The organism is Azotosporobacter soli (assembly GCF_030542965.1).
Taxonomy (GTDB): domain Bacteria; phylum Bacillota; class Negativicutes; order SG130; family SG130; genus Azotosporobacter; species Azotosporobacter soli.
On the sequence record NZ_JAUAOA010000003.1, the window covers coordinates 115,344 to 230,686 of the forward strand.

A 115,343-nucleotide genomic window follows, 5' to 3' on the forward strand; every position below is an offset into this window, starting at 1 on the left:
TCGCGTTGTCGAGCGCTTCCGGATCCAGCGTCCCGAAACCTTCATCAATAAACATGGTATCGAGCCAGATTCCTCCGGCTGTTGCCTGGACAACATCAGCCAGCCCCAGCGCCAAAGCCAGCGAAGCCTGAAAACTTTCGCCGCCGGACAGCGTTTTTACCGAACGGATGCGCCCGGTATATTGATCCAGTACTTCTAAATCGAGCCCGCTTTGCGCATTGCCCTTGCCCCGCTCCTGACAGCGCGCCATTTCATAGCGGCCCGCGGTCATTTTCTTCAATCGCCAATTGGCAGCGCTGATGATATCATCAAAAAATGCGGCCAACACATAGCGTTCAAACGATAGGCGGGCTTCATTCTGTCCCTTGGCAACCTTAGCCAGATCTCCGACAATCCTGTACTCGTTCTCGCGCTTGAGCAACTCTTCCTGCTGCGTCTCAAGACGCAGCAGCACCCTTTTATTGTGTTCACAGCGCGCGCGGATTCCCCCTTGCTCCTTCTCCATTTCGCCTCGCCGCGTCTCAAGTATGACGAGCGCTTCTTGCAACGCTGTCAGTTCGACGCTCTGCACCCCTCTTGTTTCGAGTTCCCCCTGCTCGACCTGTTTGCTTAACGCCGCCCGTTCTTCCTGAAAACGCCGTACAGCGTTTTCCGCTTCGCGTAGCGCTTGCGTATCGAGACGTGCCGCTTCATAAGCCTCGACCCCGGCAAAGCCGCTTTCCAACAGCGCCTTTTGAAACGCAAGCGACTGACGTTCTTTTATCGTTTCTGCTTCCAGGCAATTTTGCTTTGCCGCAACAAGCTGACTCTCCTTGTCCTGCCGCCGCAGTGTCGCCTCCTGCCAAGCTTCACGCAATCCTTCCAATCGAGCTTGGCTTTGCCGCAGATTTTCCTGTTCCTTCTTCAAAAGCAGCCTCAATTCGGTCGCGTCCTGCCCTTCCGGCGGCAGCAGCGCAGAAAGCTCGGCGACGAGCAAAACCAGCGCGTCACGCTGAAGCTGCTCTTTCTCCCATTCTTTTTGCGCCGCAAGCATAGCGACAGCCGTCTTTTCCAGCGCGACCTCGTTTTCAGCCTTGCCGCATTCGAGCGCATTTAGTTCTTCGGCTTTTTCAGCGGCCTGCTTCACTCTTTGCTGAATTTCCCGCCGTTCTTCTGCCAAATCCGCAAGTGCAAGCGCGTCTATCCCCTCTCTTTTCAACTGCTCCAGTAGAAAAGATAATGTCTGCTCACTGTACTGCAGCTGCGCCTTCGTTTCATAGAGCTGCTTCCTTGCCTGTTCGACTTCGCGGTTCACTTGCGCCAAGTCCGCTTCCGCGCTTTTCAGCTCCGCCTCACGACTGCCAAGCAGCGTTACCGTAGCCGGCTGCGGATGTGCAAGCGAACCGCAGACAGGACAGGGCTGATTTTCTTCTAATTGCTGCGCCAAGCGTCCGGCCACATCCTGTTGCCACTCTTGCTCCAGACGTTCTCGCACGGCTTCATACACAGCCATTTTTTCCCGGGCCGCCTCACTGCTTTTCACTTTTTCAGCAAGCGCGTCTTCCGCCTCCTGGCGACCGTTTTCCGCCTGCTTATACTGCAGATTGAGATCGCACTGCCTTTCCAGCGTTTCGAGCTGCAAAGACAATTTTTCCCTTTCTGTGGCCGCCTGCTGCGCCGCGAGACGTCTCTCTTCCAGCGCCGCATTTTCTTTTTCCTGTTGTTCGTGCGCACGGGCGCTTTGCGCCGCTTTCTCTTCAGCCGCACGGCAAGCCGATTCCGCTCTCGCCAGTTCCAGCCTTTTCTCACGCAAGCGTTCACTTTGTCCCTGCAAATTTTCAAGACGAATGACCTTTTCCTGTAGGATGAGGCGAGCACCGTCCTGTTCGCGTTCTTTCGCCAAGGCTTGTTCTTTTTCAACGAGCAACTGTTGCGCTTCGTCGCAAACCTTCTTGGCCGCATCGACGGCCAGCGCTTTTTGTGACCAATGCAGTTGCCACTCTGCACAGGCTTCGGCCGCTCCATTCAAGACCGCCGCACGCCGTGCAGCATGCAACGCCTCTTCCCGTCTCGTTTGTTCAGGCAACTGATCCTCTAAATCACGCAGCTGGCGCAGCGCGAACTCGTGCTCGTTTAGTTTCCGGTTCACCTCTTCGCCCTGCGCGATCCGTGCACTTTGCTCCGTTACGCGCAGCATGACCTGCCTTGTCTCTTCCTGCAGCCTCGCTAGCGCGCCTTCATCTGCCAACAGGCTTTCCTGCGCCAATTCTTTTCCGTCCAGCAGCGCAAGCGCGCCCTCTTTCGCCAGCAGCTGCGCCAACGGTTCCCAGCCTGCGCCATCGAGTGAGCGTATGATTTCGCTTTGTCGCGCCAAAAAAGCGCCGACATCCTGTTCCAAACCTTTCGCCCGTTCTATCAGATAGTCTTGCACTTGACGGAACGCTTCGGTGCCGAACAGTCGCTGCAGGATATTTTCCCTTTCTTTACTGTCGGCCATGATCAATTCTCTAAACTCACCCTGCGAAATCATCACAACTTGTTTGAACTGCTCATAATTCAAGCCGATCAATGCGACCACTTCTTCATTGACTTCACGAACCCCACTCAACATGGAACGCTGCGGCTGGTCAAGATAGTAAAGCTCCGCATCCGCATTCTGTTCCGTAAAACCTTCTCCCCGCGTCTTTTGCCGCAGCTGCTTGGGCAAGCGACGCACCCTATAACGTTTTCCCTGCAGAGAAAATTCAAAGTCGACCGCAGTCAAAAGACGCGGCGCTGCAAAATCACTGCGCAAGTTTTCCCCGTCACGTTCGCGTCCGCTGCCTTTGCCGTAAAGAGCATAGCATATCCCGTCGAATACGGTCGTCTTGCCCGCGCCGGTCGGCCCGGTAATGAGAAATAAATTCCGCTGCGCCAGTTCGGTGAAATCAATGATCTCTTCACCTGCATAAGGTCCGAAGGCGGACATTTTCAGTCGGATCGGCCGCATCTATTTCCCCTCCTCTTTGCCCAGCACGGCAGAAACAGCAACGTCTACCACCTGCCGCCTTTCTTCATTCAATTCCTCGCCCACCACCTGGCGATAAAAGTCCGCGAACAGATCCGCTTTGCTGCGTTGCCGCATCGCGATCGCCTGCAGTTCCTTCTCCTTTACCTGGCGCACCTCACGTTCCAAGGCCAATACATTCGGATAGGCCGCCCGTAAACGGGCCATCGGTTCGACTACCTCGCCGTCATCAGTCAACGTCACATGCAGGTAGTCTTCACGGCCCGCCTCCTCCTGCGAAGCGGCCGCCAGCAAATCCTGCAGGTTCCCTTTTATCTTGCGCACTTCAAGACGCGGCGTGAGCGGCAGCAATTTCAGGCTGACTTCACCCTCGCCGTCGATTTCCGCCAGCGTCAGCGACTTCGGCTGTCTCACTTCAGAAAAAGAATATTTCAGCAGGGAACCGGCATAGCGTATCCGTTCACTGCCGGCCTGCTGCGGACGATGCAGATGTCCGAGCGCGACATAGGAAAAATCCTGAAAGTGCGCCGCGCTTACATAATCTGTGCCGCCAACCGAGAGCGGCTTTTCCGATTCGCTTTCTTCGAGCGCCTGCGCGCCGCGCACATAAGCATGCGTCACCAGCACGCGCCGCCTTTTCTCTTCATTTTTCGGCAGCCGCTTAAGCAGCGCTTCCATCGCACTATCGTGATCGCGCACCGCCGCGTCGTCAAGCAACTCCCGCACTGCGCCCGGCGCTGCATAGGGCAGCAAATAAAAATCCACCGGCCCCCATTGATCTTCCAAGGTAACCTGCGAAAGCGGCAGAGAGAGACGGCCTGCGATATGAAGCCCTTGCACCTCTAAGATCCGGCTGCCAAAACCCAGACGATCCGGGCTGTCGTGATTGCCGGCAATGACCAGCACCGGCAGCGCATGTTCCAGACGCAAACGACTAAAAGTCCGGTCAAGCAGCTCCACCGCTTCGACCGGCGGAACACTGCGGTCGTACAAATCGCCGGCGATGATCAGTACGTCCGGCCGTTCCTTCCTGATATATTCGATCAGCTGTTCTATGACATACGATTGATCCTCGGTGAGTTGCACTTGATTGAAACTCTTGCCGATGTGCCAATCTCCGGTATGCATGATTTTCATCCTGACAACTCCCCCGTTTTACTTTGACTTTCACTAACTATGTTCAGTTCCTCATTCCCTTTCATCGTTCCTGCCTAAAATTAAAAACGAAGCGGCAGAGTTTTTGTTTCAAAATTCACGCAATTTTCCGTCATATGCTGGTAAAGAGCGTGAAAAAGGAATACAATAGGAACTAACTATAGGCATCGCAATGGCAATGAGCATAAAGGAGGATGAACATGCAATTTTCCGTGAACCCGGAAGTCTTTGAACATTTGGAAACAGCCTGCGTCGGAGTCGTTGTCGCACGCGGACTCGACAACACGATGGCCAACCCCGTTATTGACCGGTTGCGAATGGACAGCATCCGGCGCTTTATCGAACGCCTGCGCTGCGGCACGGCCCGTCAGGCTCCGGAAATCGCACCGTATCGCGAAGCTTTTCACCGCCTCGGCTTTGACCCCGATCATTTTTCGCCCTCCATCGAGACATTAGCCTGCCGGGTAGAAAAGGGACGCGGCGTGCCTTCGATCAATCCGGCCACCGATTTAGGCAATGCGATATCGCTGCGTCATTTTGTACCGCTGAGCGCGTACGACCTCGGTTCCAGCGACGCCGAAGCCGATGTCTGTATCCGCCTCGCTACGCCCACCGACCGTTTCCTGCCTTTCGGGCAGGAAGATCTCGAAGACGTTACGCAAGGCGAAGTGATTTATACGCTCGGCGATTGCGTGAAAACCCGCCGTTGGCTATGGCGGCAAAGCCCGATCGGCAAAGTGACGGAAAACAGCCGCAATGTATTTTTCCCGATCGACGGTTTTTCCGACCACAATCTTGACCGCATCTTAGCGGCGCGCGATCATTTGGCGAGGATTCTCCAAGAACAGCTCGCTTGTGAAGTCGTCGTCGGTCTGGTCGATCAGGATCATCCCCTTTTCGAAGCATAAAACAAAACGGGAACAAGAAAGATTTCCTCTTTCTTGTTCCCGTTTTGTTTTATATCTTTCAGCAGCACGCAAATCGTGCACTTTCATTTTAGCGCAACTAAGCAATTTTTATTCCGTAACGCTTCTTTCCTGACCAGCCAGCGTCAGAAAAAAAGAGTTCAATGCCGCTTCCTCTTCCGGCGATAATGAAAATAAACTTCTCAAATCCTCATCCGCTCTTTTTTTTGCTGTACTCGAAGCCACTTCAGCCGATTCTTGCACGTACTTCACAACCTTACCTCCTGCGTCCTTACTCATCCGGTTTTCTATAATTATTTTCTTTCGCTGCGTAGCGGCAATCCCCTGTCGAAAAAACGCTGTTTTATCTTTTTTAAGTATTTAAAGTGCGAAAAGAAGAAACGGCTTAGCGATTGGTCTCCGTCCGCGGCTTTAACGCCGGCAACGGCAGAAAGGTCAACGCTGTTCCTTTTTCAATGAGCGAGAGCAAATGTGCCCGTCCATCGGCGGCTGGCGTTTGAACCAGCCACTGTTCCGGCGAAAAATGCGTCCATCCGGCGACGCCATCGCTGCTTTGCAAATACAGCCACTGTCCTCGCTCGCCTTCTCCCCAGGACGGCGGAAGCGTTGCTTGCAACTGTTCACGCGGCAAAGCCATCGTGTGCCCCTGGGAGTAAACGCTAATCCACTTGGCATCCAAACTCGAAATATAGCCAAACTGTTGAAACTCGCCGCTATTTTCTGCGCTGTGCAATTTTTCTTTCGCGCTGACCACCGACAGCTCCGGCCAAGCCCAACAGCCTATCGCCAACAGACGGGCCCGTCCGCCGGGTGCAAGCAATCCGGTCGCAGTCGCCCGTGCATCCGGCCAGCCGTATAAAAGAACAGGCGCTTGGTTTTGCAAATGAAGCGGCGTCCCCTGCAGCTCTTGCGCGAGATATCCATCGGCAAACCAATAGCCAGGCAGCCACAGCGCACCGCCGCTTGCCGGCTGCAAACCGTTTTGCGCTGCGATTTGCGGTTCGCTGATGCTCGGCGGACTGAAACTGGGCGGCGTAAACGCCTGCGCTGACAGCGTGAAAAGAAGACTCCCCACAGCGCCCACTACGAACGCGATCATTTTTCCCATTACAATTCCCCCTCTATTTCCACTTATTTTTATTTTACAGCTGACAAAACTGTAATCTTTCTATATAATTACTTCTGTTGTCTAAATTTTATGTCACCTATTTTACGTAAGGAGCGATTCAAATGAAACCTACCAACCAAGAGTCCTTTCTAAAAAAGGATATCGGCTTCATCGTGGCTTTGACTTTGGTCATCGGTTCCGTCATCGGTTCCGGCATTTTTATGAAACCGGGCAAAGTCATTGCCGCAGCCGGCGATTCGAATATGGCTTTGCTCGCTTGGCTGCTCGGCGGCCTGATTACTTTGGCCAGCGGCCTTACGATCGCCGAGCTCAGCGTACAGATCCCACGCACCGGCGGCCTATATGTCTACCTTGAAGAAGTCTACGGCCCGCTTTGGGGACATTTATGCGGTTGGGTCCATACCGTGATTTACGGGCCGGCGGTCATCGGCGCGCTCGGTCTTTATTTCGGTTCCTTGCTCGCGCATTTCTTCGGTCTGCCCGCCGATTGGAAAATTCAACTCGGCTTGGCTACCATAGCCTTCTTAGCTTTGGTCAACTGTCTCGGCACACGTTACGGCGGCTTCATTCAAGCGGCCGCAACGACCGGCAAACTGATCCCGATCACCTTGATTGCCGTTTGGGGGCTTTGGCACGGCAACGGACAAATCTGGGACATGCCGAGCGGCCTTAGCACGCATACCGGCATGGGCGCCGCGATCCTCGCCACTTTATGGGCGTACGACGGCTGGATTTTGGTCGGCTTTGTCGCCGGTGAAATGAAAGATCCTGCCAAACTGCTGCCGCGAGCAATCATCATCGGCCTGTTCGTCGTAACGATTGCTTATCTGTCGGTAAACATGGCACTTTTACACACTTTGCCCGCCAGCCAAATTACCGCGCTGATGGAAAAAGCCTCGCCAGCGGCCGCCGGCATCCTCTTCGGCAAAGTCGGCGGAAGACTAATCAGCGTTGGTATCCTCGTTTCCATCTTCGGCACGTTAAACGGCAAAATCCTGGCGTTTCCCCGCCTGCCGCTGGCCATGGCAGAGCGCGGTCAACTGCCGCTTTCTCTTCTCTGGTCGAGAGTCCATAAAAATTGGGGTACGCCGGTTTACGCCACCATTCTCGAAGTCATGTTGGCCGCTTCGCTGATGCTGCTTGGCGATCCCGACCGACTGACCGACATCGCGATCTTTTCCGTCTATATCTTTTCCATCATGGCCTTTATCGGCGTCATCCTGCTGCGCAAACGGCAGCCCGATGCGCCTCGCCCGTATAAAGTGCCGCTTTATCCGTTCATCCCGATTGCAGCAGTACTGGGCGGCCTGTTCATTCTCGGTACCACGTTGCTCGACAATCCGCTCGATTCCTGCTACAGCATCGCGATCACTTTGACCGGCCTGCCGGTCTACTGGTGGATAACGCGCAAGACAACCGCATAGCCTCGTTCAAAAAAGGTCAATAGGCAGTCATGCTCTATTGACCTTTTTTAACGGCAATCGTTTTGATAATCACAATAAGTGCAATATCCGTCGCGCTCCCTGCGCTGCGCTTCGCTCCGTCCGCTGATGATCTTTTGATAGCGCCGGTAAAGACGCAATACCTGGCGGTCCGTCAATAAGGCGACGCGCACGCGTTGCCCGTCAGCAAAATGGATATAGCCGTGCTTGGCCACGCTTCGACCCTGACTGTGCCGCAGCAGGAAACGATACGCCGACAGCTGGATCCGTTCCGATTCAAAGACCTGCGGGCCAGAGCGGTTTTTATAATCGCCGACGACCAAACGCCCCGTACCGTCCAGCCACACGACATCAGGCCGGCCGATCAATTCGACCGGCGTCTCGATGCAAATCGTCCGTTCGATCTGCCAAGGACGCAGCCTGCGGCGTAAAAGGCTCCGCCGAAGCCATGCCGCAAAACCCAATAAAATTAAGAGTGTGACCCCTTCCAACGTCATAATCGCGCCGCCCGTATCCAGTATTCCAGTACCGTCGCACAGCTTCGCCGCAGCCAACCGCTCTGCTCGAGCAGCGGCAAAACTCGCGGTGAAAAACGGTAATACCATTTTACCAGATATCGTCCCAAATAAAAACGCAACAGCCATTCATCACGCCAGCGTCGCAGCGCCTCCGCCTGCCAGGCAGCAGCGCCGAATAGCGCACTGGCGATAAAACAGCGGCGATCCTGTCCGGCGATCCGCCGGGCAAATTCTTCGTGCGCGCTGCTGCCTCGCTGCGCGGCGGCGCGCACCGCGCAGTGATCGTCGCCGTAAAAATAATCGAGATAGGCTTGCCGCTCGCATTTCCCCAGTTTAGCCAAGGCGGTCACGCTTATTTTCTTCAATTTCCCCGCCTCCCATGCATAAAAAATAGGCTATGCCAAACTCAAAGTATAGCATAGCCTATTTAGCCCGGCAATCCATCAGATGCCTTCGCCGTATACGCCTTCCCATTCGGCGAAGCGTTGTTTGTCGGTCCGTTCCAACTGGCTGATCCGGCCATTTTGAATGCGCAGCTGAATTTGTCCGTACGCCAGCCCTTTCGCAGCCTGGCGCACGCCGCTCTGCCACGCTTGCCCCGTCTGTTTGAGTGTTACGGTTGCGGCTTGTTCAAGGCGGATTTTCTCCTGTTTGTCCAATTGAATCGGACGTCCATCTTGAAAAACCAACGTTAACGTGCCGAACTGCATTCGCTCCAGTGCCGTCTTCATAGTGGACAACGCCCGCTCCAGCGCCTGTTCCGCACTTTCCTGCCGCATCCGTTTTCACTTCCTTTCCTCGCCTCGTCTTATATCACTCATTGCTTCATTATTCCTCTTCAAACAGCGGCGTCGACAAATAGCGTTCGCCGCCGTCCGGCAATAAGACCACAATCGTTTTCCCAGCATATTCGTCGTTTATTGCTAATTGTCCTGCCGCATGCGCCGCCGCACCGCTCGAAATGCCGACCAAAAGCCCCTCTGTCTGCGCCAGCGCCCGAGCTGCAGTAAAAGCATCCACTTGATTCACGCCGATGATTTCATCGACTACGCCTGCATCAAATATTTTCGGCACAAAACCGGCGCCGATGCCCTGCAGTTTATGCGGCCCAGGCTGACCGCCGGAAAGAACCGGCGAATCGCTTGGCTCTACCGCAATGATTTTCACGCCGGGATTGCGTTCCTTCAGCACCTTGCCGACGCCGCTAATCGTTCCGCCCGTGCCGACGCCCGCAACAAAGACATCTACCTTGCCGGACGTATCACGCCAGATTTCTTCTGCGGTCGTACGGCTGTGCATCGCCGGATTCGCAGGATTTTCAAACTGTTGCAGTACGATTGCGTCGGGCAAAGACGCCGCCAGTTCTTCGGCTTGACGGATCGCACCCTTCATGCCCTCGCTGCCGGGCGTCAGCACTAGGCTCGCACCCAGCGCCTTTAAGAGTTTGCGCCGTTCAATGCTCATCGTCTCCGGCATCGTCAAAATGAGATTATACCCTTTGGCGGCCGCAACAAAAGCCAGACCGATCCCGGTGTTGCCGCTGGTCGGTTCGATAATCGTCGTATCCGGATTCAAACGTCCGCTGTCTTCCGCCGCCTGAATCATCGCGAAACCGACCCGATCCTTCACGCTGCCAAGCGGGTTAAAATACTCCAATTTCGCCAGCACCCGCGCCTGATGTTTTTCCTGTCGTCCGTAATTGTTCAATGCCAAGAGCGGCGTGTTGCCAATCAGTTCCGTCAGATTCGCTGCAATCTTGCTCATATCGTTTCCCCCTTTATTCGGCATGCACCATGCGGTATGATTGAATACAAAAAAGACCAAAGAAGACTCCACGCGGAATCGTCTTTGGCCTTTGGTCTTTCCAATCAGCCGTGTAGTTCCATACACTTTATAAGTGTGATAATAGCATATCTTTTTTTCACTGTCAAGGGATGTACTGTGTAGGAATTCGTTTGTAAGGCAAGCGAAACAATAATTTTTCCAAGAGTGTCTCCACCGCCGCTTTTACGCCGCTATTGACGCTCAGGTCTTCTTCCTTGCTCAGACGTTCCCGCCATGACTGATACTTTCCGTCGCTAAGCGAATAGGCATAAATCGCGACTTCGACATCCGTCTGCATCACTGTGCTGTTGTCATTCCAAAGAGTAAACCCACTGTTTTTAATGTCAGACCTAGCATAAACCAATTCGACGCCGATCACCAGATCCGCCTGCTTTGCTTTCGCCAGCGCCGCCATAGAATCCGCCTCTATCGACTTTTTCCCCGTCACCAGATGCGCCTCAGACGGAGAAACGATTATTTTTTCGTAAAAAGGAAAGCGAAAATGATCCTGCAGTCGACTTTTCACCACTGCATCCACTTCCGGCAAATGATAAGCCGCCGTATCCTCAAGCGGCAACAAGGCGACATTGACGCTTTCCAGAGCAGCCGCCTGTCCATGCAAGGAAAAAAGACAAAAGATAAGCAACAGCAAACGCAACATGACTTTCATAATGTACACTTCCTTTTTTAGCGCAGCGTATGCTTCGCCGCGGACATTCTTCATTTTCGTATTTATTCATCGGGCAATTTTGATTATAATGAGAAGCAGGACTTTTCGCAAGACAAAGGAGACAGCTATGAAAAAGAATATTCTCGTTCTGGGTACTGGCGGCACGATTGCCGGCGCAGCCGCCAGTTCGACCAATACGCTCTCATATCAGGCCGGCGTAATCTCGATTGAACAGATTCTGCAAGAAATCCCGTCCCTACAGGATCTTGCAAACGTACGCGGCCGTCAAGTCGCGCAAGTTGACAGTTCTGACATGACGCACGACATCTGGCTGACGCTGGTCCGGGAAATCAACGTCGCCCTGGCGCAGGCCGATGTGGACGGCGTCGTCGTCACGCACGGCACCGACACTTTAGAAGAAACCGCTTATTTCCTCAACTTGACCGTCCACAGCCGCAAACCGGTCGTCCTTGTCGGCGCAATGCGTCCGGCGACGGCGATGAGCACCGACGGCCCGATGAACCTTTATGACGCGGTCGTTCTGGCAGCGAGCGACGAAGCCCTCAACCGCGGCGTCCTGGTTTCGCTCAACGATACGATCAACTCCAGCCGTGAGGTCACCAAGACCAGCACTTCGCTGCAGGATACGTTCAAATCTCCCGAGCTCGGCTACCTCGGCTACATTCTTGGCGGACAGCCCTATTTTTACCGTTATCCTGCGCGCCGCCATACCGCCGACAGCCTATTCGAAGTCGACAGCCTCAAAGAGTTGCCGCAGACCGAGATCATCTATTCCTATGTCGGTGCAGGGCGCGGCATCATCGATGCCGTCGTCGCCAGCGGCGCGAAAGGAATCGTCTATGCGGGGCTCGGCAACGGCGGCATTCCGGCGCCGATTCAAAAGGCGCTGGCCGACGCGCGCGCGAAGGGCGTCGTCATTGTCCGCAGCAGCCGGGCCTCAAGCGGCATCGTGACGCGCAACGGCGCGCTCGACGACGACGCCTTCGGTTTCGTCGCCGCCGACAACCTTAATCCGCAAAAAGCGCGCGTCCTTTTAATGCTGGCGCTGACGCAAAGCAACGATCCGTCGCTCATCCAGGATTTTTTCCGTACCTACTGATCGGACAGCCGTCAAAAAGAAGTCTGCCTCCCTTTCCAAAAGGGAAGCAGACTTCTTTCCTTATCGTTCCACAATGACTTTCAAGCGGAAGTTGCGCACGCCTTCTTGCGATTGTTCCCAGGGACGGCGCAGCGAAAAAAGCATCGTTTCTTCGCCACTCATGTCTTCGCAGACTTGAATGATATAACGCTGCCGCATCGCGCCGCCGACGATCTGCGGTTCGCTGACGCTGCTCGAAGTCGCTTCATGAACCACATTCAACGAAGGCGGCTGTACGCTCACCATCCACTGATAGCCGGTTCCCGCTGAAAACGGCAGTTCCAGCGAGATATATTGGCCCGGTTTCATCTGCAGCGTCGTCTCCGCGTCTTTTTGCGCATCATTGGCAATGACAATCGACTGTGCAATCGGCAATTCGCGCCAGGCCATCCCGTCTTGGGCGAAGCCGCTTCCGATAAGACTGCTCCAGATGAGAAGAAAACAGCTTATATTTTTCAAGCACGAAAGAAAACTTTTCATCCGTTAATTAACCACCTTTCATTTGCGATATTGGATTGAAAACGCTTTTAAGCCCACGCTCTGCCAAAATCCGCACGCCGCCGAATTCTGCGCCAGCGCATCCACGGCAATATTGGCGTCCGGCGGAAAAAACTCCTGTTGCAAACGGTCGAAAAATTGCTTTCCAATCCCGCAACCGCGGCACTCCTGTTTGAGGAAAAAGTGCCGTATGTATATCTCCTTGCGTCCGCCCAGGCCGATCTTTTGATAACTGAAGAGACAATAGCCGATCGGCCCGCTCTCGTCTTCGGCAAGCACCGCCTGCCAGCCGCCTGCCAACATCGCTTTCATGCGGTTGGCCAGCTGCCATTCGCTCATCGTATTCTCGCTGCCTTCAGCAGCAATTAACCCCTGATTCATCTGGCCCAGCAGATCCGCATCCGCCTCTTGTCCGCGGCGCAATAACAGCATCGCTTAGCCTCCTTCCGTCAGTCGCTTCCAGATATCCTCTTCCACGCGAATCGCTTGTCGCGGCAATTTATCCATCTTGAAGGCAGCAATCAAATCCCTCGCCGTGGCCGCCTGAAACGTCGGCAGCAAACCGGCTTTCCAGCCCAGCCAGCCCAAGACCGTCTGCGGCGACGCGCCGCCGCGCCGCAGCGCCGCCAAGGAAAGATCCTGGTGGCGTTTAGAAAGGCGGTGTCCGTCTGCGCCGACTAAGAGCGGCACATGGCTAAACTGCGGTGCAGGCAGCGACAGCAATCGGTAGAGCAGCAGCTGACGCGGCGTAGACGACAGCAGATCGTCGCCGCGCAAGACATGGCTGACCGCCATGGCCGCATCATCGACCACAACCGCCAATTGATACGCATGCACGCCATCTGCACGCTGCAAGACAAAATCGCCCACCTGCTGCGCAATGTCCTGTCGGACCGTTCCCTGCAGCAGGTCGACAAAATCGACACTCCCCGGCGGAACGATAAGACGCAGCGCTGCATGCGAAGGCTTCGTCGCAGTACCTGCCTGTATACGGCAGGTCCCCGGATAAATGCGTTCGCCGTCACTGGCATGCGGCGCGTTGGCCGCCAACTGCGCTCGCGTACAGCGGCAGGGATACGTCAATCCGGCTGCCGTCAACGAATCGAGCGCCGCTTGATAAAGCTGCCGTCGCTGACTTTGGCGGTACGGTCCATATTCGCCGCCTTCCTCTTCCCCTTCGTCCCAATCGAGGCCAAGCCATTTCAGATCTTCTTTCAGCGCCGCAATATGCTTTTCTTTGGAGCGGTCAGGATCCAAGTCTTCGATGCGCAAGATCATCGTTCCGTTTTGCGCGCGCACCTGAAGCCAAGCCAACAGCGCCGCCCAGGCATTTCCCAGATGCATTTCTCCGCTGGGACTTGGCGCGAAGCGTCCGCGAACAGAGTGCGGCCGACTCCGTTCCAGGAGCCAGTATTCCTCAGCGCCTTTTTCCTGCAGGACAAAGCCGGACTTTTCCAATAACGACTTCGATGCCGCATTATCGCTTCTCACGCGCGCCGCCACGCCCGATACGCCGCTTTCTTCAAACGCCCACTGCGTCAGAAGCTGCAGGGCTTCTGTCATATAGCCTTTCTTTTCCTCTTCCGGCCAAAGCTGATAACCGACCTCGACGCGCCCCGCTCCATCCGGCAGGCCTTTAAAGCCGATCTCGCCGACAATCTTATTCGCTGCGCGATCGACAATCTGCCAATACGTGTACCAGACAAACTGCTTTCCCGCACGGATTGTCTTGCGCTCTTTCATACGATATATTTCACGCAGCCGTTCTTGCCAGACACGACCGCAAATCTGAACCTGCAATTCCCGCTCCAGTGCCGTCCAACGCAACAGCGCCGTCTGCAATTGACGGCGCGTCAGCGGAATCAGGCGCAGACGCGTACTTAACAATTCCATGTGCTTACGCATCCCTTTCCCTTGCCTGTATCTCTCCCAGCATAATCCTGACCGTTTCCCGATTCAAACCGGTGATTCGCGCCAAGTGACGCCCCGACAAACGTTCGTCTTCCGCAAGCAGCGTCAGAATCTGCTTGCGTTCCTGACGCCAGCGTCTCTGACCCAGCTCCTCTTGCGTCAGTTGTCGCTCGTTCAAAAACTGATGCATGCGCCACCGCGCCGCCGCTTCGGCTTCCTGCAGCGCAAAGGGGTCCGGCACCGACAAAAAACAGTCTCCGGCGTTTTGCTCACTCGCTTGCGCCAGCCCCGCCGCCGTCGCGAAAGGATCGTCCGCCGTCTCTAACAGCGAGAAGATTTCCGGCAAGACCAGCATCCCCTGCAACAAATCGCTATACAGCGCGGCGCTGCTCAGCGCCTGTTCATCCGCTGCCAGAGCATGGATATATTTGATGGCCGAACGCAGCCGCGCCTCATCCGCCAACGGCTGACTCTTATAACGGTCGTGAAAGACTTTTCCCGACCAGGCGTATTTTTTTTGATAATACGCGGCATACGCAATGCCCAAACGTTTCGTGATTCGTTCCAGACCGGCCCGCCCTTCGCGCAGCAGGATCTGAACCTGATCCGGCAAGACGCAATAGGCATAGAGGAAAAATTCGCCGCCAGAACGTTTCGCCTTCATCAATTCAACGAAAAACGCCCGGTCTGCCGCTTCCCAAAATGGTGGTCTGCCGGGTGGCCCCTGAAATAAAACATGATATAAGCCTGTTTCTCCATGCTGCCTGGCCTGTCTTGGCATTCTCGAGTCCCCTGCCTTTCGCGCTATGCGCGGATTTCGGTCGATTTTACACTTCCATGTCGCAGCCCGCAAATCCTTTTTTTGTTTAAAAAACAGCTGCGCCGCTCACGTTAAAAGCAAGCGGCGCAGCCGTTTTTTCCTACTATGTCTCATCATACACTCTTTTATTGCAGTTCGCAGCGCATGATCACATAGGCACGACCATTGCGCTTAAAGCACTCTCCCGTTTCACGCAGTGCAAAGCGCTGATAAAAAGCGATTTTCTCCTTGCGTGCATTGCACCAGAGCGCCGTTGCCCCGAGGGTTCTCGCTTGTGTCAGACAATGCTGCAAGAGTCGGCTGCCATAACCTTTCCCCTGCATCTCCTGCGCGGTGGCAAACTTGCGAAACTGTATTTCAGTGCCCTGCCAAAAGAGGGAGATTACGCTGACCAACTCTCCCTCCAGCCGCATCCCATAGTGGATGCCTTTTTCGTCGTCCGGCAAGATGCTATCCTTCAGCGGTCGTTCGGGCCACATGACCCTCTGACGCAGCGCCCAGGTCTCTGACGCTCTTATTTCTTCAATCGTTACCTGCGCCACTTTCCCACGCCCTCTCTGTCTATTCGGCCAACATCACCGCCGGACCCTTCTTATTCTTGACAGGTTTCAGCAAGAGCGCCGGAATCACGCCGATGCCGCAAATCAGAAACAAAACAAAGAACGTATCATCAAAAGAAAAGATATAGGATTGACGCTGTGCGATGCCGCTGACGAGCGCCAACGCCTTTTGATGCGCGATGCCGGCAACATCGCCGCGGTGCAAAAACATTTTCTCACCGTAGTTGATGATATTTCGCGTCGCCTGTGATGCCTGATTCATATTGCTGGCGATGTGCTCCAAATGAAAAATCTGCCGGTTTTGCATCACCGTAGTCAGGATTGCGATGCCAAGGGAGCCGCTGATCTGGCGGATCGCATTGTTCAGCGAAGAAGCGCGGCTGATTTTGCTGAACGGCACCGTATTCATACCCATTACCGTGATCAGCATCAGCGACATGCCAAGCCCTATGCCGCGCACAAACATGACCATCATGACATATTGATAGTTCGTGTCCATATCTACGTAGACGAGCGGCAGCGAGCCGAGCATCAACGTCGTAAGCCCTATCACGATGATCGGTTTCGGGCCGAAACGGTCGGCAAGCCGCGCCGCGATCGGCATCATCACGCCGGCGGTAGCCGCCGAAGGAAAAAGCAGTAGACCGGTCTGCATCGCGGTATAGCCCATGATGCTTTCCAGATACAGCGGCACCATGAAAATGCCGCCGAATAGGGCCATCGTACCAAGAAAAATGCCGAGCATGCTGCAGCTGAAGTTCCAATCCGAAAACAGACTCAAGTCGAGCAGCGGCTCCGGATGATCCAGCTCGATAAAGATAAATATAATCAGATTCGTCGCCGCTAAGAAGAACAGCGTGATGATATACGCCGAAGTCCAGCCTTCGCTGACCCCTTTGCTCAGCGCCAATAAGAGGCAAAACAGTCCTACAGCGGAGGTAATCAGCCCGCCGTAGTCAAAACGGTGACTGACCGCCAGCGGCGTCTCTTCCAAGACCAACATCGCCATTACGTAGCCGACCACGCCGATCGGAATGTTGATCGTAAAAATCAGCCGCCAATCCCAGTATTCGACGAAATAACCGCTCAGAGTCGGACCGATCGCCGGTGCAACCATTGCCGATATCCCCCAGATGCCCATTGCCATATTGCGTTCGTGTTCCGGAAAGATCTGATAGACGATCGACATCGTGACCGGAATGATCAGGCCGCCGCCGATTGCCTGCAACACGCGAAACGCAATCATCGTATCGTTGCTCCAGGCGGTTCCGCATAGCGCCGAGCCTAGCACAAAGACCGCAAGACTCAATAAATACATGCGTCGCGTACCATACACGTCACATAAATATCCGGTCGCCGGCTGCACGACACCCATCGTCAGCATATAAGCGGTCAAAACCCACTGCGCATCATCGGCGTTAACAGAGAAGACCGCCATCATCTTCGGAATCGCAATATTGACGATGCTGGTGTCAAGAATGCTCATAAAACCGCCGATGATCGTGACGCCTAAGGCCCACCACTTATACTGCTCTGCTTTGATTGGTAAACGATAGTGTTTCTTTATCATCATCGCGTCACTCGCTTACATGAATCTTGACAAGGACAGACATCCCCGGTCTAAACAGCAAGCCTGCATCTTCCGGCAACGAGATCTTGATTGGAATCCGCTGCGTGACCTTGGTGAAGTTGCCTGAAGCATTTTCAGTCGGAATCAGCGCAAAGGTGGAACTGGTCGCCGTGCCGACGTCATAAATCTTGCCGCTGAAATCCTTGCCCGGATAACCATCGATCGTGTATTCGACCAGATTGCCCACTTTGATCTTGCCGATCTTGGTTTCTTCAATCCGCGCGTTGACCCAAACATCTTTCAAATCGGTCAACGAAAAGAGGCTTTGTCCGCTGGCCACGACTTCGCCCGGATTCACTGACTTGAGCGAAATGCTGCCGTCTACCGGCGCAACGACGATGGAATTTTCCTCGCTGACATTAACCGATTGCAGAACGCCTTCGGCCAGTTTGACCTGCGCGGCCGCCGCAAGAATGACTTCGTCGCGCGAGCCTGCCACCAAAAGATTCATTTTTTCCTGCGCCGCCGCTACGCCGTTATCCGCACCCTGAACCCCTTCTTGGGCCACACGGTAGGCGGCTTCGACATTATCCCATTGCAGCGAACTGATCGCACCGTCATTATACAGTTTCTTCATTCTCTGGTAAGTACGCGCCGCATTGGCAGCATTCACGCGCGCCTGCTCGGCAGCGGCGCGCAGTTGCTCTACATTTGCGCCCGCTTGCCGGATTTCCTGCGGTCTGGAACCATGCACGGCTTCTTCGTATTTAGCCTTCGCGGTCGCAAGATTCGCCTCGGCTTGCGCCCGCTGCGCCGCCACCTCGCGCGTATCGATTCTTGCCAGTACCTGGCCTGCTTTGACCATATCGCCTTCCTTAACCAAGACCTCCACTACTCGCCCCGGCAATTTGGCGCTGACGTTGACCATCGTTCCGGCAATTCTGGCATCATCGGTACTCACATAACGAGTCGTCTGATACCACCACCATGCGCCGCCCCCCACGCCCGCCACAACAAATAAAATCAATAAACGTAAGACCCATGGCGACTTTTTCTTCGCTTCCACCACAGGTTTTATTTCCTCTTCTGCAACCTTATCCGTCACATCCACGTCCATGAAACTTCCTCCATTTCGCAGCTATCCCTTTGCATAAACATTTAAATCCATTTTAAATTATACCCGTTATCCTGTCTGCTGACCAGAGGGTCACAGTACTTCACGCGCGAAATTATTCTATATAAACACACGCGTTAGCAAACAATTCTACCGTGACAGGAAGAGAGCCGGAACGGTTGTTCCGGCTCTCTCTCCCTTTTGGTACTATCCTTTTTTTGCCTACATGCGATTAAACCTTGAACCCCACTGAGTAGTTTAATCTGAAAGACCGTCGTCTTTCGTTCAGGCTATGACGCTATTAGTACCGACCTTTGGAGAAGCCCCCATTTTCGCTAGCGTCGCAGATTTTCACTGTTAAAAGGAACTACTGCTGGCTTCTCTACATCTTTATTTTATCATAGCATAATTGTTTTTTCAATATTAAATCTGAATTTTCTTTCTTTTTCCTCGCGATTTTTACAATCGTCGTGTTACAATCAGATAAAAGGCCGGTTGCAGCAAAATAAAGGAGGGTGCACGCGATGAATCTGTATGATTTTTCCGTTCCTACAGCCAACGGCGAAGAAGAATCATTAGCCGTTTATCAGGGAAAAGTTCTGCTGATCGTTAATACCGCCAGCAAATGCGCCTTTACTTCTCAATATCAGGAACTGGAAGAACTCCATCGTAGTTATGCAAGTCAAGGGCTCGTCATCTTGGCTTTTCCCTGTAATCAATTCTTAAACCAAGAACCCGACAGCAACAGTGCAATCCAGCAGTTTTGCCAACTGAATTACGGCGTAACATTTCCGGTATTCGGCAAACTAAATGTGAAGGGCCCGGCTGCGCATCCTCTCTTTCAATATCTCACCGAACAGGCGCCGGGCTTGTTCGGCAAACCGATTCGCTGGAACTTCACAAAATTCCTCGTCGATGCAAGCGGCCATGTGCGTCATCGTTATGCGCCAAGCACGAAGCCAAGTTCGTTTGCCGCAGACATCGAAGCATTGCTCAGCGAAATCGCGTCCCCGATGGTTTGAATTCAAAAAGCGTCGCAGTCGTTGCGGCGTTTTTTCTTTTACCGCATTCCGTTTTCTTATTCGTATTTTAATAAGAAAACAGAAGCAAAAGGCCCGCTTTCAAAAACATTGTTCCACTCCGAAAAGATTTTACCCTCTTCATTTCTTTCGTCACTGTACACTCTTTACAAAAACTCTGTAGGTGTGTTAAAGTGTAAACTTGTGAGACGGCAGTCCGCGCTACAGCGGAGGGTCGTCTGTTTATACAAAATGATCAAAGGAAAGCGAGTGGTTCTTAACATGAGTGTATTTCGTACGATCAGTCTGGATTCTTTACGGGCAGGAGCAGCCCGGACCGGCCTCAAGAAAACATTAGGCGCAGTCGATTTGATCATGCTGGGCGTTGGCATGATTATCGGTACCGGCATTTTCGTCTTCACCGGTGTTGTCGCCGCAAAGTATGCAGGTCCCGGCATCGTCATCTCGCTCGTCCTGTCGGCTTTGACTTGCGCCTTCGCCGCGCTATGCTATGCCGAAATGGCGGCTGCGGTGCCGATCGCCGGCAGCGCCTACACTTATTCATACGCGATGTTGGGCGAAATCTTCGCCTGGCTGGTCGGTTGGTGTCTGGTACTCGAATATTCGTTAGGCGCAAGCGCCGTTGCGGCAGGCTGGTCCGCGTATGTCACCGGCATCTTCAAATCCGCCGGAATCCAACTGCCTGTCGCATTCACTGCCGTTCCGGCCGACGGCGGCATCGTCAATTTGCCGGCCGTCTTTATCGCGTTATTTATCAGCGCACTCTTGGTGCGCGGCACGAAAGAAAGTACGAATCTAAACCGCATCCTGGTCGTGGTAAAATTGGCGGCGGTCTTCCTCTTTCTGGTCTTAGCCGGTCCCAAAGTAAACCCGGCCAACTGGTCGCCGCTTCTCCCCTTCGGCATTTCCGGCGTTCTGACCGGCGCCGCCACAATGTTCCTTGCTTATATCGGCTTTGACTGCGTGGCTACGGCAGCCGAAGAATGTAAAAATCCGAACCGCGATCTGCCGATCGGCATTATCGGCTCGTTAGTGATCTGCACTGTCCTCTATATTGCGGTCGCCGGGGTTTTGACCGGCGTAGTTCCTTACCAGGAGTTGAACAATGCCGAGCCAGTCGCGTTTGCGCTGCGCAGTATCGGTTACAACATCGGTTCGGCTCTGGTCGGCACCGGAGCGATCGCCGGCATCACGACCGTATTGATCGCCGTCATGTACGGACAGTCGCGTATCCTGTTCGCGATCTCTCGCGACGGCTTGATTCCGGCCGGCATTTGCCGCGTCCATCCGACTTACGGCACGCCTTATATCGTTACGCTCGGCGCGGGAATCGCCGTATCGCTTGCGTCCGGCTTTCTGCCGATTAATGTCATTGCCGAACTGACCAATATCGGTACCTTGTTCGCTTTTTTAATGACGGCGGTCGGCGTTTTGGCGCTGCGCTATCGTCACCCCGATCTGCCCCGTTCCTTTAAATGCCCAGCTGTCTATTTCGTCGCGCCGGCCGCGATCGTCTCCTGCGGCTATCTAATGTATTGTCTGCCCGGCGATACCTGGCAACGTTTCAGCATCTGGGTTGCTTTAGGCCTTATCGTTTATCTGGCTTACGGTTACCGCAAAAGCAAGCTTAATAAAGAACAGGCCAAGTCGGCGAAACGAGTTGCCTAACCTGTTTAGCGAAAAGGATGTTGCTCCTTAAAACGGGCAACATCCTTTTTTCTAGCTGAACTCGGCTCTAGCCCATGATTTCTTTTCCAGGCAGGAATCCGCCTCTCATATTCAGAATGTTTCCATTATATTCTGCTTGCATTTTATAACGGGAGGTGCGGCATGAACAAGTTTTTAACCGTCCTGTGTTGCCTTAGCCTGCCCTTGTTCCTGAGCGGTTGCTGGAACGATCTCGGACGTCCGTCGCAACAATCACAGGCTGTACAGCAACGTCCTTCATCCGAACCGCGCAGCAGTGAGTTAAAACTAGTCACGCTTGATTTTCCGCCGATGGAATATGAGGAAAACGGATCAGTCAAAGGCATCGCCGTCGATTTAGTGCGTGAAGCCTTTCGCCGGATGGATTATCAGCAGGTCAACATTGCCGTATATCCTTGGGCCCGCGCGCTGAACATGGTACGAACCGGCGAAGCGGATGCTATCTTCACCGCGTATCGCACCCCAGAACGTGAAGAATATCTGGATTATTCCCGTCAGGTTCTCCTGCAACAAGACATCGCCCTCTTCGCACGGGCAGACAACAGCATCCCTTATACCGGACAGCTAAGCGACTTACAGCGTTACATCATTGGCGTACAAGAAAACATCAGTCTGGGAAACGCTTTTGATCAAGCCCTCCTCCGCGGACAACTTCAGGTTGACGGCGCCCAAACAACCAAAGCCACTATGGAAAAATTGCTGGATGGCCGGATCGATTTGGCGGCCAGCAATCGCTATACAGCGCTGGCCAGTTTGCAGAAATTGAATAAACTCAATGCCGTCACCGAGCTTACTCCGCCGCTCGAAAGCCTGCCCAGCTATATTGCATTTTCCAAACAGCGCGCCCACGCGCCTTTGCGTGACCGTTTTGACGCCGCACTGGCAAGCATGAAAGCCGACGGCAGCTATGAACGCATTATTCGCTCTTACCTTTATTCTGGCGATTCGCCGTAAGCAAGTTCTTTTCTGACGACTGCGCCAGCATGCAATCCGCCTTTTCTTCCATTTGCGCCTTAGATGATTTCGAAAGGAGGCAGCGCCATGTACCTCAATTTCAGTAAAATGACGATTCGCCGCCGCTTTGCGCTATCGGTTCTCAGTGTCGTGGTGCTGTTAATGTCGCTGTTAGGCTTGCTTCGAATCAAGCTGGCTTACGTCGCGGCCGATCATGACCTTAAGGCAAAGATTATCACGACCAGTAAACTGGCTGCGCTCAGTTTTAGCGACCCGCTGTGGAATTATCACCAGGCAGGACTTGATATCGCCAGCGAAGCGCTGTTTACCGATGACGAGATAGCTTCGCTTCTCTTGACGGCTGCGAACGAAGATGAACTTTATCAAAAACAGCGCAGCGGTCAAGCTTACCAGCCTGATAATCTGATCATTATTCACCAGGATATTTATCGCAACGATAAATATTTAGGCACGCTTAGCATCGGTTTCACCAACTTCTTCCGCCTGGCCGCTCTACAAAGAGAGATCGTCAATACCCTCGTCAGCATTCTGGTAATCGCAACGATTATCGGCCTATTAATCAGCTACATTTCAAATCGACTAACCCGCCCCATTTATCGTCTGAGTGAAGGAACCGATGAACTTGCCAAAGGGAATCTGATGCAACGCCTTGTCATTGATTCGGACGACGAAATTGGCCGCCTCGGGCAAAAGTTCAACGCAATGGCAGAAACGCTCTACAACATGCTGCAAGAACTGGCAAGCAAAAACAAGATATTGGAAGAAGAAATAACCAACCGCCAGCAGGCCGAAACTGAGTTGCGCCGCGCACACGATCAACTGGAAACAAAAGTCCAACTTCGAACCCAGGAACTAACAGCAGCCAACCAGGAATTGCGCGCGATGAATGACGAATTGATCCAAACTGTGTCCTTATTGCAGAAAACACAACGCCAACTAGTGGAGTCGGAAAAAATGGCTTCACTCGGCAATTTGGTCGCGGGCGTCGCACATGAAATCAATACGCCGGTCGGCGTCGGCATTACCGCCGCATCGCACTTGGTCGACATCGTCAATGACTTTCGCGCTCGAATCGCCGCCGGTAATCTGACGCATACAGAACTGCGGCACTTTGTCGATGCAAACGACGAAACCGGTCAAATGATCCTGACGAATTTAGAACGCGCCGCCTCCCTTATCCGCAGCTTTAAGCAAGTATCGGTCGATCAAGGTAGCGAACAACAACGGGTTTTCGATCTCAAGCATTATTTGGAAGACATCATCCAAAGCCTGCATGCCCCCTTGAAAAAAACGAAACACACCGTCCGCATCGACTGCCCGGATCATTTACTTATCGACGGCTTTCCCGGTTCGATTGCACAAATCGTTACCAATCTGTTAATGAATTCCCTCGTTCACGCGTATGAACCCGATGCGGCCGGACAAATCAGGCTTACCTTACAGCGCCAGGATGCGATGCTTCTTTTCAGCTATTGTGATGACGGCCGCGGAATGAGTCCTGACGTACTCGAAAAAATTTTCGATCCTTTTTTCACCACCCGACGCGGCGCCGGTTCCACCGGCCTTGGACTTCATATTCTCTACAACATCGTGACGCAAAAACTGCATGGCAGCGTGGAATGTGAAAGCAAGCCAAACGAAGGAACGTGTTTTCTGATCCGTTTTCCCATCGCCGCACCACGCCCAGAATAAGAAGGATGTCTTTAATCGCTTGCCTAGCGCTTAAAGACATCCTTCTTTTATGCGTTTACGTTTAGCTTTCGCTCTGCAAAGACTTTCTTCGCTACGCCGACCGCATTGAGGACTCTTGGAAATCCGGTATAGGGAATGCATTGTAAGAAAATTTCAATGATCTTTTTCGGCGCAATGCCGACGTTCAAGGCGCCGTTAATGTGAACATCGAGTTGCGTCTCGCAGCCGCCCAGCGTCAGCAAGCTGGCCAGCGTGATCTGTTCCCGTTCCTTTAAATCAAGTTCCTCGCGGCAATAAATATCACCAAAGGCAAACTCGACAATGTAGCGTCCCAAATCCGGCGCAATATCTTTTAACCCTGCAATAACCTGTTCACCTGCGCTGCCGTCCACCTCCGCCAACCGATTCCAGCCTTGTTCATAACGATTTTTTCCCATTGTTTTCGCCCTCCCATTTTTGTTATACTCGAATTGTACTTCTTACAGTTAACTCTAAGTCAAGGAGGTTTTTTTATGCATTATACGATCGGGCAATTTGCCGCGCTGACGCAGCTCAGTTCTTACACTTTGCGTTATTATGAAAAAGAAGAACTGCTGCAGGTCGGTCGCGACGCCGTGGGCAGACGCCGTTACACCGATGCGGACATCGCCTGGCTGCAGTTCATCAAGCGCCTCAAGGAAACCGGCATGAGCATCCATAACATTCGTAGCTATGCACGCTTGCGCTATCAGGGCGACGCCACTCTTGCAGAACGGCTGACGCTTCTTGAACAACATAAGCTAAGCGTTGTCGAAGAAAAATTGAAATGGGAACAAAATTTAGTGAAGCTGGAGGAAAAAATTTCGCTTTATAAAAAAATGATCGACGATCTGCAAGAGATTCAATCGCCAAGCGCCTAAAATAAAAACAGGAAAGCGTTTTTTGCTTTCCTGTTTTTATTTTAGCGCAGCAATGGAAGATTTCCCGTAAGCTTACTGATTTTTTTCAGCGGCCCGGCTATGCAAAGTCCCAAATAGTCAATTTCTTCTTCTGCCGTGTTGCCTATTTTTTTTGCATAACTCTCATAATCCAACGAGCGTTGGGCAATTTCACTGAAATCAATCGCCGTAACCTCATCATACGCTTGCGCAAAGACTTTTCGTCGCAATTCCTTCAACTGCAGCTTGTCGCATTGCAAAACCGGTACGACTTTGCTCGTAATTCCAAGATGTACGTTCCCGTCCCGGTCGAGAACATTCGCGCCGACAATTTCCTGCAGCATCTTTCCGGCGCTGATGCCGAGTACCGCTGCGGTATTTGCCATCAAGCCCGACGGCAAATCCTTGTTTATAATCATCACAATTTTCATCGCTTCCATCCCTTTCGCTTTTTATCCGATTATAACGGATCAACAAAGGGAGGTATTGTAAAAAACTGCTGTCAATTTCCTCCAACCTCACTCTCGCTTGCCTAGCGCTGTTTTTTGATAGCATTCCGGCGTCACGCCCACCTGCAGTTTAAACGTTTTATGAAAATGACTTTGATCATAAAAACCGGTCTCGTAGGCAACGGCGCTGATGGCTTTGTTCTTGCGCAGCTCTTTCTTCGCCTGATTGATGCGCAGCAGCGTTTGGTAGGCGTGCGGCGGTATGCCGAATTCAGCCTTAAAAGCGCGGATGATGTGAAATTTATTCAAACCGGATACCTCTTCCAACTGCTGCAAGGTCGTTTTATCCGCCAAATTGCGCAGCAAATGCTCGCGAATTTTTTTCACCTTCGGCTGCATTTCTGCCTCTTTAACGCTCACTTCTACTTGACGCAGACAAAGCAGTTCTTCCAATAAAAGCTGCAGCGCACTTTCTTTTTCCAAATAACTCACCGAGCCTAGCAACCGCTCAATCAATTGGTTTGCCTTGCGCAAGTCATTTTTCTGCGCCAGCGTTCGCACCAGCGGCTTTTGCAGCAGCGCCGGCTGCATCTTGCAGCTCGCCAGAAAATCTTTCAGCCACGGCGCTTGCAGGTAGATCATTTTATATGCCCACGGACAGTTAACTTTGGGATTACAGGCATGAACCAGTTCCCTTGGAATGAAGACCAAACTTTTCGGCCCAAGTTCCGTGTACCTGCCCTGACACCAAAAAGAACTGGCGCCCTGGTTCACAAGGCCAAGCGAGTATTCTTCATGCGCGTGTTTTTTGTAAGAAAGTGCATCACTCTTATTATTGATCTTTATTTCAAACGGCAACTGAGCGTCACGATAAAAATTCACTTCGTTCATTGTCATTCCTCCGCCCTGAGCCAACTTGCTTCCTATTTATTATATAACCAGACGCGTTTGCATTCAAATTCGCGCCTTTCTTTCGCTCGCGTTAAATAAAAAAGCCGCCGCAGCGGCTTTTTTATTTAACGTCTGACCCCGGTTTGCAAAGACGGTTTTACCGTCGCTTGATCGCTTGAGGACGTTTGCACATGCGGCGCATGTCTGGTTTCACGATGCGTCTTCGCCTCGTCGCCCGGCCGATAGCCGATTTCGTTCAACGCCACCGAATAGTAGGAATGTTCGCTTCCGGCCTTATCGCGTTTGATCAGGTAATTCGGACACGACAGCCATGCCAGTTTTTCGCCAAGATCGACCGACTCCACGCGCAGACAGAGGCCGCAAAAACCGCACTTTCGGTCACCGGTCAAATCGCCTACGGTCGCTTCGCGCAAAATTTTCGCATTTTTTTCGATCTTCACAGACATCCCTCCTTACTTACTACTACCTCCATAACACCACGTCTTACATTATTTGTCAATACAGTGTGCATTTTTTGCTGTGCATTCATTAGGCAGTTTCGCACTCTCACTCCGCTCCGCCTAGGACAGCCATTTCACCTTCAACGGTTTCCGCTCCGGCAAGTTGGCATATTTATATTTAGGATAGCCGAGCATCACGGCGCCCGTTATCCGCTCTCCGTCCGGCAGCGCAAAGAGTTCCAAGAGCGGACGATGGCCGCTAAACGCGCAGAATTCAAAGAGCCCGGCCCAACAAGTCCCAAGGCCCAGCGACGGTGCATACAATTCAAGATATGCAAGCGAAAAAAGCGTGTTTTCCCGTCCATTCACTGCTTCTTCTCTCGCCGTAGCCAGGATTAGCTGCGGCGCGCCGCGCAAAATGGTATCCTTGCCCTCCTCTCGATAAGCCTCGACATGACGCGCAAAACTTGGATGCACCACTTTTCCGCTGGCCAAGTTCTCTTCCATCCATGCGATGATAATTTGCGTTGCTTTTTTCAACACGGCGTGATCTTGCACGACAATGTAAGAGACGCCCTGACGGTTCGCAGCGGTCGGCGCCATTCGCGCAACATCAAGCAACTGCAAGATTGTCTCTTTTGAAACCGGTTCTTCACGATAACAGCGAACTGAACGACGCGAACGCAAAAAAGCGGCTGCCGCGCTTGCATCCAGCGAGTTACTGCCAGCAAGCGGCGTCTGTAGCGCACGCGGCGTTATTTGGTGATCAAGCACCTGGTGCGGGCAAACCGCGACGCAATGACCGCAGGCAATGCAATTTTCCGGCCGAACCGCCTCTGGTCCCTGCGCATTGCTTTCCAATACACGCGCCGGACATACGGCAGCGCAAATTCCACAATTCGTACAACGTTCCCGGCATAGCTCAATCAATTCCATTTGCTAACCGCCCTCCCAGTTCATAAGCGCGCTCGCAGTCCTGCGGAAACACCTTTGCGCGCCGTTTCGCTTTTTTCGCAGCGTCAAAGCCATCCGCCACATAGTTCGCATAATCGGTAAACTGATGCGTATCGTTGACCAGCAAAGATTCCGCCGCGCCGAATGTTCGCTTTAACGCCCATTCGGTTAACGCAAAGCGTTTTTCATATTCCATCTCTTTCATTCGTTGCTCATCAACATTCATTGTATAAATAAAGCCGGTCGCGATTTGCTTGGGAAACAAACTGGAATAGAAGCCGTCATAAACCAAATAAGGAAAGAGCAACCGTTCGAGAAAACTTCGCATCGCCCCGGTTTCTGCGCCAAAATATACCGGCGAGCCGAAGAGGAGCGCATCGCTTTGTCTGATCTTCTCCAACAGCGGCGTTAATTCATCCTGATAAGCGCAACATCCATAACTCTTACCGTTCTTTAACTTGCAGGCAAAACAACTTATGCAGCCTTTATAATTGAGATCATATAATTGGATCATTTCCGTCTCCGCCCCCTGCGCAGCGGCTCCGGCCAAAGCGCGCGCAAGCAGCGTCGCTGTATTGCCGTTTTTACGCGGACTGCCGTTGATTGCAATTAGCTTCATTCTTCTTTCCCCCTTGCTTTTCTTAGCCTAATTGTATATCCTTTTAGTTAAAATAAAAGTATGCACTTTTTCGGTAGGTACTATGCAAAAGGAGAGCGACAATGCATAAATGGTCACCCAATGAATGTAACTGTTCGATCGCTTACACCTTATCGGTCGTCGGCGGCAAGTGGAATTGGCTGCTGCTTTACAAGCTCTTTCAAAACGGCGTCCAGCGTTACGGCGAACTGAAGAAATCGATTCCGCCGATCACGCATAAGATGCTTAGCCAACAGCTCAAAGAACTGGAGGCCGAAGAGCTGATCCATCGTGAAGAATATCATCAAATTCCGCCCAAAGTCGAATATTCGCTGACGGAAAAAGGCAACACGCTGCTGCCGATTTTGCAGTTGATGTCGCACTGGGGCAAAGAAAACAAACCGGCTGACGATGCCGTAGCGCAATAGCCTATTGTCGCATCGACAAAGAATGCAGGAGACTGAAGATGATTTTCAGCCGCCTGCATTCTTTTCGTCTTTACGCATCAAATCGCACGCGCGCCCAAGTAAACGGCTGCTCCCCATATGCATAACGCCGCCAACTTATTCAACATCCGCCCGCGCGCCATGAAACGGCTGCCAAAGATGCGGCCTGCCGCCGCTAAAGAAAAAAACCAAAGCCAGGATACGGCAATGCAGGCGAGAGAGAAGACAATTTTCTCCTCACCCGCATATTGCAGCGAGGCCACGCCAATGACGCCGATCGTGTCCAGAATGGCATGCGGATTGCCGAGCGATACGCCAGCCGCCAGCCCCACTTGCTTGAGCGGCGAAAGAGCTTTCATCCCCGCGGCGGCCTCGCCTCCGCTGCACCAAGTCTTCCAGCCCAGATAAACTAAAAGCAGGCAACCTGCTGCAGACAGCAACGTGGCCGCCATTACGCTTGCGGCTACCAGTTTCGTCACGCCGGCGACCGCAAGCACAATCAAAAACGTATCGCAAACAGCCGCCGTCACAACGCCAGGCAAAACGCGCCAAAATTTCGGTTGAAAAGCGCCCTGACAAAGTAAAAATAAGTTTTGTACGCCAAGCGGCAAAATAAGACCAAACGCCAACACCGTTCCATGAAGCATCGCTTTCATTCTACTCCCTCCTTTTTTCTTAGTGTAGCGCAGCGCGGTTTAACTGTCTGCAACCAATTGGCTTGTTTTAACACCAACCAATTGGTATACTGACTACAATTAAAACACTGCAAAGGAGAAAATTTTTCATGAGCGACTGGCAGCCGAATCCGCACGACGCCGTTCCTTTATACCGTCAGGTGGCCGCGCATTGCAAATCCTTAATCGCTTCCGGGCAATGGCCGGCAGGTTTTCGTCTGCCTGCGCAAAGAACGCTGGCGCTTCAGTTTGGCATCAACCGCAGTACGCTGTCAATCGCACTCTCTGAGCTGGCCGCCGACGGCCTGCTCTCGGGTCGCGTCGGCAGCGGCACCTATGTCGCTAACGACAGCTGGGCTCTGCTAAAAAATCCGCCGCCGCCGGATTGGCAGCACTATGCCTCATCTGCCGTACATCACGCCAATCATCCGACCGTACAGCAGATCAATCGCCATGAATTTCAACGCGGCATCATCCGCCTTGGCACCGGCGAACTTTCGCCGGATCTGCAGCCGCGCGCCGAAATGAGCCGTTGTCTCAAAAAAATCAGCCAACACCTGCCGCCGCTCGGCTATGAAGAGCCGCAGGGCCTTTTCGCGTTACGCAAGGCGATCAGTCATCATCTTGCCAAACAAGGCATCAGCGCTTCTCCCGCCTCCATCCTCATCGTCTCCGGCGCATTGCAGGCGTTTCAATTGATCAGTCTCGGCCTCTTGCCTCCGGGTGCCGATATTTTGTTGGAGCAGCCCTCCTATCTCTTTTCCCTGACGCTGTTTCGCTCCCAGTTTACGCGTCTGACCGGTCTGGCCATGGATAAGGACGGTCTGCTTCCCGCGGCGCTTACCTTTCAGCAGAGCAAAAGTCCGGCGTCACTACTCTACACCATCCCTTGTTTCCACAACCCGACCGGCATCACAATGAGCGGGCCGCGCCGCCAGGAAATCGCAAGTCTCTGCCGCCACTATCGTCTACCGATTCTTGAAGACGATGTTTATCGTGACTTATGGCTCGATGAAGCGCCGCCCCTGCCGCTCAAAGCCGCAGACCGCGGCGGCAGTATTCTTTATCTGGGCAGCCTTTCCAAAACGCTCAGTCCCGGGTTGCGCATCGGCTGGTTGGTCGGCCCGGAACCGGTAATCGAACGTCTGGCCGATGTAAAAATGCAATTTGACTACGGCACCAGTTCTCTTTCACAATGGGCGGCCCATTATTGGCTGCACGGCGATGTTTATGAGCGCCATCTCACCGTACTGCGCAGTCAGCTCGCACTCCGCCGCGCAGCGGCTTTGAACGCTCTGGCAAAACATTTTTCCAGGATCGCCGCATGGAACACACCCTCCGGCGGTTTTTACATCTGGCTTACCCTGCATCAGCCGTTGTCGCTCAGCCATTTGTTTCACGCGGCCTTAAAAGAAGGAATCCTCTTAAATCCAGGCTTTCTCTACGATTCCTGCGCGAATCGCCAACTGCGTCTTTCTTACTCGTATGCGTCAGTGCAGGAATTAGAAGATGCCTTAAAAAAACTCGCTCTTTTGATTCAAGACTTGTCAGCGAAATAAAAAAAAGATGCAAGCGCATCTTTTTTTTATTTCTATCGCTTTATTCAAGGAACCCTGTACTCGCCTAATGCTTTTTGCAAGGCTTCATAACCGCCTCTGATATTTTGCACGGTCGTGATTACGGAAATATGATCGGATTTGATCCGTCCCTGCCCGAGTTCAAATGCCTCTTGCATTTCCTGCACGATCGTCTGGTACGATTCAATCGAGTCCATCGCCGCATCGATCCGGTTCCACCAGACATCGCTCGGTTCGGCGCCGGAAACACCGGCCAGTTTTTGCAAATGATTCAACAAGCCCATATTGATCGAGATGCGCGCGGTAGCCGGCAACTGGCTAACAACAGACAGCCAGGCGCGCTGGGCAGCCAGCGGAGCCTTCGGCGGCGGAAAATAAATCGTGATGTCGGCGTCGGTCCGTTTGGTCACGATCAGATGCGTCAGTTCATCTTCATTTAATTCTTCGAACAATTCTTGCATGTCCATCCCCCCACCATCTGTTAACGAAACCAGTCCAGTGTTTACTAAATTATACTATTTTTCTCACAACTTGCCTAGTCGACGTATTTTCACAACATTTTACAATTGACCTGCCCGAGAATTACAGCTAGACTGAAATTAACAATAAAAGGGAGGTGCGCCATGAAATTCTTGCCCCCCACCGTTTTTCGCTACGCCAAATGGCTTCTCGTCCTTATCCTGCTCTTCTTTTCGGTCAAAGCCGGTTTCAATTATTATGACAAGCAAAATGCAAAGCCTGCTTTTAACGGTAGCCTTGCCAATGTAGAGCGCGGCGATATCACGGCCAGCATCGCGGCAACCGGAACGATTTCCGCCGTCAATTCCGTCGACGTCAGTTCAAAAATCACCGGTCGCATCCTGAGCGTCAACGTCAATGAAAATGATCGCGTCGTTGCCGGGCAGGTTTTGATCACGCTCGATGATACCAGCCAGCAAACCCAGGTCGCGCAGACGCGTGCACAAGCGGAAAACACCCGTGCCAGCTACGAACGTTCACGCAGCTTGGCGGCAGTCGGCGCCATTGCGCAGCAGCAACTCGATGCCGATCGCACCGCCTATCAGGTAGCGCAGGCCAACTATGACAACGCTCTCTCCTCGCTCTCCGATACCGTGATCCACGCGCCGAGCAACGGCCTGGTGATCGGCAAACCGATTCCAGCCGGCCAGACGGTCTCGCCCGGCATATCGAATCCGATGGTGCTCTTAACGGTTGCCGACATGTCGATCATGCAAATTCAAGTGCAAGTCGATGAAACGGATATCGGCAATGTAAAAACCGGCCAGAAAGTCTCTTTCACGGTCGACGCCTATCCGGGCAGGATTTTTAGCGGCAGCGTGACGACCATTTCGCAAAAGGCCGTCATCCAGCAAAACGTCATCTACTATACCGTCTACGTCACGGTCGACGAGCCGCAAGGTCTCCTCTTTCCGACGATGACGGCCCGCGTCAGCATTGCGACCGGAGAACGCAAGCAGGTTTTAGTCATCCCCTTGTCGGCGATCAAAGAAAGCAAAGGCCAGAAATATGTTCAGCGCCTGGTTGACGGCAAAGAGCAGCTCTTCCCAGTCACACTCGGTCTGCTTAACGATGAAAAGGCCGAAGTTCTCAGCGGTCTAAGCGAAGGCGATTCCATCATCTTGCCGCTTGCCAAAGGGGCGGGCGCAACGCCTGGAACGCCGAGCATGCGCTCGCTCTTCGGGCGCTAGGAGGTAAAAAGATGACAATTGCACTGCTTGACATCGCCAAGGAATATCATATGGGCGACAGCGTCGTTCATGCACTCTCCGGCATCAGCCTCCGCGTCGCAAGCGGTGAGTTCACCTCGATCATGGGCCCGTCCGGTTCCGGCAAATCGACCTTGATGAACATTCTCGGCTGCCTCGACCGCCCAAGCAGGGGTTCCTACCTTTTAGACGGACAGGAAGTCGCCCGGCTCAACGACGATCAGTTAGCGCTCACCCGCAATAAAAAAATCGGCTTTGTTTTTCAAAATTTCAATTTGCTGCCGCGCATGTCGGCCTTACAAAATGTCGCGCTGCCGATTGTATATGCCGGTGTTGGCAAACAGCAGCGGCTGGAGCGCAGCGAAGAAGCGCTATCCATGGTCGGCCTCGCCGACCGCAAAGACCACCGTCCCAATGAACTGTCAGGCGGTCAGCGGCAACGCGTTGCGATCGCCCGTGCGCTAGTCAATAATCCAGCCATTATCATGGCCGACGAACCGACCGGCAACCTCGACAGCCGCTCCGGCACGGAAATCATGGACATCTTCACACTTTTGAACCAACAGGGCCGTACCATTTTACTGGTCACGCACGAGCCGGAAATCGCCGCCTATTCACGCCGCGTCATCCACTTCAAGGACGGCTGCATGGTCAAAGACGAACGTCGTTAGGAGGAGTGCGCCATGTTTTGGGAAAGCATCATGATTGCCTTGGAAGGATTACGCGCCAATAAACTTCGTTCGGTTTTAACCATGCTTGGCATTATCATCGGCGTCGGCGCTGTCATTGCGATGGTTTCCATCGGCGTCGGAGTACAGCAAAAGGTAGAAAGTTCGCTCGCCGGACTCGGCAGCAACCTCTTGATTATCACGCCGGGCGCGAACGCGCCGTCCGGCGGCGCACGTCTGGCGGCAGGCTCAAACATCACCCTGACCGCCAAAGATTCGGCTGCGATTGTCAAGCAGATCTCCGGCGTCAGCGCGATTGCTCCGGTTGTCAGCCGCTCTTACCAAATCGTCAACGGCAATCAGAACTGGATCACCTCCGTACAGGGCACGACGCCTGAATTTCTTTCGGTGCGCAATTTTGACCTGGCCGCAGGCAGTTTTTTCAGCAGTCGCGATTTAGATACCCGCAGCCGCGTCGCCGTCCTTGGACAAACGACCGCAAACAGCTTGTTCGGCGATATTAGTCCGATCGGACAGATGATCCGCATTAACAAGGCGCCGTTTCGCGTCATTGGTCTTTTAACGGCCAAAGGCCAGGCGGCCGGCGGCCAGGACCAGGATGACGCGGTATTGGTGCCGTTAACGACCGCGCAAGAACGTCTGATGGGCATCACATATGTCAACAGCATCAATGTGCAGGCGGAAAACAGCGAGGTCATCGATCAGGTACAGCGCGATATCACCGCGCTGCTGCGCCAGCGCCACCGTTTGCAACCTTCGGTCGCGGATGATTTTACCGTCCGCAATCTGACCGCGATCATGGCTACCGCACAGGAAACGACCGGTACGATAACGTTGCTGCTCGGCAACATTGCCGCCATTTCTTTGTTGGTTGGCGGAATCGGCATCATGAACATCATGCTGGTCTCCGTTACCGAGCGCACGCGTGAAATCGGCATCCGCAAAGCGCTTGGCGCAACGTACCACAATATTTTGCTGCAATTTTTGATTGAAGCGATCGTCATCGGCGTGACCGGCGGCATGCTCGGCATCCTGCTCGGCGTCGCCAGTGCGCACGTCATCTCGGCCGTCGCCGGCTGGAACACCGTCATTTCGGTTCCAGCCATCTTTGCCGCCTTTATCGTCTCAGTCGCCATCGGCCTCTTCTTCGGCTTATATCCGGCTCGCAAAGCGGCGCTGCTCGACCCGATCGACGCTTTACGCTACGAATAGCGCTTTGCCGCGCGTGTGAGCCGTTTCCCTTTCTCTCTACCAGATCTCTTCAATCCAAGCATGATAACAGGATTTGGCTCTTTGACAGAGAAACTAATTTATATAGCATGTTTCGCCGATTAGGAGGAAGAAATGAAAAAAGATGCACGTCAATTAGCTGCAACGATCCTTCACTCTCTGGGAGGCAAAGAAAACATCGTTGCCGTCTCCCACTGCATGACCCGGCTGCGCGTCACAGTGAGCGATGCGACGACAGTCGATCAGACCAGCCTGCAAACCAGCCATGGCGTGTTAGGAATGGTACACGAAAATAACGACTATCAGGTCATTCTCGGTCCCGGCATCGTACAAAAAGTAGCCGATCAGTTCACCGCCTTGCTTAGCAAACAGCCGAACGCCAAAGAAATTATCGCCGCGCGCAACCGGACGCCGTTCAAACTTTTTCTGCGCCGTCTGGCCAGCATTTTCGTACCTTTGATCCCCGCGATTGTCGCCTCCGGCATGGTCGCAGGCATCACGAACGTCGCCATCCGGCTGGGCGCAGAACCATCCGGTACCATGATCGCCTTACTTAACGCGATCGGTTGGGGTCTTTTCGCCTATCTTGCCGTCTTCGTCGGCATCAATGCCGCGACCGAGTTCGGCGGCACGCCCGCGCTGGGCGGGCTCGCAGGTGTACTAATCATCAATCCGGCAATCGCCAACATCACGATCAACGGCGCTGCGCTCGTACCCGGGCGCGGCGGCATTATCGGCGTACTTCTCGTCGCCTGGTTCATGGCCTGGCTGGAACAGCGCCTGCGCCGCTTCGTTCCCAATGCCGTCGACATCATTGTCACTCCGACGCTCACGCTGCTGATCGGCGGCTTCGTCACTTATTTTGCCTTGCAACCGCTCGGCGGTCTTCTCTCCGATGCCATCGTCGCCTTCTTCAAAACCTTGCTCGGCAGCGGCGGCGCGCTTGCCGGTTTTGTCCTGGCAGGCACCTTTTTGCCGATCGTCATGACCGGGCTACATCAAGGCCTGGTGCCGATCCATATGGAATTTCTCAACACCTTGAAGGAAAATCCGCTCCTGCCGGTTCTCGCGATGGGCGGCGCCGGACAAGTCGGTGCGGCCATCGCCGTTTATTGTAAAACGCGCAACCGCCGCCTGAAAAACGTCATCAAAGGCGCCTTGCCGGTCGGCTTCCTCGGCATCGGCGAACCACTGATTTTTGGCGTGACCCTGCCGCTCGGCCGTCCCTTTCTCACGGCCTGCATCGGCGCAGCGTTCGGCGGCGCGTACCAGGCCAGCCTTCATACCGCCTCCATCGCCCTTGGCGTGTCGGGTCTGCCGCTGGCATTTCTCATTAAACCGGACAGCATCGTGCATTACCTGATCGGTCTCGTCATTGCCTATTGCGCCGGTTTTGCCGTCACCTGGCTGGTCGGCTTTGAAGACCTGAACGAAGAAGAAGACGACGCGGACGCTCTAAAGGAGGAAACAGCATGTTAAGCAAACGATTGACGCTGCCCTTGTCAAAGGGAATCTCACTTTTTCTTGGTCTGGATCACGAACTCGCCGACTGTCTGAGTTATTTGGAAAAAGCCCGTCAGGCCGGTTATGATCGCCTCTTTACTTCACTGCATATCCCGGAAGCGAATGCCGCTGCACTGCTTAGCCAATGTCAGGAATTAATCACAACCGCACGGCAAAGCGGTTTTTCCGTCACTGCCGATATCTCGCCCGCCACGCTTGACCTGTTGCAAGCGTCAATGGATGATCTTACGCCGCTAAAAAAACTTGGCCTCAGTGCGCTTCGCCTCGATTACGGTTTCGCAGCGCACGACATCGTGCGCATCGCCAAGGCAACCGGCGCGATCATTGAATTGAATGCCAGCACCGTAACAAGCAATGAATTATCCGCCGTCTCCAACGCTGGTTTGCCGCCGCACCGCCTTCAGGCCTGCCACAACTATTATCCGCGTCCGGAAACCGGCCTTAGTTATGAGCTGTTCGTCCAACGCTCGCGTTTTCTGCGCGATCACGGCATTCCCGTCCTGGCTTTCATTCCTTCGCTCGTACAGCCGCGCGCTCCATTGTACAGCGGCCTGCCGACGCTTGAAATCCACCGCGGCCACTCTTCACTGGTAGCCGCCAAACATCTCGCTGCCAGCGGACTCGTGCAGGGCATTCTCTTCGGCGATCCTTTCGCCGCCGAGCAGGAATTGTATGACGTCGCCAAGGTGACAACCGAATGCCTTGAACTGCGCTTTGTGGCGGATCGTCCTCTCACGGACGCCGAAGCCGCCATCGTCCTCGCGCCGCGCCATACCAACCGGCATGACCCCGGCGCGTATGCCGCCCGTTCGCAGGAAGCGCGTCTTCTTCGCCGCTCCGCCATCACGGCGGCCCGTCCGCTCGCCAGACCGCGCGGCAGCATCACGCTCGACAACGAGGACTACGGCCGCTATCAGGGCGAATTGCAGCTCATCTTGCAGCAGCTGCCCGCAGACGAACGCGTCAATGTTGTCGGTCACGTCATACCGGATGACCTGTTACTGCTCGATTTCATCCGTCCCGGCCAACCGTTCCGTTTTGTTCAAGTAAACACAGAAAGGACCAGCCTATGACTTTCCATTTAGACAGCCTACTAACCGAACGCTGCAATCCGAACACGAGCGATATCGATCAATTATCCAGCCTTGAAATTCTGCAGCGCATCCATGAGGAAGACCTGCAGGTCGCCTCGGCGATCACGCCGCTTTTGCCAAAGATCGCCGTAGCGGTCGACTGGATCAGCGCCGCGTTCCGCCAAGGCGGACGCCTCTTCTATCTTGGCGCCGGAACCAGTGGACGGCTCGGCATCCTCGATGCCGTAGAATGTCCGCCGACTTACGGCACGCCGCCTGAGATGGTTCAAGGAATCATTGCCGGCGGCGAAAGCGCGGTCTTTCGCTCGGTTGAAAACGCCGAAGATTCGCCGCATCTGGCAGAGAGCGATCTGGCCAAACGCGGCCTTACCTCGGCCGATATCGTAGTCGGCATTGCCGCCAGCGGACGCACGCCGTACGTGATCGGCGGTCTCACTTATGCGCGCAGCCTCGGCTGCCGCACCATCGCGCTAGCCTGTACGCCCGAACCTCTGATTGGCGAACACGCCGACCTTTCGCTTGCGGTCTTGAGCGGCCCCGAGGTCGTAACCGGCTCCACCCGCATGAAGGCAGGCACCGTGCAAAAAATGGTCTTGAACATGTTCACGACCGCCGCCATGATCCGGCTCGGCAAAGTCTACGGCAACCTGATGGTCGATGTCGCCGCCAGCAACGAAAAATTACAGCACCGAGTACGGCGCATCGTCTCCTTGGCCACCGGCGAAAACGTGGAAAGAGTGGAAGCCGCAGTCAGCACTGCAAACGGTTCTGCCAAACTGGCGATCGTAATGCTATTGGGCAATTTGTCCGCCGAGGCCGCTCAGGCAAGACTTTCGGCCGCGGACGGCTTCGTAGCCAAGGCTTTGCAGACAGGCGGCTAAAGTCGCACCGTGCTGACGACGCTTAACGTCAGCATCACGCTGACCGAAATCATAAACGGTATCAATTGATCGTTGCTCATGTTAATTCCCCCGCTTCCTCCTGTTAGTGTCATTTCACTTCGTACTGGAAATATATCATTTCTTCCAATACCTGTCTATTTTTCCACACTTTTTTCTTCATTATTTAACTTTTGTTACTACTTTCGCATAATAAACTAACCGCCTTGGAAGTATTCCTTCCAAGGCGGTTAGTTTATTATATGCACTTGCTCGCCGACTAGGCGCAAGCAAAGCGCATCGCCTGTCTCCAATTTTTTTCGCCAGTCCAGACGGATCGCCAAAGACAAACCGGCGATCGATACCTCGACGCACTGCACTCCGATTCCCGCCCTGCTGCCAATGACCTGCCCGCTCCAAAATCCGTCCTCTTCCCGCTCTGTTTCCGCCAGAGAAAAGGCGTCGCCGGGAATGCAGACCAGGCATGCGCCAGCCGCCCGGCAGCCCGGCACATGAAATTCCAAGCCATTCTCCAGGCGGATACGAGCCCCGCCCGCTGACGTCTCCGCCGTCGCCGACAGCAAGTTGTCCATTTCCACCAAATGAGCCGCCTCGCGACAAACGGGTCGGCGCAGCACGATATCCGGTCGCTCGTCCTGAACCAGTTTTCCCGCGAGCAGAACTAAGGCCCGTTCGGCAAAGGCCAGTATCTCCTGAAAATTATGACTGACCAAAAGCACCGTCATTTTATGGCGCTGCGCGACCGTCTTCACTTCACGCAGCAGATTGCCGCGCGTCGCGGCATCAAGCGCAGCAAACGGTTCGTCAAGCAAGAGCAGTTCGGGCTTTGCCACTAACGCGCGCGCCAGGCAGACCCGCTGCGCTTCGCCGCCGGAGAGACGACGCGCCAAGCGCCCCGACAGGTGCGCGCAATGAAACGTATTCAGCGCTTCGTTCACTTTGCTTTTGATCACGTCATCCGCCAAGCCGCGAAAGCGAAGCGCAAGGGCCACATTGTCAAAGACGGTGCCACTCAGCAGCAGCGTTTCCTGAAAGACCATCGCACAGCGCCTGCGAAGCGCCACTGGATCGCTAAGCGCCGCTTCCTCCGAAAACAATTTCACACTGCCCTTTTGATACGGCAGCTGCAGATTCAGCATTTGCAGCAACGTGCTTTTTCCGGCTCCATTCGGCCCAAGCAGGCCTACCAGCTCTCCTTTCTCGATGACAAGCTCGTCGATAGCCAGGATCTCACGTCCGCGTCGCAGCACCTGAAGCTCGTTTATTTCCACGATCGTTTCTTTCATATCATTTCCCGCTTTTCATGGTTTTGCAAATACGTCAGCAAGGCCACGATGCAATAGGCCAACAAGAGCAGGATCGCGCCGAACGCGAGAGCAAGCTCATAATTCCCCTTGCCGACCTCCATCACAGTCGCGGTCGTCAGCACCCTTGTCTGGCCTTTGATATTGCCGCCGACCATCATCGATGCACCGACTTCGGAAACGACGCGGCCAAAACCCGCCATCACCGCCGCCGTCAGGCCAAGTCGCGCTTCCTTGAGCAAAAGCCAGTTCGCCTGAGCGCTTGTCGCTCCTAACGCCAGCAGCTGATGACGCAGCTTCGGGTTCAGACTGCCCAGCGCGGCAAAGCTGAAGCCGGCGACGATCGGCGTCGCAATGATCGCCTGCGCTAAGACCATCGCGCTCGGACTGTACATTAAGCCCAGATCGCCGAGCGGCCCGTAACGCCAAAGCAGCAGGCTGACCAAGAGGCCGACCACGACCGGCGGCAGCCCCATGCCCGCATTCATCAGGCGTACTACGGATTTTTTGCCGGGAAAGTGATGCACCGCCAGAGAAAAACCGATTGGGATGCCGAAGACGACGCTTAAAAGCGTTGCCAGTCCCGAGACCCGCATCGTAAGCCAGACGACTTCCCACACTTCCGGCTCACCATTCAGCAACATTTGAAAGGCTTGGAGCCCGTCATTCATTGCAGTCCCAAATCCTGATCCGATTTTCCGCCGTCGGCAAAGAACAGCGCCTGGCCATATTTGTCCTTGCCGAATGTCGCGATCATTTGCTGTCCTTCCTGCGAAAGCAGGAATTCGCTGAACGCTTTGGCGCCCGCCGCGTTAACCTTGGCAAATTTCTCCGGATTCACTTCCATGACATGATAAATATTAAGCAGCGCAGGATCGCCTTCCAGCAAGATCCCAAGCGTCATATTCTTCTGTTGTGCCAGGAATGTCGCACGGTCGCTCAGCGTATACGCTTTTTTCTCGTCCGCGATCTTTAGGGTCTGGCCCATGCCCGCTCCCGCTTCCTGATACCAGGCATTTCCTTTTGCTGCGACTCCGGCTTTTTTCCAAAGTGCCTGTTCCATTTTATGCGTGCCGGAATCATCGCCGCGCGAAATGAAAGCCGCTTTCTTTTCCGCGATCGCTTTCAGCGCAGCATCGATTTTGTTTCCTTTGACTCTCGCAATGTCTTCGACAGCGCCAAGCAAGATGAAGTCATTGTGCATCACCAATTTACGTTCGATTGCGCTGCCGCCAGCGACCACTTTCTTTTCCGCATCCGGCGCGTGAACCAAAAGCACATCCGCTTCACCCTTTTCGCCAAGCGCCAACGCCTGTCCAGTTCCGACCGCCACCGTCTTAACCTTGTAACCGGTCTTTTTTTCGAAAACAGGCAGGAGTGCATCGAGCAGTCCGCTGTCTTGCGTGCTCGTCGTCGTCGCCAGAATCAGGTCAGGATTAGCCGGTTTCGTCGCCGCAGGCGTTTCCGTTTTCGCGCAGGCCGTCACAAGCAGCAAGAAACACAGCGCCAACAGCGTCAATATATTTCGCACGTTCTTTCTCTTTAGCATAAGCAAAACCTCCAGCTAAATTCTTTTTTAATGACGGGCACACTCACCGTCGCGTCCGCGCAGGATATTGATGCCATGTTCCAGAACCGGCAAGACGACTTCCAGACATTCCTGCACCGCTTTCGGACTCCCCGGCAGGTTGACGATCAGGGTGCGATTGCGTACGCCAGCCACAGCGCGCGAAAGCATCGCCCGGCTCGTCACTTCCATGGAGCGAGCGCGCATCGCTTCGGCGATGCCGGGCACAGCCCGCTGAATCACGCTCAGCGTAGCCTCCGGCGTCACGTCGCGAGGCCCAAGTCCGGTTCCGCCGGTCGTAAAGACCACTTCAAGATCCAGTTCGTCCGCCATATGGAGCATCGCCTGTCGCAGCACCGCCTGATCATCCGGCACGACCACATAATGGCGAACCTCACCCAGTCCGGAGAGCATGGCTTCAATCGTTTTGCCGCTGACGTCTTCGCGTTCGCCGCGCGCGCCTTTGTCGCTCGCGGTGATGATGCCGACCTTAAGCATGTCCGATCACCTCGATCCTGTCACCGACCGCAATCTCACCGTCACTCAGGACAATTACGAAGATGCCTTCCTTCGGCATCACGCAATCGCCGGCCTGATAATAGATTGCACAGCGATTATGGCATTCTTTGCCGATCTGGCTGACCTCCACTTCGACCGGTCCAATCCGCAGACGCGTACCGATTGGCAATACCGGCAGTTCGATGCCTTCGGTCGTTATGTTTTCAGCAAAATCACCCGGCTTGACGTCAAGCCCCTGCTGGCGCATTTTCTCAATGCTTTCCATCGCCAAAAGACTGATCTGGCGATGCTGGAACCCGGCGTGCGCGTCGCCTTCCAACCCTAAACCGGTCAGGGCTTTGGCGCGTTCGACATTGGTCTTGCGTTCGCCTTTATTCTTACTGGTACAGACTGCAATTACTGTTGCCATTTTCTCTCCCCCTCATTTGCGCAGATAATCGCCGCTCTTGCCGCCGGATTTTGCCGTCAGCCTGACATACTCGACCGTCATCGCCTTATCCACTGCTTTGCACATGTCATATATCGTCAATGCGGCAACGCTGACCGCCGTCAGCGCTTCCATCTCCACGCCGGTCTTGCCGGTGGTTCTGACTGTAGCGGTGATATCGACCGCCGCTTCCGCTTCGTTAAGCGTGAAGGCAACGTCGATCCCCGTCAAAAGCAGCGGATGGCACATCGGAATCAGTTCCCATGTCCGTTTCGCCGCCATCACGCCGGCGACTTGCGCCACGCCCAGGACATCGCCTTTCCCCATCGCCCCGGCCTTGACCAGTTCAAGCGTCTCCGGCGCCATCACGACCCGCCCCTCGGCCACAGCCTGACGCAATGTCTCGTTTTTTTCCGATACGTCGACCATATGCGCCTTGCCAGCTTCGTTAAAATGCGTCAGTTTCATCGCTTGGCCACCTCCATGATTTCAAACAGATTCCACTCCGCGTCAAAATAGAGCAACTTGTTGCGCAGCGGTTCACCTCGCCCGGTGATCACCTTGACCACTTCCTGCACCTGCAGTGCGGCGGCGATGGCAGGCGTAGGCGAGAGATTTCCCAGTTCGACTTCCACGCCGCGCGTCACCGGCCTTTCATACAAGCGTTCCAACCCGGGATCATCCGGAAAGACGGTCATGACCTGCCCCGTATAACCGGCGATCGCCGCATGCACCAACGGGATGCCTTTCTTTTTTGCCGCGCGGGCAAGGATGAGGCGCGTCGGAATCGAATCAAGCGCATCAACCACCAGCTCGACCCCGTCCAGCAGACTTGCCGCATTTTCCTCGTCCAGCATCAGCGCGCAGGCTTCGACAACCACCTCGCTGTTGATCGCCGCCACCCGTCGCTCGGCAGCCAATGCCTTATTGCCTGACAAGTTGTCCTCTTCGGCAAGCAGTTGCCGGTTCCAGTTATGGCGGGCAAAGACGTCGCCGTCAACGACGCGCAGGAAACCGACGCCGAGTCGTGCCAACAGCTCGATGACTAACCCGCCTAATCCGCCTGCGCCGATGACCGCGATCCGGGAACGACACAGTTTTTCCTGTCCTGCTACGCCGATCGTGCCCTGATTGCGCAGATAGCGTTCCGGCATTTTCCCTGCGTGAAGCAGTGCCAAGCTATCCATTTAACCGCCCCCCACCGGCGGAAACAGGCCCAACCGGTCGTTTTCCGCCAGTACGCTGTCCAGCGCGGCAGAGATGCCGTTCAGCATCAAAAGATGAATCTCCGCCGGGTCAATGCCCAGCAGACTTACCGCTTCGCTTACAGTTGCTCCTTGCTTGACCTCGATCGCCAGACAGCCGTTCGGTTGTTGCGGCGTATGGCGGCGCAGCGTCGCATAGAGACGAACCTCGATCTTCATCGCGCTTCCTGCCTTTCACTGCTGGCAATCAGTTCACCGGATCTTGTCAGATCATAGCCGCCTAACGATTCTACCTGCATGCGAAACTCTTCCGATTGCAAAATTTCCTGCAGCATCGCAAAACGCGCATCCTCATCCGGCAGGTCCACCAGCAAGTCATATTGTTCCTGTCCGACGGAAATGAAATCAAGTTCTAGCGCTGCCGCAGCCGCACGAATGCCAAGGCCGACATCGGCCGCTCCGGCTGCGATGGTCGCCGCCACCGCCATATGCGTACCGACTTCTTTTTCATAGCCTTGCAGCGCAGCAGAGGCGATGCCGTGTTCCTTCAAACGGTAATCGAGCAGCATACGCGTTCCCGCGCCGCGTTGCCGATTAACGAAGAGAAGGTCAGGACGCGCCAAGTCAGTAATGCCCGTTATTTTTTTCGGGTTTCCCCGCGCAATAATCAACCCCTGCTCGCGCATCGCAAAATGGATCAGCCGCCAAGGACGATCCGGCAAATATTTCTTTACACTGGCCAAATTATAAAGGCCGCTCGCTTCATCGAGCATATGAATGCCGGCCAAATGCGTCTCCCGATTGCGAATCGCCAGGATGCCCCCCATGCTGCCGACATTCGCGCATGACAGCGTCACATCATCCTTGCGGCGTAAAAAGACCGCTAGGATATCGAGCGCCATATCATGACTGCCGACCGCCAACAGACTGTTTTTCGGCACGTCATCGCCCAACAAACGAACCATCACCGAAGCGCCGACCGGCAAGCCGTCCTGCATTTCGCTAACCGAAATGACGCCTTGCGCCTTCGTTAGCGACGACATCAACCCGGCGCCGCGGCCAAGCGGCAGCGCGATTTGCTTTCCATCGATTTCGCCGAGCGAAACGCGCAAATATTCTTCCACGCCAACCTGCGAATAAATTTGTCTGCCTAAGCGCGCTTCCACTGTCTTATTCGCAGGCAGAGATATTTTTTGCCGCGCCGCCAGCACCGGTTTAATAAATAAATCTGCCGTCAGCATCGCCGACACCGGATACCCTGGCAATCCAATCACCGGCTTGCCGTCGCAAACGGCAAGCACCACCGGTTTACCCGGTTTGATTGCAACGCCATGCACCAAAACTTCGCCGAGTTCAGCCAAAACCTGTGCGGTGTAATCTTCCGTTCCCGCCGAAGTTCCGGCGTTCAAGATCACCATATCGCTCTTTGCCAAACTTTCTGCCACAGCCGCTTTAATTTCGTCATACTGATCCGGCACGACCGCATGCCGTTTCGCCTCTGCGCCCCATTCACGCGCTGCGGCGCAAAGCATGTGTGAATTTACATCCAAAATTTTTCCCGGTTCCAGTTGCGCCTGCTTTTCAACCAGTTCACTGCCGGTTGGAATCACGGTCACGCGTGGCCTTGCCAATACCGAAACGGACTCCAATCCGGCTGCCAAGGCGGCTGCCAAATCTACAGGACGCAGGCGAAGATGTTCCGCCAATACTAATTCATTGGCCACGATGTCCTCACCGATGATCCTCACATGTTGCCAGGGCGCAGCTGCCGCCAAGATTTGCGCCTTTCCGGTTTTTAATTGAACATCTTCGATCATGATCACGGCATTTGTTCCTTCCGGCAGCAAATCGCCGGTGTCGACAATGTAGCAGCCGCCCGCCTGATGCGCTGCTCCGTTTTGCAACAGCATCAGCTCTTTCGGCTCGCTTTCGCTGGCACCGAAACTATCCTGCGCCGCCAGCGCAATGCCGTCCATCGCTGCGCCGTTATAATGCGGCACCGAGCGTCGCGCATAAAGGCATGCAGCAGTGATTCTGCCTAACGCCTCATCAATCGGCAGCTCTTCATATGGAATTTGCGAAAAATATCCGCTCTGCGTCAGCCGTTCCCGCCATATCGACTCGGCCCGCTGACGCGGCAAACACTCCAAATAGGCGTCAACCTTGTGCAAATCACATGCCTCCTCTACTTCAAATTAACGGCGAAGCAATTCGACCGTCACCCATTCCGCTTCATACAACCCCGTCTTGTCAGCCGGGATATGCACCTCGCCGTCAGCCTGCGTCATCGTAAAGATCAAACCTGATTTCCCCAGTACCGGTTCCGCCAGATATTCGCCCGCCTCATAGCGCAGGCGAACCTTGATAAAATCATCGCGTCCGGCTGCCGAAGCCATGTTGCGCGTCATCTTCGCCCTCACCTTTATCTGATCTTTTCGGCATTTCCCCGACAAACTATCCAGAGCCGGCAAAACCAGCTGACGACAGACGGTCAACGCGGCAACGGGGTGACCGGGTAAACCGAACACAGCGGTCTTGCCCAGCATGGCAAAAATCGCCGGTTTTCCCGGCTTCACCGCCAGGCCATGAAAAACAACCGGACGTTGCCCCATTTCTTCCAACACTTCTACGGTATGATCCCGCACGCCCACTGAACTGCCGCCTGACAGCACAATCGCATGACACGCAGCCGCCGCTTCCGCCAAGCACTCCCGCAGTGCCGCTTTCTCATCACGAATAATGCCGTAGCGGATCACCCGACAACCGGCTGCCTCGATTAACGCCGCCAACGCCGGGCCGTTTGCGTCGCGCACCTGCCCATCCTTCGGCGTCAATTGCGGTTCGATCACCTCATCACCGGTTGATAAAACGCCGACAACGGGGGGACAATACACCTTCAATTCAGCAATGCCGCAAGCGGCCAACGCGCCGATATCCTGCGGCGTGATGCGGCTGCCTTTGCTCAAAATCAGTCCGCCTGCTGAAATATCGTCTCCTGCCCGAACAATATTTTCGCCGGGCGCGACCGGCTTCAAGACAAGCAATGTCGTTGCATCCGGTCGCTGCGTATGCTCCAGCATCACGACGCTGTCTGCGCCTTCCGGCAGCATTCCCCCGGTCGGAATCGTCATTCCCGCTCCGTTGCCGACCCTGCCTTCAGCCGTGCTTCCCATCAGAATTTCGCCGTCCAGTTCCAAGAGCGCCGGAAGTCCTTCACCCGCGCCGAACGTATCCGCGCTGTTTACCGCGAACCCGTCCACCGTCGAACGAGCAAAGGCCGGCAGATTCTCCCGGCTGAAAACGTCCTCGGCCAAAACGCGACCGCACGCTTGCGCGAGCGCAACGAGTTCCACCGCAGTTCGAATATCCGCCAACGCCGCAGCAATCTGTCGCCGCCCTTCCTCTAATGAAATACAACGAAAAAACTCCATGTCATCGCTCCTTATGCGTTTCCGCTCTGCTGGTCACATTCGCTGGTCACATTCATATGCAGGTTATATTCTAGCCTGTCTTCCATCCTACCTGCCGCTAGAGTAAAAAAACAGCTGCCTTTGGCCTAGGCCAAAGACAGCTGTTTATCGATACTTTAAAATTCGTGAGCCTTCTTCAACTCTTCGCGGGAAATATCAAAGACCACTTCGTGCGGGGAGAGCGCCTCCTGACGGAAAAACTCCGGCAAATCATCGGTTTCAACGCCCGCCGCTTCATTGAAGGCACGTTCATCACGCAACACTTGACGGCCGATTTCCATATAGTCATCCGCGCTATAGTTCCAACCGTAACGGGCATTGCACATCTCCACAATGCCTTCAAGACCGGACGGAATATCGAGGATTGCCAAGGCAACGAAGAGGCACAATCCGGTACTGTCAATGAATGCCGTCGCCACCTGGAGATTTTTCGACAATTCCACCTGGCCGTCTTTAAGCAACGGATCGGTCTTGCCGCCAACGCCCAGAATATTGCTGGTGACCGAATAACCCGCAGTATGATCGGCTCCCATCGTCGTCGTAGCGTACGTCACACCGACGCCTTTTACCGCACGCGGATCGTAGGCCGGAATCGCCTGTTTTTTCACGACCGGCACATGGCGTACGCCATAGACCTGTCCGGTAACGGCCGCGCCCGCGCCGATGATCCGGCCAAGCGGCGTGCCCTGTCCCAGAGCATGCAATAACTCGATGACGCCTGCGCTGTCGCCCCACTGCAGAACACCGGCTTCCATCGCAACACCGATTGCGACGCCGGTTTCAATGCTATCCACGCCATAATCATCGCACCAGCGATTCATCCAGGCGATCTGATCCAAATCATCAATGCCAAGATCAGCGCCGAAAGCCCAGCAGGTTTCGTATTCGAAGCCGCCGGTGATCATTTCGCCGTCCTTGCCTTTATAAATTTGCGAGCAGCGGATGACGCAGCCCGGCGAGCAGCCATGCCCCGTCTTGCCGCCGCGTTCACGACAATTCGCTTCCAGCGTTTCGCCGCCAGTCTTGTCCGCCCCTTCGAAGCGACCGTTGCTGAAATTGCGCGTCGGCAGCGCGCCTGCCTCGTTGAGGATATTGACCAGCACTGCCGTACCGTATGTCGTCAATGCTTTACTGGTCACCGGATGTTCAAGCAGGGCCTTGGACAATTTTTTGGCAGCCGTGCGAAATGCCGCTTCATCCGCAAACGTTACCAACGGCGCACCCGCGTCGTCGACGACTAACGCTTTCAGACCTTTGCTGCCCATGACGGCGCCCATGCCGCCACGTCCGGCTTGGCGAGTCGGTTCCCCTTCCATGTCTGTGAAACCGATGCAGGCCGACGCCATCTTGCGTTCCCCAGCTGTGCCGATACAGCCGATTGCCGCTTTCTTGCCATATGTTTCATGCAATTTCGCTACCGTATCATAAATGTTCAACCCTTTAAGCTGCGGCGCTTCCATTAATTTGATGCCTTCCTTATCGACATGCATCAAATAAGGAACATCGCTTTGCGGCAAGCCTTCGACGATAATGCCGCTGATGCCAAGACGTCCCAGCTTATGGCCCATCGCTCCGCCAACGTTGCTCTCTTTGATCGTGCCGGTCAGCGGGCTCTTTGCGCCTACCGACATCCGGCCCGCATTCGGCGCGCCGGTGCCGGACAGCAGACCGGTAACGAACGCCAGGCGATTGCCCGGGCCGAGTGGATGTTCATTCGGATCCACTTCTGTTTTGACAATACGTGAGGACAGTGCGCGTCCTCCCATTCCCTGGTATTCGGGGCAGTCTGCTTTGGTCACCGTCAAATCCGTCATATTAATGCGATAAAACATGGTTGCGCCCTCCTTTTATTTTGCTTATTAAAATAGAAAAACACAAAAAGGAAGCCCTATTGGACTTCCTTTGCGCACTGGCAGGCGTAAAGATTACTCTCGACACCCATCGGTTGGCGCTCCCATCCTCTGGGAAACGCCGACTCGGAACTCGCTTTCGCGACATTCTTCAGTTGTTTCCTCTATTGTACAGCATCCTTTCCGAATTTTCAATCTTTATTTCAGCCGCCGATTTGCGACATACCGCGCTTACGCTGCACAGGATTTTCACTGCCCGCGCAGAGAGCATGTCCGCTCGGTTTTTGGCAGACAGCGCGGTCAAAGAGTTGCAGCAGTTCCTGATCGCTCGCGCCGCCGCGCAGCGGCCCCGCCAAGTCGATCTCTGCCTCGCCAAGCAGGCAAGGCTTCAGTTTGCCGTCCGCGGTCAGGCGCAGGCGGTTGCATTCGCCGCAGAAATGCTCGGTCAGCGGCGCAATGAAGCCGAATGTTCCCCGGCTGTCCGCCAGATGGTAATAACGCGCCGGTCCCTGTCCATACACGACATTTTTCAGCGGCAAGAGCGGACTTTTCGCCAATTGGGCAAGCAGGCGCTTGATCTCCGCGATTTGCAGTCCGCCCTTTAGCGCCACCGGACCGATCGGCATGTATTCAATAAAGCGGACATGCACCGGCTTCTGACGCACCAGTTCTAAGAACCAGTGTAAGTCCGATTCCTGAAACGCTTCGCTGAGGACTACGTTGATTTTTACCGGTTGAAAGCCCACCCTGAGCGCCTCATTCAACCCCTCCAGCACCTTCTCCACCCTGCCGCAGCCGCCGGTGATCTCGGTGAAACGCTCTGGGTCAACGGTATCGAGGCTGATATTGATCCGCCGCAGTCCGGCTTCTTTTAGTGCAGCCGCGCTTTGAGCCAGTAGGCTGCCATTGGTCGTCAGGGAAATATCCTCCAGTGAGCCGAGACCGGCCAGCGTACGGATGAATTCGACAATTCCTTTGCGCACCAACGGTTCGCCGCCGGTAAGCCGCACCTTGCGGATGCCGCGCTGGCCAAACAGGACGATCAGCCTGAGCAATTCTTCATAGCGCAGTATTTCGTAGTGATCGCGCAATACGACGCCTTGCTTAGGCATGCAATAGCGGCAGCGAAAATTGCAGCGATCCGTTAGCGAGACGCGTAGATAATCAATGGTTCGTTGGTGCATATCCTGCATGTTGTCACCTCATCGCCGGCTGTTACTTCATTACCTCTTTACGTTCTCGAAAAACCACGATCTCCCTGCCTGCATCCGATTAAGTTCATTAAATAACTATAGGCGTGTTGCCAAAGTTTTGCTATACTAAATTATATTGCATTTGTTCACGTTATATTTTCATGTAAAGGATGGCCTTTAATGACATCAGCAAAGCGCGAATCCGACGCCCGTCCCTCTACGAAACGGCGCTTTTTTATCTTTCTCCTGCTTTTTTTCGTATTTATCCTCACCGGCATAGGCAGCTATGCGCTGGCGCAATTCCTCTTCGCACCGGATCTGCCGCCGTACGAGACGCTGCCGAAAAAAGATAGGCAAACCGCCGCTTTACTTCCGCCGCATCGCAAGATCAATATATTGGTCCTGGGCATCAATGAACGACGCAACGATATCGGTCGTTCCAACGTCACCTGCCTGCTGACGCTCGACACCGACAGCAAGGCCGTATCGCTGCTTTGGATTCCGCGCGACAGCCGCGTGAACATCCCCGGACACGAATGGAATAAGATCGGCCACGCTTATACCTACGGCGGTCCCGACCTGTCCCGCAAGACAGTCGAAGATCTGCTCGGCATTTCGATCGACTATTATCTGGCGGTAAACATGCTTGGCTTCAGCCGCGTGATTGATTCGGTCGGCGGCGTCGATCTTTCGATCGACAAACGCATGTATTATTACGACCCGTATGACGAAGGCGAGGTCGACAACAACGGTCTGATCGATCTGCGGCCCGGGCCGCAGCATCTCGACGGCAACACCGCGCTGCAGTATGTCCGTTTCCGCCATGACGAAATGGGCGACATCGGCCGCATCGAGCGACAGCATAAATTCGCCCGCGCTCTCTTGAGCCAGTTGGCGAGTCCGGCCACAATTCCGCGCATCCCCGATATTTTCCGCGAAATCAACACGACCTTGAAGACCGACATCCCCTTGAATCAATTCCTGATCCTCGGCAAGATCGCCGGCGATGCGTACCGTCAAGGCTTGACGACCGACATGGCGCCCGGCCATCCGGTTTATATCAACGAAATCAGCTATTGGCTACCCGACGTCGTCGCCACAAGGAGCAAAGTCGCCGCGATTCTTGGCCTGCCGCAGGATGACCGTTTCCTGAAAGCCGCGCAAAAGACCGCGAGCGAATATAAGACCGAATTGGCACGCCATCGCGTCGTCGACGCGCCATAATTTTTTTCTAAAACAAAGAGTGCGAGCACGGAAATCGATCCGTACGCTCGCACTCTTCTTTTTTTACTTAGGCCAATATGCGCGGCAAAAAGCCTTTTTTCAACATCACGTAGGAGACCGGACGGTCATGGTGAAAGATCGGGATACGGCGGATTGCCAACTGGTCACTGAAGGTGGTAAAGCCGGAACGGGTCGAAAACCCGCCGCAGTAACCGGACTGCGCGGCGAGTTCGAGCGTTTTCTCGCTGTAGCTGCCGCAGGGATAGGCGACGAAATGAACGGCCTGGCCCAGCAGTTGTTCCAGTTCGTCGCGCGAATGCGCCAGTTCGGCGACCGCTTCGCTCTGCGTCAGCTCGGCCAAGGGCCGGTGCGTCATCGTGTGCGAACCGAAGTCCATTCCGGCGCGCTGCATCTCTTTGATCTGCGCCGGTGAAATTCGCTCCGCGTCCTGCAGCATGCCCGCAATGATATAGAAGCTGGCCGTCAGGCCATACTGCTGCAGAATCGGAAATGCGTTCGTATAGTTGTCCAGGTACCCGTCGTCGAAGGTGATCATGACCGGACGATCCGGTAATTTGGCGTCCTTATCCTGCAAACGGCGACGAACCTGTGCCAAAGAAAGAGTATTGTAGCCTTCACGCTGCAAGAAAGCCATATCCCGTCTGAAATGTTCGACGCTGACGGTAAGATCATCTTTTTCCAAGCCGACACGGTGATAGAGAAGAACCGGGACGCTGTCAAAGATCCGTTGCCAAACTCCAGGCTCCGGCAGCACCGAACTGGCGGCCACAGCCGCCATCGTTCCGGCGCAGCCAAGTAAAAACTGACGTCTGCTAAGCATCCCAACCTCCTCGACTTCGCTAAATTCTTTATCTATATTACTGCTTTCATGCTAAAATGACAATATAGCAGCGACAAAAAAGAGACGACCTGCGCCGTCTCTTCGCGTTTAGCGTTTTTTGCGCCCGATCGTCAAGGTTCCAAGCGCCTCTTCATTTTTCACATTCAAGGCCGCCAGTTGTGATTCATAGCTCTCCGATACGATCTCCACTTCCGGCTCCGGCAAGGGTACGACGGCGTTGAGGACTTTTTTTATTTTTTCATCGTCAAACGGTTTGCGAATAAAATATTCCGCGCCGTATTTAAAACATTGCTTAATGAACTCGCCCTGCCCCATCGCGGAAACCATAATGACTTTCGCCTTAGGGTCCATCTTTTTAATATATTGCAAGCAATCCACGCCGTCCATTTCCGGCATTGTGATATCAAGCAAGACGGCATCGGGTCGGAGATACTGGTATTTTTCGATCGCTTCCTTGCCGTCGGCCGCTTCCCCCACAACCTGGTAGCCAAACTGCTCTACCGTATTACGTAATTTCAACCGCATGAAAAGCACATCATCCACGATCAACAATCGGTTATTCATTGCCGTCCTCCTTCTACCCTTCGCCTGCAGAAAACACTTACTCTTATCGTATATTCTATTATCAATCGAATCATTATTCAATTTATTTTATTTTTTTAATCGGATATTCTTTGGATATTCTTTTTAAAAACCCTTTCCTTTTTCGGCAGGGTTTCTTCGCTTCGCGTTGTATAATAGGAAGGGTGAGCTCAAATGACGCAGGAGGTCCAAAATGAAAACAACCCTTCACCGTATCTTCTTTCTTTTTACCTGCTTGTTTTTCTTCCTCTGCTCCCCTCTAGCAGCGCAGGAAGCTGCAAGCGATCCCAATCAGCTGCTTGCCGACTATAGCACGGCTTTGGCCGTTACGCCGGACAACGATGATCTCTACGCCAAACGCGGCGAAATTTACTTTAACCAAGGCCGCTTTGACCTCGCGCTAAGCGATTTCACGCGCGCCATCGAAATAAACCCCTCTAATGTCGGCGCACTGAGCTGGCGCGGGTATCTGTATGAAAAAACCGGCAGCGTCGAACTGGCTATTGCCGATTATAGCCAGGCCATCATCGGTGATCCGGCTTACGCCTATCCCCATATCCGACGTGGGCAGCTTCTCTTCACCAAGGGACAAGCCGATGAGGCGATTGCCGACTACAGCCAGGCGATCGAGCTTGAACCGCAGTCGGCCGAGCCCTATGTCAGCCGAGGCATCATCTACCGCAACAAAGGCTTAATTGACGCCGCGATCGCCGACTATTCAAAGGCCATCGAACTGAATCCGCGCTATCCGGTCGCCTATTTCAACCGCGCCGTCGCTTACAGCAAACAAAGCCGTTTTGATTTGGCGATCAACGACTACAACAAAGTTCTTGAGCTCGATCCGCATGATACACTGGCTTATTTTAACAAAGCCGTTGCCTGTGAACAAGTGCAGGATTACTCTGAAGCAATCCGTGCCTATCAGCTCTTTATCCAACATTCCCCCGAACAAACCGGTTCCAAGCTCGACTATGCACGCATCCGCCTCCAGGAACTGGCAGGCATCATCCTATAGCAACTTCGAGGAGGTCTTTTCTTATGCCGCTGAAAAGGATTCAGGATTTTCTTATACAGCATCCCGATCTAAGCGTCACTTATTTTGATCAGAGTACGCATACCTCAGAGCTTGCCGCCGCTGCGCTCGGCGTCAGTCCGGCCCAAATCGCCAAAACATTGGTCTTTCTCGCTGACGCGGCGCCGTTGCTCGTCGTCACCTGCGGCGACAAAAAAATTGACAGCCGCAAACTGGCTAAAACGGTCGGCGCCAAGAAGATCCGCTTTGCCGACGCCGAAACCGCTGAGACGGCCACCGGCTTTCCGCCCGGCGGCGTTTCGCCGATCGGCCTGCTGAACGAGATTCCTCTCTATCTTGACCGGAGCCTTTGGGATTTCGCCACGGTCTATACGGCCGCCGGCACCGCCAACTCTGCTTTGCCGCTCAGTCCGGACCGGCTGAAAGAATTGACTGGCGCAAACGTGATCGACGTCTGCAAATAAGACGCAAGAAGCGAACGGCAGCAACGCACCTACGAGGTTGGTTGCTGCCGTTCTTTTCTTTTCCTCCTCTTGCCTAAAATATTTTTCTAAATGCTACAACTTAACACTTGCTTTTCCTAATTTTACCTACTATTATTAGTACTCGTGCGCATTATTTTAATGATAAATTAACCGGCTTGCGGCGCAATCCCGCAAGGTATTTTTCGCTTCATGCCGAAAGAAAACAATATATCGTAGGCAAGTACAAAACAGGAGGCTATCATGCACCCCAAAACACAGAAAAAAATCAAAAAGATGTTGATCCAATACATCGTTGTCACCATCGGTTGCATTCTCTGCAGCATCGCAATCAATTTCTTTTTCGTGCCGCATCAGCTGCTCAGCGGCGGCATCAGCGGCTTGGCCATCATTATCTTCTATCTGTTCAATTTGCCAATCGGTGCGCAAATTCTGGCGATGAACATCCCGCTTCTTTACGCCGCCTATCGCCTGATCGGCAAGAGCTATGCCGTTCACACCGTATTCGGCACGCTAATGTTTTCGTTTATGGTCGATGCCATTAAGCCTTTCGCGACTGTACCGATTGACGATCCAATCCTGGCGGCCTTGACCGGCGGCATCTTATCCGGACTTGGAGCCGGCTTGATTTTCCGCGTCAACGGCAGCAGCGGCGGCATGGACATCGTCGCCGCCATCATCAAAAAATATTATTCCTTTAATATGGGCTTTGTCAGTTTCTCTTTCAATTGTCTGATCACAATGATAGCCGCCTTCTTTTTCGGCCTCAAGTTGGCGATCCTGACGCTGATTGCCATGTACATTACCGCTACGTTGACAGACAAGGTCGTAGAAGGGATCAACCGAAAAAAGACTGTGTTTATCGTTTCCTATCGTTCGACTGAGATTGCGGCTGCCATTCTCGATGAAATCGGCCGCGGCGCTACGATTTTGCACGGCGAAGGCGCCTTCACGCACCAGTCTAAGCAGGTCATTTTCGTCGTCGTCAGCCTGACGCAAATCGCGCAGATTAAGTTTATCGTCGAAGAAGTCGATCCGCTGGCTTTTGTCATCGTCACCGATGCCGCTGAAGTGATGGGACGAGGTTTCACTTTACCCGGTACGCGACCCGCGCAGTCTAAATCCTGATTCACTCGGACATCACCCTGTAGCGCAACAAGGTGGTGTCCCTTTTCATATTTTCAACGGCAATTAGAAGGAAATAATCGGAAATAAGCGAAGCACTTAGTAAACATCATTTTTATCCCGTTCAAACACCGCCCAGCATAGCAACAAGAGGAGGATTCATCATGTTAGGAAGCCATAAAAAATTCGCCCAGCCTGCGCCCGGTTCTTACGGCGGCAACAGTCGCGTCGCTCCTTCTTTCCTGTCGATGGATAGTGCATCATTAGGCTATCTGGCGGAGCTTCGCCCCATTATCGAGAAAAACCTCGATCTGATCACGAACACGTTTTATCAGCGCCTGACTATGGTTCCCGAGGTGGAAGCCTTCATCCGTCAACACGCCACGATTGAACGCTTAAAAGGGACGCTGCGCGGTTTTTTGCAAACGCTATATGAACCAAAGATCACATCCGCTTACTTGGCGCATTTGCAACGCATCGGCGAAGTTCACAATCGGATCAAATTGCCGGCCGAGTGGTTTTTGCTGGCCACCGGGACCTTGAAACAAAGCATTTTGCCGTTCATTATTGACGCCTATCGGACTGACGCGCAACATCTGCGCAACGTCCTTGCCGCCTTCGATCAGATCGTACAGCTCGTTCAGGCCGAAGTCAATCAGTCCTTCATCAACTCCTATGCGAAAGAAATCGATAAAAAGGACGAACTGGAAGCGATGTTTCGCGAACAGGCTGCTACCGTCGCCCGCGTACAGGACGCCAGTCAAACGCTGGCCGCAACAGCTGAAGAAACCAGTGCTTCGGCTGCACAGATGGCCCACTCGGCCAAACAAATCAAGGAGGCCTCCGATCTGGCCCGCCAAGAAGCGGATCGCGCAAAAGCCGCTTCCACAACCGGCGAGCAGGAAAGCAAGGAAACCAGCGTCCAGGTTACGCAGATGATCGACGCTAACCAGGAAGCATTGAAAAAAGTGGCATCGCTCGAATCGACCTCCAAATCCGTCGCGATGATCGTCCAGACCATCACCGGCATCGCCAGTCAGACCAATTTGCTGGCGCTCAACGCCGCCATTGAAGCGGCGCGTGCCGGCGAAGCAGGACGCGGTTTCGCCGTCGTCGCCGAAGAAGTCCGCAAACTGGCCGAACAAAGCGGTAATGCCGCCAACGAAATCGTCGATCTGATCAAAAAGAACAATGACTCCACCAACGAAGTGGTCAGCAGCATGCGCGACCAGGCGGTCACGATGGAAACGGTCGGTCAGTCGGCGAAAAAAATGGCCGACAGTATGGCTTTGATTTCCACCTCGATTACCAGCAACTACAACCAGATGCAAAGCATCAACACGTCAGTCAGCTCACTGGCAACGACCTCGCATGAGATCGAAAACGCGTCGGAAGAAGTGGCTCGTGCAGCGACCAATCTGTCTTCCATGGTCGTTAAGTAAATATAAGAAAGAGGCTGTCGCCGCTGGAAACCCCAGCTGCGACAGCCTCTTTTTAGTTTTTTAACGTTCGCGATTAAAAGTTTTGGCATAATCGTTGCTTTGCTGACACAGCAGCATATACTGCTGGCGGATCTGATCGATGACGTCTCTGCGAATCTTGCAGTCCTGCGGCACCGTATCGAGGATGCCAGTCAGACGCTCCATTTCGTCGGCCACTTTGCGAACACCCTTAACCGTTTCTTTTGCACAATCCCGTTGCGTAAACATAAATCCATCATCCTTTCCATTAAGGAAATTTTTTTCTTCTGCCTTACTGTCATAACTAAATGAGCGTAAAACCGGAAACGATGGCTTTTACTGAAAATTGCAACTTTGCTATGTAATATAGATTCGCCTCATAGCGGCCGTCTTCCTCTTTCGCACAGAAATAAATTATCAGTCCCCGCTACTTTCATCGCGCAGCAAAAACAGACCGATGTAAAGCACTAGGGGTATCGTCTTGCGTAGCGCCGGCCCCTGCAAATCGCTCACGGTCCAGCCAATGGAAACCGCCCAGGCGGCCGGTCCAAGCCATTCGGCCCAGAGTGGAATTTTTTTCACCACTTCCTGAATCAAACGTTTGCCAAGTCCCTTGCCAATAAATCCGGCAATCGCAGTCAGCGCCAGATCCGCGATGATTTTTTCTACCACCTTGGAGCCAAAAAACTGCAGCAATAGCGGCGCTGATACGCGAAGCGCATTGCGTTTAAAAAAATCATTGATTTCTTCCTGCGGCACGCCGACGCCTGCTAAAACCTTACGCTGTTTGTCGCCGTCAAGGCTGGCAAAATGCTGACCGACATACGCTTTCACCAATTCCGTCAGCTTCGCCTCCTCGTCGCTAAAGAGCGGCAGCGCGATTTTCAGCGTACGTGCCACATCCTGAATCATTTCATCCCAGCTTACGCCCGGCTCCTGCCCAAGCGCCTTACGCGCCAAATAAGCAGCGTCCGCACTGCCGAGATAACGAATCTCTCGTTCCAAGACGCCGCAAAGTTCCTCTACCGCCGCCGTCGAGTGATCCACTTCCACGGCCAGCAGTTTTTCCTTCAAAACACGGCTATCCGCCAAACTCAGTCCATCGCTGATGACTTCAACCAAAAATCGATAATCGGCAAACGACATTCTGCGCAAAATTTCCTGCATCGGTAATACCTCCCCGTATACGGCTCTATCTAATGACAGTTAGCCGTCGGGCCTGGTAAATCCTGCTTATCTCCTTTTCATGCGCGCTTCGCTTTCACCATCTCTCATAACGGACGATTTCCTCGAGTGGTTTACGCGGCCGCGCAGCCGGATTTTCTGCGGCGTAGCCAAGCGTAAGAATGCCGACGACATATTTATCCGCCGGAATATGCAAAATCGGTCGGATCTCCTTTTGCGTAAACCAGGCAACCCAACACGTGGCCAGACCTAAATTGACCGCCTCAAGCATCATCTGCGTTATCGCGATCGACGTATCGCGTATGATTTGCTTCACTTCTTCCTCTGCGCTGTTTTCATCCACTTCGATCGCTACCTCTTCTTTTATTCGCGAACGAATGTCGGCCACGCAGACAATAAAGACCGGTGCGGATACCATCCATTTTTGCTGATTGGATACTTCCGCCAGTTTTTCCTTGCTCTCTTTTGACTTTACCACGATAAAACGCCATGGCTGCGTATTGCTGCCTGAAGGCGCCAGTCTGCCGCTTTCCAATAATTGAATGATCTTTTCCTCCTCAACCGCGTTATCCAGATAGTTTCTTACGCTTCTGCGCATTTTAATCTCTTCCATGCTGTTCACTTACCCCTTTCTTTTTTATCTTTTGCTAAAATTGCTGCAACCGACCTTTTTCAGCCTGCGCTTCTTGCTGACCTGATGCCCACCAGCCGATCGCACCCAGTACAGCCGGATAGAGCATGACCCAGCCGGTAAACAGGTACACCGCTACACAAACGGCCAACGACAGCGCGGCGCAAGATTGCCCGAAGCCCTTCGGCAGTAATTTTACCGCCGCCGCCATCGCAATGATGTAGAGCGCAATAAAGATTGCACTGGGAAATTGAATCAATTCCTTGATATCCCACTGAAAAAATTCTCCGGCCAGCAAAAGGGAAGCGGAAACCGGAAACAACAGGAGCAGCACGCGATGCGGCGTTTGATATTTCGGGTGCAATTCGGCAAACCAAGGCAAGAAAGCGCCTTCGCGCGCCTGCGCAAACACCAGTCGCGAAAAACCGGCCACATAAGTATGAATCGTCGCATAACAGGATGCCGCGCCGAGCAACGCAACCAGTAATCCTGCGCCGCGTCCCCATCCGCCTTCAACCATGCTGGCCAGCGCCGTCATCTTATCCGGCCCAAGATAAACGCCCGTTCCAACCGTGACCAGTGCCAACAGCAGGTACAAGCCATTGACAATCAACAGCGACCAGCCCAGACTAAGACGAATATCGCGCGCCGGGTCACGAAACTCTTCCGCCAGATGGCCAATCATCTCCCAGCCGACATAAGCCCAAAATAAAAGCGTCATCGCCACCCCGACCGGTTGCCATCCATGCGGCGCCATCGGCTGAAAAGCCTCCGCCCGAACATTCGGCATAGCCGTAAGCACCGCCGCCAGCAACACCAACGCAATCGCTCCGACAACCGCCATCTGAACCGCGCCGGAAATTTGAATGCCGCGGTAATTAAAACCGACCGCCAAGGCCAGCATCGCAAGCGCCAACCAGGTCACGCCGCTGCTGCCAAGTCCCAGATAACTGCCCAGATAATGCGCGCCAATCAGTGAAACAATCGGTGCGCCAAAAGGAACCGTGCCGAGAAACAACCAACCTGTCGCCGCACCGCAGCGTGCGCCGAATGCCTGTCTGGCGTACGCGGCGATGCCGCCCGCTTCCGGCCAGCGCGCCGCCAGTTTTGCCAGCGCGACCACCATCGGCACTGTCAGTACGCCCATCAAAAACCAGCTGACGAGTGAAGCCGGCCCCGCCAGCTCCGCAGCCAATACCGGCAGTACCAATATACCCGAGCCCAGCACCGCGCCGACCGTCATTGCGACGCCTTGCCGCCACGTGATGCTGCGTTTCAATTTTAGTTCCATCTTGACTCCTCCCGTCGCTGCCATTGTTTTTTCTGGAAATTCTTTGTCTTGTTTGTTATACTATCACAAAGCTTGCAATTCGGTATAATTGATTGTTTCAATGCACTACTTCATTTTTTTCGATACGAGGAGGTTTTTGAAATGGAACTGCGTCAGCTGAAAACCTTTGCGGCGATTGTCCGCTACGGCAGCTTCACCGCGGCAGCGCAAGCGCTTGATTATGCACAGTCGACCATCACCAGCCAGATTCAGGCGCTGGAAGCGCATCTCGACACCCGTTTATTCGAACGTCTCAACCGTCAGGCAAAACTCACACAGGCCGGTGAAACGCTCTATCTGTATGCCGAACGTTTGCTGCGTCTGGCCGATGAAACGGAAAATGCGCTGGCGGACGCCACGCTGCCGAAAGGACGCCTGGTGGTCGGCGTGCCCGAATCGCTCTGCGTCAATCGCCTGCCGACGCTCTTTAAGGAATACCAGTCCCTTTACAGCGCCGTCAACATCCAGCTTCGCTTCGACACCTGCTGCAACTTTCGCAGCGGACTGCGCAAGGGAGATATCGATATCGCGCTCCTGCTCGACGTTCCGCTCGACGAGCCCGATTTGGTCATCCAACCGCTCTTCGACGAGCCGATGGTTATCCTCGCCGCTCCGGAACATCCGCTGGCCAAGCGCAAACGCGTCACGCCAACCGATCTGAACGATCAGGCGCTCTTATTGACGGAAACAGGCTGCAGCTACCGCCGCCTCTTCGATCACATGCTCAGCTCCTATGCCGTGACGCCGCGCTCGATCCTTGAGATCGACAGCGTCGAAGTCCTGCGCCAGTTTGCCCTCAGCGGTCTTGGCCTTACCTTCCTCTCACGCCAACTGGTCAAAGACGATCTGGCGGACGGACGTCTGGTCGCACTCGCCTGGCAGGGACCTCCCTTTCCGATCCGCGCCCAACTGATCCATCACCGCGACAAATGGCTCTCCCCCGCTTTACAGGCGTTCCTCGCCCTGTTTCGCGAGCGCCTGACCGCCGCTGAATTCAAGAAATGAGAAAAGCCTGCGGCAAAATCTGCCGCAGGCTTCAGAGTGTAAACAATTGAAAAACAGAATACGATAACAGGAACAAATAGAAGAATTAAAGGAAACGACAACACGAAGAAGCGAAGCGGGCCGATACTATCGGCCCGGCGAGAAGAAAGGAAGAATTTAAAATCTCTTCCGCCCTTCCCTTCTTCGACTCTTCGTGTAAAAAACGTCTCACTTGATTTCGTTTTGTCGACAGTCTCAAGCCTGCAGCAAAATTTGCCGCAGGCTTTTCTTGTTTTATGATTCCCAGCGCACTTCCGCAAAACTGCGCCGTACGCCGCGCTTATATTGTACTTCTGGGTGACCGAACACCACCATGATGCCGCCGCGCAGATCGGGCTGAAAGCCGTATTTGCTGCGCAGCGCCTTGCTGGCCTTTAGAAGCGGCAAGACCGTACCGATCATGCAGGAGCCAAGTCCGAGCGACTCCGCCGCCAGCATCGCATACGTCGCCGTCACTTCCGCATCGGCCGGATCATTATACGCACCACCGTAAAAGAACATCGCCAGCGGCGCGCCGTACAAAAGAAAATCCTTGCCTTCCGCCTGCTGCTCCGCCAGATAATCCGCCGTCGGCAGCAGGAACGTCTCGATCAGTTCCTGCATCGCCTTGCCGCAAAACAAACGCCAAAGCAACGTCAGCGGCCACTCGAAGATCCAGCTCCACTTGTGCGCAAACGCGACGGCATCGGCAGCAAACGCAGCCACTTCCGCCCGGCCGTGAAACACCCTGACCTTGACGTCGGAAGGCGGAATGCCCATCGGCGCGGTCGCTGCGGCCGCCAGAATCTTATCGACCATTTCTTTCGACACCGGCCAATCACGATAGCGGCGTATGCTGCGCCGCGCCTCAAGTAACGCCAGCAATTGCTGATAATCCGCACGCTGCTCCGGCGGGTTCAGTTCAAAACGATCCTCCGGCGAAAGCTCGCGGCCATATATCTCAATGCAGTTTTGCGGGCAGACCGCCATGCACTGGCCGCAGCCGATGCAGCCGAACATGCGGTTCTGATTCACCATCACCCGCCCATCTTCCATATATAAAGGAGCGCCGCAACAGACCTGCACGCACTTGCCGCAACTGATGCAGGCCGCTTGGTCGATGCGAACCCGGGCCGTCCCCGTCGCCCGACCGGTCTTAATGGACATCGAACCGCCTCCTCGTACACAATCTACTTGTATAAAATTCTGTCAAAACAAGGAAACACCTGCCACACGTTAAAAAATTATGCTTTGTGCCAACGTTCTTTCAAGAAATTAAAAGAGTCTGCCGAATATTTTTCGACAGACTGTTTCTCTAGCAAACTCTATTCCTAAACAAAATCTCAAGCCATTTTCATTTTAAGCCATCATCGCTCTACTTTAATATAGACCAGACTTTTTTTCGCCGTCTCCATAATTTCTTCGCCGCTTAGATTTTTCCGATGCGCGTCTTTGTTCGGCAACGATATGCCGAGATTGTCGGCAAGATTCCGTATGTTGTTCTCCTTAACCGCAAAATTCACGTTCTGCGGCAGGATGCCGGCCTTATCGGCAAAATTCTTGCCCAGTGTTGCCGTGACGACGCCGACCACCTCGCCGCGTTCGTTCAGCAGCGGGCCGCCGCTATTGCCCGGTTGGATCGCGGCGCTGATCTGGCATTGACGGATGTCGCCATTGAACCCGTTTAGGCTGCTGATGATTCCATCGGTGATTTTCGGCGTGTTGCCAATCACATTCGACAGCGGGAAGCCCACCGCATAAATGCGCATGCCTTCCTTGATCTCTTTCGCATTGCCGAGCGGCAGCTGCGGCAGCTCCTCCATGACGGCGCCTACTTTCAAAAGAGCCAGGTCGCTGGCCATATCAATTCCGACGACAACCGCAGCCGCTTTTTTGCCGTTGCTGCAAAGCACCTCAATTTTTTTCGCATCTTTTATGACATGGTAATTCGTGACCGCAACCCCGTTCGCAACGAAAAAGCCGCTGCCGGAAACTGACGCCGCTGCCGCCCGAGATGCTTTTGCCTGGTAACCCGCCGCGATATCCATCAGGCGCGCATAAACCGAATTCGGTATGACAGCCTCCCACTCCGCCTGCGGGAAAGAACGTTCATCCACGACTTTGTTCTCGGCATCGTATGCCTTTTGGAAGAGCACCTTATAGCGGCTGTTGCCCGGTTGAAAAAGCAGCAACGCGACGCGCCTTGAAATAGCGCTATCCGGATTGGCGAATTTGCGCAACGACGCGACCAACACCCCGCTCTCATTGGCGCGGATGCTGGACTGCGAATAATAATAGCGGTCTCCGTCCTGCATCTGTGCATAGCTGACCCAAGCCGCATCTTCGGCATGTCCTTGCACCGGCAAAAATAAAAACAACACTGCGACAATCAGACTTCCGATTCTCTTACCCCACACTTTTGTAATCCCCCATTCTGCATCTCCTGCTGCATTTTGCAACGCTTGTCAAAAGCAATCATCTTTTATGTCTATAGAACAATCAATTCTAGCTGTTTTTTTCAATTTCCTCTCCGCAAAAAAAACAACTTACAAAAATTTTCTTTCCTTCCCAAACAAGCTATACTGTAAATAAACTATGTCTTTAAGGGAGAGGATTTATTTTGCGCCTTCATTTTTTTCTTCGAGTTTTCACCTTCTTTATGCTGCTCGCCTTGGCGACGCCAGCGGCTGCCAGCAGCCTGTCCGACGCATTGGCCAAATATCCGCCGAGCGCGTACGGCATCATTTACGGGGACATCGACGGCGACCGCATCGGCGCTCCTTTGGATTGGGTCGGCTTAAAGAAATATCCGGTCGAATCGCACGGCCTTTTTTCAGGCACCAATGATACCGAAAAAAACATCACCGTGTCCAGTTATTTCTTTGCGTTCGTCAAACCCGGCGACTATTTCATGAACGTCTTTAATATGAAGTTGTACGGCGGCGGCAGATCTTCGAATTTATCGACCAGCTACAAAGAACCGAAAGACGCAACTTCGCCGGCCTTGCGCCACGCAGTAGCGGGCAGTCTTTCCTACTGGGGCAGCATATATCTGGAGCAGACCAAAGCTTCGACCATGTTTTCCCACAGTGAATATGCCGTTCATTCTTTGGAGGTCAGCAACCGGCGCGAACTGCTGGCGCATCTGAAGATGGAAGCACAGGGAACCGCCTGGGAAAGCATCGTCAACAGCCAGCTTGGCAGCCCCAAGGCAGCGCCTGTCGCAAGCAGTCCGGCGACGCCGCCCGGCATTGGTGACAGTTCCGCGTCTGCAGCGCCTCCGAACGCGGGCGTCGTGCAGTGTAACGGCTTCTATGTTGTAAGCAATACATATTCCAACCTTACGATTTATTCTTATTACCGTTTTTTTGTAGACGGCAGCGTGACTGCTTACAGCAGCCCCCTGCAAGAGTCTTCCGGCGAGATTTTTGCCAAACTGGCCAGTGCGCCATCCGGGCGCGGCAATTACAGCATCGAGAATGACGTCGCCAAATTCAGCCTGGCTTATCCAAAAGGAAAAGTCGACTACACCGCTTTGCCGGACGGCGACAGACTATCGATGAAAAGCCACAGCTACATCAACAACACTGACGGCGTCTTCTCCTGCCGTTTTGTTCCGGTCAATTAAACGTTTCAGTTGATTCGATTCATTACACACAAAAGCGAAAAGCAGGTACAGCATAATCTGTGCCTGCTTTTTTCTTTTCAAATACTCCTCTCCCGTAAAAGCTTCCTTTCATTAAAAATTCACGTAATTTCAAATCTCCACTAGCTTTGCACCTTTAGCTCCACCTGCGCAGCCTCTGCCGGACGCAGCAACGGCAAATCATATTTGCGCCGCAGACGGTATTTGTAGAACAACTGAAACGCTGTTTTAACATCTATAATGTATAACCATACCCAAACAAAATAGGCCAACACGATCAAGCCGTTAATGCCCAGCATTTTTTTCAGCATGATTTGCGTCGCCACTCCTCCTACCGCCAGAACATATGTCACGCGCACCAGTACACTCATTTTTCGTTTCGGATCATCCAGCCGTTGCAATTCGCCTCGTTTCAAATCCCGTTCGCAACCAGCCAAATCCCTATAAACAAGCACGATTCCTGCTCCAGCCAGCACCGGCGCAACAATCGGCAACGGCCAGCCTAATCCGCCGCATAATAGATCCACGCTTACGAGATAGGCCCCCCCCGCCCAAGAACAAGTCCGCAACGCCACAGTATAATTCATGATAACGGCAATATCGCTCGCGCTGACAATAATAAAAGAGCAGCCCGATCAGCGGGATGAATATCCACGCCGCCGTCAGGATCAGTTTAATCCAATCCCATTGCAGTGTCACGACATAAAGCATCGGCCCCCATACGATTATAGACAATGCGTATGAACATATTTCCCTAACGATCACTTTTGAATTTTCTTGCGTATAGTTTGCGGCAAGTTGTTTTTGTTCATCCACTTTATTCACCTGCTTCGATAAGAGTTCTTGGAATCAGGCTTGCGCCAGCGTTAAAATCGACTTATTACTTTTCGCAGCGATACTCTTCATTTTCAAGCTATTCGCCGACTATACCCTGTTTTTATTGAAACAATCCTACTGTCTGTTTTCAAGAGAAGCTCCTGTCAACTTCATAACAACCTCTACGGTTGCCAGGTAATGCGATAACTGACTTGCGCCGCTTCCGTATCATAGACGACCAAGAGCTCACAGTCCCCTTTTCCCTCCAGAACCTTCTTACTAAATATCATTTTTTCTTTACCGGTTTGCCGCTCCCCCCCTATGCGCGTCCAGCCGTTGTTTGTTGCGAGCCGCGAAAATTCTGCAAAGATTTCTTTACTGTCCGCATTGGTCGAATAAATGTTTTCCACATAAGCCGGTTTTTCAACGTACTTATAGTTCCATTCTATTTCATTCATCTTAAAAAAAGTCGGTATCTTATCAAAAGGTCTCATTTCCTTTATAATTACGCTTTTCGCGTTCGATTGTCTTTGGTACTCTTTCGGTTCGAATTGACCGCCATTCGGCAACACCGCCGCCAGCAAAAAGCCGATTGCCGTCAGCAATATCCAGTTTTTCAACAGCTTCATGGTTCCTTCCTTTCTCATGCCTCTCGCTGAAAATTCTTGAGGTCTTGCATACTGTTAAAAATCAACTTATTACTTTTCGCAGCGATACTCTTCATTTTATAAAATATCAAGCCTTGCGCTTGCGCCTGCTTCACACTTCGCTTTTCAAATACTGCATAAGTCTCGTTCGTCCTATATGTCCATATTGCACACGCTGGCTGTTTTTCATATCTCCCATCATTATAAATAATATTTTTTCATCTCGCACCGTCGTTTCGCTACCCGAGCTATCCTTTTCCAAATATTAACTTACCATAACTGTTTTGACTTGCCTAGTTTTTTTAAGTAAGAAAACGTTTTCCCTCTTTTTTTACGGGAAAAATAAAAAACTGCCTCATCCTACGATGGGCAGACAATTTGTCTTTGCGCTCTGCTGCGAAAAGAAAGTGAGCCTCGCTTCAAAAGCCAGGCCCACTTTCTTTCCTCTTTCAGTTTCCGAACAGTTCCGCGCCTGACAGGCGCAGCGTCGTTTCTTCCTCGCCCGGATTGAACAGCGTCACGACCAAATCCGGCGTGCCCTGCGGCGGAATGCGCACGGCCCAGATCGCCATCGTGCGGGCTTTTTTCAGCGTGCTGCCGCTGCGCAGCAGACTGTTGTCAGGACCGGCGTTTTGATCGCGACTGATGCGCAGAAAATCGCTTACTTGATATGGCGTCCTGTTTTCTGCAAGCAACTGTCCGATCCGCTCATAGCGCGTCCGGCTGCTTTCGCCGATTTGCTGGTTCAGTTCCAAAAACGATTCGTCCAGATAGTGGTTGGTATGTGTCAGCACGCCGTTTCTTGCCCGCTGTACCGCATAGCGCCCGCCGGGCGCCAGTTCGATCACCGCCGTTTCCTGCCGGTCGGCCAGCAAGAGGTATTCGACGCCGCGCAGCCATTCTTCATGCTGCAAGACTTCAGCAACGCTGGAGCATTCGCGCAGCAAGCGGCTGGTCAGCCCCGGCGTATGCGGTTCCTGCTGCCTCGTTTCGCGCGTGACGACGCTTGCCGTCGCCGTGACGATGCTCAAGCCCTGATCGTTAAGACCGGCTTTAAGCCCCGGTTCGTTGCCGCCTACCGCGAACAGGCCCCAATAAGCGTGGCCGCCTTTCGGCCGCACCAGCTTGACTTCCTGCCGATGGTTCGGCAGCCAGTCGCGGTTCTTAACGAGCAGCGTGCCGCCGCCCGCCGCGCTGCTGCCGGCCGCCGACCAGAGCGTACAGGCCTGCGCAGTCGGCGCAAGGCTGAGGCAAAGACCGGTCAATAGCAGTACGATTTGTTTTCGCACACGGCAGCCTCCTTGCTTTCCAATTCACTTGCTTTCATTTTTCGCTGCGGCGCTTATTTTCCCCTTCCAGCCTGCGGCAAAATGAAGAAGACTTTTCAGCCAACCGCTAACCGGATGCTTTTCAAAATGCAAGAAGATAATCGGAATCACGATCAAGGTAAAGAACGTTGACGAGAGCAAACCGCCGATCAAAACCCATGCCATACTGACGCGCGTTTCCGAACCGGAGGTCATCGCAAGCGCAGTCGGCAGCATGCCGACAACCATCGTCAGCGTCGTCATGAAAATCGGTTTCAGCCTTGTCTTGCCCGCCTCGATGATCGCTTCGCCGGCCGTCTTGCCTTCCTGCATCAGCGTCAGCGTATAGTCGAGCAGCAGCGTGCCGTTTTTCGCGACCAGACCGTCCATGACCAGCACGCCGATCAACGAGTACAAGTTGATCGTATTGCGCGTGATCGCCAGGAAGAGCAACGAACCGATCAAGCCGAGCGGCAGCGAAAACATCCGGATGACCGGCGTCGAGATCGATTCGTACAGGATCGCCAGAAGCATGTAGACCAGGATCAGCGACAAGCCGAGCGCCTGCGCCATTTCGCCAAAGGTGTTCTTCATGTTGTCCGCTTGTCCGGTGAAGCGATAGCTTACGCCCGGCCCCAAATCTTCCGGCTTGATCGTGCTGCTGATTTCCGCCAGCACTTCCTGCAGCGGCCGGTCGGTGATATTGGCCGCCAGGTTGATCGATTCCTGCTTATCGACGCGCCGCAGCAAAACCGGCCCTACGCCGTCTTCGACTTTGGCAACGTCATTGAGGCGTACCAAGCCTTTGCTCGATTGCACCGGAATCGATTGAATATCAGAAGCCTTGAAGCCATCGCTGCCTTTCAAGCGCACGTAAATTTTCGTGTCCTGGTTGTCATTGTTCGGGTCCTGCGTCAGATAGCCGGCCTGTATGCCCGATATCGCACCGCTGAAGACGCTGTTGACGTCGTTGACTGTCGTGTTGAAAAAGCGCATCCGTTCCCGGTCGACGCTGATGCGAAGTTCCGGCGAACCTTCGCTGTAGGAACTGCGGATATCTTTGACGCCTTTCATTTTGCCGAGCAGCTCCTGCATCCGGTAGGATGCCTTGACGATATTATCGAGATTGTTGCCGCGAATTTCGATCTGCACCGGAGCGGTATTCGGCCCGCCGCCGCTACCGCCACCTCCGCCAGAGACGCCGGCAATCGACGACTGCGACTCGCTGACCTGCGCAATCGCCTTGCTCTGGTTAGCTTTCAGATATTGCCGCACCTGATCTGTGATTTCCCAGATGCTGCGGCTGCGCTCCTTGCGGTCAAGCAATTGGACGCTAACGCCGCCATAATTGCCTGCCGGAGAACCGACGCTTGACAGATAATTCGTCACTTCCGGAATCGTCGTCAGATATTGTTCCACTTCGGCAACGGCCAGATTAGTCTGATCGATGTTCTGCCCGACCGGGAATTGAAGATTGATCCGGAAACTGCCTTCGTCGCTCTTCGGCATGTATTCCGCACCGATGATCCCGGTTGGAATCAGAGCTACCGAGGCAACGAAGATCACCAGCACTGCGGCAACCACTTTTTTACTGTGCTGCAGACTCCATTTCAAAAGACTTTCATACTTACGGATCGCCGACTCTTCCATATGGGCCATGAAGTCCCAGACCTTGCCGGTAGGTTCCTGCAACCCGTTCTTGAAAAGACGCGACGCCAGCATCGGCGTGAGCGTGAAGGAGATCGCCAGCGAACAAAGCGTTGCGAAAACGATCGTCAGGCCAAACTGACGGAAATACTGTCCGGTCATCCCGGTCATGAACGCGATCGGCATAAATACGACGACGTCGCAGAGCGTGATTGCGATTGCGGCCATGCCGATTTCATTTCGCCCGTCTTCCGCGGCCCGTGCGGAATCTTTACCCATCGCCAAATGACGGTGGATATTCTCGAGTACCACGATCGAATCGTCGACTAAAATCCCGATGCAGAGCGCCATGCCCATCAAGGACATCATATTGAACGTAAAACCGGCGATGTACATCACGAAGAAAGTCGAAATCAGCGAGGTCGGAATCGCGACCAGCACCGCCACGGTTGAGCGCCAGCCGCGCAAGAACAGGTACAGCACCAGACTGGTCGTGATCAAGCCTTCGATCAAGGCTTCCAGCGTATTGTGCAATGAGTTCTCGACGAACTGCGAGGCGTCCGTTACCACGACAAATTTATAGTCGGGATATTCTTCTGCGAGGCTTTTCAGCTGCGCCTTCGTTTCTTTCGCGGTGTCGACCAGATTGGCGTCACTGTTCTTATAAACCGTCAGTGATATGACGTCCTGACCATTGGTGCGGGCATAGCGACTGACGCGCGCATCCTGTTCCTTGATCGTCGCCAGGCTCGTCAAAGGGATATTGACGCCTTTGCTATTCGTGACGTGAATCGTAGCCAATTCTTCGGGCGATTTGTACTGCGCCATCAAACGGACATTGGTTTCGCTGCGGTCATTAAAGACCGATCCGGCAGGCGTTAAGATATTTTCCTGTTGAATACGGCTGGCAACCTGATTAAGCGCGATATTGAAAAAAGACAGCCGGTCCTTTTCAATCTCCACCGCCACTTCCTTATCACGCCCGCCGTACATAGCGACGTCCGACACGCCGCCTGCGCGCTGCAGTCGTTCGACGAACACGTCATTGGCGACGCTGTAGACTTCGGAAAGCGGTTTGTCGGCAATCACCGATATTTCCATGATCGGCGCGGCGTTAACGTCGCGTTTCATTACGACCGGTTGTTGAATGCCGGTCGGCAGCCGATTGAGCGCCGAATTGACGTACTGCGTCGCATTGATGGCCGACGTATCGACGTTCGCCCAGAATTCAAATTCCAGTGTGATTTGTGCTTTTTCCGGCCGCGCGATCGCCGTCATGTGCTTAAGATTGGAAAGGGAGGACAAGGAGTTCTCTAGCGGCTTGATGACCGTCTGTTCAATCTCCTCGGTACCTGCGCCGGGATAATTGACCGATACCGTCACATACGGCACGTTGATCGCCGGCAGCAGTTCGACGCCGATGCGGTAAAAACTGAACAGGCCGAGCACGACAAAGAGCATTACGATCATCGAAATGCCGATTGGTTTTTGGATCGAGAAACGGGTAATGTTCACTGCCCGTCACCCCGGCTTTCGAGCGTCACGCTGTTTGGCACGATGACCATGCCCGGCCGCAGACGCGCCAGATTGTTGACCGCGACTTGTTCTCCGTCTACCAGACCATTGATGATCTCGACGTTTTGGTCGCCGCGTGCGCCGACTTCGACAACGCGCTGTTCCACTTTATTTTCTTCGCCCAAAACAAAGACATACGATTTGCCGTTTTTATCGAGTACCGCATCTTTCGGTACGACGACAACATTTTCGCGCAGCAGTGCGTTAATGACCGTGCGGGCAAACATGCCGCTTTTTACCGCCGGATCCGGCTGGGTTAGCGCGATGCGCAGGCTGAATGCCATGCTGGTCGCATCGCTGGCCGGGCTGATATAGATGACTTTTCCCGGCAAACGTTTGCCCAGCGATTCCAGCTGCACTTCGACCGGCATGCCGACCGTGATCGCCGCCAAGTCCTGTTCCGATACCTGACAATCGACATAAATATTGCTGTTATCAACAATACTTAATAACTTTTGCCCCGCCTGCACCAGATTTCCGACTTCCACTTGACGGTAACCGATCATGCCGCTGCGCGGCGCACGCAGAATCAGATCGTCGCGCTGTTTTTCCACCGCACTAACCGTACGCTGCGCTTTTACCGCTGCCGCCTGCGAGGATTGTATGCTGGCCGCTACGCCGCCGTTGATCTGATTGGCCAGCGCATCCATGACGCCTTTCGCGTCGGCTACCTGTTGCTGATTCGTGTCCAGTTGTTCGCGCGATACCGCGCCGACTTCGTACAGCGTCTTGTAGCGTTCATAGCCCGCCACGGCACGCAGATAGTCCGCTTTCGCGCGATCAAGATTAGCATAGAACGTCGCCTGCGTCGTGAGCGCATCGGAGCTTGCCTGCTGATACGCCGCCTGATTCTGCTGGATTGCGATCTCCGCATCGCCGGTATCTTGAATAATCAAAACTTGTCCGGCTTCCACCCGTTGTCCAAGCAACGCCTGAACCGAAACGACCTTGCCCTGGTATTTCGCGGCAATGTCGATCTGCGCTTCCGGCACCGTTTGGCCGGTCAGGGAAATGCGTTTGAGTAAATTCGTGTGGCCGACCGCCATTACGTCTACCGTCGTCTGCTGTTTTCCGTTCTGCTGCGGTTTGGCCGCCGACTGAATGCGCTGCGCGATCGTCAAACCGCCGCACAGCAGTACGACAACGGCGCAGATCGCCGTCAGCTTGAGCCGCTTCTTATTTTGCAAAAGATGTAATAATTTCGCTTTCATTTGCCAGCACTCCTCTTTCAGCTACGTACAGCACTCTTATATTATGTCTATAGAATAACAAAAAAATATCCAGATTCGGTTAAGATATGATTGTCATTTCATTCAGATTGAATGTTAAAAATGGACTGGCCGGGCTCTTTTGCCCGGCAGTCCATTTTTTAGCCTAATTTTTCTCTTAAAGTGATCACATTCTCTGCGCAGACCCGGTTCCGCCCGCCTTCTTTTGCCGCATAGAGCGCTTCGTCGGCGCGTTTGGCGAACCGTTCCGGCGTATCGCCGCCTTGCCAGCGACTGACGCCGAAACTGCAAGTGACCGGAGACACTTCCGCCGCAAAGCGCCTTACCGTGGCGATGCGTAGTTGCTCGGCAAGTTCGATCGCGCCGGCCAGGTTCAGTCCTTTGCAGAGCACCGCGAATTCCTCGCCGCCCAGGCGCGCCACGATTCCTCTACTGCCGACGATTCCAAGCATCACTTCCGACAAGGCGATCAAGACCCGATCGCCTACGTCATGGCCGAACGAATCGTTGATGCGTTTAAAATAGTCTACGTCCAAAAAGATCAGCGACGTTTCCTCGCCTTCACTTTGGCAGACCTGTTCCATCGCCTGATTGAACTTAGATCGGTTGTAAAGCCCGGTCAACGGATCGGTCACCGCCAGCCTTGTCACAACTTTGACGCGTTCCACCAGCTTCCGGTTCACTTCCTGCAATTTTTGCCGTTCTGCAATCCGTCGGCTGAACATCGCCATCAAGACGAAGGCGAGGCTAATGCCGCCCAAATGAGTGGTGTGATGGTGCCACGGCACCAAATGCCACTGCAGGCCCGCCATATCATAGGCAACGAGAATCGGCAATATCATCAGGCCGCGCAACAGCCAGTGCGCTTCGTTATTGCCCTGCCGCATCGCCAACACCAGGCTGGTCATCCAAAACACGATCCCAGCCAGCGTCAAAAGCAGGTAATAATCAAGCGCATCGCGCAGCATTCCCGGCTGGAAACATTCGCCGACCGCTACCGCGAGTGCATAGAGCGCCAGCAGCAAACGACAAAACTTAATCCAATAACGGCAGCTTGGCTCGACATAGTCCTGCATCATCGAACCGAAAACAATCGGCATCGCATACGTGCATGCGAGGATCAGATACATCCAAAGCGGCGGATCATTCCAGAGAAAGACGCTGAACGGACTTTCACCAACCGCCCACAATCCAAGCAACGAAAAAAACAGCGCCGTGCGCAGATAGATTGATTCTCTGACCAACAGCCAAGAGGTCAGCATCATCAGCATCATGATCACGCCGATACCGGCCGATAACAGATAGTCGATATGATTGCGGATCAAGCGCGCATAAAGTTCGCGCTCCGGTGCAACCTGAAGATCCGACAGGATCAATCGGTTGCGCGGAAAATTATTATAGACCCGTAACAGCACTTCACGTCCTCCGGCCGATCGCGGCAAGTCGATCATGTGCCAGGTAGAGCCGAGCAAATCGCTCTTCGGCAAGAGATTGCCGTAACGATAAATCTCCTTGCCTCCCAGATACGCTTCCACTTCATGATCCCGCGTACTAAAGAAGAGGTCATATTCAGCCTCGCCCAACTGCGGAATCGGTATCTTCAGCCAATAATATTCGCTTTCGATGCGTATTGGCGTTTTGATGTCATAGTTTTGCCAAACCGTATCCGTCTGCCATTCGCCGCGCTCGTTTTTCCACAAGTCGCCCGAATGGATCTGCCAACTTCCGGCCGCCTGAGCGGATACAGCTGCAAGCAGCAGACAAAAGAACAGCAAGCCGTTCACTGCATGCCTTGCACCTTTTTTCACTCATCCACCCCCGTTTCGCACTTATCACTCTACAAACTTACACATCCAGGCCACGTTCGTCAATCTTATTTAACTTTTAAAAGCTAAAGAAAGAGGCTGCCGCAAAAGTGGAATTTATCCATCCACTTTGCAACAGCCTCTTGGCGCGCATTTGCTATTCTTTCACCATCCACCATTGGCGGACGTAGACGTTAAAGCCGTTCTCCGTCAACAGTTTCCCCATGCTGGTGCGTTCGCCGCCGGAAAAATTCAGCGCCAATAAGCGCGGCGCTCCCGCGCCGTCAGCCAATGTACGCAGCAGCAGACTACGCAAGATTTGCGTTTTCCGGTCATGCCCCGGCAACGCCTGACACTGGTATACATTCAAGGCCTGCAAACAACCTTGCCTGTCCCATTGTCGCCGATACAACGCGTAGCCGACCAATTGTCCGTCTTCTTCCGCCAACCAGATTTCTGCGTCCTTGATATGCGACCAATGGCTCTGCCAGGGAAGTTCTTCGTCGTACCAGGAGAGAATCGCCAAATCGCGCGGCGATCCGCGCCGCAACGTGATGCCGCTCGGCAACGCCTGTGCATCGCTTTGCCAAGGCGTCTTGCGCTCCCAGCAGATCAGCTCCGCCCGCCGTTCATAACCGACAGCCTGGTATAATTTGAACGCCCGTTCATTTTCCTGAATCACTTCCAGCGTAGCGCGGGCCACGCCTTCGTCTTCATAAATCTGCAGCGCTTCCAAAAGCAGTTTGCGCCCCACGCCCTGACTGCGCCAGGAAGGCAGAACCGCAGTACCGCCATTCCAAGCGGTCTTGCAACCTGCGATTTCCTCAATTCCATTGAGCAGCAAGCCGGCTCCTTCGTTCTTGCTGAGCGCGACCAGAGAATGATCCGGCGATAAATGCTCTCCCGATAAGCGGTCGACAAAAGCTGCCGTACTGAGTCGAATCGGCACGAAATAATCCTGAAAACCATGGTTCCACGCTTGTACCGCCACCTGCAGGCTGCAGTCGCTTAACCGCTGTAACTTCAACATTGTTTCCAGCCTCCTTCTCTCTGCTTCTTTACTGGAAGTAATCGAACATCTGACCGAAATCAATTCCGGCAATGCTGCGATTCTGATAGAGCCGGTACAGTTTTTCCGAGCCGTCGCGCAAATGGCGCGAGGTAATGCCATGCGCCATCGAAAGTCGCGCCTCAATATAGGCGGCGAGATGGTCGCAGCCTTTCAATAGTTGGCCGTCGATCGGCGAAAATTCATCGCGATTATAGAGCTGATCCACCTCTTCCCCTTTTACCTTTTCGACAACGCCGTCGCGCTGAATCTTGTTGGCGAATTCGTCTTCGATGAAGTAAAGCAGCTGCGCATGCCATGCGACCGGCAGGAGCGGCAGCACCTTTTCCTGAATTTGCCGGTTTTCTATCTCCTTGATCAATTCTTCCAACCCGGCAACCGAACGCTTGACCGGCGATACGATGTCGCGCGTCAGCACTTCCGGCAAGTCATGAAACAGTCCCGCAAAGAAGTTGTTGCACAGCCGTTGATCGCAGGCGCCGATTTCCACCGACAGCAGATAGGCAAGCATCGCAACAACCAGCATATGCCCCATCACCGAAGTTTCCGGCACGCGCGGCGATTGCGCCCAGCGCTGCTGAAAACGAAGTTGTCCGACCAAGTTGATGAAATGGTTTGTTTTTTTCCCCAGACCTGCTTTGCGTACGCCGAGCAAGTCATAATATTCTTCAATCTCATTTTCAATGCGCGCCTTCGTTTCTTCCAGGCCGAAGATGTTCGCGTTCAAATTATGGATGATCTGAAATTCCCAATCGGTCGCCAAATAGTGCGCCGCCTTCAATAGTTTCTTTTCCTGGCGGCAATACTGCGGATCATCAAAATACGTTTTGAATTTACTGCTGAATTCTTCACCCAGGCATTCGAGCTGCGGCTGCAGTTGTTCCATGATCCATTCGTTCAAACGCGCGCCGTGCCTTGCCATCAGTTCGTGCGCCACCGACGGTTTGATGTCGGTCAGGACGATGCGATGAAAAAACTCGAAGATGCCGCCTTCGATCAAGCCGCGCCAATCGACCGGCATTTGCCGTTCCTCTTCTTCGAACTTGGCCAGCATATAGGCAATGATCATCTTGTGTCCCTGTTTGTCCATTTCGGTAAAGCCTTTGGGCCGAATATGATCGTTCCAGCGCTGCATATGCGCGCTTTCATAGATCAGCTCTAGTAATGGTTTTCTCAGCATGCCGCCTGTTCTCCCCTCTATCGCATCGCAGTTCTTCTTATCTTTCTTGTTCGCTGTTCTCCCGTCTATCCCTGCCATATTTTACAAAACTATCTCCAATCCTTTTCTTTTCGCCTTAGCGTAAGCCAATAAGCGCAGCGCGACCATGCGCACTTCGTTGCTGCGTACGCGCTGCGCGCCTTCGTCGAGCAGCGCAAGAAGCGGCTCCAGCCACGTTTGCGGCAGACCGCACTGCGGATCGGCGACAAATTGCCTGACCTTGGTCTCCTGGCAGATGCTGCGCCAGATCGCTTCTTCCTCGACCCAGCCATTACTCGACCTTAATACCAGGAGCGGTTTACCGGCGATCAGCGCCTCGCTGACCGTCGACCAGCCGCATTTTGTCACGACAGCGTCGCAGGCAGCCAGATAATGTTGCGTATCGAGCGCTTCTTGCGGCACGGGAAATACATTCGCCAGATCCGGCACACGGATGCCGCGCGTATACAAAAAATCGACGTCAGCCGGAAGCGGCATACCTTCGAGTTCGAGCGCACCGCCAATGCTCAGGAAAAGCAAAGGACGACCTGGCCGTTTATATTTTTTACGCAATTCTCGAATCCGTTCTTCACACAGCGGTCGGCAGATCAAACCAACTTCGCGCCTTACTCCAATCGGACTGGCTGCGCCGGTAGAAAGCGCATATTCAAGTTGCAGCGTGGCCTTCTCATATTGCTCGCGCAGCGGCAGCAACTCTTTCTCCGAACAAAAGCCGCGACATATCTCATACCAGGTGAAATTTGAAAGCGCAATTCCTGCTCTGCCGATTTTCGCAGCTACGCTGAACGCTTCAGGGACGATGTCGGAAACAACCAGATCATACTTCTGATCGACGTCTGCGATTTCTCTTGCCGCCGAATCCGTCAGAGCGGCGACCCAGTTCAACGTTTCCCGGCGCGTCGCCTCTATGTTCACCGCCCAGGCTGCCTGATCAAAGACGATGGAAAAACTCGAAGTGAATAAGCGCCACTCGATGCGTGAAGCATAAGCCTGCAGATAGCTCTCAGCAAAACGCTGATGCTGCGCCTGCCCCTTCAGCACGACCTGCAGCGTCTGATCCTCTTTCAGCATCGCTTCCAATACGGCGAGCGAACGGGTCAGGTGACCAAAGCCAAATGGCGATATATAATAGAGTAGTTTCATTCTTCTGCTCTTTCCTTTCTCCGGGCATGCAAAACTGCTCCGCTTCGTTGTTTAGTTTAGATTCGTCATTTTAGGCGCTCTTCCTGCCCGAGTCAAGCTTACGGATTGCCCGGATTGCCATTCGATGATAGAGTATAGATAGATACGTCACCCGGTATTGCCCGGGAAATATACGGACCGGCTCAGGCGCACCTGCAGTCCGAGTCTGACAGCGGAGGTCAGCACTATGGTACATTCTCTTGAAATTTCCGAATCGCACGCTTCAACCTGCCTGAACAAAGCAAGACAGGCCTTTCGTCTGCATCAGCGCGAAACCGCCTGCCATTGGTATACGGAAGCAGACCTGCACCGTCGGCCCGATGCCACATTGCAGGATTTGGCCGATTTTCTCGTTGTAGCCACCGAGTACCGGCCCGATTTGGCCCGTAAAATAGCGCGCCTGCTTCTGACGCAAGACCAACCCCTGCCCGCCGTTTATGTCCAGGATATTTTTTGCTGCGCTTTGTTCCTGCCCGACCCAGAGCTCGAGGAGCTGGCCATCGAACACGTCTTGGCCGGCCCTTTAACGCCGCACCTTTGTCTGCGCGTTGCCGATATGTACTTCGACTATTCCTCCAACCGGCGCGAACAGGCCAAAGCGCTCCTTTGGGTCAACCGGGCCGCGACGGCCGAACCGCTCGACTTCAACGACTGGGCAGCTAAGACGCATGCTCTCTACGTATTGGTCGAAGACAATGAGCGTGCCGCGCAGGTCATTCTTTCCTGTGCAGAAAAGACCATCGCTTTGGCCAGTCAGGCTCCCGCCATCGACCCGACCGCGCTCGACGATTTGCTGGAAGCCTTCGACTACATCACCGCCGGACCGGCACTCGCCAAAAAATTATACGAACAAGTCCTGCTCAACGAGAAACTTCCTTTGCCGGACAAGCATCGCATCCGCCAGGATCAAAAAGAAATCATTCAGGAGTTCGATTTATGACGCACCTTTCATACTGTCGACAAAACGAAATCAAGTGGGATGTTTTTTACACGAAGAGTTGAAGAAGCGAAGCGGGCCGATAGTATCGGCCCGCTTCGCTTCTTCGTGTTATCGTTTCCTTTAATCCTTCTATTCACTCCTGTTATCGTATGCTGTTTTTTCAATTGTCAGCACGCTGAAAAAAAAGACGTTTGCATATTTTGCAAACGTCGCTTATTTTTAATTGCACTCTTCCAGTTTCATTTCGATTTCGCCGCGTAAATTGCGGCAGATGACCAAGCGTTGGTCTTTGGCGATCGTTTCCGGTTTAATGTCAAAATGAATGCGATTTGTGGCCGTATCCCAAATCATGGGGCGTCCTGCCATCATCGTCTCTATATTGTTCATCGTCTCGCCCCCTGTTATAAAGAATGTATTGTCATTTTCCCATATTTTAGCGGCGCATTCAATTGCCCTAAGTCCTGTTGCTCTAGTCCGCCAGTCCTATTTCTTACAAAGAAAAAGTTTGAAAACCTTTTGGGGCGTCGTGGCCTTGTCGCCTCTGGCTCTCTTTCCTTCAAGACAGTCGCCTTCGGATATGATATAGTAAAAATAACCCCTTCTGCCGTAAGTGAATGGCGAAGGACATTACAACTAAGAGGTGATACCATGAAAGCAGCCTTGTTGGTTATCGATCTGCAAAAAGCTTTTTTCCTGCACAGTCCCGAAACCGCGCACTCCTTGAATCAGGCGATCGTGGTGACCAATGCCGCAATTGAGTTGTTCCGGCAAAAGAATCTCCCTGTCATCTGCATTCAGCATATCAATCCGGCCAGCGGCGTGACGCCGGACAGCGAAGGCTTCGCTTTGCCGGAACATTTAAATGTGCAGCCCGAAGATCTTCACATCCACAAAACCTACGGCAACGCCTTCAATAAGACTACGCTGCTTGAAGAACTGCGCCGGCAAAATATCGACACCCTGATCCTGACCGGCTACTGCGCGGAATATTGCGTCCTTTCGACGTACCGCGGCGCGCTTGATCTGGACTTGGCGCCGATCTTACTGCGCGGCGCGATCGCCAGCCGTGCACCGCAAAACATTCCGTTCGTGGAAAACGTCAACGACATCATTTCGCTCGGCGCATTGAAGCACCTGCTGCGCTAAACGGAATAAAATGAAGAGCTGTCTCAATAACGGCGTTTTAATCGCCTGCTTGAGACAGCTTTTTTATTGATCTAAGGCCAGATAAAGTTTTCCGTGCAAATACGTCACAGCTTCGCCCTCAAGCGCCACTTGTCCGTTTAGCATTTCGCAAGATAGCTCGCCGCCCCGTTCGGAGAGCTGGCGGGCACGCAGTTTCCTCAACCCCAATCGCTTCGCCCAGTACGGTGCCAGGCTGCAATGCGCAGAGCCGGTCACCGGATCTTCCGGCACGCTACAATTCGTCGCGAAGTAACGCGACACGAAATCCACGTCGTTTCCCTCTCCCGCTGCGGTCACGATGATGCCCGGCGCATCAATCCGGTTGAGGCGCTGAAAGTCGGGCTGCAGAGCGCGCACGGCCGCTTCGTTTTCCAAAACCAAGAGGTATTCTTTCGCCTTATACACCGCAAACGGCAGCGCAATACCCAGCGCCTCCGCGAGCCCCGCCGGCAGCGCGCATACGTCCGGCTCGCGCAAAGGAAGAAGCATGCGCAATCGCTCGCCGGATCTTGTCACGCTCAGCACGCCGCTTAACGTCTTGAAACGAAGCGTCGTTTCCTGCACCTTTTTGTGGCGAAACAGGACATGGGCAGCTGCCAGCGTCGCATGGCCGCATAGGTCGATTTCCTCTTCCGGCGTGAACCAGCGCAGGCGGTAACCGTCTCGCTCCGTTAGCACAAACGCAGTTTCGGCCAGATTGTTTTCGCTTGCGATTTTCTGCATGATTCGCTCCGGCAATGCTTCTTCCAACAGACATATCGCCGCCGGATTCCCCTGAAAGAGGCGGCTGGCAAAGGCATCCACCTGAAAGATCTCCACTTCCATTCTTCTCGCTCCCTTTACTCCTCGCCTTCGCCGGAAAACTTCAGATACTCGATTTTGAAATTGGCGTTGGCCAGCATTTCCGGCCAGCTTTTCACCATCTTATAAACATTATATTTCTTGTCCGGTGACAGGCTCTCCCAGCGGACCAGGTCGGGATCGGTCTTCTTCTCCCAATCCATCGCCTCTCCCTTTTTCCAACCGTTGGCCTTCTTATAGCGCAGCCAGTAAGAGTGTTCATACGCGGCGAGAATATCCATCTCGCTTTCGGTGAACTCGATGGCAGGCGGCTTCTCTTTCACCGAGACGACATCATAATTAATGCGCAATAGCGCGTCGGGAATATGTTTGGCCTGCTCGCGCGCGAACAGCTTCGGTTCTTCATCCAGTTCATCCCACACTTTGGTCAGCGCGCTTGAAACGTAAGGATTGCGTTCGTTCAGGCTGCGATACAGTTCATGGATCGCCATCGAGAGGCTCTCTATTTTCTCACTGTAGAACGTGTCATGCATCAGATGGCGCAAGAACGCCTCTTCATCGACATGAAGCTTCAACTGTTCTTTCGAAGGCAGGAACGATTGTTCCCATTTCTTCGCACCCACTAAGAGGCTCATATCGAGAATCGCTTCCATCGACCGCGATTCATGCTTGTAACGCGGAATCTTGAGCAGCGCACGCAGGACGCCGGTGTCGATCTGCGCCTCACCGTTGAAGATCAGATGCGGTACTTTTTTCTCAAGCAGAGAACGCAGCAGCATCGCGCGGCGGATGATGAACAGCTGGTCATAGCGCGGCTCGGTCTGGTTCGGTCCGAGGATATTGACGTAACCGCGCAGACGACTGAGAAAATCCGGCCCCTTGGCGCTTTTGAACTCAGCGGCAAAACTCTTCTTTTCTTCCGCTTCGCTGATTTCCTCGCCGCAAAAATTCTTGATCGTATTACTGGTTCCGCCGGCAAAGACAAAGATAGCCTTGCCGATCGAATGCAGCGAATCGCCTTCGCGAAATACGCCATCTTGCATCGGCGCTAGAAAATATTTCAGCCAGCCGAGCGTTCCTTCGAATGCGGAATCAAACTCATCAAAGAAGACCAGCGGGATTTTTCCCTCTAGCGAAAGATCGCGCACCTTGTGAAACGCATTGATCAGTTCGAGCGGACTGCGAAACTGCGACAGATTAAAATTCAAGCGTTCGATCAGCATCGGCGCAATGCTGCCGGCGACCTGCGTCACACCGAAGGATTTTCCCGACCCCGGCGTGCCGAAGACCGCAATTGAGAGCGGCCGCGTCGTATTGGCGGTGGAAATGTATTCGCACAGCAAATTTTTAATGCTCCGATAGCTTTCGATTTCGGTCCGGTCGACCGTCTGCAATTTGCCGAACTGCGCAATCGGAATATAGCGCAGCGACTGCTGCACGCCTTTCTTGACGATATTGTAGGCGATTTCCGCCAGATTGGTCGAACTCTTTTCTTTCAAGATATACCAGTAATGATCCGTGTTGTCCGCTTGCCGGATCGCGACGTCCTGTACATGCTCCTTGCAGATGAAATCGTCAGCCGCCTCGCTAAAGATTTCACTCTTAGGAAATGACGCCGGTTCCATCCCGTCGCCAAACCCTGCCACGAAATATTTTTGCGCCGCAACGATGCCTTCACGGATGCCTTCGCCGATCGAAAGGGAAAGTTCCTCCACGTTCGACCCCGCCGTGATGCAGCGGGCAATCCCGGCCACAAAGCAGGACGTATACCCCGACATCATGCCCTGGTCATCGGCAAAAGAGCCGCCCTCAAACTCGTAGGGCAGAAAGTAAAGGTGCGATTCCACGCTGCCGGCTTCATTCTTATAGTAAATCGCACCTTCCATGCCGAACAGGACGATCAAATGGCGGCAATTCGCCAAAAAAGTAAGATTGGGGCTGTTGTTGATCTGCCAGACAAAATCCTGCGCCGTACGTTCCCAGGACAAACCCTTGCTGATATTCACGCCCTTCGAACGCAAATCCTCGCTGTTGATGATCACGATCGTATTGTTGATATGCTTGCCTTCGATCCTTCTCCATAAGGCGTTGGCATTGTTCGGATTGCTCATCTTGTACAGGATGAGCGGCTCCCTGTCCGTCGTCTTTATCGCCAGCGGCCAGAACTCTTCCTTCGCGTTGAAGCCGTTATTCTCATCGTCGATGATCACCATATCGGCATCAGCGGTATCGTTTAAAATCGGCAGCAGCTTGATCGCGCCATTTGCCGGTCCGGCAAAGCCGAGCAACTGCTTGAGCCGGTATGTCTGGCCGCGCTTTTCCTGTCCGGCTGCGTTCGAAAAACGTTCGATCTCGCCGACCGCCTGAAGAAATTCTTTGGCCGACGCCGCATCCAATTCCGGTTCCTGCGGCCCGATCACTTTGCCGTTTGTCGCCGCCGCGACCAAACGCGCGAGCAGCAGCGCTTCGCCGGGCAGAAATACGCTGTGTATATTGACATGGGCCTGCCAGTTCAAGCCCTTGCTGTTTCGTTCATTCGTCCGCCAATATAAAGAATTGATGCAAATGTCGCCGGACACGACAATTTTGAATGCATTGCTTACCATGCCACCACTCCCTCTTCCATCGCCTGTAAACCTTTCTCACATGATATCATGCGCAAGAAAAGCAATCCAGTCGAATTGTGTTAAGTTTATCCGCAGGCGCAAAAAAACTGCCTCAAACAGGCCGATTTCGCTTCTGTTTGAGACAGTTCTATTCTATTATTCCGGCACCCGAACAAGAAAGCGCAGTGTCGGACCGATTTTTTCCGGCGCTTCCACCATTTCATAGCCGGCTCTGACCACTTCCTCCGGCACCGTGCCGAAACTTTGCGGACAGTCCGCCAGGATTTCCAGCACCGCTCCTTTAGGCAGCCCCTGCAGTGTTTCCAACGAAAACACGACCGGGTACGGTCAGGCCTCGCCCCGTAAATCTAAAAAAAACTTCTTATCGTTCACGCACAGCCCTCCCGACGGCTAAATTGCTTTTCTTTTGTGCTCTGACGCCAATCCGCCCAGACATATAGCGCCGCAAGGAGCAGTGCGGTGATGCCCAGCGCAAGCGGCATGCCCCATTGTTTCACCATGTCGATGCGCGAAAACGGCTCGACCAGGCTCGGATATACGATCGGATCCCACGCCAGCGTGAGCAGCGTCGCCCCGATGACATTGCCAAGGCCGACGATCCAAAATTGCAGTTGTCCCTCTACGGAACGGTACATCCAACCGGTTTCGCAGCCGCCGGCAATGACGATGCCGACGCCGAACATGACGCCGCCCAATAGGGCGTTAGGTCCGGCCCACCAAATGACATTCGGCGCCATCCCCTTGCTGAGAAAGACAGCCGTGATCAGTGTCTGCACCGCGATCCCCAAGACCAAAGCCTTAGCAACATTCGGCCGTCCAAGCAGCCAGAGATCACGGAACGCGGAGGTAAAGCAGACCTGGCCTTTTTGGATCAAAAAGCCGAAAGCAAAGCCGAACAGCGTGGCCAACGACAGATTGACCGGATAGCTGCCGCCCATATGCTGCAGCATGTAATACGCAAACAGTCCGATTCCCAGCATGCCAAAATAAGGCTGCCAGCGATAATATTCCGACTTGGCACGATCGCCGATCTGCGATACGTTCGACAGTTTCGGCTTACCTTTTACCCATGGCTGCATGCTGATCTTCAAACCCAAATACGTTCCGCCGATCGTCCCAAGCGTGAACATCCAGGCATGGACGGAAAATTGCGGAATTCCCGTAAACAGCGCCGCCAAGTTGCAGCCCATCGCCATCCGCGTACCGAAGCCCGCGATCACGCCGCCGACCAACGCCTGCACGGCCCGCCTCATTGTCGGTACCCTCAGTTTAAAATGCTGCCCTAAGAGCGCACTGCTGAACGCGCCGCCGAACATCGCGATCACCATCACGCCGTCAGGACGCGTCAGGGGACTTCCGGCAAATTTGATAAGTTTCAAATAGCCCAATTGTTCGACATTTACGCCGATCGCCTGCAGAAAATGTCCGCCCCAGCGAGTAAATTCGCCCGTCACAGCCCAGGCCACGCCGAGTGTGCCGAAATAGAGCGCACTGAGCACGCCGAGCGCCAATATCGCAAAACGCTGGCTCCAAAAACCAGTGATGATTTGCGTATAATATCGCTTTGCCAATAAGTTCATCCTGTCACCTCATCCATTATCGATTTATTCTTTTCATGCCAATAAGCTTTTCTATTATAGTACGCCGAGAAAAAACTTTCCAACAAAATAATTACTTCGCCGCCATTTCAACAGCTTCCATTTTTGTCGGCTTTTCTACGCAAAAAAAAACCGGGCCTTAGCCACGGTTTCTTTTTCTCTTCTCTTATCGCTTCGCTTTGCTGCAGCGATCCGCCAAATAGGCGATTGATTGATAGCTGAAGCCGCTTCGCTCCGCCAGACCTATTTCGCAAGTCCGGCTGTTCGAATAGCCGCTCGCGCAATCGGGCGGTAAAGCCTCCGCCAGATGCTCGAGCGCCGATTCGTTCAATTCCGGCACCTCGAAGCCCTTATCGCCGGCAAAACCGCAACAGCGAACCTTCGGCGGCACGATGACCTTAGTTGCGCAGGCATTGGCGACCGCCTTGAACTTGTCCGTCAAACCAAGCTTCGTCGCGCTACATGTCACATGCAGCGCAACCGTCTTGTCAAGCGGCGTCACGGCGAGACGCGGCAGAAGCAAGTCATGCAGCGCTTCCACCGTATCGAGAATCTTTAAGCGTTTGTCCATCACCCGCTTCATCCGGTAGACGCAGGGACTGGTATCGCAGACGACCGGAATTTTCCCGTCTTCGCTCAACGCGAGCAGCACCGTTTCCAAGCGATCGCTCAGCTGGTTCGCCGCTTCAAAATATCCTTTGCTCTCGAACGGCATGCCGCAACACAGGTCTTCAAGCTCTTTCGGCAGCAAAACCTGATAGTCGGCCTTCGCAAAGAGCGACAGCATCACCTCATGCAGCTGGCGCTGATCCAGATCCTCTTTCGCCGGCCCCATCATACGCGTCACGCAACTGGGAAAATAAATGACGCGTTCCCGCTCGTTTGCGACTTCTTGGCGCGGCGCAGGGCTCGAGCCTGCCTTAGGCATCCAGGGCGTCCATTTCGGCAGGTGACCGCCGCTCAGATTGCGCATGCCGCCAGCCAAACCGCCCAGCATCACGCCGCCGAGCAGGCTATGCGCCAGATTCGCGCCGCCCAACCCCAGCTTCGCCATACTGCTGACGCGGGAAAAATTGCCGGCGATAAATTTGGCGATCTTGCGCCCTCGCACCGTTGTCTGATCGGCGCGCAACTGTTTGGTGAAGCTGCCGGTGTTGATGCCGACCGGACAAGTCGTCTCACAGAGTCCATCCGCCGCGCAGGTAATCTCGCCAAAATACTCATAATCACTTTCCAGGCGACGACGCCTCGCTTCATCCGCACCGCTTTGCTGCAGACTGACGATTTCCCTTTGAATCGCGATGCGCTGCCGCGGCGTACTGGTCAGATTCTTCGAAGGGCAGTTCACTTCACAATAACCGCATTCGATGCACTTGTCGACGATTTCGTGCGTGCGCGGCGCCGCTTTGATATCGGCCAAATGCAGCAGCGGATTGTCTGTCAGGATGACATCCGGATTCAAAAGACGCTGCGGATCGAAAAGGTCCTTGATCCGTTTCATCAGCGCATACGCCCTAGGCCCCCACTCTAGTTCCACGAACGGCGCGACATTGCGTCCGGTTCCATGCTCCGCCTTCAGCGACCCCTGATGATCTTCCACCACCATCCGGCAGATCGCCGCCATGAATTCCTCGTAGCGTTTCAATTCTTCCTGCGTGCTGAAATCCTGGCTGAAGACGAAATGGACGTTCCCATCCAGCGCATGACCATAAATGATGCCGTCCTGATAGCCGTGCTCGTTCATCAGGCGGCGTAGCGCGAGAACCGCATCGCCGAGTCCGGCTTTGGGAAAAGCCACATCCTCGATGATCACCGTGGTTCCCGGCTTACGCATGCCGCCGACCGCCGGGAAGATGCCGGAGCGAATCTTCCAGAGCATTTCATATTCCGCCTTTTTATCGGTAAAGGAAATTGGCATCAATTTAGGGATATCGGCCAGCACCGTTTCCACCTCGCCGATCCGGCTCTGCAGCTGCTCGCGCTCTTCCGCTCGAATTTCCACCAACAGTGCGGCCGCTTCTTCAGGCAAGGTCTTCAGATGTTCCGGCATGCCCGGACGGTCTTCGACCGAACGCAAGGATACGCGGTCGATCAATTCGGCAGCGGCAACGAGCGGACGCGAAAGCTGCATCACCGCTTGGCAGGCGCTGCCAATATCAGGAAACAGCATCAGCGCCGAAGCCTTGTGCGCATGGTCGACCACGGTACGATACGTGATACGGGCAATGAACCCTAAAGTGCCTTCCGAACCGATCAGGATATGGTTGATGATATCGAACGGATCCTGATAATCGACAAAAGAATTCAAGCCGTAACCGGTCGTATTCTTGATTTTAAATTTCCGGCTGATGAATTCGCGCAGTTCCTCTTCTCTTTCGATTTCATCGCGCAAGGCGCTCAATCCTGCCAACAGTTCCGGCTTCGCCTTGCAAAACGCTTCGCGCGACGCAGGATCGCCGGTATCGAGAAAGGTCCCGTCGGCAAAGACCACCTGCAGCGATTCTATTGTCTTGTAACTGTTATCCGCCGTGCCGCAGCACATGCCGCTGGCGTTATTGGCGGCAATGCCGCCGATGACCGCATGGTTGATCGAAGCCGGGTCCGGTCCGATTTTACGGCCATAGTCTTTCAGATATTGATTCGCCTCGACGCCTAAAATTCCCGGCGCCAGCGTAATGCTTTCCCCGCCGGGCGCAATGCTGTATCCGTCCCAACCTGCCGCAGCCACCACCAGTACGGAATTGCTAAGCGCCTGTCCCGACAAACTGGTTCCCGAACCGCGAAACGTGACCGGTACGGCGCAGGCATGCGCCTGCTTCAGAACTTCAACCACTTCACTTACGTTGCGCACCTGCACCACCAGTTTCGGATTGATGCGATACAGACTGGCATCTACGCCGTACGCCAAGGTTCGGATCGGATCGGCAAAGATTCTCCCTCTGCCGACAAGCGGCTGGATCGCACTGTAAAATCTGCGATACGCTTCCGGTAAACGCGCAACATCTCTGGCATTCCATTGTAATCCCATTCGACACGCCTCCTACTCTCATTCTGCGTGGCTGCCATAACGCCTCCGCTAACCTCAGCTGCTACTTGATCGTCTTTTTCATGAAGATATGCTCCACATCCGCTTCCTGAAAGGTCTCGCCTTCCGCCTGGTAACCAAGCACTTCATAAAAGCGACGGGCGTACGTTTGCACCGCGACGCACAAGATATGAAACCCTGCCGCCCGCGCAGCCATTTCCACATAGAGCATCAGTTCGCGCCCGGCTCCGACCTTGCGATACGGCGCCAAGACTGCCAAGCGTTCGACCTTCGCGATCCGTTCACTATCATAGGGGCGAAAACGCAAGGTTCCCACAACATCGCCCGTCTGCGTCAAGATCAGCAGATGACGCGTGCCCTCCAAATAGTCGAGTTCATCCACATCCAAAGCAGCCAGAATCCGCTGTTCTTCCATGAACACCTTGCGCCGCACTAAAAACGCCAATTCCCTTTCTTCTGGGGTTCGGGCAAAGCGAATGACATGCATGAAACCACCCCGCTATTTCCTTTTATTTCAGAATCTTTCGCCACTAGTTACTCTTTCACCTGCTGCGCCAGAAAATACTCTTGTTTTGACAAATTCCTGGTATTTTGTTATATTTAATGATAGCAAAGGGGAGTAGTTAGCTAGGTACTATCAACATATTGGCGCAAGCCTGGTAGTGCCCGCATGTTTGATGCGTAATGAGACCTTTGGTGTTTTGGCACCAGAGGTCTCTTTTTATTTCCCTCTCTATATTTTATGCAGGAGGTTTTTGAAATGTTGCTTAGCTACGCGATTTTGCTCATTTCCGTCATCGTCATTTATTATAGCTGTGAATTATTCGTCAATGCCATCGAATGGGTCGGCAAGAAGATCAATGTTTCCCAGTGCGCGATTGGTACAATTCTCGCCGCGTTCGGCACCGCACTGCCGGAAAGCGTCGTCACCTTCATGGCCGTGACGTTCAACGCGACGCCGCAGCAACAGGATATCGGCGTCGGCGCTGCGCTCGGCGGGCCATTGGTGCTCGGCACGCTGGCGTATGCGGTGACCGGCTTTTGCATCCTTTTATTTCGCAAACAGCGTGATCAAGGCCTTAGTATTCAAGTGGACGGAAGAAAATTGCGCCACGATCAGCTTTGGTTCGCATTCATCTTTATCTTCAAGCTGCTGCTCGGCATAACCGTCTTTGCCTTTAAACCGCTGACCGGTTTCTTATTCCTTGCCGCTTATGCGCTTTATTTCTACAAGGAGATGCGTGCCGAATGCGACCTCAAACTGGCCGATATGACGCCGCTTACCTTTCAACCGAACCAACTCGAACCGGATACGTTCCGCGTCCTGCTGCAAACCACGCTCTCGCTGACGCTTATTTTCATCAGTTCGCATTTTTTCGTTAAAAACCTCGAGCTCTTGAGCGTCGTCTGGAACGTTTCGCCGCTTGTCGTTTCGCTGCTCCTCAGCCCGGTCGCCACCGAACTGCCGGAAATACTCAATGCAGTGATCTGGGTCCGCCAGGGTAAAGAATCTCTGGCTCTGAGCAATATCAGCGGCGCCATGATGATTCAGGCGACGGTGCCCAGCGCATTGGGTCTCTTCTTCACTCCGTGGCTGTTCGATCGCCATCTCTGGGCGGCGGGGATCATGACACTCGTCTCGATCTCCTATCTGCTCTTCACGCTAAAGCGCAACCAACTTTCACCGAAGCGTCTCTTGGTCGCCGCTTTGTTTTATCTGCTTTTCTCTCTGATCTTCTTCATCTGATCTTGCGGCGCATCCCATTGCCGCTTAAAAAGAAGAAGTGCGGTCTCAACTTGAGACCGCACTTCTTCTTTTTGCCATCTATAGCAGAACACCTTATTTCAACTTGCCAAGCACTTCTTTTACCCAGCGGCACAAATCTTCGGACGCTTTTTGCGCCGTCTCTACGACGTTGGCGTGCGAATGCTTGCCTTTTTGGATACCGGTCGCCATATTCGTGACGCAGGCAATGCCGAGCACTTGCATGCCCAGATAATTGGCCACAATCGTCTCCGGCACCGTCGACATGCCAATCGCATCGGCACCCATACCGGCATACGCTCTGATTTCGGCCGCCGTTTCATAGTAAGGCCCCGTGCAGCCGGCATAAACGCCCTCACGCCAGGCAACGCCGATTTCATCGGCCGTGGTTTTGGCCAGTGCGATCAACTCTTTCTTGTACGGCTCCGACATATCGGGGAAGCGCGGGCCGAAGCGCTCATCGTTGCGACCGATCAAAGGATTGGTTCCGAACAGATTGATGAAGTCATTGATCAGCATCAGCGTGCCCGGTGCGAAGGAAGGATTGATGCCGCCGCAGGCATTGGTGATGACGATCTGCTGTGCGCCGAGCTGCTGCATCACATAGACGGGGTAGGTAACTTCCTGCATGCTGTAACCCTCATAATAGTGAAAACGGCCCTGCATCAACACCACGTCTACGCCGTTGATCGTGCCAAACACCAACCGTCCCGCATGTCCGACCACTGTAGACTGCGGAAAATATGGGATATCCTTGTAATCGATGCCGACTTGATTCTCCACCGCGTCAACCAGGTCACCCAAACCGGAACCTAAGATGATTGCCACTTGCGGCTTATTCGCCACACGGCTCTTAATATATTCCACCGAATGCATCACTTTTTCGTACATGCCATAGCCTCCCGAAATTTTATTTTTTCACTGCACAGGTACTGCCCCGCTCTTTGCGCTGATAACCGATCATGATATTCTCCAGCCGCTCCTGCGGCCGCCGCATCCTTAGCAGCAGCAGTTCCGCAGCTTGAACGCCGGAATTGTAATAATCATAGTGAACCGTCGTCAGCGACGGGTGCACGGTCGCCGCAATATCCATGTCGTCAAGGCCTGCCACCGAAACATCCTCCGGCACCGAGCAACCCTGCTCGCGCAGATATTGAATCGCAGCCAGCGCCAAGCGGTCGGTCGCGGCAAAGACAGCCGTCGGTTTTTCACCCTCGCTTTGCCAAACCGTTTGCATCGCGCGGTAGCCGTATTGCAACGAAAAGTCACCCTGCGTCATCAAACGTTCCTCCGGCGCAACCCCATGGCGGCTCAAAGCCGCGAGATAGCCTTCACGCCGTGCCTGGTCGATGACCTTGTTATGTTGACCGACGCCCAGATAGGCGATTCGACGATGTCCGAGCGCTAATAAATATTCTACCATATCGCGCGTCCCATTAAAATCATCATATAATACCGACGGCACAGTCCCGCCCGGATCAAGTTGACTGACCAGCACCAGCGGCAAACCGCTGCGAGCAAAAAAAGTCTGATGGCGTTCTAACAAGAGCGTCGGAAAGGAGATGATGCCGTCGACCTGTTTCTTGCGAAAAACGTCAAAATAACGCAACTCTTCCTCCGGTTGGTCACGCGACGTCGCCAAGAGCAGATTGTAGCCGTTTTGATTCAGGACATGCGTGATGCCTTCAATCATTTCGGCAAAGGTATCGATGCCGATCTGCGGCACGACAACGCCGATCAGATGCGTTTGCTTCGTCACCAACTCACGCGCCAATAAGTTCGGCGCATAGCCCGTCTCTTTCAGAACTTGCTCCACCCGGGAAACCAACTGCGGACTGACCTGTTCCGGGCTGTTGATGACCCTGGAGACGGTCGCTTTGGATACGCCAGCCAGCCGTGCAATATCTTCCATTTTCATAATAAACCCTCACCTTATGTAACCGGTTTCAGAATAATCATACACTATTCCATAGGAAAATGTAAAGGCGGAGCTAAAAAAAGGGCGGACGCAAAAAGAAGAGTATTTTTGCAGCCGCCCTCGTGGTTATTCTTTTGTAGAAGTCAGTTCCAGTTCTTCAATCGGCAATGTAACGCTAAACGAAGTTCCTTTGCCCGGCAGACTGTCGACTGTAATATCGCCGCCATGCAGAAGCGCATATTCTTTGGCGATCGCAAGACCAAGGCCTGAACCGCCGGTATGGCGCGTCCGGCTTTCGTCGCCGCGGAAAAAGCGATCGAAGACATGCGGCAGGACATCGGCCGCGATGCCGCAGCCGCTGTCCGCCACCGTCACCGCAAGCGTCGCACCAGCGGCGAGACGCGCCGTCACGTCAATTGAGCCGCCGGCTGGCGTATAACGGGCCGCATTATGCAGCAGGTTCGTGAAGATTTGCATCAGTCGGTCCATATCCGCATAGAGCAGCGCTTCCTTTGCATCCTGCGGCGCTTCCACCGCAAAATGAATCTCCTTTTGCCGCGCAACTTCCGCGAACGATTCCGTCAAACGCTCCAACAAATCTCCGAGAGCGAAGATTTCCTTATGGATCGAAAGCTGCCTGTTCTCCGCCCGGCTCAGTTCATGCAAGTCCGTCACCAGACGACTCATCCGTCCGGTTTCTTCCTGCAGCGAGGCCAGCGTCTTGCTGTCCCAGGCTACAACGCCGTTTTCCAACGAATCCAGCACCGCCTGGCATACCGCCAGAGGTGTTCTGAGTTCATGCACCACGTCGGCCTGCAACTGCTGCCTAAGTTGTTTGTCCTCCTGCAGATGAGCCGCCATCCGGTTAAAGTCGGACGCCAAGTCCGCCAATTCATCGTTATTTTTCATATAGACCCGATGTTCCAGCTCGCCTCCGGCAATGCGCCGCGCCGCATCAGCCAGAACCTGGATGCGCGTCAGCAGGGAGTTGGAAAAGAGAAAGGCAATCAAAAATGCCGCCAAGGTAGCCGCCAGGACAGACCACAGATTGCGTAAAATCAGCGGCATCAAAAGATGACGCGCCAATTCGAGTACGCTGTTCTCGCGCGATACGAGACCGACTCTGCCGACTGTCTGCCCCTGGACCAGCAAAGGTTCCAAGTCCTGCGGCCGCTCATATTTTTCCGGTTTGCCGATCAAGATTTTTCCTTGCGCATCTTCCAGCCAGATCAGCCAAGAACTGTCGCCCTGAATCGTCATGTAACTGGTCGCTTCCCGGGTAAGAGCGGTCGCTCCGCGGCGCGGCAATTCGACCGTCACTTCCTTGGGCCGGACATCACGGTCTTCGATGCCAACCAGCGAAAGATGCTGCCGGTAATAATCCAGCGTGTTTTCGACAACCGCCTTCAGATAGACTTCCTGAAATCCGCCTGCGAACCGTTCGACCGATTTCTCTCCCAGATAGTAATTGATGCCGACATTCAACGCAGCGGTAATTAAGACCAGCAGCAATAAATACTTTAAAATGTGGCGGCGCAGTTTCATGTCTGCTCACCAAAGCGGTAGCCGATGCCGAAAACAGTTTGGATATATTGCGGTTTGCCCGCTTGCAGTTCAATCTTCTTGCGCAAATTGAAAATATGCGTATCAACGGTTCGCTCGTAATTTTCATACGCTTCACCCACTGCGCCTTCGAGCAGCTGTAAGCGGGTAAAGGCGCGCCCCGGTTGCTGCGCAAGCATCGTCAGCAATTTAAACTCTGTCGGCGTCAGCGCGACTTCATTGCCGCGACACACGACCTGTATCGTATCCAAATTAATCGACAGTTCGCCTTGCACGACGACGCGGAGCGGAACCGCCGCTGCGCCGCGTCTTCGCAGGATCGCCTTCACGCGCGCGACCAGTTCGCGCATGCGAAACGGCTTGACGACGTAATCATCGGCCCCTTCTTCCAAGCCCTTCAGCACTTCTTCTTCGCCGCCCAGCGCACTGACGATCAGGATCGGCAGATCGCTTTCCTGTCTCAATAGCTGACAAACTTGAATGCCTGTCAAACCGGGCAGCATCACATCAAGGATCACCAGATCCGGCTTCATCTCACGGATGACTCTGACCGCAGCAAGCCCGTCCCCGACGCCGCGCACCTCAAACCCTTCCTTGCTTAAGAACTGTTCGACATTCTCACGTAATTTATCTTCATCTTCCACGACGACAATCTTATTCATATTCCGCCCCCTTTTCTCTAGGCTTCGCTTTTTGCGGCAAAAAAACCTTTCTGCTTCCTTTTCATCCTAGCATAATTTGATTGAGATTTGATGCAGAGCTTGTCAAGATTGTGTCAATTTCTTAAACAATGTTTAACATAAGCATAATCTTTTCCCGCCCGCCGCATGCTATCGTAATAGATAAGAACACTGCGAAAGGATGGATGCCTTCATGCACCTAGCCGTTAACGCCGGTCTTCTCGTGTACCGCTGTCATTTAGGAGAAACACAGGTTCTTCTCGCTTTGCCCGTCAGCTCTTTTGCCCTGAAAAAAGATGCCGGACAATGGACAATCCCGCATGCTCCGCTGGCTGCTCAAGACGATTTATACCAAGGCGCCGTCGGCGCATTTCGCCATGCGACAGCTTCTTCGCCAGTCTTATGCAATACTACACCGTTGGGCTGGATTTGCGATCCGTGGGATGAAATCTTTTACGCCTGGTCCTGCCGCACCGATTGCAACGTCGTACCCCCTCATCCCGTCACTCGTCTGCAGCTCGAAGCAGAGCGACGTCAAAACTTTCCGGCCTTCGCAGCTCTGACTTTCTTTTCGCTGGACACCGCCGCGCAAAAAATACAGCGCGCGCAGCGCCCTTTCCTTTCCCGTCTGCGCCAGGAACTAAATAAACAAGGCAGCCTTTTCTGTGCCGCCATTTGCTGATGATATGCCAACAAGCATGTCTTTTTTTATTAAAAAGGAGGATTCTTTGATGAACAAGCACTATGTCCTCGACACCAACGTATTGCTGCATTCGCCTGAATCATTGTATTCCTTTAACGAGCACACGGTGATCATCCCTGAAGTCGTCATTGAGGAATTGGATCGCTTTAAACGGGAAAGCGGCGAGCGCGGCGCCAACAGCCGCGAAGTCAGCCGCATCCTGGATGAACTGCGCGGCTGCGGCGACTTACTGTCCGGTCTGGTTATCAACAAGCAAGGCGGACAACTACGTTTAGAAGCCAATCACACCGCCACCGCAATGCCAAGTCACTGGGAACAGGAGAAAAGTGACAACCGAATTTTACAGATTTGCAAGGGATTGCAGGAAGAAGGCAAATCGACGATTCTGGTCAGCCAGGATACCAACATGCGCGTCAAAGCCTCGATCCTTTCCCTCGTAGCCGAAGACTTTCGCCGCGACAAAGTCGCCGACATTGCTCGTCAATACACGGGCCGCGCTTTGGTTTACGCATCCGGCAAAGATATTGACCGCTTTCACCGCGATGATGTCAACATCCTCTTGCCGGAAGCCTTAACAAGCTATGATGAAACATCGGGCCGCTTGCAGCCCGCCGCGCTTGTCACCAACCAATTTCTTTTGCTCCGTTCCACCGAAAACCAGCAGCATACCGCGCTCGGGCGTTTTGACGGCGAAAAAATTGTCCATCTGCGTTATAAGACCCACACGCCGTTCGGCGTCACGCCACGCAGCGTCGGTCAGATTTTTCTGCAGGAATGCCTGATGCTCAGCGCACAAGAAGCGCCGCTCGTCATCATCAAGGGCCCCGCCGGTACCGCGAAGACATTTTATTCGCTGGGAGTCGGCCTTCATAAACACATGGACGTGCGCCCGCGCGAATATCACCATTTACTGATTTGCCGTCCGAATACCATGCTCGATGAAGGCATCGGTTTTCTGCCCGGCAGTGAGGCTGAAAAAATCGAGCCCTATATGCGCTCGGTTAAAGACAATCTATTCACGTTGCTTTCCTCTTCCAGCTGCAACGACGAACGCGATGTCGCCCAAGCAGAAGACACGGTCAACATGTTGTTTGAAAAGCGCATCATTCAGAGCGAAGCGCTGGCCTACCAACGGGGACGCTCGCTGCAAAATTACTGGGTCATGTTTGATGAGATGCAAAATTCGACGCCGCGTCAGGCCAAAGCGGTTTTGACGCGACCAGGCCTGGGCACGAAGATGATCCTGTTGGGCGATCCGGCGCAAATTGACAATCCGTTACTGGACAGTCAATCGAACGGCCTGTCCTACGCCAGCGAAAAAATGCAGGGCTCGAAGCTCTGTTTTCAAATCACCTTGCTGCCTGAAGAATGCGAGCGTTCACCGCTTGCCGCCGAAGCGGCCTTGCGGCTATAAGCAACACGCCTGACCCGCGATCAAATTCGCGGGTCTTCTTTGTCGCGTCGCAGCGGCAAGTCGATTACAAATTTCACGCCGCAGCCCGGTTCACTATATCCCTCGACCGTACCGCCAAATTCCTGTACCACGATGTTATGTAAGACATACAAACCCAATCCCATATTCCCGGCCCCACGGCATGCCGTCACGAACGGATCGAAAATCCGCGGCATTAATTCCTCGTCGATGCCGCGTCCGTCATCGGTATACGTCAGCAATAACCTATCGATCAATTGAACCGCTTTAATCTTGATTTCGCCTGACTCGCCAGGAGCATAGCCGTGAACTAAACTATTCAAAATCAGATTGCTGATCATTTGCAGGAATGCACTCGGCGAGCCATCGAGGCATAGATTCCGGTCGCACTCCAGCACGACATGCAATCTTGCTGCGGCAATGCGCTCCCGCAGGCTGATCAACGCGTCGTCGAGACATTCCTGCACCAAGAAGAGACGTCGATCCTGCGCAAACTCCTCCAGTGAAACCTGTTTAAAACTTTTCACCAGTTGACCTGCCCGTTGCAAATTATACAACAGCATACGCGCGGCTTCAGCGCTGTCATTAAGATCCTCGAACAGTTCATTGCGCTTCATTTTTCCGTTTTCTAAACGCTTTAAAAGGTTGCCGATGATTTCCTCCATATGGGAAGCCAACGTCACGCCCAGCCCAATCGGCGTGTTTAGTTCGTGCGCCACGCCAACCACAACCATTCCCAAGCCGGCCATCTTTTCCGCCTGAACCAGTTGCCCTTGCGTCTGCCGCAATTTATCCAAGGTGCCCAGTAACGCTTGATTCATCGCTTGCAGGTCTTCATTCAGCACCGTCAACTCCTGCGTGCGTTGCGCAACCTTCGTTTCCAGCCTTTCATTCGCCTCCGCCAACGCCTGTTCCGCCGCTTTTCGCGTGCTGATATCGACGAACGCCGCCAAACTCTGCTCCGTTCCCGGCAAAACAGCCACCGTGACGATCATATTTTTGCGCACGCCAGCTCGATCGCGCAGTATGAATTCATAGCTTAGCGGCGCCTGTTTGTCATTTTTGCGCCGCAGTTGATGATACTCCGCCATGCGCGCCAATTCAAACGGATCATCGACAAAAATATCCCAGCGTACCCGCCCTTCAATCTCCGCTTTCCTATAGCCGCTCAGTTTTTCAAATTCCTTATTGATTAAACTGATCCGCCGATCCTCTTCAATAAACATCAACGCCGTTCCGCTATTTTCAAAGATCGCCCGGTAGCGCTCTTCGGAAACGGCAAGAGATCGCGTCTTTTCCAGCACGGCTTCACGCAGTTTTTTCTCACGCATCATGCTTTGATTTACAATAATCATCACGCCACTGAGCAATAACAAACCTACACTCCATATCAAGGCAAGAATAAAGTAACTAATTTGCGGCGCCGTTCGCCAATCCACTTTAGCTAACCAGACATTATCGCCTACCGCAATCGCCCGCTCGACAGACAGCGAACCGGTTTCCCCACTACGCCAGAACACAGCTCCAGACGTTGTCAATAACTCAATCGTGTATTGCTCTTGCATAACCGCCAGCGCCTGCTCGACGACAAGGTCGATATTGAACACTTCCTGCGCCAAACCGACAAATTCAGTTTCACGATACAAAGGCGCACGCACAACGATTCCCTGAAAGCCCTGCAACGTCATAAATGGGTCCGACACGACCATTCGTCGCTCACGCATCGCTTTTTCGACAAAGGGAACATTCACCGCGCGACTCAGTAACGCATGATTAAGCGCCGCCTCATTTCCCTCCAGCGGATACACATAGCGGATAATCAACCGCTCATCCGCATACTCTAACGCTCCGATGGACGGGTAATTCTCCAGGGAAATCTTAGCATACCTGTTGAAGCTTTCTTGATCCGGCACCGATTCTTGCGCCAACAGAAAACCGCGTAATGCATCGACGACATTCAGTCGATTGCTGATCGTCTTGTTCAGCCTCTCTTCCACCAACTTCGCCGCTTCCTGCAGCGCAACCTGGTTTTCTTGCGCGTCTTCCTGGCGGTAGCGATAATCGGTATAAAAAATTCCGCTTAAGCCAATAATGAGCATTACAAACAGCACGCTCCAGCGTTTCATGCCCATCACCGCCCTTCACTTTACTTATCCGCCAAAAACTTTGGCCTTAGCCGCGAAATTTTCCCGCAAAGTCGGGTACAGTCCCTTGTACAATTCATGCATCATTAAATAATTTTGCCCGCTTTCCTTGTCCGGTTCTACTCTCTCCACCACGCCGACTAACGCTTGACAAGCTTGCGTCACATCGTCAAACGCCTGCGCTCCGACAGCGGCCAACATCGCCGCTCCATAGGCCGGCCCTTCCCGCACCGTCGTCACATCAACCGGCAAAGAAAACACATCCGCCAAAATCCGCCGCCACAGCATGCTTCGCCCACTGCCGCCACTGACTCTGACTGCCGTTACCGGTATTTGCAGTTGCCGGATGATATCAAGCGAATCCTTTAAGCCGAAACAAACGCCTTCCATGATGGCCCGCGTCATATGGCCGCGATGATGCGTCATATCGAGGCCGACAAAACTTCCTCTCGCATGCGGATCGCTGTGCGGTGTACGCTCGCCTAACAGATAGGGTAAAAACAGCACGCCTCCGCTGCCCGGCGCAATAACTTCCGCCTCCCCCAATAAATCTTCATACTCATCAATCGACTTGCAGCGACAGATATTATCACTCCACCATTTAATACAGGATACGGCCGACAGCATTACTCCCATCACATGCCACTTGCCATTGGCAGCGCAAAATGAATGCAAGCGCAGTTCAGGATCCGCCGCATAACGATCCTGGCAGGCAAAGACAACGCCGGAATTCCCGAGCGCCACAGAAAGAATCCCCGGTACGACAGCACCGTTAGCAACCGCGCCGCACTCCTGATCACCAGCCCCTCCGACCACTGGCGTTCCGGCACGCAGACCTGTCACGGCAGCCGCCTTAAGCGATAACTTCCCCGTCACGGCCGTTGATTCATAGCAGCGCGGCAGCCACGCCTTATCGATGCCCAATTTTTCCAGCATATCCACTGACCATTCACGTTTTGCCACATCAAAGAGCAATGTTCCTGACGCATCCGACATATCGGTGGCATATTCGCCAGTCAATTGCAAACGGATATAATCTTTCGGCAGCAAAATATGGCGTATCTTTTCATAAATTTCCGGCTGCTCGGCTTTGACCCAAAGTAATTTTGATGCCGTAAAGCCTGTGAAGGATTTATTGCCGGTCCATTCCTTTAAATGCTCAAAGCCAACCGTCTCATTAATCCAATCGCTTTCTGCCCGAGTACGCTGATCACACCATAAAAGCGCCGGCATCAGAACCTTATTGTGTTCATCAAGCAACACCAAGCCATGCATCTGTCCACTAAGCCCGATTGCACGCACGCTTTCCGGCGACAGTCCGGCTTTCATAAACAATTCGCGGATTCCCGCTCCAGCAGCCTCCCACCATTCACGCGGATTTTGTTCCGCCCAACCTGAACGCGGATAGTAAATCGGATATTCTCTCGTCAAGGTGTAGAGCACCTTGCCCTCTTCATCCATCAACAAAAGCTTCAACATCGTTGTACCTAAATCAATCCCGAGAAATGCCATATTAACACCGCCTTTTCGCAGCATGAACATTTGCTTTAGACGCAACACCATCTGTTATTATTTGTAAATTAGTCGTACGGCAGCAAATTCCTGCAACGCTTTTGTCTTATCTTGCGAGCAGTCCGCACTATTTTCTCGACAAAAATTGACAATATCCTCTCCAGTATGCTATTTTATATGTACTTTGCATATTAGGAGGTTCTTGATGAGTATGAGTACCCATGACAGCCAAAAAGTAAGCATTTCCGTTGCCGATCCTTCCGCCTTAGGCTTGCTCGGCCTAGCGATGGTAACCTTCGTGGCATCCTCGCAAAAATTGGGCTGGACGGTAGGGCTGTCCTTCGTGATTCCCTGGGCCATTTTTCTCGGCGCATTCGCACAACTGATCGCCTGCCTCTATGACTTCAAACACAACAATATTTTCGGCGCCACCGCTTTTGGCGGCTATGCCTTCTTCTGGTTCGGCGTCGCGTCATCCTGGCTGATCAAACTCGGCGCTTTTGGTCCGGCTCTCGCCGCGGCCACCGATGTCCGTCAGCTCGGCTTCGCTTTTTTAGGCTATCTTATTTTTTCTTTATTCATGACGATCGGCGCCATTGAAACTAATAAGGTTTTGCTCAGCATCTTCCTCCTCATTGATGTCCTGCTGGCAGCCTTAGCCGCTGACGCTTTCGGACTTTCGCATTCGGCGCACACCATTGCAGCCTGGACGGAACTGGCGATCGCCCTTTTCTCTTTCTATGGTTCCGGCGCCGTCGTGCTGAACACGCATTTCGGCCGTACATTTTTGCCGACCGGCAAACCGCTCGGCATCTTCAAATAATCTCGACACTAAAAAGCACCGTCCGGCTGGACGGTGCTTTTTAGTGTCGACAATTGAAAAAACAGAATACGATAACAGGAACGAATAGAAGGATTAACGGAAACGATAACACGAAGAAGCGAAGCGGGCCGCTACTATCAGCCCGGAGAGAAGAAAGGAAGAATTTAAAATCTCTTCCAACCTTTCCTTCTTCGACTCTTCGTGTAAAAAACGTCTCACTTAATTTCGTTTTGTCAACAGTCCCCACCGTCCGGCTTGCCGGACGGTGCTTTTTTAATTATAAAGGGATATTACCGTGTTTTTTTTGCGGACGCTGTTCGCGTTTTGTCTTCAGCATGTCAAGCGCCTGCAGAATGCGCTTTCGGGTTTCCTGCGGTTCGATCACCTGATCGACGTAGCCGCGTTCAGCTGCTTTATACGGCGTAGCAAACTCATCGACATACTCCTGTGATTTTTGCGCCACATCCGGATCACCGCGGAAGATGATGTTCGCCGCACCGGCCGGTCCCATGACCGCGATTTCCGCCATCGGCCAGGCGAAGACCATGTCCGCGCCAAGATGGCGCGAGCACATGCCGATATATGCGCCGCCGTATGATTTTCGCGTGATCAGAGTAATTTTCGGCACGGTGGCTTCCGAATAAGCATAGAGTACCTTTGCGCCATGGCGGATGATGCCGCCGTATTCCTGATTCATGCCCGGCAAAAAGCCCGGCACATCGACCAAATTCACCAGTGGAATGTTAAAGCAATCGCAAAAGCGGATGAAACGGGCGCATTTGTCGGAGGTGTCAATATCGAGACAACCGGCCATTACTTTTGGCTGGCTGGCAACAATACCAATCGTCTTGCCTTCCATCCGGGCAAAGCAGGTTATGATATTGGGCGCAAAATAAGGCTGCACCTCGAAGAATTCACCACGATCTACGATCAGGCGGATGATCTCTTTCATGTCATAGGGAATGGACGGATCATCATGGATGACCGTATTGAGAGCCGGGATCAATTCACGCGAACCTTCTTCCAGCGCATATTCCGGCGCCGCTTCCAAATTGTTGCTCGGCAAAAAGCTCAGCAGGTAACGGATTTGCTCCAGACAATGTTCATCATCATTCGCGATGAAGTGAGCCACGCCGGAAACCGAGTTATGCGTCATGGCGCCGCCTAATTTTTCCGCGCCGACTTCTTCGCCGGTCACCGTCTTGATCACCTGCGGACCGGTAATAAACATCTGGCTCGTCTTTTGCACCATAAAGATAAAATCGGTAATCGCCGGCGAATAAACCGCTCCCCCAGCACAAGGTCCCATGATCACCGAAATTTGCGGAATCACGCCCGATGCCATCGTGTTATTAAAGAATATTTCGCCGTAACCGGCCAACGCATCGACGCCTTCTTGAATGCGCGCACCGCCCGAATCGTTGATGCCGATGATGGGTGCGCCCATCTTGAGCGCCATCTTCTGCACCTTGACGATCTTAGCCGCATGCATTTCGCCAAGCGAACCGCCGACTACCGTAAAATCCTGTGCAAATACGAAGACCAGCCGTCCGTCGACCGTGCCGTAGCCGGTTACGACGCCTTCTCCCGGCGTATCGAGCTTTTCCATGCCGAAATTCACGCAGCGATGTTTGACAAATTGATCCACTTCTATGAAACTGTCGCGGTCCAACAAAAGCTCGATACGCTCGCGCGCAGTCAGTTTACCGCTGGCATGCTGTTTCTCCACCCGTTTCGCGCCGCCGCCCTGTTTAAGCTGTTCCTGTTTGTTTTTCAGCTCTTCAATGCATTCTGCCACTGTTGCCATGAGATCCTCCTGTATCTGCACTGCCTTTACCTATTCTTACGCCGCGCAGATTTTATTATCTATTATTAGCACTCGATATTATTACTTGGTACTAAAACTTTTATCAGTATAGCAGACGCGGGCAAAGATTGCAAGTCCACGCAAAAACGGGTTGACCGCCGCATGCAGTCAACCCGTTTTTCGCCTCTTATTTCGCTTCTTCTGCTTGTTCCGTCAGCCACTTTTTCACTTCGGTCGCATGTAACGGACGGCTGATCCAGTAGCCTTGCAACGCATCGCAGCCGTTAGCCGCCAAAATTTCGGCCTGCGCCTCCGTTTCAACGCCTTCCGCAACCACTTGCAAGCCAAGACGATGCGCCAGATCGATGACGGTTTCGACAATGTCGCCTTGATTTTTCCTGCCGTCAATATCATGAACAAAGGCTTGATCCACTTTTATGACGTCGAGCGGCAACTGTTGCAAATAGGTCAATGACGAGTATCCAGTGCCGAAGTCATCCAGCGCCACTTGGATGCCGAGTTGGCGCAGCGTCTTCAACTTGCCGATCGCCTTCGGCAAGTCGCCCATGACGACGGACTCCGTTATTTCCAGTTCCAGATTAGCCGGCGCTAGTCCTGTTGCATCCAGCACACCGCGCACCATCGCGATAAACTCATCTTCCATCAACTGACGCACCGATACATTGACCGCTACGACCGCCTGCGGCCAGCCTTCCTCCACCAGTTGACGGGCAAATATGGCCGCCTGCATCAACACCCATCTGCCGATCGGCACAATCAAACCGGTTGCTTCCGCGAGCGGTATGAACTGCGCCGGTGAAATCCTTCCCAGCTCAGGATGCTGCCAGCGCAGCAACGCTTCCAGGCGCAGCGGCTTCTTCGTCAGCGCGTCCACTAGCGGCTGATATTCGAGGAAAAGCTCCTGTGCGGCAATCGCATCGCGCAGCTGACTTCCAAGCCGCGTCTTTTCCTCGACCACATCTGCCATTTCCTGCAGGAAGAAACGGTATTTGTTGCGTCCGGCCGCCTTCGCCTGGAACAATGCCATGTCCGCTTTCTTAAACAGTTCATCCGCCACGATGCCGTCCTGCGGCCAGAGGGCAATGCCAATGCTGATGCCGACGTGGCAGCGGATATTTTCCACCTGAAAGTCGCCATGGAATTCGCGATACAGATCCGCCAGATATTGTTCGACTTCCTCTTTTCCTATCCCCATAAACATGACGGTGAATTCATCGCCGCCCAGGCGTGCCACGAAAGCCTGCGCCTGCGCCACGCCATACAATCGCTCGGCAACCTGCAACAAAACTTTATCGCCGAACGAATGGCCGAAGGTGTCATTGATATCTTTAAAATCATCAAGATCCAGATACAGTAAGGCTCCTTTGGCCTCGCTGCCCTCTGCGATCGCAGCGTCCAATTCCTTCAGGAACGATGTTCGATTCGGCAAACCCGTCAACATGTCCACATACGCCAGTTGTTCAATCCGCAAATCACGTTTCTTATTCTCGCTGATATCGGTATACGAGCCGGCCATCCGAATCGGCTTGCCTGTTTCGTCAAAGAGCACTTTGCCGCGGCTTAATATCCAGCGATATTCGCCTTTGCAACTGTCAACGCGAAATTCATCCGTGTAGAACTGATGTCTGCCGTTCAGATACTCCTGCAGCCGCTTCGCGACACCGTCCGCATCATCCGGATGGATCAGACGTTCCCAGTCTCTGCGATCCGTGCTTCCTTGCGGCAAAGGAACCAATTCCCACGCTTTTTCCGACCAGACGATGCAGTCCGCCTCAATATCCCAATCCCAAAGGATATCGTTTGCACCTTCCATCGCCAACCGATAGCGTTCTTCGCTTTGCATGAGGCGCTGATATTGTTGGTGCAGGAGTTCGTCGGTAGCCGCCATTTCTTCATATAACGCCATCAGTTCATTATGCTGTAGGAGCAGGCGCGCCTGCGCTTCCTTGTGTTGGCTGATGTCACGAAAGAAGCATTGGATCGTCCGGTCCGCAAGCTGACAGGCCCGTGTTTCAACGATGATCCGTCGCCCATCTTTATGCGCGAGTTCCCGCTCTTCGGTAACCGTCTCCCCCTGGGCAAGTAAATCAAAACGCAACGGTTTTTCCGCCAGTACGTCTTCCGCAAAAAGTTTTTCCAGGCCAAAGCCGATCAATTCCGCCTGACAATAGCCGCTGATCTCTTCAATCTGACGATTTGCCATCATGATCCGTTCATCGCGGCTGAGATAAATAATGCCGTCAACCGCTTCCTGAATCAGGCTGCGAAAGCGGGCTTCGCTCTTTTCCAACGCGCTGCGCTGTTTACGCAGGTTTACCGCCATCATATTAAAGCTCTCCGCAAGCAGTACGGTTTCAGCAGCGCCGCGCACTTCAATCGGCTCAACCTTCAGTTTCCCGCCGGACATCTCCCGCATTCGCGAGGCCATCTCCTGGATCGGCCCGGCAATGCGCCGTCCGAGCAGCCAGGCGGAAAGCCCCGTCAACAAAAAGCCCAGCAAAACAATGCCCGCCGAAACAGCCAGATCCTGACGCATCCCGTGCAGATAAGCCGCCTCTTGCCTGGCTGTCAGGCGTTCCACATCGTCCAGCCAGGTTCCGGTTCCAACCACCCATTGATACGGTTCAAAGAGCAGTGAATAGCTGCGCTTTGGCGACTCCGCAGTTTCTCCTGGCTTTGGAAACCAATAGTTTGTAAAGCCGCCGCCCGGTTTCTGTGCATTGGCAATCATATCGGCGATAATCTTCGTGCCGTGCGAATCGGTTAACGCATAACGCGACCGGCCTTCACTCTCCCGTCCAAGCAGGACGATATTGGTTCCGTCCACTGCATCAATCCAAAAATAATTGACGCCGCCGTCATAGCGCAGTTCGCGCAGCAAATCAGCGGACAAACGCTTCGCTTCGTTTTCCGTCAGTAAGCCGCGTTCCTGACGCTGCTTGACCGCTTTCAGCAGGCTCACCGCGGTTTCCACTTCCATCTTCACATTGCGGTCATACTGTTCCTGCATGATATTTCGCGTTTCCGCAATATAGGTTTGATGGGTTTGCTTTATCGTGCCCAAGCCGTAAAAACCAAGCCCCAGCGCCATTAAACCGCAGGCCCCTGTAACGGCTATGATGATTTGCTGCTGCAGACGCATCGCCAGACCTCCCCATTACACTCCTTACACACTCAGCCGATATTTTCAAGAATTCGTCTTACTTCCGGCCTTTTTTGCCAAACTTCCGGCAATAATTTCAACGTATCGTGAATCAGGGCAAAACAGTCCTGCACACTGGCTTCCGCATCCTGCAGACAAACGATGGTATTAATCCGTTCCGCCAGATGCGGCGGACAGCACTCCAGTTTTTCCACGATATGCGGTATCCATTTCCAATCTGGTTCCCACTGCCGGTTGAGCGAAAACAAGATGCGCAGCACGCGATGCACATCGGCAATCATTCGCTCCAAAAGAGGAATCCGGTCGTCGCGCGCAGCCAACGCGCGACGGACTTGAAGCCCAAGGTCCAACGTCCATGGGGCAATCGTACTGGAAATGATCGCCTCTTGCAATTCCGTCGGATATTGTTGCAGCGCCGCCTGCCAGATTGGCAGCAAGCCGCTGTCGCGTACGCCGATCGCATACTGCACGATCGAGGCGATGCGCAGTTTATCGTGGCTGTATACCTGAGCTGAGAGGATTTGTTCCAGCTGTGCTGTCAGCTGACTGCCTTTTTGCCAACCGGCTTCAAACCAAAAATCTTGCCAACGGAAAATCAGCCATGTGGAACGATCGCCGATCGGGCCGCTATACGACTGGATCTCACTTCCGCCAATCGATTTTATCCATTCTGTCCGTTTTACTTCGGACACGTCTTCTTCCGTCAGGAACAGGATTTCAATATCAGAATTATCATCGGCAAGACCGCGCGAGACTGAACCCGTCACCATAATATCGCTTGCCAAATGCGCCGGGCAATGCCGTTCCATTTCTCGTACCAAATCTAACCGTTTCAGACAAGCTTGATTCAAAAAGACTTCCATTGCAAGCCTCCCCTTCTCAGCCCAAGGCTGTCGGCCTTCTGTAATTATTATTTTTACTTTCGGTAAAACCGAAGCTAACTCCTTTATCTTTAAACAAACAAATTAAAATCAGACCTTTAGGCAAAAAGGTCTGATTTTTCTCGTCACCAAATTATTTTCACTTCAAACATCCGATCCCATGGGTGCTCCGCCTGAAATTCAGGCGTCTTCAAATCGGGGAAATGCTGCGCGGCAAAAAAGCGCAGCGCGGCTGTCGTTTGCGCTTCCACCTGCGCACGCCGCTCGCCCAAACGCACGCTGCTGAGCGAAGCGGGCGTCAGTACCTGTTTGATGATTTGCTGGCGCACATTGGCTTGATACGCCCAGTCATCCAAGAAACGCCCGAGCAACAGACGCCGCTGCGCAACACTCTCCATCCGCGCCGCCAACATCCCCTGGCTCAAGGCAAATCCGGCCGAATTGCTGGCCGTATTCCAACCGCCGTAAGCCGCCAAGCGTCCTAAAAGATGCCGCCGCTGCATTTCCGTCATGAAACCGTTGTCCGCACCATTGGCGTATGCGATATCGGCGACAGCCACCGTCCGCCCGGCAGCAAGCCAGTTTGCAATCCTTCCCGCCATAGCGGCCGCAGCCGGACTCGGCGTCGCGCTGTTCTCTTTGGATGACGCTTCCTTTGTCTTGCCGTCAGCCAGCGTATGTACGGCCAAAACGAGTTCCGCCCGCTCCGGCTCGGGAACCGGGAACGCGCCCGTCGCCCAGATTTGCGCCGCGACATTGGCGCCCGCCGTTTCATCCTGATAACTCGGCACCGTATTCTTGCCGCTTCCCTCGCCATAGACCGCCGCGACAAACGGAATTTGTCCGCTGAAATGATTGACCGCCCGCGCCATCAAGAGCATGCCGAGCTGGTCGGCTGCGGCCATCGTGGCAAAACGGCTCAGATCCGGTTTACCTTCGCGCTGCGCAAGCAACCAGCGCAAATCGCGCCGCGAATCAGAGTACATCCAGGCGTCATCACGTCCCAACAGCAGATAGTCAATTGCCCCCGCCTGCGTCATATCCCAAAGCGCCAAATTATTGCGAAGATTCTTTACACGCCGTTGCCGCCAATCTGCGAGATAAGCTGAAGGAATTTTTTCCGAAAGTCGGGTGATTTCGGCTCGCTCCGCTTGTGTTACGCCATCGCTTTCTTGTTTGTCGGTCAGCGCTCCCAAACGAAAAAGGTCAGGCCCCCAGACTTCATAATAAGAAGCATCGACGCCGCCTGCACTCGCCTTTGGCGAACGCATCAGCGTCGAAAATGCATAAAGTCGCAGGCTAGGCTGCAATGTTTTCAACTCTTCGATCTGCTTACGCCGCAACGCCAAAACACTTTCATCCAGTTCATGCGTACGAGACGGAACCAAGCCACCGTAAATCAGGCTGTCGAGCGATACAACCGCCGCATCAGCGCGCGGCGCTTCTTCCTTCAGCCACTGCCAGATCTTATCCGGATCGCCGCGATGATCACGGCTTGAAAGCCATTCCTGCGGCGGCGTATGCACTTCAAGACCTGCCGCCCGAGCGGTCGCCAGCGTATCGGCCAGACAGACCGGGCGATCGTCGAGCGGAACGAACAAAACGAGCGGGGCAGCCTCAGCCAGCCTGAAGATGCCGCACACGCCGATTAAGAACCACACTAAACCGCATAGGATCTGCTTGTTTCTTCTCTTCTTCATTCCGCTCTTTCCTCCTTCGCTTAAACGCCGCTTTCTTGCAGCGCCGCCAAGAACGTTTCGCCATAACGAGCCAGTTTGCGATCGCCGACGCCTTTAATCTCGCGCAGCTCGTCCAGCGTTTGCGGTCGCACACGGCACATTTCCTGCAGGACGCTGTCGGCAAAGACAACATAGGGCGGCACATGATCGCGCATGGCAAGCGAATGGCGAAGTTTCCGCAACGTTTCAAACAGTTCGCCGCCAACGCTCTCCTTGCGCTTGACAGCCGCAACGCTGCGTTTCATGACGGTCTCTTCGCCGCGCAATACCGGGACGCCGCGTGGCGCCATCTTGACGACCGGAAAACGATCATCGCTTTGCAGCAGATAACCGTGGTCGATCAGCCAATGGATAAAGCGCCGGATTCCAGGCCCGGTCCAACTTTTAAGCAGCCCGTAGGTGGAAAGTTGGTCGAAGCCCATGTTCATCACTTTTTGCAGTTCACTGCCCTTTAGCACTTCGGCAATCATCTCCACGCCAAAGTTCTCTTTGAGCCGCAGTACGCAAGACATGACCTGGCGAGCCGGTAACGTCATATCTTCCATCGGGCTGTCGGATTGGCAGGAACTGCAATTGCCGCATTGATCGGCCGCTTCCCGTTCGCCGAAATAGCGCAGAATATAACCGCGCAGGCAGTCCGCCGTCCGACAATATTCAACCATGTCCCAGAGTTTGGCTGCATCCTGAGTCACTTTCTCCAGCGGCGCTCCGGCGTCGGCCGCTCCTTTTTCCAGGAGAAATTTTTGCAAACGAATGTCCTGCGCAGAAAAAAGTAGAATGCACTCGGCCGGATCGCCGTCGCGGCCCGCACGGCCCGCTTCCTGATAGTACGCTTCAATATTGCCGGGCATGTTGTAATGCAGCACATAGCGAACATCCGATTTATCAATTCCCATGCCGAAGGCACAGGTGGCCACGATGACCTTGCTGCGGTCATAGAGAAAATCGTCCTGCGCCGCCGTACGTTCCGCTTCACTGAGTCCGGCATGATAGCGCCCGACGGCGATGCCCTGGCGCTGCAGCACCTCCCACAAATGATCGGTTTCCTTGCGCGTTCCCGCATAAATGATGCCCGAGAGCTGCGTCCGCTCCGCGACATACTTCTTCACAAAACGCAAGCGATCCTCACCGCTGATTACCGAGAGCGACAAGTTCGGCCGGTCAAAACCACTGACAAAAAGCTGCGCCTCTTCGAGGCCCAATAGGCTTATGACATCTTCTTTGACCTTGGTCGTCGCGGTCGCCGTAAACGCCGCGACAATCGGACGGCGTGGCAGTTTGGCGAGCGCCGGGGCAATCAATCGATAACTGGGACGAAAATCGTGTCCCCACTGCGAAACGCAATGCGCCTCATCGACCACGACCATCGACACAGGCAACGTCTCGAAGACTCTCGCAAACGCTTCGGAATCGAGACGCTCCGGCGCGATATAAACCAGTTTCATTTCGCCGCTGCGCACCTGCTCCAAGCGCTTAGCCGCTTCCCCCGCACCGAGTGAGCTATTGATGAACGTAGCTGGAATGCCCATCGTATCCAGCGCATCCACCTGATCTTTCATCAGTGAGATCAGCGGTGAAAAAACAACGCTGACTCCATCGGCCAGTAACGCCGGAACTTGAAAGCAAATCGACTTTCCAGCTCCGGTCGGCATGATCGCAAACGTATCCTTGCCGGCTAACAAACTTTCGACTACCGGCTCTTGCGCCGGGCGAAACGCAGGATAGCCGTAATATTGCTGCAGCGCTTTTCTCGCTCTTTCTAACATCGATCAGCCATCCTTCCTTTTAAAAACATCTCAGACCAGTTTACCACAGATCGTCAAAGTCCTTCCAGCTGTCCGGCAATAAAAAAAAGAATCCCGCAGGATTCTTTTTTTAGCCGATCTCCTTCCGAATCATCTTGACGAACAGCGCCGTCAGTTCCGGATCAAACTGTCTCCCGGCCATACGTTCCAGTTCGGCAAGCGCTTTTTTCACCGGCAGCGCACTGCGGTAAGGACGATCGGTCGTCATTTCGTCATATGCATCGACCACTGCCAGTACACGTGCTTCAAACGGGATTTCCATGCCGCGTAAAGAAAGCGGATAGCCGTTTCCGTTCCACCATTCATGATGTTTCAGCACTAAGTCCGCCACCGCCGCCAAGTTAGGGATGGCCTGCGCGATCCGATAACCGATCTCCGCGTGTCGTTCCATTTCACTCCGCTCCGCTGCCGTAAGACGTCCGCTTTTAAAGACGATCTCGTCGGCGACGCCGACCTTACCGATATCATGTACCTTGCCAAGCAGTAAAAGGCGTTCCTTTTGCTCAGAGGAGGCGTCGGCCAGTTCGCCCAGACGATAGGCCAGCGCTCCGACCCTTTCGCCATGTCCTTCATTGAGATAATCCCGGCTGTCCAGCATTTTCAGAATCGACTCCAGCATGATGCGGCGATTCTCCGAACTCGCAGCCAATTTTCGCCGGTACATGGCATCATCCGCTTCACGGATCATCGTAGCCACATGATGCGCCCTGATCGGCGGTGTATCGGAAAACGCCCAGCCCACCGACATCCTCAGGATGAAGCCATCGCGCTTTAGTTTCACCAGTTCCAGCTGTTCTTGGATCCGGTGGCAAGCGTTCCGCACATGCTCTTCGCTTTCTCCGTAAAGCATGATCAAAAATTCGTCGCCGCCCATGCGGATTACCTTTGCCTTTTCGCCGAATACGGACAGCAGCAAGCGGACGGCTTGCTGGATCATTTCATCGCCGACGTCATGTCCCAACGTATCATTGACGATTTTCAGTCCATCCACATCGCAGACCACGATGTCGATTCGCTCAACGTCGCTTACTTCAAGCCGCTCCAGTTCCTGTTGGAAGAAGCTCCGGTTGTACAGACCGGTAAGGCCGTCTCTCAGGCTCATCTCCTTCAGCTTTTCGCGCGAACTTTGCAATTGGCTCAGCATCAGGTTCATCGTCTGCGCCGTACGCGACACCTCATCGTGACCGACCAAATCAAGCTGCAGCGAAATGCCGTCCTCTTGCGCCGCAACCTTGCGCATAAACTGATCGAGCTTTTCCAAGCGCCGCACCACCAAAGAACGAGAGAGCCAAAAGGTCAGCATGCTTGCCGCCGTGCCAAGCAGCAGCGTCATCAGAGAATAGCGAAAGATCATTTCTTCGACGCGCTGCATGATCGTACGCGGCAATGTCGTTTCAAGCAGGATGCTTTCTTCACCGAACAGATCGACGAGGCTACGGTAACCCCGCACTTCATTCGGCGTCACGATCCGTTGCCAATAGCCGGATGAAGCTTCCTTTTCTCCCTTTCTAAAATTCATCTGCACCTGGATGCGCCGCGTCATCTCTTTCATGTACCTTGCATCGACAATACGGCCAAAAACCAGTACGCCCTGGCTCGGTCCCCGGTAATCGGTACTTGATATGCGCTGCGCCGCAAGCAGCAATGGCACGTCATCGCTCAGCACCAAGCCTGCCAACGCATTTTCACGGGCAAGCTGCTGCGGCAGCGTTGCCGCGATCCGCCGCGCCTGACGTTCCAGTTCCGGCCGCAAGTTTTCGCGTTCCGCGCCTAAGCCTTGCAATATAATGACCTTGCCTTCCGGATCCAGCAAAAGAGCGATATCGATCTTCAAATTCAGCATCTGCGCCAAAGACAAATTGCTTTTGAAAAAGGCATCCGCCTTGCTTTCGGCAAGCGCGCGGTACATCCCGTTCCACGCCGCCCAGTCCCGCGTCACGCCCAGCAGCGTTTTCGCTTCCTCATCCCAGTTATCCGCCGCCCGGCTCGTTTCATTCAAAACACGTTCTTCTTCCAAACGCAGATACCCGTCTGTCGCGACATGATGCCCAACGCCAAACGTCACTCCTACCAGAACCAGCACCATAGCCAGGTTTAACAAAAGAATCTTACGCCCAATGCTCATCGCCCGACCTCCATCCGTTTTTCTGCAGGATTTACATTGCCCGAGCCGTTCAACCAAAAACGCAAGCACTCTTTTTTTATGGCGTTGAGAATGATTTTTTGTTCGTTTTCGCCTTCTTCGTTTTTTCTAATTATCGCTATAATTCTGCAAAACAAAATCAGTTCCTGCCGCTCTTATGATGCGCCCAAGCGGCAAAAAAAAATGTCTTTCCAGCGCAAAAGCCAATGCTCTTGAACGATAGAAAGACATTCTTACGCCTGCATTACAGGATTTTTTGCAAAAAAGCCTGCGTGCGCGGCTGCGCCGGGCAGGTAAAAATCTGTTCCGGCGAACCTTGTTCAACAATTTCGCCTTCATCCATAAAGATGACGCGATTCGCCACTTCTCTGGCAAATCCCATTTCATGCGTTACCACCAACATCGTCATATGCTCTTCGGCCAGCTGTCGCATCGCTTTCAGCACTTCGCCGGTCAGTTCCGGGTCGAGCGCAGAGGTCGGCTCGTCAAAAAGCATGATGTCCGGCTGCATCGCCAGCGCCCTTGCGATCGCAACCCGCTGCTTCTGTCCGCCGGACAGGCGCGACGGATAATTATCGCGTTTCTCAAAGAGGCCGACTTTTTTCAACAACTCCTCCGCTTGCGGAATGATCGTCTCACGGCTGACTTTTTGCACCGTCAGCGGCGCTTCGATCAGGTTTTCCAAGACCGTCAGATGCGGAAACAGGTTAAACTGTTGGAACACCATGCCCATCTTGCCGCAGATGCGTCGCCCCTCCGCTTCCGTAACATATTGCACACCGCCATCCGCTGCAGGCCTGACAAGCGTTTCGCCCTCGATCTCGATCGTCCCCTGATCGATCGTCTCCAAGCGATTCAGACAACGCAAGAACGTGCTCTTGCCCGAGCCGGACGGACCGATGATCGCCACAACTTCCCCTTTAGCCACTTCCAGCGTAATACCTTTTAAAACTTCTAATTTTTGAAAGCGTTTATGAATATCAAGTGCTCGAATCATCATGCTCGTTTCTCCTATTCATCATGCGCGGCATAACGCCGCTCCAGCTTTTGAAACATCCAGGTCAAAACCAGCGTCATCGCCAGATAAAACACCGCCGCCACCAAAAAAGGCATCGTCGAAAAATCACGCTGCACCAGGCTGCGCGCTGTGCGCAGCAGGTCGTTCATCGCCAGGACATAAATCAGCGACGTGTCCTTGACCAGCGTGATCGTCTCATTGCTGACCGGAGGCAGCACGCAGCGTATCACCTGCGGCAAGACAATGCGGCGCATCGTTTGGACATAATTCATGCCCAGCACCTTGGATGCTTCATATTGACCCCGGTCAATCGATTGAATGCCGGCACGGAAGATTTCAGCGAAATACGCCGCGTAGTTCAGGACAAATGCCAGCACGGCCGCCGGAAAATCGGGCAAGCGGATTCCGATAACCGGTATGAACGGCAAAGCAAAGTAAACAAACAACAATTGCAGCATCAACGGCGTTCCCCGCATCAGCCAAATATAGACGCCGACCGCTTCACGCAGGCTGCGATAGCGCGAAATTCGCGCCAACGCCAATAACAGGCCCAGCGGCAAGGAAAGTAATATTGTGACAAAGAACATTTCCAGCGTCACTACCGTACCTTCCAGCATCGGTCCGATTATATTCATTACATAGTCCATCTTTTTTCTCCATTCTGCCATTTCACCCGCTGTTACGCGCAGAAACGCCCATGGCAGCAACCACAGGCGAATCCGCGATCAGCTTATTTAACGATTTCAGCGCCGAACCATTCTTTGGAGATTTTTGCCGATGTTCCGTCCTTCTTCATCTCAGCAAGCGTCTTTTGCAGCTTCTCCAACAGCTCTTTATCATCTTTGCGTAAGCCCACACCATATTCTTCCGAACCAAAATTATCATTGAGCACGATGTACTCGCCCGGCTTCTTGGCGATGTAGTAACGTCCGACCACTTCATCAACCACAACGGCATCCAAACGTCCCACTTTCAGATCCATCAGCGCGGCCACATTGTCGCCGTATTTTTTCAGTTCCTTGAACGATTTCATGGTTTGCCCTTCGCCTTCAATCGCTTCGATGCTGCTGCTGCCATCCTGCGCACCAACAACCTTTCCGCTCAAATCCGCTTTGTTTTTAATGGTTGAGTTTGCATTCACCACGATGATCTGTCTGTTTTCCATGTAGGGACTGGTAAAAGAAATGTTTTCTTTGCGTTTTTCGGTAATCGTCAGGCCGTTCCAAAGCACATCGACCCGCTTGCCGTTAAGTTCCGCTTCTTTGCTGTTCCAATCGATCGGCTTGAATTCCAATTCCAGGCCCAATCGTTTGCCGGCTTCTTTAGCCATATCCACATCAAAGCCGACGATTTCATTTTTATCATTGCGAAACCCCATCGGCGGAAAATTATCATCCAAGCCGACCACAATTTTCTTCTTGGCCGTCGTTCCGCAACCGGCCACCAACAACATCGCCAGTAGCGTCACCATTACCAGACTCAGCATTTTTTTCATATCGTTATCCCCCGCTTTTGTAAAATCAACTGTCTCTATATTACTTTAACACACTAAAATAAGAAAGCATTAAAATGTATGCATAATTTAATTGACGCGCTTCGTTCGTTCATTTTCTGCTCCGTTCTTCGCCAATCTCATTTTTTTATTTTTCTTGCAGCAGTCATAAATCGAAAGGTATTTTTTACCATTTGGCGAATCTTTTTTATTAAGATCCAATTTAATGAAGAGGTGATAATTATGACGATCCAACGGATCCTGGTCGCGTATGACGGCTCTCCGCACAGTAAAAAAGCTCTGGATTGGGGCCTGAACATGGCGAAGCAGACAACAGCCTCCCTTCATTTGGTCATGGTCTTTGAGCGCAACATCTACCATACCGATCTGCCAACGCATCTTGACGATTTAGAGAAAACCTATATGGAACTGTTCCAGATGAAACTGGATTCTGCGCTTGAAGCTTGCCGCGACAGCGGCATCCCCGTCAGCGGCGAAGTCTGCAACGGACATATAACGGATTCGATCATCAAAAAAGCGTTGGCATGGCAAGCTGACATGATTGTTTGCGGCACGCGCGGTCACGGCGGTTTTGCCAATGTGCTGATTGGCAGCGTCGCTCACGCACTGGTCACATACTCCGACGTTCCTGTCGTAGTCATTAAATAGTTCGCCAAAGAGAGGGGCAGCCGCATTGCTGCCCCTCTCTTCTCTATCCCTGCGAAAAGACGGCATGATGGTTTTTGTTGTAATTACAATAAAAACCATCATGCCGTCTTTTCTTTAGCCTATTATCTCTTGTACGCGACCAATAATGCCGCTTTCCAGTCTTACCTTAATGCCGCGGTGATGCACCGGACTCTTGGTCAGCAGGTCTTTGACGATGCCTTCCGTCAGCGCACCCGTGCGCTGATCCTGTTTTTGCACCACTTTTACGCGTGTGCCCGGTTTGATGTTCTTTCGTTCGGTTCCATTCATCGTAGTTGCCTCTTTCTTTTTCTTCAGTATAGATGATTGACGGCAAAAAGCAATGCCTATCCCTTATCCATTTTCGCCTTGACGCGATGCGTCGCCTGCGCCAAAAGTGGATTTTCGGGCCAGTAATGTTTGGGATAACGTCCCTGCAGGTCTTTTTTCACTTCGAAATACGTATCGCGCCAAAAATTCGCCAGATCACGCGTCACTTGCACTGGCCGTCGCGCAGGCGACAGAAGATGCAAGAGCAGCGGTACGCGCCCATCGCAGATACGCGGCGTTTCACTGAGGCCGAACATTTCCTGCAAGCGCACGGCCAGCACCGGTTCCTCGGGATTCGCATAATCGATTGCCACGCGCTGACCGCTTGGCACCACGACATGTGTCGGCGCCGCTTTCTCGAGCGCATTGCGCTGTTGCCAGCTTAGACGGCTGCACAACACGTCAAGCCAATCCACCTTTTTCAATCCATCCCAGTTCGTGATCTCATAAAGATACGGTCCCAGCCATTCGGCAAGATTTTCCCGCAGTGCCCTATCGGAAGCATCCGGCCAGACATCGTCCTGGCAATGCAGAAACTGCAGGCGTTGGCGCAAAGAGTGCGCCTGGCTGCTCCAGGGCAGGCATTCGACGCCTTCGTGGAGAATGCCCGCCAGCATCGCCGCTTTGACCGCTGCTGCATCCGGCTCTGCCAGCGGCGTTTCCTGCAAAACCAGTTCGCCGAGCAGTTCGCGCTGCCAGCTTTGCACCGCTCTTGTCTCTTTCTTCCAAGCCACGCACCGTTCTGTGCGCAGCAAAGCTGCGCATTCACGGCGCAGCTCCTCCAACTTCAGCGGCGCCGCCAGATAGATGCGCGAATCGCTGCCCTGATCATCGAGTTCTGCCGCAACCAGATACGGTTCCTCTGCCAGTGCCTGAACGCCGCGCAAATAAGCGCCGCGTCCATTGCTGAGCAAAAAACGCCCATTGCCCCTGTTTTGCGCGATCCGATCCGGGTAGGCCAAGGCCAGCAAACTGCCGCAACAATCCGCCGTGACGTCCGCTTCTTTTTTTAGCCGCAAACGTCGCTGCCACACATGGCTC

107 protein-coding genes (2 of these 107 cut by a window edge) are annotated in these 115,343 nt (G+C 53.5%); 30 read left to right on the top strand and 77 right to left on the bottom strand.

Annotated elements, in window-relative coordinates:
* Both QTL79_RS04395 and QTL79_RS04400 read right to left on the bottom strand, forming a co-directional pair.
* Positions 1-2,968, bottom strand: partial view of an AAA family ATPase gene (locus QTL79_RS04395; RefSeq protein ID WP_346353731.1) — the 5' portion only. 152 nt of this gene lie to the left of the window's left edge; 2,968 of the gene's 3,120 nt are visible here — the first part of the coding sequence; it begins with the start codon at positions 2,966-2,968; the stop codon falls past the left edge of the window.
* Positions 2,969-4,123: an exonuclease SbcCD subunit D gene (locus tag QTL79_RS04400; RefSeq protein ID WP_346353732.1), complete on the bottom strand. Its 1,155-nt coding sequence runs from the start codon at positions 4,121-4,123 to the stop codon at positions 2,969-2,971. It lies immediately after the preceding gene.
* 218 nt (positions 4,124-4,341) lie between these two features.
* Between QTL79_RS04400 and QTL79_RS04405 the strand changes: the two genes are divergently transcribed.
* Positions 4,342-5,049 carry a B3/B4 domain-containing protein gene (locus tag QTL79_RS04405; RefSeq protein ID WP_346353733.1) on the top strand — a complete coding sequence of 236 codons (708 nt, stop codon included), beginning with the start codon at positions 4,342-4,344 and terminating at the stop codon, positions 5,047-5,049.
* 108 nt (positions 5,050-5,157) lie between these two features.
* Here QTL79_RS04405 and QTL79_RS04410 read toward each other — a convergent pair whose 3' ends face one another.
* On the bottom strand, positions 5,158-5,319 hold the full coding sequence (locus QTL79_RS04410; protein WP_346353734.1) for a hypothetical protein: 162 nt from the start codon (positions 5,317-5,319) through the stop codon (positions 5,158-5,160).
* Between the two features lie 133 nt (positions 5,320-5,452).
* Positions 5,453-6,175, bottom strand: coding sequence for a hypothetical protein (locus QTL79_RS04415; protein ID WP_346353735.1), 723 nt, complete (start codon positions 6,173-6,175; stop codon positions 5,453-5,455).
* A 122-nt stretch (positions 6,176-6,297) separates the two neighbouring features.
* On the opposite strand from QTL79_RS04415, the gene QTL79_RS04420 reads away from it, so the two are divergent.
* Positions 6,298-7,620 carry an APC family permease gene (locus QTL79_RS04420; RefSeq protein ID WP_346353736.1) on the top strand — a complete coding sequence of 441 codons (1,323 nt, stop codon included), beginning with the start codon at positions 6,298-6,300 and terminating at the stop codon, positions 7,618-7,620.
* Positions 7,621-7,667: 47 nt separating this feature from the next.
* Here the strand turns inward: QTL79_RS04420 and QTL79_RS04425 are convergent, their stop codons facing one another.
* From QTL79_RS04425 to QTL79_RS04445, 5 genes are all read right to left on the bottom strand, one after another.
* Positions 7,668-8,135, bottom strand: coding sequence for a CRISPR-associated protein Cas4 (locus QTL79_RS04425; RefSeq protein WP_346353737.1), 468 nt, complete (start codon positions 8,133-8,135; stop codon positions 7,668-7,670).
* Positions 8,132-8,521 (bottom strand): CFI-box-CTERM domain-containing protein, encoded by a 390-nt coding sequence (locus tag QTL79_RS04430; RefSeq protein WP_346353738.1) that lies wholly within the window; start codon positions 8,519-8,521, stop codon positions 8,132-8,134. The genes QTL79_RS04425 and QTL79_RS04430 overlap by 4 nt, the downstream gene beginning before the upstream one ends.
* 78 nt (positions 8,522-8,599) lie before the next feature.
* Positions 8,600-8,935, bottom strand: coding sequence for a DUF2292 domain-containing protein (locus tag QTL79_RS04435; protein WP_346353739.1), 336 nt, complete (start codon positions 8,933-8,935; stop codon positions 8,600-8,602).
* 49 nt (positions 8,936-8,984) lie between these two features.
* On the bottom strand, positions 8,985-9,920 hold the full coding sequence (gene cysK, locus QTL79_RS04440; protein ID WP_346353740.1) for a cysteine synthase A: 936 nt from the start codon (positions 9,918-9,920) through the stop codon (positions 8,985-8,987).
* Positions 9,921-10,083: 163 nt separating this feature from the next.
* Entirely contained in the window at positions 10,084-10,650 is a 567-nt protein-coding gene (locus QTL79_RS04445; RefSeq protein WP_346353741.1) for a hypothetical protein, read from the bottom strand.
* An 88-nt stretch (positions 10,651-10,738) separates the two neighbouring features.
* Between QTL79_RS04445 and QTL79_RS04450 the strand changes: the two genes are divergently transcribed.
* The gene (locus tag QTL79_RS04450; protein WP_346353742.1) at positions 10,739-11,770 is read left to right on the top strand and encodes an asparaginase; all 1,032 of its coding nucleotides are present in this window, start codon (positions 10,739-10,741) and stop codon (positions 11,768-11,770) included.
* A gap of 60 nt (positions 11,771-11,830) precedes the next feature.
* Here QTL79_RS04450 and QTL79_RS04455 read toward each other — a convergent pair whose 3' ends face one another.
* The 7 genes from QTL79_RS04455 to QTL79_RS04485 form a co-directional block, all read right to left on the bottom strand.
* Positions 11,831-12,289 (bottom strand): protease inhibitor I42 family protein, encoded by a 459-nt coding sequence (locus QTL79_RS04455; RefSeq protein ID WP_346353743.1) that lies wholly within the window; start codon positions 12,287-12,289, stop codon positions 11,831-11,833.
* Between the two features lie 18 nt (positions 12,290-12,307).
* Positions 12,308-12,739 (bottom strand): GNAT family N-acetyltransferase, encoded by a 432-nt coding sequence (locus QTL79_RS04460; RefSeq protein ID WP_346353744.1) that lies wholly within the window; start codon positions 12,737-12,739, stop codon positions 12,308-12,310.
* 3 nt (positions 12,740-12,742) lie between these two features.
* Positions 12,743-14,200, bottom strand: coding sequence for a tRNA glutamyl-Q(34) synthetase GluQRS (gene gluQRS, locus QTL79_RS04465; RefSeq protein ID WP_346353745.1), 1,458 nt, complete (start codon positions 14,198-14,200; stop codon positions 12,743-12,745).
* Between the two features lie 4 nt (positions 14,201-14,204).
* Positions 14,205-14,999 (bottom strand): hypothetical protein, encoded by a 795-nt coding sequence (locus QTL79_RS04470; protein WP_346353746.1) that lies wholly within the window; start codon positions 14,997-14,999, stop codon positions 14,205-14,207.
* Positions 15,000-15,163: 164 nt separating this feature from the next.
* Positions 15,164-15,580 (bottom strand): GNAT family N-acetyltransferase, encoded by a 417-nt coding sequence (locus tag QTL79_RS04475; protein ID WP_346353747.1) that lies wholly within the window; start codon positions 15,578-15,580, stop codon positions 15,164-15,166.
* A 19-nt stretch (positions 15,581-15,599) separates the two neighbouring features.
* A complete protein-coding gene (locus QTL79_RS04480) occupies positions 15,600-17,171 on the bottom strand; it encodes a DHA2 family efflux MFS transporter permease subunit (protein ID WP_346353748.1) in 1,572 nt (523 codons plus the stop codon).
* Positions 17,172-17,175: 4 nt separating this feature from the next.
* Positions 17,176-18,285 (bottom strand): HlyD family secretion protein, encoded by a 1,110-nt coding sequence (locus QTL79_RS04485; RefSeq protein WP_346353749.1) that lies wholly within the window; start codon positions 18,283-18,285, stop codon positions 17,176-17,178.
* A 521-nt stretch (positions 18,286-18,806) separates the two neighbouring features.
* Here QTL79_RS04485 and QTL79_RS04490 point away from each other — a divergent pair.
* The 4 genes from QTL79_RS04490 to QTL79_RS04505 all read left to right on the top strand — a co-directional run bounded on the left by QTL79_RS04490 (position 18,807) and on the right by QTL79_RS04505 (position 23,696).
* Positions 18,807-19,304 (top strand): glutathione peroxidase, encoded by a 498-nt coding sequence (locus QTL79_RS04490; RefSeq protein ID WP_346353750.1) that lies wholly within the window; start codon positions 18,807-18,809, stop codon positions 19,302-19,304.
* Between the two features lie 279 nt (positions 19,305-19,583).
* Positions 19,584-20,990, top strand: coding sequence for an amino acid permease (locus tag QTL79_RS04495; RefSeq protein ID WP_346353751.1), 1,407 nt, complete (start codon positions 19,584-19,586; stop codon positions 20,988-20,990).
* Positions 20,991-21,152: 162 nt separating this feature from the next.
* Positions 21,153-21,983 (top strand): substrate-binding periplasmic protein, encoded by an 831-nt coding sequence (locus QTL79_RS04500; RefSeq protein ID WP_346353752.1) that lies wholly within the window; start codon positions 21,153-21,155, stop codon positions 21,981-21,983.
* An 87-nt stretch (positions 21,984-22,070) separates the two neighbouring features.
* Positions 22,071-23,696 carry a sensor histidine kinase gene (locus tag QTL79_RS04505; protein WP_346353753.1) on the top strand — a complete coding sequence of 542 codons (1,626 nt, stop codon included), beginning with the start codon at positions 22,071-22,073 and terminating at the stop codon, positions 23,694-23,696.
* 47 nt (positions 23,697-23,743) lie between these two features.
* On the opposite strand, the gene QTL79_RS04510 is transcribed toward QTL79_RS04505, so the two are convergent.
* Positions 23,744-24,133: a carboxymuconolactone decarboxylase family protein gene (locus tag QTL79_RS04510; RefSeq protein ID WP_346353754.1), complete on the bottom strand. Its 390-nt coding sequence runs from the start codon at positions 24,131-24,133 to the stop codon at positions 23,744-23,746.
* 75 nt (positions 24,134-24,208) lie between these two features.
* On the opposite strand from QTL79_RS04510, the gene QTL79_RS04515 reads away from it, so the two are divergent.
* Positions 24,209-24,595 (top strand): MerR family transcriptional regulator, encoded by a 387-nt coding sequence (locus QTL79_RS04515; RefSeq protein ID WP_346353755.1) that lies wholly within the window; start codon positions 24,209-24,211, stop codon positions 24,593-24,595.
* 41 nt (positions 24,596-24,636) lie between these two features.
* Here QTL79_RS04515 and QTL79_RS04520 read toward each other — a convergent pair whose 3' ends face one another.
* From QTL79_RS04520 to QTL79_RS04540, 5 genes are all read right to left on the bottom strand, one after another.
* Complete coding sequence (locus tag QTL79_RS04520; RefSeq protein WP_346353756.1) at positions 24,637-25,044, bottom strand: DUF2000 domain-containing protein; 408 nt, start codon at positions 25,042-25,044, stop codon at positions 24,637-24,639.
* Positions 25,045-25,131: 87 nt separating this feature from the next.
* Complete coding sequence (locus tag QTL79_RS04525) at positions 25,132-25,953, bottom strand: AraC family transcriptional regulator (RefSeq protein ID WP_346353757.1); 822 nt, start codon at positions 25,951-25,953, stop codon at positions 25,132-25,134.
* Positions 25,954-26,078: 125 nt separating this feature from the next.
* Positions 26,079-26,414, bottom strand: a complete 336-nt coding sequence (locus QTL79_RS04530; RefSeq protein ID WP_346353758.1) for a hypothetical protein — start codon at positions 26,412-26,414, stop codon at positions 26,079-26,081.
* A gap of 120 nt (positions 26,415-26,534) precedes the next feature.
* Positions 26,535-27,350, bottom strand: coding sequence for a nitroreductase family protein (locus tag QTL79_RS04535; RefSeq protein ID WP_346353759.1), 816 nt, complete (start codon positions 27,348-27,350; stop codon positions 26,535-26,537).
* Entirely contained in the window at positions 27,337-27,987 is a 651-nt protein-coding gene (locus tag QTL79_RS04540) for a flavodoxin family protein (RefSeq protein ID WP_346353760.1), read from the bottom strand. The genes QTL79_RS04535 and QTL79_RS04540 overlap by 14 nt, the downstream gene beginning before the upstream one ends.
* A 101-nt stretch (positions 27,988-28,088) precedes the next feature.
* On the opposite strand from QTL79_RS04540, the gene QTL79_RS04545 reads away from it, so the two are divergent.
* A complete protein-coding gene (locus tag QTL79_RS04545; RefSeq protein WP_346353761.1) occupies positions 28,089-28,433 on the top strand; it encodes a winged helix-turn-helix transcriptional regulator in 345 nt (114 codons plus the stop codon).
* A gap of 77 nt (positions 28,434-28,510) precedes the next feature.
* On the opposite strand, the gene QTL79_RS04550 is transcribed toward QTL79_RS04545, so the two are convergent.
* The gene (locus QTL79_RS04550; protein ID WP_346353762.1) at positions 28,511-29,107 is read right to left on the bottom strand and encodes a LysE/ArgO family amino acid transporter; all 597 of its coding nucleotides are present in this window, start codon (positions 29,105-29,107) and stop codon (positions 28,511-28,513) included.
* Positions 29,108-29,235: 128 nt separating this feature from the next.
* Between QTL79_RS04550 and QTL79_RS04555 the strand changes: the two genes are divergently transcribed.
* Positions 29,236-30,684: an aminotransferase-like domain-containing protein gene (locus tag QTL79_RS04555; protein WP_346353763.1), complete on the top strand. Its 1,449-nt coding sequence runs from the start codon at positions 29,236-29,238 to the stop codon at positions 30,682-30,684.
* Positions 30,685-30,728: 44 nt separating this feature from the next.
* Here QTL79_RS04555 and QTL79_RS04560 read toward each other — a convergent pair whose 3' ends face one another.
* Positions 30,729-31,163: a hypothetical protein gene (locus QTL79_RS04560; RefSeq protein WP_346353764.1), complete on the bottom strand. Its 435-nt coding sequence runs from the start codon at positions 31,161-31,163 to the stop codon at positions 30,729-30,731.
* A 162-nt stretch (positions 31,164-31,325) separates the two neighbouring features.
* On the opposite strand from QTL79_RS04560, the gene QTL79_RS04565 reads away from it, so the two are divergent.
* From QTL79_RS04565 to murQ, 6 genes are all read left to right on the top strand, one after another.
* Positions 31,326-32,411: an efflux RND transporter periplasmic adaptor subunit gene (locus QTL79_RS04565; protein ID WP_346353765.1), complete on the top strand. Its 1,086-nt coding sequence runs from the start codon at positions 31,326-31,328 to the stop codon at positions 32,409-32,411.
* A gap of 11 nt (positions 32,412-32,422) precedes the next feature.
* Positions 32,423-33,100, top strand: coding sequence for an ABC transporter ATP-binding protein (locus QTL79_RS04570; RefSeq protein WP_346353766.1), 678 nt, complete (start codon positions 32,423-32,425; stop codon positions 33,098-33,100).
* A gap of 12 nt (positions 33,101-33,112) precedes the next feature.
* On the top strand, positions 33,113-34,330 hold the full coding sequence (locus QTL79_RS04575) for an ABC transporter permease (RefSeq protein WP_346353767.1): 1,218 nt from the start codon (positions 33,113-33,115) through the stop codon (positions 34,328-34,330).
* Positions 34,331-34,462: 132 nt separating this feature from the next.
* Entirely contained in the window at positions 34,463-35,827 is a 1,365-nt protein-coding gene (locus QTL79_RS04580) for a PTS transporter subunit EIIC (RefSeq protein WP_346353768.1), read from the top strand.
* Positions 35,821-36,945, top strand: a complete 1,125-nt coding sequence (locus QTL79_RS04585; protein WP_346353769.1) for a DUF871 domain-containing protein — start codon at positions 35,821-35,823, stop codon at positions 36,943-36,945. Before QTL79_RS04580 ends, QTL79_RS04585 begins: the two co-directional genes overlap by 7 nt.
* Complete coding sequence (gene murQ, locus QTL79_RS04590) at positions 36,942-37,847, top strand: N-acetylmuramic acid 6-phosphate etherase (RefSeq protein ID WP_346353770.1); 906 nt, start codon at positions 36,942-36,944, stop codon at positions 37,845-37,847. The genes QTL79_RS04585 and murQ overlap by 4 nt, the downstream gene beginning before the upstream one ends.
* Before the next feature lie 248 nt (positions 37,848-38,095).
* On the opposite strand, the gene QTL79_RS04595 is transcribed toward murQ, so the two are convergent.
* The 12 genes from QTL79_RS04595 to moaA form a co-directional block, all read right to left on the bottom strand.
* Positions 38,096-39,151: an ABC transporter ATP-binding protein gene (locus tag QTL79_RS04595; RefSeq protein ID WP_346353771.1), complete on the bottom strand. Its 1,056-nt coding sequence runs from the start codon at positions 39,149-39,151 to the stop codon at positions 38,096-38,098.
* Positions 39,148-39,840, bottom strand: a complete 693-nt coding sequence (locus tag QTL79_RS04600) for an ABC transporter permease (RefSeq protein ID WP_346353772.1) — start codon at positions 39,838-39,840, stop codon at positions 39,148-39,150. Before QTL79_RS04600 ends, QTL79_RS04595 begins: the two co-directional genes overlap by 4 nt.
* Positions 39,837-40,718 carry an ABC transporter substrate-binding protein gene (locus QTL79_RS04605; protein ID WP_346353773.1) on the bottom strand — a complete coding sequence of 294 codons (882 nt, stop codon included), beginning with the start codon at positions 40,716-40,718 and terminating at the stop codon, positions 39,837-39,839. The genes QTL79_RS04600 and QTL79_RS04605 overlap by 4 nt, the downstream gene beginning before the upstream one ends.
* A 27-nt stretch (positions 40,719-40,745) precedes the next feature.
* Complete coding sequence (locus tag QTL79_RS04610; protein WP_346353774.1) at positions 40,746-41,234, bottom strand: MogA/MoaB family molybdenum cofactor biosynthesis protein; 489 nt, start codon at positions 41,232-41,234, stop codon at positions 40,746-40,748.
* On the bottom strand, positions 41,227-41,664 hold the full coding sequence (locus QTL79_RS04615) for an MOSC domain-containing protein (RefSeq protein ID WP_346353775.1): 438 nt from the start codon (positions 41,662-41,664) through the stop codon (positions 41,227-41,229). The genes QTL79_RS04610 and QTL79_RS04615 overlap by 8 nt, the downstream gene beginning before the upstream one ends.
* A gap of 12 nt (positions 41,665-41,676) precedes the next feature.
* The gene (moaC, locus tag QTL79_RS04620; RefSeq protein ID WP_346353776.1) at positions 41,677-42,150 is read right to left on the bottom strand and encodes a cyclic pyranopterin monophosphate synthase MoaC; all 474 of its coding nucleotides are present in this window, start codon (positions 42,148-42,150) and stop codon (positions 41,677-41,679) included.
* Positions 42,147-42,869 carry a HesA/MoeB/ThiF family protein gene (locus tag QTL79_RS04625; protein WP_346353777.1) on the bottom strand — a complete coding sequence of 241 codons (723 nt, stop codon included), beginning with the start codon at positions 42,867-42,869 and terminating at the stop codon, positions 42,147-42,149. Before QTL79_RS04625 ends, moaC begins: the two co-directional genes overlap by 4 nt.
* A complete protein-coding gene (locus QTL79_RS04630; RefSeq protein ID WP_346353778.1) occupies positions 42,870-43,106 on the bottom strand; it encodes a MoaD/ThiS family protein in 237 nt (78 codons plus the stop codon).
* Complete coding sequence (locus QTL79_RS04635; protein ID WP_346353779.1) at positions 43,103-45,058, bottom strand: molybdopterin biosynthesis protein; 1,956 nt, start codon at positions 45,056-45,058, stop codon at positions 43,103-43,105. Before QTL79_RS04635 ends, QTL79_RS04630 begins: the two co-directional genes overlap by 4 nt.
* A 24-nt stretch (positions 45,059-45,082) precedes the next feature.
* Entirely contained in the window at positions 45,083-46,318 is a 1,236-nt protein-coding gene (locus QTL79_RS04640; protein WP_346353780.1) for a molybdopterin molybdotransferase MoeA, read from the bottom strand.
* Positions 46,319-46,473: 155 nt separating this feature from the next.
* A complete protein-coding gene (locus tag QTL79_RS04645) occupies positions 46,474-48,189 on the bottom strand; it encodes an aldehyde ferredoxin oxidoreductase family protein (RefSeq protein ID WP_346353781.1) in 1,716 nt (571 codons plus the stop codon).
* Between the two features lie 221 nt (positions 48,190-48,410).
* Positions 48,411-49,400, bottom strand: a complete 990-nt coding sequence (gene moaA, locus QTL79_RS04650) for a GTP 3',8-cyclase MoaA (protein WP_346353782.1) — start codon at positions 49,398-49,400, stop codon at positions 48,411-48,413.
* A gap of 180 nt (positions 49,401-49,580) precedes the next feature.
* Between moaA and QTL79_RS04655 the strand changes: the two genes are divergently transcribed.
* Positions 49,581-50,624 (top strand): LCP family protein, encoded by a 1,044-nt coding sequence (locus QTL79_RS04655; RefSeq protein WP_346353783.1) that lies wholly within the window; start codon positions 49,581-49,583, stop codon positions 50,622-50,624.
* 67 nt (positions 50,625-50,691) lie between these two features.
* Here the strand turns inward: QTL79_RS04655 and QTL79_RS04660 are convergent, their stop codons facing one another.
* Together QTL79_RS04660 and QTL79_RS04665 are read right to left on the bottom strand one after the other, a co-directional pair.
* On the bottom strand, positions 50,692-51,465 hold the full coding sequence (locus tag QTL79_RS04660) for a polysaccharide deacetylase family protein (RefSeq protein WP_346353784.1): 774 nt from the start codon (positions 51,463-51,465) through the stop codon (positions 50,692-50,694).
* Positions 51,466-51,573: 108 nt separating this feature from the next.
* Positions 51,574-52,050 (bottom strand): response regulator, encoded by a 477-nt coding sequence (locus QTL79_RS04665; protein ID WP_346353785.1) that lies wholly within the window; start codon positions 52,048-52,050, stop codon positions 51,574-51,576.
* 211 nt (positions 52,051-52,261) lie between these two features.
* On the opposite strand from QTL79_RS04665, the gene QTL79_RS04670 reads away from it, so the two are divergent.
* The 4 genes from QTL79_RS04670 (at position 52,262) to QTL79_RS04685 (ending at position 56,150) form a co-directional block, all read left to right on the top strand.
* Positions 52,262-53,083: a tetratricopeptide repeat protein gene (locus QTL79_RS04670; protein WP_346353786.1), complete on the top strand. Its 822-nt coding sequence runs from the start codon at positions 52,262-52,264 to the stop codon at positions 53,081-53,083.
* 23 nt (positions 53,084-53,106) lie between these two features.
* Entirely contained in the window at positions 53,107-53,565 is a 459-nt protein-coding gene (locus QTL79_RS04675) for a YbaK/EbsC family protein (protein WP_346353787.1), read from the top strand.
* Between the two features lie 261 nt (positions 53,566-53,826).
* On the top strand, positions 53,827-54,711 hold the full coding sequence (locus tag QTL79_RS04680) for a YitT family protein (protein ID WP_346353788.1): 885 nt from the start codon (positions 53,827-53,829) through the stop codon (positions 54,709-54,711).
* Between the two features lie 161 nt (positions 54,712-54,872).
* Positions 54,873-56,150 (top strand): methyl-accepting chemotaxis protein, encoded by a 1,278-nt coding sequence (locus QTL79_RS04685; protein ID WP_346353789.1) that lies wholly within the window; start codon positions 54,873-54,875, stop codon positions 56,148-56,150.
* 60 nt (positions 56,151-56,210) lie between these two features.
* On the opposite strand, the gene QTL79_RS04690 is transcribed toward QTL79_RS04685, so the two are convergent.
* From QTL79_RS04690 to QTL79_RS04705, 4 genes are all read right to left on the bottom strand, one after another.
* Complete coding sequence (locus tag QTL79_RS04690; protein WP_346353790.1) at positions 56,211-56,417, bottom strand: hypothetical protein; 207 nt, start codon at positions 56,415-56,417, stop codon at positions 56,211-56,213.
* A gap of 168 nt (positions 56,418-56,585) precedes the next feature.
* The gene (locus QTL79_RS04695; protein WP_346353791.1) at positions 56,586-57,335 is read right to left on the bottom strand and encodes a hypothetical protein; all 750 of its coding nucleotides are present in this window, start codon (positions 57,333-57,335) and stop codon (positions 56,586-56,588) included.
* Between the two features lie 94 nt (positions 57,336-57,429).
* Complete coding sequence (locus QTL79_RS04700) at positions 57,430-57,966, bottom strand: nitroreductase family protein (RefSeq protein WP_346353792.1); 537 nt, start codon at positions 57,964-57,966, stop codon at positions 57,430-57,432.
* 34 nt (positions 57,967-58,000) lie between these two features.
* Positions 58,001-59,275, bottom strand: a complete 1,275-nt coding sequence (locus tag QTL79_RS04705) for an APC family permease (protein WP_346353793.1) — start codon at positions 59,273-59,275, stop codon at positions 58,001-58,003.
* Positions 59,276-59,416: 141 nt separating this feature from the next.
* On the opposite strand from QTL79_RS04705, the gene QTL79_RS04710 reads away from it, so the two are divergent.
* Entirely contained in the window at positions 59,417-60,319 is a 903-nt protein-coding gene (locus tag QTL79_RS04710; protein WP_346353794.1) for a LysR family transcriptional regulator, read from the top strand.
* 273 nt (positions 60,320-60,592) lie between these two features.
* Here QTL79_RS04710 and QTL79_RS04715 read toward each other — a convergent pair whose 3' ends face one another.
* Entirely contained in the window at positions 60,593-61,504 is a 912-nt protein-coding gene (locus QTL79_RS04715; RefSeq protein WP_346353795.1) for a nitroreductase family protein, read from the bottom strand.
* Positions 61,505-61,704: 200 nt separating this feature from the next.
* Positions 61,705-62,754, bottom strand: a complete 1,050-nt coding sequence (locus QTL79_RS04720) for a S1C family serine protease (RefSeq protein WP_346353796.1) — start codon at positions 62,752-62,754, stop codon at positions 61,705-61,707.
* Between the two features lie 203 nt (positions 62,755-62,957).
* Between QTL79_RS04720 and QTL79_RS04725 the strand changes: the two genes are divergently transcribed.
* The gene (locus QTL79_RS04725; RefSeq protein ID WP_346353797.1) at positions 62,958-63,965 is read left to right on the top strand and encodes a hypothetical protein; all 1,008 of its coding nucleotides are present in this window, start codon (positions 62,958-62,960) and stop codon (positions 63,963-63,965) included.
* Positions 63,966-64,105: 140 nt separating this feature from the next.
* Here the strand turns inward: QTL79_RS04725 and QTL79_RS04730 are convergent, their stop codons facing one another.
* The 9 genes from QTL79_RS04730 to QTL79_RS04770 form a co-directional block, all read right to left on the bottom strand.
* Positions 64,106-64,510 (bottom strand): hypothetical protein, encoded by a 405-nt coding sequence (locus tag QTL79_RS04730; RefSeq protein WP_346353798.1) that lies wholly within the window; start codon positions 64,508-64,510, stop codon positions 64,106-64,108.
* Positions 64,511-64,981: 471 nt separating this feature from the next.
* Positions 64,982-65,428 carry a hypothetical protein gene (locus QTL79_RS04735; RefSeq protein ID WP_346353799.1) on the bottom strand — a complete coding sequence of 149 codons (447 nt, stop codon included), beginning with the start codon at positions 65,426-65,428 and terminating at the stop codon, positions 64,982-64,984.
* Between the two features lie 467 nt (positions 65,429-65,895).
* Complete coding sequence (locus QTL79_RS04740) at positions 65,896-66,735, bottom strand: C45 family autoproteolytic acyltransferase/hydrolase (protein WP_346353800.1); 840 nt, start codon at positions 66,733-66,735, stop codon at positions 65,896-65,898.
* A 24-nt stretch (positions 66,736-66,759) separates the two neighbouring features.
* Positions 66,760-69,915, bottom strand: coding sequence for an efflux RND transporter permease subunit (locus tag QTL79_RS04745; RefSeq protein ID WP_346353801.1), 3,156 nt, complete (start codon positions 69,913-69,915; stop codon positions 66,760-66,762).
* On the bottom strand, positions 69,912-71,186 hold the full coding sequence (locus QTL79_RS04750) for an efflux RND transporter periplasmic adaptor subunit (protein WP_346353802.1): 1,275 nt from the start codon (positions 71,184-71,186) through the stop codon (positions 69,912-69,914). The genes QTL79_RS04745 and QTL79_RS04750 overlap by 4 nt, the downstream gene beginning before the upstream one ends.
* A gap of 158 nt (positions 71,187-71,344) precedes the next feature.
* Positions 71,345-73,012, bottom strand: coding sequence for a sensor domain-containing diguanylate cyclase (locus QTL79_RS04755; protein WP_346353803.1), 1,668 nt, complete (start codon positions 73,010-73,012; stop codon positions 71,345-71,347).
* A gap of 154 nt (positions 73,013-73,166) precedes the next feature.
* Positions 73,167-74,039 carry a GNAT family N-acetyltransferase gene (locus QTL79_RS04760; RefSeq protein WP_346353804.1) on the bottom strand — a complete coding sequence of 291 codons (873 nt, stop codon included), beginning with the start codon at positions 74,037-74,039 and terminating at the stop codon, positions 73,167-73,169.
* Positions 74,040-74,067: 28 nt separating this feature from the next.
* The gene (locus QTL79_RS04765; protein WP_346353805.1) at positions 74,068-75,258 is read right to left on the bottom strand and encodes an HD domain-containing protein; all 1,191 of its coding nucleotides are present in this window, start codon (positions 75,256-75,258) and stop codon (positions 74,068-74,070) included.
* 81 nt (positions 75,259-75,339) lie between these two features.
* Positions 75,340-76,440, bottom strand: coding sequence for a hypothetical protein (locus QTL79_RS04770; RefSeq protein ID WP_346353806.1), 1,101 nt, complete (start codon positions 76,438-76,440; stop codon positions 75,340-75,342).
* A gap of 226 nt (positions 76,441-76,666) precedes the next feature.
* Between QTL79_RS04770 and QTL79_RS04775 the strand changes: the two genes are divergently transcribed.
* Entirely contained in the window at positions 76,667-77,419 is a 753-nt protein-coding gene (locus QTL79_RS04775; protein WP_346353807.1) for a hypothetical protein, read from the top strand.
* A gap of 219 nt (positions 77,420-77,638) precedes the next feature.
* Here the strand turns inward: QTL79_RS04775 and QTL79_RS04780 are convergent, their stop codons facing one another.
* Entirely contained in the window at positions 77,639-77,806 is a 168-nt protein-coding gene (locus tag QTL79_RS04780) for a hypothetical protein (protein WP_346353808.1), read from the bottom strand.
* Between the two features lie 261 nt (positions 77,807-78,067).
* Here QTL79_RS04780 and QTL79_RS04785 point away from each other — a divergent pair, with 261 nt between their 5' ends.
* On the top strand, positions 78,068-78,565 hold the full coding sequence (locus QTL79_RS04785; protein ID WP_346353809.1) for a cysteine hydrolase family protein: 498 nt from the start codon (positions 78,068-78,070) through the stop codon (positions 78,563-78,565).
* 63 nt (positions 78,566-78,628) lie between these two features.
* Here QTL79_RS04785 and QTL79_RS04790 read toward each other — a convergent pair whose 3' ends face one another.
* From QTL79_RS04790 to QTL79_RS04815, 6 genes are all read right to left on the bottom strand, one after another.
* Entirely contained in the window at positions 78,629-79,429 is an 801-nt protein-coding gene (locus QTL79_RS04790) for a PhzF family phenazine biosynthesis protein (RefSeq protein ID WP_346353810.1), read from the bottom strand.
* 14 nt (positions 79,430-79,443) lie between these two features.
* Positions 79,444-82,011, bottom strand: a complete 2,568-nt coding sequence (locus QTL79_RS04795) for a RyR domain-containing protein (protein ID WP_346353811.1) — start codon at positions 82,009-82,011, stop codon at positions 79,444-79,446.
* Positions 82,012-82,167: 156 nt separating this feature from the next.
* Entirely contained in the window at positions 82,168-82,347 is a 180-nt protein-coding gene (locus QTL79_RS04800) for a sulfurtransferase TusA family protein (RefSeq protein ID WP_346353812.1), read from the bottom strand.
* A gap of 53 nt (positions 82,348-82,400) precedes the next feature.
* Positions 82,401-83,612, bottom strand: coding sequence for a selenium metabolism membrane protein YedE/FdhT (gene yedE, locus QTL79_RS04805; RefSeq protein WP_346353813.1), 1,212 nt, complete (start codon positions 83,610-83,612; stop codon positions 82,401-82,403).
* A gap of 184 nt (positions 83,613-83,796) precedes the next feature.
* Positions 83,797-86,658 carry an FAD-binding and (Fe-S)-binding domain-containing protein gene (locus QTL79_RS04810; protein ID WP_346353814.1) on the bottom strand — a complete coding sequence of 954 codons (2,862 nt, stop codon included), beginning with the start codon at positions 86,656-86,658 and terminating at the stop codon, positions 83,797-83,799.
* Positions 86,659-86,719: 61 nt separating this feature from the next.
* Complete coding sequence (locus QTL79_RS04815; RefSeq protein ID WP_346353815.1) at positions 86,720-87,163, bottom strand: GNAT family N-acetyltransferase; 444 nt, start codon at positions 87,161-87,163, stop codon at positions 86,720-86,722.
* Between the two features lie 273 nt (positions 87,164-87,436).
* On the opposite strand from QTL79_RS04815, the gene QTL79_RS04820 reads away from it, so the two are divergent.
* Positions 87,437-88,423: a sodium:calcium antiporter gene (locus QTL79_RS04820; RefSeq protein ID WP_346353816.1), complete on the top strand. Its 987-nt coding sequence runs from the start codon at positions 87,437-87,439 to the stop codon at positions 88,421-88,423.
* A gap of 93 nt (positions 88,424-88,516) precedes the next feature.
* On the opposite strand, the gene QTL79_RS04825 is transcribed toward QTL79_RS04820, so the two are convergent.
* From QTL79_RS04825 to QTL79_RS04840, 4 genes are all read right to left on the bottom strand, one after another.
* Positions 88,517-89,332 (bottom strand): purine-nucleoside phosphorylase, encoded by an 816-nt coding sequence (locus tag QTL79_RS04825; RefSeq protein WP_346353817.1) that lies wholly within the window; start codon positions 89,330-89,332, stop codon positions 88,517-88,519.
* Positions 89,333-89,351: 19 nt separating this feature from the next.
* A complete protein-coding gene (locus tag QTL79_RS04830) occupies positions 89,352-90,359 on the bottom strand; it encodes a LacI family DNA-binding transcriptional regulator (RefSeq protein ID WP_346353818.1) in 1,008 nt (335 codons plus the stop codon).
* A gap of 126 nt (positions 90,360-90,485) precedes the next feature.
* Complete coding sequence (locus QTL79_RS04835; RefSeq protein ID WP_346353819.1) at positions 90,486-91,904, bottom strand: ATP-binding protein; 1,419 nt, start codon at positions 91,902-91,904, stop codon at positions 90,486-90,488.
* Entirely contained in the window at positions 91,901-92,584 is a 684-nt protein-coding gene (locus QTL79_RS04840) for a response regulator transcription factor (RefSeq protein WP_346353820.1), read from the bottom strand. The genes QTL79_RS04835 and QTL79_RS04840 overlap by 4 nt, the downstream gene beginning before the upstream one ends.
* 199 nt (positions 92,585-92,783) lie before the next feature.
* Between QTL79_RS04840 and QTL79_RS04845 the strand changes: the two genes are divergently transcribed.
* Positions 92,784-93,284, top strand: a complete 501-nt coding sequence (locus QTL79_RS04845; RefSeq protein WP_346353821.1) for a hypothetical protein — start codon at positions 92,784-92,786, stop codon at positions 93,282-93,284.
* A gap of 49 nt (positions 93,285-93,333) precedes the next feature.
* Positions 93,334-94,719, top strand: a complete 1,386-nt coding sequence (locus QTL79_RS04850; protein ID WP_346353822.1) for a PhoH family protein — start codon at positions 93,334-93,336, stop codon at positions 94,717-94,719.
* A gap of 20 nt (positions 94,720-94,739) precedes the next feature.
* On the opposite strand, the gene QTL79_RS04855 is transcribed toward QTL79_RS04850, so the two are convergent.
* Both QTL79_RS04855 and xylB read right to left on the bottom strand, forming a co-directional pair.
* Positions 94,740-96,863 carry an ATP-binding protein gene (locus QTL79_RS04855; protein WP_346353823.1) on the bottom strand — a complete coding sequence of 708 codons (2,124 nt, stop codon included), beginning with the start codon at positions 96,861-96,863 and terminating at the stop codon, positions 94,740-94,742.
* 24 nt (positions 96,864-96,887) lie between these two features.
* Complete coding sequence (xylB, locus tag QTL79_RS04860) at positions 96,888-98,393, bottom strand: xylulokinase (RefSeq protein ID WP_346353824.1); 1,506 nt, start codon at positions 98,391-98,393, stop codon at positions 96,888-96,890.
* 205 nt (positions 98,394-98,598) lie between these two features.
* On the opposite strand from xylB, the gene QTL79_RS04865 reads away from it, so the two are divergent.
* Complete coding sequence (locus QTL79_RS04865) at positions 98,599-99,216, top strand: acetate uptake transporter (RefSeq protein WP_346353825.1); 618 nt, start codon at positions 98,599-98,601, stop codon at positions 99,214-99,216.
* A gap of 277 nt (positions 99,217-99,493) precedes the next feature.
* Here the strand turns inward: QTL79_RS04865 and mmdA are convergent, their stop codons facing one another.
* The 9 genes from mmdA to QTL79_RS04910 form a co-directional block, all read right to left on the bottom strand.
* Entirely contained in the window at positions 99,494-101,023 is a 1,530-nt protein-coding gene (gene mmdA / locus QTL79_RS04870; protein ID WP_346353826.1) for a methylmalonyl-CoA decarboxylase subunit alpha, read from the bottom strand.
* Positions 101,024-101,210: 187 nt separating this feature from the next.
* On the bottom strand, positions 101,211-104,186 hold the full coding sequence (locus QTL79_RS04875; protein WP_346353827.1) for an EAL domain-containing protein: 2,976 nt from the start codon (positions 104,184-104,186) through the stop codon (positions 101,211-101,213).
* A 32-nt stretch (positions 104,187-104,218) separates the two neighbouring features.
* A complete protein-coding gene (locus tag QTL79_RS04880) occupies positions 104,219-105,070 on the bottom strand; it encodes a DUF4037 domain-containing protein (protein WP_346353828.1) in 852 nt (283 codons plus the stop codon).
* 143 nt (positions 105,071-105,213) lie between these two features.
* Positions 105,214-106,788: a DUF4127 family protein gene (locus QTL79_RS04885; RefSeq protein WP_346353829.1), complete on the bottom strand. Its 1,575-nt coding sequence runs from the start codon at positions 106,786-106,788 to the stop codon at positions 105,214-105,216.
* A 20-nt stretch (positions 106,789-106,808) separates the two neighbouring features.
* Entirely contained in the window at positions 106,809-108,593 is a 1,785-nt protein-coding gene (gene recQ / locus QTL79_RS04890; RefSeq protein WP_346353830.1) for a DNA helicase RecQ, read from the bottom strand.
* 109 nt (positions 108,594-108,702) lie between these two features.
* Complete coding sequence (locus tag QTL79_RS04895; RefSeq protein WP_346353831.1) at positions 108,703-110,757, bottom strand: HD domain-containing phosphohydrolase; 2,055 nt, start codon at positions 110,755-110,757, stop codon at positions 108,703-108,705.
* A gap of 262 nt (positions 110,758-111,019) precedes the next feature.
* Positions 111,020-111,772, bottom strand: a complete 753-nt coding sequence (locus QTL79_RS04900; protein WP_346353972.1) for an amino acid ABC transporter ATP-binding protein — start codon at positions 111,770-111,772, stop codon at positions 111,020-111,022.
* A gap of 14 nt (positions 111,773-111,786) precedes the next feature.
* Entirely contained in the window at positions 111,787-112,440 is a 654-nt protein-coding gene (locus QTL79_RS04905) for an amino acid ABC transporter permease (protein WP_346353832.1), read from the bottom strand.
* 83 nt (positions 112,441-112,523) lie between these two features.
* Entirely contained in the window at positions 112,524-113,288 is a 765-nt protein-coding gene (locus QTL79_RS04910) for an amino acid ABC transporter substrate-binding protein (RefSeq protein ID WP_346353833.1), read from the bottom strand.
* Positions 113,289-113,528: 240 nt separating this feature from the next.
* Between QTL79_RS04910 and QTL79_RS04915 the strand changes: the two genes are divergently transcribed.
* On the top strand, positions 113,529-113,954 hold the full coding sequence (locus QTL79_RS04915; RefSeq protein WP_346353834.1) for a universal stress protein: 426 nt from the start codon (positions 113,529-113,531) through the stop codon (positions 113,952-113,954).
* A 114-nt stretch (positions 113,955-114,068) separates the two neighbouring features.
* Here the strand turns inward: QTL79_RS04915 and QTL79_RS04920 are convergent, their stop codons facing one another.
* The gene (locus QTL79_RS04920; RefSeq protein ID WP_346353835.1) at positions 114,069-114,263 is read right to left on the bottom strand and encodes a YwbE family protein; all 195 of its coding nucleotides are present in this window, start codon (positions 114,261-114,263) and stop codon (positions 114,069-114,071) included.
* A 56-nt stretch (positions 114,264-114,319) separates the two neighbouring features.
* On the bottom strand, positions 114,320-115,343 hold the 3' portion of the coding sequence (gene hrpB, locus QTL79_RS04925) for an ATP-dependent helicase HrpB (RefSeq protein ID WP_346353836.1). It continues 1,466 nt past the right edge of the window; 1,024 of the gene's 2,490 nt are visible here — the last part of the coding sequence; the start codon falls outside the window, past its right edge; it ends in the stop codon at positions 114,320-114,322.

What these genes read in the sequence shown, in the direction of transcription:
- QTL79_RS04400 (WP_346353732.1), bottom strand. Translation starts at nt 4,123, where the DNA reads ATGAAAATCATGCATACCGGAGATTGGCACATCGGCAAGAGTTTCAAT.
- QTL79_RS04405 (WP_346353733.1), top strand. Translation starts at nt 4,342, where the DNA reads ATGCAATTTTCCGTGAACCCGGAAGTCTTTGAACATTTGGAAACAGCC.
- QTL79_RS04415 (WP_346353735.1), bottom strand. Translation starts at nt 6,175, where the DNA reads ATGGGAAAAATGATCGCGTTCGTAGTGGGCGCTGTGGGGAGTCTTCTT.
- QTL79_RS04420 (WP_346353736.1), top strand. Translation starts at nt 6,298, where the DNA reads ATGAAACCTACCAACCAAGAGTCCTTTCTAAAAAAGGATATCGGCTTC.
- QTL79_RS04425 (WP_346353737.1), bottom strand. Translation starts at nt 8,135, where the DNA reads ATGACGTTGGAAGGGGTCACACTCTTAATTTTATTGGGTTTTGCGGCA.
- QTL79_RS04435 (WP_346353739.1), bottom strand. Translation starts at nt 8,935, where the DNA reads ATGCGGCAGGAAAGTGCGGAACAGGCGCTGGAGCGGGCGTTGTCCACT.
- cysK (WP_346353740.1), bottom strand. Translation starts at nt 9,920, where the DNA reads ATGAGCAAGATTGCAGCGAATCTGACGGAACTGATTGGCAACACGCCG.
- QTL79_RS04445 (WP_346353741.1), bottom strand. Translation starts at nt 10,650, where the DNA reads ATGAAAGTCATGTTGCGTTTGCTGTTGCTTATCTTTTGTCTTTTTTCC.
- QTL79_RS04450 (WP_346353742.1), top strand. Translation starts at nt 10,739, where the DNA reads ATGAGAAGCAGGACTTTTCGCAAGACAAAGGAGACAGCTATGAAAAAG.
- QTL79_RS04455 (WP_346353743.1), bottom strand. Translation starts at nt 12,289, where the DNA reads ATGAAAAGTTTTCTTTCGTGCTTGAAAAATATAAGCTGTTTTCTTCTC.
- QTL79_RS04460 (WP_346353744.1), bottom strand. Translation starts at nt 12,739, where the DNA reads ATGCTGTTATTGCGCCGCGGACAAGAGGCGGATGCGGATCTGCTGGGC.
- gluQRS (WP_346353745.1), bottom strand. Translation starts at nt 14,200, where the DNA reads ATGGAATTGTTAAGTACGCGTCTGCGCCTGATTCCGCTGACGCGCCGT.
- QTL79_RS04470 (WP_346353746.1), bottom strand. Translation starts at nt 14,999, where the DNA reads ATGCCAAGACAGGCCAGGCAGCATGGAGAAACAGGCTTATATCATGTT.
- QTL79_RS04480 (WP_346353748.1), bottom strand. Translation starts at nt 17,171, where the DNA reads ATGATGATAAAGAAACACTATCGTTTACCAATCAAAGCAGAGCAGTAT.
- QTL79_RS04485 (WP_346353749.1), bottom strand. Translation starts at nt 18,285, where the DNA reads ATGGACGTGGATGTGACGGATAAGGTTGCAGAAGAGGAAATAAAACCT.
- QTL79_RS04490 (WP_346353750.1), top strand. Translation starts at nt 18,807, where the DNA reads ATGAATCTGTATGATTTTTCCGTTCCTACAGCCAACGGCGAAGAAGAA.
- QTL79_RS04495 (WP_346353751.1), top strand. Translation starts at nt 19,584, where the DNA reads ATGAGTGTATTTCGTACGATCAGTCTGGATTCTTTACGGGCAGGAGCA.
- QTL79_RS04500 (WP_346353752.1), top strand. Translation starts at nt 21,153, where the DNA reads ATGAACAAGTTTTTAACCGTCCTGTGTTGCCTTAGCCTGCCCTTGTTC.
- QTL79_RS04505 (WP_346353753.1), top strand. Translation starts at nt 22,071, where the DNA reads ATGTACCTCAATTTCAGTAAAATGACGATTCGCCGCCGCTTTGCGCTA.
- QTL79_RS04510 (WP_346353754.1), bottom strand. Translation starts at nt 24,133, where the DNA reads ATGGGAAAAAATCGTTATGAACAAGGCTGGAATCGGTTGGCGGAGGTG.
- QTL79_RS04515 (WP_346353755.1), top strand. Translation starts at nt 24,209, where the DNA reads ATGCATTATACGATCGGGCAATTTGCCGCGCTGACGCAGCTCAGTTCT.
- QTL79_RS04520 (WP_346353756.1), bottom strand. Translation starts at nt 25,044, where the DNA reads ATGAAAATTGTGATGATTATAAACAAGGATTTGCCGTCGGGCTTGATG.
- QTL79_RS04525 (WP_346353757.1), bottom strand. Translation starts at nt 25,953, where the DNA reads ATGAACGAAGTGAATTTTTATCGTGACGCTCAGTTGCCGTTTGAAATA.
- QTL79_RS04535 (WP_346353759.1), bottom strand. Translation starts at nt 27,350, where the DNA reads ATGGAATTGATTGAGCTATGCCGGGAACGTTGTACGAATTGTGGAATT.
- QTL79_RS04540 (WP_346353760.1), bottom strand. Translation starts at nt 27,987, where the DNA reads ATGAAGCTAATTGCAATCAACGGCAGTCCGCGTAAAAACGGCAATACA.
- QTL79_RS04545 (WP_346353761.1), top strand. Translation starts at nt 28,089, where the DNA reads ATGCATAAATGGTCACCCAATGAATGTAACTGTTCGATCGCTTACACC.
- QTL79_RS04550 (WP_346353762.1), bottom strand. Translation starts at nt 29,107, where the DNA reads ATGAAAGCGATGCTTCATGGAACGGTGTTGGCGTTTGGTCTTATTTTG.
- QTL79_RS04555 (WP_346353763.1), top strand. Translation starts at nt 29,236, where the DNA reads ATGAGCGACTGGCAGCCGAATCCGCACGACGCCGTTCCTTTATACCGT.
- QTL79_RS04560 (WP_346353764.1), bottom strand. Translation starts at nt 31,163, where the DNA reads ATGCAAGAATTGTTCGAAGAATTAAATGAAGATGAACTGACGCATCTG.
- QTL79_RS04565 (WP_346353765.1), top strand. Translation starts at nt 31,326, where the DNA reads ATGAAATTCTTGCCCCCCACCGTTTTTCGCTACGCCAAATGGCTTCTC.
- QTL79_RS04570 (WP_346353766.1), top strand. Translation starts at nt 32,423, where the DNA reads ATGACAATTGCACTGCTTGACATCGCCAAGGAATATCATATGGGCGAC.
- QTL79_RS04575 (WP_346353767.1), top strand. Translation starts at nt 33,113, where the DNA reads ATGTTTTGGGAAAGCATCATGATTGCCTTGGAAGGATTACGCGCCAAT.
- QTL79_RS04580 (WP_346353768.1), top strand. Translation starts at nt 34,463, where the DNA reads ATGAAAAAAGATGCACGTCAATTAGCTGCAACGATCCTTCACTCTCTG.
- QTL79_RS04585 (WP_346353769.1), top strand. Translation starts at nt 35,821, where the DNA reads ATGTTAAGCAAACGATTGACGCTGCCCTTGTCAAAGGGAATCTCACTT.
- murQ (WP_346353770.1), top strand. Translation starts at nt 36,942, where the DNA reads ATGACTTTCCATTTAGACAGCCTACTAACCGAACGCTGCAATCCGAAC.
- QTL79_RS04595 (WP_346353771.1), bottom strand. Translation starts at nt 39,151, where the DNA reads ATGAAAGAAACGATCGTGGAAATAAACGAGCTTCAGGTGCTGCGACGC.
- QTL79_RS04600 (WP_346353772.1), bottom strand. Translation starts at nt 39,840, where the DNA reads ATGAATGACGGGCTCCAAGCCTTTCAAATGTTGCTGAATGGTGAGCCG.
- QTL79_RS04605 (WP_346353773.1), bottom strand. Translation starts at nt 40,718, where the DNA reads ATGCTAAAGAGAAAGAACGTGCGAAATATATTGACGCTGTTGGCGCTG.
- QTL79_RS04610 (WP_346353774.1), bottom strand. Translation starts at nt 41,234, where the DNA reads ATGCTTAAGGTCGGCATCATCACCGCGAGCGACAAAGGCGCGCGCGGC.
- QTL79_RS04615 (WP_346353775.1), bottom strand. Translation starts at nt 41,664, where the DNA reads ATGGCAACAGTAATTGCAGTCTGTACCAGTAAGAATAAAGGCGAACGC.
- moaC (WP_346353776.1), bottom strand. Translation starts at nt 42,150, where the DNA reads ATGAAACTGACGCATTTTAACGAAGCTGGCAAGGCGCATATGGTCGAC.
- QTL79_RS04625 (WP_346353777.1), bottom strand. Translation starts at nt 42,869, where the DNA reads ATGGATAGCTTGGCACTGCTTCACGCAGGGAAAATGCCGGAACGCTAT.
- QTL79_RS04630 (WP_346353778.1), bottom strand. Translation starts at nt 43,106, where the DNA reads ATGAAGATCGAGGTTCGTCTCTATGCGACGCTGCGCCGCCATACGCCG.
- QTL79_RS04640 (WP_346353780.1), bottom strand. Translation starts at nt 46,318, where the DNA reads ATGGAGTTTTTTCGTTGTATTTCATTAGAGGAAGGGCGGCGACAGATT.
- QTL79_RS04645 (WP_346353781.1), bottom strand. Translation starts at nt 48,189, where the DNA reads ATGTTTTATCGCATTAATATGACGGATTTGACGGTGACCAAAGCAGAC.
- moaA (WP_346353782.1), bottom strand. Translation starts at nt 49,400, where the DNA reads ATGCAGGATATGCACCAACGAACCATTGATTATCTACGCGTCTCGCTA.
- QTL79_RS04655 (WP_346353783.1), top strand. Translation starts at nt 49,581, where the DNA reads ATGACATCAGCAAAGCGCGAATCCGACGCCCGTCCCTCTACGAAACGG.
- QTL79_RS04660 (WP_346353784.1), bottom strand. Translation starts at nt 51,465, where the DNA reads ATGCTTAGCAGACGTCAGTTTTTACTTGGCTGCGCCGGAACGATGGCG.
- QTL79_RS04665 (WP_346353785.1), bottom strand. Translation starts at nt 52,050, where the DNA reads ATGAATAACCGATTGTTGATCGTGGATGATGTGCTTTTCATGCGGTTG.
- QTL79_RS04670 (WP_346353786.1), top strand. Translation starts at nt 52,262, where the DNA reads ATGAAAACAACCCTTCACCGTATCTTCTTTCTTTTTACCTGCTTGTTT.
- QTL79_RS04675 (WP_346353787.1), top strand. Translation starts at nt 53,107, where the DNA reads ATGCCGCTGAAAAGGATTCAGGATTTTCTTATACAGCATCCCGATCTA.
- QTL79_RS04680 (WP_346353788.1), top strand. Translation starts at nt 53,827, where the DNA reads ATGCACCCCAAAACACAGAAAAAAATCAAAAAGATGTTGATCCAATAC.
- QTL79_RS04685 (WP_346353789.1), top strand. Translation starts at nt 54,873, where the DNA reads ATGTTAGGAAGCCATAAAAAATTCGCCCAGCCTGCGCCCGGTTCTTAC.
- QTL79_RS04690 (WP_346353790.1), bottom strand. Translation starts at nt 56,417, where the DNA reads ATGTTTACGCAACGGGATTGTGCAAAAGAAACGGTTAAGGGTGTTCGC.
- QTL79_RS04695 (WP_346353791.1), bottom strand. Translation starts at nt 57,335, where the DNA reads ATGCAGGAAATTTTGCGCAGAATGTCGTTTGCCGATTATCGATTTTTG.
- QTL79_RS04700 (WP_346353792.1), bottom strand. Translation starts at nt 57,966, where the DNA reads ATGGAAGAGATTAAAATGCGCAGAAGCGTAAGAAACTATCTGGATAAC.
- QTL79_RS04705 (WP_346353793.1), bottom strand. Translation starts at nt 59,275, where the DNA reads ATGGAACTAAAATTGAAACGCAGCATCACGTGGCGGCAAGGCGTCGCA.
- QTL79_RS04710 (WP_346353794.1), top strand. Translation starts at nt 59,417, where the DNA reads ATGGAACTGCGTCAGCTGAAAACCTTTGCGGCGATTGTCCGCTACGGC.
- QTL79_RS04715 (WP_346353795.1), bottom strand. Translation starts at nt 61,504, where the DNA reads ATGTCCATTAAGACCGGTCGGGCGACGGGGACGGCCCGGGTTCGCATC.
- QTL79_RS04735 (WP_346353799.1), bottom strand. Translation starts at nt 65,428, where the DNA reads ATGAAGCTGTTGAAAAACTGGATATTGCTGACGGCAATCGGCTTTTTG.
- QTL79_RS04750 (WP_346353802.1), bottom strand. Translation starts at nt 71,186, where the DNA reads ATGAAAGCGAAATTATTACATCTTTTGCAAAATAAGAAGCGGCTCAAG.
- QTL79_RS04760 (WP_346353804.1), bottom strand. Translation starts at nt 74,039, where the DNA reads ATGTTGAAGTTACAGCGGTTAAGCGACTGCAGCCTGCAGGTGGCGGTA.
- QTL79_RS04765 (WP_346353805.1), bottom strand. Translation starts at nt 75,258, where the DNA reads ATGCTGAGAAAACCATTACTAGAGCTGATCTATGAAAGCGCGCATATG.
- QTL79_RS04770 (WP_346353806.1), bottom strand. Translation starts at nt 76,440, where the DNA reads ATGAAACTACTCTATTATATATCGCCATTTGGCTTTGGTCACCTGACC.
- QTL79_RS04775 (WP_346353807.1), top strand. Translation starts at nt 76,667, where the DNA reads ATGGTACATTCTCTTGAAATTTCCGAATCGCACGCTTCAACCTGCCTG.
- QTL79_RS04780 (WP_346353808.1), bottom strand. Translation starts at nt 77,806, where the DNA reads ATGAACAATATAGAGACGATGATGGCAGGACGCCCCATGATTTGGGAT.
- QTL79_RS04785 (WP_346353809.1), top strand. Translation starts at nt 78,068, where the DNA reads ATGAAAGCAGCCTTGTTGGTTATCGATCTGCAAAAAGCTTTTTTCCTG.
- QTL79_RS04790 (WP_346353810.1), bottom strand. Translation starts at nt 79,429, where the DNA reads ATGGAAGTGGAGATCTTTCAGGTGGATGCCTTTGCCAGCCGCCTCTTT.
- QTL79_RS04795 (WP_346353811.1), bottom strand. Translation starts at nt 82,011, where the DNA reads ATGGTAAGCAATGCATTCAAAATTGTCGTGTCCGGCGACATTTGCATC.
- yedE (WP_346353813.1), bottom strand. Translation starts at nt 83,612, where the DNA reads ATGAACTTATTGGCAAAGCGATATTATACGCAAATCATCACTGGTTTT.
- QTL79_RS04810 (WP_346353814.1), bottom strand. Translation starts at nt 86,658, where the DNA reads ATGGGATTACAATGGAATGCCAGAGATGTTGCGCGTTTACCGGAAGCG.
- QTL79_RS04815 (WP_346353815.1), bottom strand. Translation starts at nt 87,163, where the DNA reads ATGCATGTCATTCGCTTTGCCCGAACCCCAGAAGAAAGGGAATTGGCG.
- QTL79_RS04820 (WP_346353816.1), top strand. Translation starts at nt 87,437, where the DNA reads ATGTTGCTTAGCTACGCGATTTTGCTCATTTCCGTCATCGTCATTTAT.
- QTL79_RS04825 (WP_346353817.1), bottom strand. Translation starts at nt 89,332, where the DNA reads ATGTACGAAAAAGTGATGCATTCGGTGGAATATATTAAGAGCCGTGTG.
- QTL79_RS04830 (WP_346353818.1), bottom strand. Translation starts at nt 90,359, where the DNA reads ATGAAAATGGAAGATATTGCACGGCTGGCTGGCGTATCCAAAGCGACC.
- QTL79_RS04835 (WP_346353819.1), bottom strand. Translation starts at nt 91,904, where the DNA reads ATGAAACTGCGCCGCCACATTTTAAAGTATTTATTGCTGCTGGTCTTA.
- QTL79_RS04840 (WP_346353820.1), bottom strand. Translation starts at nt 92,584, where the DNA reads ATGAATAAGATTGTCGTCGTGGAAGATGAAGATAAATTACGTGAGAAT.
- QTL79_RS04845 (WP_346353821.1), top strand. Translation starts at nt 92,784, where the DNA reads ATGGATGCCTTCATGCACCTAGCCGTTAACGCCGGTCTTCTCGTGTAC.
- QTL79_RS04850 (WP_346353822.1), top strand. Translation starts at nt 93,334, where the DNA reads ATGAACAAGCACTATGTCCTCGACACCAACGTATTGCTGCATTCGCCT.
- QTL79_RS04855 (WP_346353823.1), bottom strand. Translation starts at nt 96,863, where the DNA reads ATGAAACGCTGGAGCGTGCTGTTTGTAATGCTCATTATTGGCTTAAGC.
- xylB (WP_346353824.1), bottom strand. Translation starts at nt 98,393, where the DNA reads ATGGCATTTCTCGGGATTGATTTAGGTACAACGATGTTGAAGCTTTTG.
- QTL79_RS04865 (WP_346353825.1), top strand. Translation starts at nt 98,599, where the DNA reads ATGAGTATGAGTACCCATGACAGCCAAAAAGTAAGCATTTCCGTTGCC.
- mmdA (WP_346353826.1), bottom strand. Translation starts at nt 101,023, where the DNA reads ATGGCAACAGTGGCAGAATGCATTGAAGAGCTGAAAAACAAACAGGAA.
- QTL79_RS04875 (WP_346353827.1), bottom strand. Translation starts at nt 104,186, where the DNA reads ATGCGTCTGCAGCAGCAAATCATCATAGCCGTTACAGGGGCCTGCGGT.
- QTL79_RS04880 (WP_346353828.1), bottom strand. Translation starts at nt 105,070, where the DNA reads ATGGAAGTCTTTTTGAATCAAGCTTGTCTGAAACGGTTAGATTTGGTA.
- QTL79_RS04885 (WP_346353829.1), bottom strand. Translation starts at nt 106,788, where the DNA reads ATGAAGAAGAGAAGAAACAAGCAGATCCTATGCGGTTTAGTGTGGTTC.
- recQ (WP_346353830.1), bottom strand. Translation starts at nt 108,593, where the DNA reads ATGTTAGAAAGAGCGAGAAAAGCGCTGCAGCAATATTACGGCTATCCT.
- QTL79_RS04895 (WP_346353831.1), bottom strand. Translation starts at nt 110,757, where the DNA reads ATGAGCATTGGGCGTAAGATTCTTTTGTTAAACCTGGCTATGGTGCTG.
- QTL79_RS04900 (WP_346353972.1), bottom strand. Translation starts at nt 111,772, where the DNA reads ATGATTCGAGCACTTGATATTCATAAACGCTTTCAAAAATTAGAAGTT.
- QTL79_RS04905 (WP_346353832.1), bottom strand. Translation starts at nt 112,440, where the DNA reads ATGGACTATGTAATGAATATAATCGGACCGATGCTGGAAGGTACGGTA.
- QTL79_RS04910 (WP_346353833.1), bottom strand. Translation starts at nt 113,288, where the DNA reads ATGAAAAAAATGCTGAGTCTGGTAATGGTGACGCTACTGGCGATGTTG.
- QTL79_RS04915 (WP_346353834.1), top strand. Translation starts at nt 113,529, where the DNA reads ATGACGATCCAACGGATCCTGGTCGCGTATGACGGCTCTCCGCACAGT.
- QTL79_RS04920 (WP_346353835.1), bottom strand. Translation starts at nt 114,263, where the DNA reads ATGAATGGAACCGAACGAAAGAACATCAAACCGGGCACACGCGTAAAA.